This window comes from Pseudoalteromonas sp. 1_2015MBL_MicDiv, from assembly GCF_002407505.1.
Taxonomy (GTDB): domain Bacteria; phylum Pseudomonadota; class Gammaproteobacteria; order Enterobacterales; family Alteromonadaceae; genus Pseudoalteromonas; species Pseudoalteromonas fuliginea.
Genome location: NZ_CP012737.1, coordinates 3,690,976 through 3,806,318 on the forward strand (window position 1 = coordinate 3,690,976; position 115,343 = coordinate 3,806,318).

The window sequence follows — 115,343 nt, forward strand, 5'->3', positions numbered from 1 at the left end:
ACTACTTAGAAAAAGCAGGCTTGATGGGTGACCTAGAAAGTCTAGGCTTTAACTTAGTTGGCTATGGCTGTACGACGTGTATTGGTAATTCAGGGCCACTTGCAACTGAAATATCAGACGCGATTCAAAAACATAAATTGGTAGTGAGCTCTATTTTATCGGGTAACCGTAACTTTGAAGGGCGTATTCACCAAGATGTTAAGATGAACTTTTTAGCGTCTCCTCCGCTTGTTGTTGCATACGCTATTGCAGGTAGAACAGATATTGACGTATACAACGAACCTCTAGCTCAAGATCCTAACGGCAACGATATTTACCTTAAAAACATTTGGCCAAGCGTTAAAGAGGTTAGTGACTTAGTTAAAGAAACAGTGACTAAAGAAATGTTCGCAAGAAGCTACGCTAACGTTTATGAAGGTGACAGCCGCTGGCAGCAAATTCAAATACCTGATGGTAAACTTTATGATTGGGACGATGCATCAACCTACATTAAAAAAGCACCCTTTTTTGATGGCATGAAAGTAGAACCACCGGGCATTCCGACGATTGAAGGTGCGCGCTGTCTAGCTAAGCTTGGGGATTCAGTAACCACTGACCATATTTCCCCGGCGGGCGCTATTAAAGCAGATGCACCAGCAGGTTTATACCTGCAAAAAAACGGCGTAGATAAAGGCCAGTTTAACTCGTACGGTTCACGCCGTGGTAATCACGAAGTAATGATGCGCGGTACTTTCGCCAACGTTCGCCTTAAAAACTTATTAGCACCGGGAACTGAAGGCGGTGTAACACGTACCCAGCCAGAAAATGACTTAGCAAGTATTTATGATGCAGCTATGGAGTATCAAAAAAACGGAACTCCGTTAATTATCTTGGCCGGTAAAGAGTACGGTACGGGATCATCTCGCGACTGGGCAGCTAAAGGTTCTCTTTTATTAGGCGTTAAAGCGGTTGTAGCGCAAAGCTATGAGCGAATTCATCGCTCTAACTTAATTGGTATGGGTGTATTACCGCTGCAATTTAAAGAAGGTGAAAGCTACGAGTCACATGGGTTAACAGGGCAAGAGCAATTTGATATTGATGGCTTGTATGATAAAACCGATGAAGTCACCGTTATTGCAACCAATGCTGAAGGTAAAAAAGTTAGCTTAAGTGCCGATGTACGTATTGATACCCCTAAAGAGTGGGATTACTACAAACACGGCGGCATTTTACAATATGTACTGCGTAATATGCTCGATTAAGCAAAGTATGTTTTAAAAATAACAAAGGCCTCCCTTTTAATAAAGGGAGGCCTTTTTGTGACTGGCCATACATTAATTGTATCGAGCTACTTTACTGTTGAGCATGATATTAAGGGGATAATGGTCGCGGCTGCATATATTGCTATAGGGGTACTATTGCCACTTCGACAAAGATATATTTAACCATATTATTCATGGAAGCCGAGAAACGTTATCGCGACGTGCCTATAAAAACCTTAGCTTTATTATAGACCGCTTAAGCTATTAATTTCTTTGTTACGTTTTTCAAGTTTATCTTGTACGCTCCCTGCATCTTCAAATAACTTTTGAACAGAATCAGGATCTAAAATACTTATTGTTTCTGATGCTGCTGACATACTTGATACTTTTGGAGTGTTATTTAAAATAGACGTATCTTCTGCGGCAATAACTGTAATATCTTTTGGATTGAGTTTAACCTCAATGCTTTTTGCATGCGGATTTGGCGTGTCTGAAAAATGCCATTGACCTGTGTCATCTTGCCATTTAAAAATTTTACTATTTGAGGCTGTAGAGCTCACTATTTTTTCGCTTGCTTGCTTTACGTTATGTACAGCATTATCAAATGTATTACCGGTGAGCGTCGCTATTTTTTCTTTAATATGATGCGACTTGTCACTCATTGATGACACTGAAAGCCATGTTTTACCATCGGGCTTTTTTAAATAAAATAAAGATATGAGCGCAATAGTCATGATTGATATTGCTAAATAGGCAAAGTATTTCATAGCGTTCCTGCTTTAAATTAATCCTTTATCCTTTGAGTCTAATTAAAAATACTTAATCCGGCAATTTTTTCACAATAAAAAAGCAGCCGAAGCTGCATTTTTATTTTCGATTTAGCTATACGTGTGCCGCGTTAAATACCATCGCCATCAATGTGTAACCCACACTCACGATTTAAACCAAAGAAACGAGTTTCTTCTTCTGTCATACCCGGCTCTAATTTACGCGTAGTGTGTACATCTCCCATCGACACATAACCTTGCTCCCATAATGGATGATAAGGTAAGTCATGCTTAGTAAGATACTGATACACATCGCGATTCGACCATTCAATAATCGGGTACACTTTAACTGTGCCACGACTAATTTCTACAAACTGTTTATCTGCACGTGTAGATGATTGATCGCGTCTTAAGCCACTAAACCAAGTACCCGCTTCTATTTCTTTTAACGCACGGGTCATTGGCTCTACTTTATTAAGCTGATTATATTGCTTAATTCCACCTTCGCCTTGCTCCCATAATTTACCAAATTTAGCCTCCTGCCATGCAGGACTAAGCTGTGCTCTATACACCTTTAAATTAAGTGATAAGCGCTCGCTCATTTGCTCAATAAACTGATACGTTTCAGGAAACAAATAACCTGTATCGGTTAATACAACAGGAATATCAGGACGCTGTGAGGTCATTAGATGCAGCATTACCGCTGCTTGAATACCAAAGCTAGATGATAAAAAGGCCGTATCAGGTAAGTTATCAAGCGCCCACGCAACGCGCTGCTCTGCGCTCATATTTGCTAGTAAACCATTAGCATCAGCTAACATAGCCGCTTGGCTTTGTTTATCTAGCTGTAAAATGTTTTTAAATTCACTCATGGTAAATTCCAAACCTCACCAGCGCTTAGCGCTGGTATTTAATTAAGCGTGAAAATCGGTTACTGATACTTTTACTTCAGCAACAATGCCTTTGCGAATAACAAAGTCACCAAAACACTCACCGTCGTTGCGCTCTTTAGCCCACTGGCCAATTAGCTTATCGAATGCGTCTAGGTAAACATCTTCGCCTACGTTCTCAAGGTACAATTTAGGAATACGTGTGCCTTCTAAATTACCACCTAAGTAAACGTTGTACTTACCAGGACCTTTACCTACTAAACCAGCTTCAGCAAGCATTGCGCGGCCACAGCCGTTCGGGCAACCTACAACGCGCATAATAATGCTGTCATCTGGTATACCGTGCTTTGCAAGTAATGCTTCAGTTTTTTCTACTAGGCTTGGTAAGTAACGCTCTGCTTCGGCCATTGCAAGTGGGCACGTTGGCAGTGAAACACACGCCATTGAATTTTTACGCTGCTGCGAATCGGTGTCATCAATTAAGCCATGACTACGGGCGATTTCTTCAATTACCGCTTTTTGATCTGCAGGCACACCGGCAATAATTAAGTTTTGATTAGCCGTCATGCGCATATCACCTTGGTGAATTTCAGCGATTTTACGACAACCGGTTTTAAGCGGTTTGTCTGGGTAGTCTAAAATACGACCGCTTTGAATAAATAATGTTAAGTGGTGCTTACCATCAATGCCTTCAACCCAACCAATACGATCGCCACGATGAGTAAACTCAAACGGGCGACTTGGCGCAAACGTAACGCCTGAACGCGCTTCTACTTCAGCTTTAAACACATCAACGCCTACTCGGTCTAATGTGTATTTAGTTTTTGCATTTTTACGATTTGAACGATTACCCCAATCGCGCTGCACAGATACAACATGCTCTGCAATTTTTAAGGTATCTTCTAGCGGTATAAAACCAAAGTCATCGGCTTTACGCGGATAAGTTGCTGTATCGCCGTGCGTCATGGCAAGGCCACCGCCCACTAATACGTTAAAACCAACAAGCTTGCCGTTATCAGCAATAGCCACAAAGTTTAAATCGTTAGCGTGTATATCAACTTCGTTATTAGGCGGAATTGTTATCGTTGTTTTAAACTTACGCGGTAAATAGTTAGATCCTAAAATTGGCTCTTCTGTGGTTTGCGCTTTTTCTCCATTTAACCAAATTTCGGCATACGCTTTTGTTTTTGGTAATAAATGTTCAGAAATCTTTGTAGCCCAATCGTAAGCCTCTTGATGTAGCTCAGACTCAACTGGGTTAGTAGTACAAAGCACATTACGGTTAACATCACCTGCGGTAGCAATAGAGTCTATGCCCACGCTATCAAGCATTTGGTGCATGCCTTTGATGTTTGGCTTTAGCACACCATGAAACTGAAACGTTTGACGCGTTGTTAAACGGATGCTGCCGTAGCTTGTTTTTTCATCAGCAAACTTATCAATTGCTAACCACTGCTCTGGCTTGATAATACCGCCAGGCATACGTGCACGTAACATTACATTATGTAGGGGCTCTAGCTTTTGCTTAGCACGCTCACCACGTATATCACGGTCATCTTGTTGGTACATACCGTGAAAACGTATTAGCTGAAAGTTATCAGCGGTAAAGCCACCGGTAATTTCGTCTTTTAAATCTTGTTCTATGGTGCCACGTAAAAAGTTACTTTCTCTTTTCAAACGCTCGTTATCAGAAAGCTTTACGTTTTTATCTTGTTCGCTCATTTTAAATCCTAAATTTGTTACAGTGACGGCTGTTAGCTGTTAAATAAAATAAGAAACGTGATTAATACACGTCTTTCTGATAGCGGTTTGCGCTACGCAAATCTTTTAAGTATTGCTCTGCGTCTTCATCGCTCTTGCCTGTGTTTTCTTTGATGATATCGACCAAGGCGCTGTGTACATCTTTTGCCATGCGATTTGCATCACCACAAATGTAAAAATGAGCGCCAGCTTCTAACCATTCAAACACGTCTTTACTGTTACTGCGCAACTTGTCTTGCACGTATACTTTTTCGGCTTGGTCGCGGCTAAATGCAACATCTACTTTATTAAGTAGGCCCGATTTTAAATAACCCTGTATTTCTACTTGGTATAAAAAGTCTTGAGTGAAATGTGGGTTACCAAAAAACAACCAATTTTTACCTTGTGCTTCACGCGAATCACGCTCTTGTAAAAATGCACGGAACGGCGCAATGCCCGTACCTGGGCCAACCATGATCACCGGTGTATCATCGTTAATTGGTAGGCGGAAATTGTCGTTATGTTCGCTAAATACTTTAACTTTACAGCCTTCTTCAGCTCGGCGAGTTAAGTAACCCGAACAACCACCTAAGTGCTCACTATCAAACGCATCAAACTCAACTAAGCCTAGAGTTAAATGCACTTCGTCTTCAACCTCTGCTTGGCTAGATGCAATTGAGTACAAGCGAGCTTGCAGCTTACGTAGGCAACCGACTAATGTTTGCGCATCAATTTTTGCTGGATTTTGGCGAATTACATCAAATATCTGGCGAGGTTCAATATACGCACGCATTGCAGCTTTATCTTCCACAAGCTTTAATAATTCAGGCGTACCTGTTGCTGTTGCGTATTTTTCTACAAAACCTGGGTATGACTGAGTCAGCTCTAGTTTTTCAATAAGTGCGCCGCGTACGCTTAGCTCTTCATCACCTACTTTTACAATGCTTGCTGCATCTATTTGAGTGAGTGTAAGTACTTCATCAACTAATACATCGTCATTTAAAAAGTACACACCTAATGAATCACCTGGTGTATAAGTAATGTCTGAACCTTCAAGTGAAATTTCAACGTGGCGTACATCTTTGGTTGAGTCGCGACCGGTAATTTTTTGAACTGTTAAAAGCTCTGCTTCAAATGGGTTTTGCTTTGTGTATTGGCTTGCTGCAGACGTTGGTGCGCCAAATGGCATTGATCCTACTTGCCCCGAAGTGGCGCCTTGCTGCGCTTTTAAATCTGGCTCAAATGCATCAAGTGCACCGGCGATCCATGTTGCAGCTTCATCTTCGTAATCTACATCTAAATCAGCACGTTGATATATAGTTTGTGCACCAAGTTTATTTAAGCGCTCTTCAAAGTCTTTTGCTGTTTGACAGAAAAACTCATAGCTAGAATCACCCAAACCAATAACGGCTATTTTTACATCGTCTAGTTTTGGCGCTTTTTTAGTGGCTAAAAATTCATGTAGTGTTTCACCGTCTTCAGGAGGCTCACCCTCACCATAAGTAGACACAACGACAGTTAAAAACTTTTCTTTTTTCAGGGCTGTTGGTTTGTAATCAGACATGCTAACCAATTTAACTGCTAGGCCTCGTGATTCGGCCTGCTCTTTCATTTTGGTAGCGACACCTTTTGCATTACCCGTTTGCGAACCATATAAAATAGTTAGTGCTGCAGAATCGCCATTAGCCTGTGCGCCTGAAATAGGAGCTCCTAGCGCAGCTGAATTAGCATTAGCAGCTAAGTAACCACTTACCCACGCTTGTTGAATTGGATTAAGTTCAGCCACTAAACCTTGCAGCTTCTGTACTTGCTCTTGCGATAGCGGACTTGCCGCAGCATTTAGTTGACCTAACAACATGAATCGATTCCCCATAACCCTGAAAATTAAACACAATACACTTTATGTATTGTTAAAAAATGAGTTTTACCTCATCCAGAGTGTATCTGTTGAGGTTTTCTAAGTATGTAGGATAACGGGGTCTGCATAGATAAAAAAAGAATAGAATCTGCTTTGATATTCCATTTAGTTATTAATTTATAAAATTACCTTCAAAAACAGATTAAAGACTTATTATTGCTTTTTATCGAATTTTAAATTAACAATTTTGTAACTAAACTAATATAAGGTATATTCTTCATTCAAAATAAAAAATAGGAATACTCATGTCATACGGGACATATAAAAACAAACTACTTAGTACGGCTTTATTACTCGGCTCACTGCCAGTAATGGCCAATGTAGCTAATGGTAGCTTTGAACAGTGGTCAGGAAATACACCTGCATCATGGACTACTATAGATAGCGGTATTAACTTATCACGCTCAACTAGCACAGTGAAAAGCGGTAGTAGCTCTGCTGCTGTAAATGTAACAACTGGTTCGCAAAGTAACACGGATTTACTACAGCAAATTGCTGTTGAAGCAGGTCAAACTTACGATTTTTCTGCTGATATTTACCATACGGAAGGTAAAATTAAAGCCCGTTTGTATGTCGATGGTTACCAAGGCTATTCAAATGAGGCGCAAACGAATCAATGGCAAAAAATCAGCCATAGCTACACAGCAAGTAGCAGCAAAACAATTAACGTGGGTCTGCGTTTTTATGATGTTAGTGGATTTGACGGTAGCGAAATTGTCTACGTAGATAATTTTTTACCAAATAGCGATGGTGGCTCATCAACAAGCTGTTCTGACAATAGCCTTACCCTAACGCTTAATACCGATAATTATGGCAGCGAAACAAGTTGGTCTATTAATAATAGTCAAGGTAGTTCAATTGCTAACGGTGGTGGTTATGAGTCAAACACTCAGTATGATGAACAAATATGCTTAACTGATGGGGCATATACGCTTGTAATTAGTGATAGTTATGGTGATGGCATGTGTTGCTCTACTGGTAATGGTAGCTATACACTTAAGCAAGGCTCTATCACTCTTGCCAGCGGTGCGAGCTTTAGCAATACAGACAGCTCAGCTTTTGAGTTAGGAAATTCTGGCACAGAACCTGGTGATGGCTCTGGCGGAACTAATCCAACACCCACTGGTTATTATGTAACGACACAGGGCTTAACTGGCTATGCGCTGAAAACTGAGCTTTATAATATTACTAAAGATCATAATGCACAGGGTTATTCGGCGATTTGGAATTTTTATGATTCATCAGCACGTGATAAATACTTTGAAAACGATAATAGTATTTTAGATATGTATAGTGAAAAGCCAAACGGTTCAGACAGCTATAACTATACAGCCGTGAGCGATCAGTGCGGTAACTATAGTGGAGAAGGCGACTGTTACAACCGTGAGCATTCATTCCCGAAAAGTTGGTTTGGCGGCACTATTGAACCTATGAACTCAGATGTTCACCATATTTACGCAACCGATGGTTATGTAAACTCAAAGCGTAGTAACTATCCATTTGGTGAAGTATCAAGTGCTTCATTTACATCCACTAACGGCAGCAAATTAGGTTCAGCTAAAAGCTCATTAAACTACTCAGGCACTGTATTTGAGCCTATTGATGAATTTAAAGGTGACTTTGCACGTGCTTATTTTTATATGGCAACGCGCTACGAAAATATTATTGGCTCTTGGCAAACTAAAACAACTTCAAGCGATGCAGTACTTAACGGCTCAAACAATCAAGTATTTGAAAGCTGGGTTGTTGCTATGCTGCTAAAATGGCACAACAGTGACCCTGTGAGCCAAATGGAGTTAGATCGCAACCAAGCCGCTTATGAATTTCAAGGTAATCGTAATCCATATATCGACCATCCTGAATTTGTAGAGATGATTTGGTAATAGCGAATAAACAAAGTAAGAGCCTCAGCATTTTCTGAGGCTTTTTTATTACCCACTATTGAAAGACCACATTACTGCCATCCTTAGTACTAAAACCGCTTTCTCCAAAAGTAATAAGTAGACTTTGCCGATTATGCACTACAACAACTTGCTTAGCTGAATACATTGATAACTTATAACCAACGTTAACCAATAGTCCTGAAAGCAACGTAAGTTCAGCACTCGTAAATGGTTTTCGCTTATTGTTATTAGCCCAATCTAGAGCGTTTATCGTAAATATATTCGGTGATTTAAAAGAGTGCTGAACTAATTTCACAATATTTTGTATCTGCTCGATAGATGGCTGGTATTGAGTAATCCCTAAGCTTAATAAATAACTTTGAATGGTATACATATCACTTATTACTAAAATAAAAAACACATCATAAAAGCTCAAGTTAAGTTGAGGTAAAGCACTTTAAATAACTTAACCTGAACTCTGGTTAAGAGATTTACTAACGTATTAAATCATGGTGATATTTAAATTTATTTCTCTAGCTAGAGATTTTCAGTGAAAACAAGACGAATTTACGCGCCAATAGCTGCCTATTGTAGGTAAATTCAACGCAGTTAGCGCTGAAAGTAGCTGCTCGAGATAAATTTATTATCCAGAGTTTAGGTTAACTTATATAAAAACTAGAGCGTGTTTATCTTTCGAGGTTGAATTTTCAGCTTTAGGCAAGGCGAAAATATATAGAGAGCAACGAAATGCTGGCCGATTAGAAAATCGTATTTTATTGGTATTCCTCGTTATATGTTTTTGTCACACTATTAATAAGTCTGCTTCTATATAAGCTTTTTCTAAAAAAGAAAGTATAAAATCAATTACGAATATTTTAACTACATTTAATATCTATTCGTGACGTTCTTTATATGATGCGAACAACTCAATGCTTTACGATTCGCGACACTCTTTTAGTTTCAGATTTCGTAATTATTCGACCCAGATTATACCAATCTACTTATATATGGGGTCTATTTAACGTTAAGAAAATTAAGCAAGAACTAGGCAAAAATTTTATCTAGTTGTTCTAAATAAAAATTTTAACGACGTTATAGTCGTAATTTAACTCGTTAAATTGCTCAAAGATTTATGTCAGTTGGAATTATGACTTTTAAAATTGACAGTGCCTTAAACACAAAAAGCCCCAGCTAATGCCGGGGCTTTTTTACAAAACTAATTTAATTAAAAAATTAAGCTAGTTTTGGACTAGAAATAACGTCTACTAAAGTCCAAGATTTATTCTTAGAAATTGGTGCGCATTCACGGATAGTAACTACGTCACCCGCTTTTGCTGTGTTATTTTCGTCATGTACGTGTAACTTAGTCGTACGTTTAATGAATTTCCCATAGATTGGGTGCTTCACGTAACGTGCGATAGCGATAGTGAAAGATTTTTCCATCTTGTCGCTGATTACACGGCCTTGAAGAGTACGAATTTTATCGCTCATTATTGACCTGCCTTCTGGTTAATAACTGTTTTTACACGCGCGATATCGCGGCGTACTGTTCTTAGCGTGTGTGTCTGAGCCAACTGACCAGTACTAGCTTGCATGCGCATATTAAATTGCTCACGAAGTAGTCCTAGAAGTTCAGCATTAAGCTCTTCTACGCTTTTGTCTTTTAGTTCGCTAGCTTTCATCACATTACCGTCCGAGTTACGAAAGTTGTTTTGAATGGCAGTTTACGAGCAGCAAGGTCAAACGCTTCACGAGCAAGCTCTTCTGAAACACCTTCCATTTCGTAAAGTACTTTACCAGGCTGAATTTCAGCAACCCAATATTCAACAGAACCTTTACCTTTACCCATACGAACTTCAAGAGGTTTTTCTGTAATCGGTTTGTCAGGGAAGACACGAATCCAGATTTTACCTTGACGTTTCACGTGACGCGTCATAGCACGACGAGCTGCTTCGATTTGACGAGCAGTCATACGGCCACGGCCAGTTGCTTTCAATCCGAAAGTACCGAAGCTTACTTTGTTACCGTTTTGCGCTAAACCGCGGTTGCGGCCTTTGTGCATTTTACGGAATTTTGTACGTTTTGGCTGTAACATTACTCGCTACCTCTACTTAGCACTTTTCTTGGCTTTCTTTGGTGCGCGTTTAGCTGGCTTCTCTTGCTCTTGTACTAGTGGTAAACCACCAATAACTTCGCCTTTGAAGATCCAAACTTTAACACCAATGATACCATAAGTGGTTAAGGCTTCAGAAGTTGCGTAATCGATATCAGCACGAAGAGTATGTAGAGGTACACGACCTTCACGATACCATTCTGAACGTGCGATTTCAGCGCCGCCAAGACGACCGCTAACTTCAACTTTAATCCCTTTAGAACCGATGCGCATTGCATTTTGTACCGAACGCTTCATAGCGCGACGGAACATAACACGACGCTCTAGTTGAGAGGCAATGCCGTCTGCTACTAGTTGTGCATCTAGTTCTGGTTTACGTACTTCAGAGATATTAATCTGAGCAGGTACACCAGCGATTTTAGTTACCGCTTGACGTAATTTTTCTACGTCTTCGCCTTTTTTACCGATAACAACACCCGGACGAGCCGTATGGATTGTTACACGGATTGATTTTGCTGGACGCTCAATAACGATTTTAGACACAGAAGCCGTTTTCAATTCCTTAGTAAGGAATGTACGAACTTTGTGATCGCCAAAAAGCTGTGCAGAGAAATCTTTTGAACTCGCGTACCAGGTAGAAACCCAAGGTTTAGATATACCTAGGCGAATACCAGTAGGATGAACTTTTTGTCCCATTACTTATACTCCTAGCTATCTGAAACCATAACAGTGATATGGCTTGTACGCTTAAGGATGCGGTCTGCGCGTCCTTTAGCACGAGGCATAATACGCTTCATTGTAGGACCATCGTCCACAAAGATCGTTGTTATGCGAAGCTCATCAATGTCAGCACCTTCGTTATGCTCTGCGTTAGCAATAGCAGACTCAAGTACTTTCTTAACTAATACAGCGGCTTTCTTAGGGCTGTACGCCAGGATTTCTAGTGCGCGATCGACAGGTAACCCGCGGATCTGATCTGCAACTAGACGTGCTTTTTGCGCCGAACCAGAGGCGAATTTATGTTTAGCTAATGCTTGCATTTATCTTCCCCTCTTATCGTTTCTTCGCTTTCTTATCCGCAGCATGGCCACGGTAAGTGCGAGTTGGTGCAAATTCACCTAGTTTGTGACCGATCATTTCGTCAGAAACGAAAACTGGTACGTGCTGGCGACCATTATGGACAGCAATGGTCAATCCGATCATGTTAGGTATGATCATTGAACGACGGCTCCAAGTTTTAATTGGCTTTTTCTCACCGCTTTCCAAAGCTTTCTCTACCTTCTTCAGCAAGTGTAGGTCTATAAAAGGACCCTTCTTGAGAGAGCGTGGCATGGCTATTCCTCAATATTACTTAGTACGACGACGTACTATAAATTTATCCGTACGCTTGTTCTTACGCGTCTTCGCACCTTTAGTCGGCTTACCCCATGGAGACACAGGATGACGACCACCAGATGTACGACCTTCACCACCACCGTGTGGGTGATCTACCGGGTTCATGGCAACACCACGAACTGTCGGACGAATACCACGCCAGCGATTTGCACCTGCTTTACCAAGTGAACGAAGCATATGCTCAGCATTGCCTACTTCACCTAGAGTCGCACGACAATCAGATTCAACTTTACGAACTTCGCCTGAACGAAGACGTAATGTTACATACTGACCATCACGAGCAAGGATTTGAACGTATGCACCAGCAGAACGTGCGATTTGAGCACCTTTACCTGGTTTTAATTCTACGTTGTGAACAGTCGAACCTACAGGCATATTACGCATTGGTAATGCATTACCAGGTTTGATTGGTGCATCAACACCAGACTGGATTGCATCGCCAGCTTTTAAGCCTTTTGGTGCGATAATGTAACGACGCTCACCGTCTGCATATAATACAAGAGCGATGTTTGCGCTACGATTTGGATCGTATTCTAAACGTTCAACAGTGGCTGGAATGCCATCTTTAGTACGTTTAAAATCGATTAAACGGTAATGTTGTTTATGACCACCACCGATATGACGAACCGTAATACGACCATTGTTATTACGACCACCTGATTTAGAGTTTTTCTCTAAAAGTGGTGCGTATGGCTTACCCTTATGTAGATCTGGGTTAACCACTTTAACTAGGTGACGACGGCCCGCAGAAGTAGGCTTACACTTTTGAAGTGCCATAATTCTATCCCCTTATTACTCGGCGCCGCCGACAAAGTCTAGCTCGCTGCCTTCTTTAAGAGTAACGTAAGCTTTCTTCCAGTCGCTACGACGACCGAAACGTGCGCCAGTACGTTTTGTTTTACCCTTAACGTTAAGTGTGCGAACACCAGTTACTTCTACTTCAAAAAGCTTCTCAACTGCTACTTTAATTTCAGCTTTAGTTGCGTCATTTACTACTTTGAAAACAATAGTGTTGTTTTCTTCAGCAGCAATAGTGCTTTTTTCAGAGATATGTGGAGCAAGGATCACTTTTAAAAGACGTTCTTCGCGAATCATGCTAGCGCCTCCTCAAGTTGCTTAACAGCAGCGGCTGTAATAAGTACCTTATCGAAAGCAATTAAGCTTACAGGATCGATACCAGCTACATCACGCGTGTCAACCTTATAAAGGTTACGTGCCGATAAGAAAAGATTTTCATCTACTTCTTCAGTCACGATAAGAACATCTTTAAGCTCAAGTTCTTTAAGCTTAGCAACTAGTTCTTTAGTTTTTGGTGCTGCTAGAGCAAAACTTTCAACAACGATTAAACGCTCTTGACGAACTAATTCAGATAAGATGCTTTTAATCGCACCACGGTACATTTTACGGTTTACTTTTTGGCTGTGGTCTTGTGGTTTAGCTGCAAAGCTAACGCCACCTGAACGCCAAATTGGGCTACGGATTGTACCGGCACGTGCACGGCCAGTACCTTTTTGAGCCCATGGTTTTTTACCACCACCGCTTACTTCAGAACGTGTCTTCTGAGCACGAGTACCTTGACGAGCACCTGCTGCGTATGCAACAACTACTTGGTGTACTAATGCTTCGTTAAACTCACGTCCAAAAGTAGCTTCAGAAACTTCAAGACCGCCAGAAGCGTCTTTAATTGCTAATTCCATCACTAAATCTCCAGGACTTATGCTTTAACAGCTGGTTTAACGATAACGTCACCGCCAATAGCTCCAGGTACTGCACCCTTAACTAAAAGCAAATTACGCTCAGCGTCAACGCGAACTAGTTCTAAGTTTTGAGTCGTTACACGCTCAGCACCCATATGACCGGCCATTTTCTTACCTTTAAACACCTTACCAGGTGATTGGTTTTGACCGATTGAACCAGGAGCACGGTGAGATAGAGAGTTACCATGTGTAGCGTCTTGCATGCTGAAATTCCAGCGCTTAACACCACCTTGGAAACCTTTACCTTTAGAAGTACCGGTTACGTCAACCTTGTTGATTTCGTTGAATAATTCAACAGTAAGCTCTGCGCCTACTTCAAAATCGCCTTCACCACCGTTAAGGCGGAATTCCCACAGACCGCGACCCGCTTCAACACCAGCTTTAGCGAAATGACCCGCTTTAGCTTTGTTTACACGACTTGCTTTTTTAGTGCCTGCGGTTACTTGAAGCGCGTTATAACCGTCTGTTGCGTCAGATTTGATCTGAGCAATGCGGTTAGGTGTCGCTTCAATAACTGTCACAGGGATAGATACACCATCTTCAGTGAAGATTCGTGTCATACCCACTTTACGACCGACTAGACCTAATGCCATTTTCCTAAAACCTCTCTAATCTTTCGATTAACCCAGGCTGATTTGAACATCAACACCAGCAGCAAGATCTAAACGCATAAGCGCGTCTACAGTCTTGTCAGTTGGTTCTACGATGTCTATCAGACGTTTATGGGTGCGGATCTCGTACTGATCACGCGCATCTTTATTAACGTGCGGTGAAGTTAGTACAGTAAAACGTTCAAAGCGTGTAGGTAGTGGGATTGGACCACGTACTTGTGCGCCAGTGCGTTTCGCAGTTTCCACGATTTCTGCCGTTGATTGGTCAATCAAACGGTGGTCAAAAGCTTTTAGGCGAATACGAATGCGTTGATTTGACATTCTTAACCTCAATATAAAGAGCATTTAAAAGAGCATAAAAAAACGACCGAAACAATCTTAAAACTTAAGATGTCGGCTGTTTGATTATATCTACGTTGAGTTCCAAATCGGAACTCCTGTTTATTAGCTTGAAATCCAAGCTTAATTTATCCTTTCTAGTTCCCTAGGGAATTTTGAAAGCCTGCGTATTATAGAGGTATTGGTGATAAATGCAACAACTATTTAGAAACAATACAATGACCACTAATTTGATTAAATAAGCGCCCGTACATACTCACTGGCTATACTTGAACTAATACCTCTACTATTAGTCAATTAATAAGTTAACTACTCAATAGCGCAAACTAAAGGATTTTTAGATATTATGGTATCCTATTGCGCTAATTTTGCCTTTAATACTCTCAATATGGTGAGTCGATGCGTATTTTTAATTATTGTTTAAATGTTTTGTCTGCTGGATTTAGCCGCTTACTAGTACGAAGTAAAGTGCTGCCAGAGAACCCCATTGAGCAGTATGATCTAAACCCAGAATACCCTACATTTTATATAGTGCGTTTAAATTCACGATTTGATTTAGCGGCACTCACACATGTATGTAAAAAACATGGTTTGCCAAGCCCAATTGAAGAGCAAGTATTAGGCTCTCAGCATTTAGATCGTTTTATTGGAATCAAAAATCCACCACCATTATTTGGCGACAAAGCTAAACCAACAAATGCTTTAGCTCAAGGTAAGCAAATTATTGAACACTTAATTAATAGTGGTCAACAGAACGTACAAGTTGTACCTGTTACAATTTTATGGGGCCGCGATCCGGGTAAAGAAAAACCAGGTTTACGCACATTAATTACACACTCGGTAACACCTAGTTGGTTTAGAAAGTTTTTTGTCGTGTTGTTTTCAGGACGTGATAACTTTATTCGCTTTAGTCAACCTCTCGACTTATCGCTTTTGGTAAACGAGAAAGCCGATGTAAGTGAGTTACCACACAAATTACTGCGTGTCGCTCGCGTTCACTTTAAACGTCAAAAGCTCGCAGCTACTGGCCCCAAAATGCCATCTCGTGAACAATTATTTAATTCTTTATTAGCGTCCCCTACAATTAAAAAAGCAATCCTAGATGAAGCTAAAGCTAAAAATATTAGCCAAACTGAAGCTCGTCAAAATGCACTCAAGTTACTTGACGAAATAGCCGCTAATTATTCAGAAGCAATGATACGTGTAGCTGAGCGATTTTTAACGTGGTTGTGGAATAAGCTTTATAACGGTATTAATATTAAACACACAGAACAACTTCATGAATTGACTAATAAAGGCCATGAAATAATCTACATGCCTTGTCATCGCAGTCATATGGACTACTTGCTCCTTACTTACTCAATATATCATTTAGGTTTAGTACCGCCACATATAGCTGCAGGTATTAATCTTAACTTTTTCCCTGCCGGCGGGATATTTAGACGCTCGGGGGCATTTTTTATTCGTCGCTCATTTGCAGGTAATAAGCTTTATTCTGCCATCTTCAAAGAGTATTTAAGCCAACTGTTTATTAAAGGTTACTCTGTTAAGTTTTACACGGAGGGCGGTCGAAGCCGAACTGGGCGCTTACTTCCGCCTAAAACAGGTATGCTTTCAATGACCTTACAAGCGATGCTTCGCGGAATAGACAGACCAATATCTATTGTTCCTGTGTACATTGGCTACGAGCACGTAATGGAAATAAACACTTACCTTAAAGAGCTGGATGGTAAAGATAAAAAAGGCGAATCTATTTTCGGTATTTTTAAGGCGATTAAAAACCTTAAAAACTATGGTCGTGGTTATCTAAACTTTGGTGATCCAATTTCAATTAATCAATATTTAAACGACAACCAACCCGATTGGCGTGATTCAATACATCCTACCGATGTACAAAAGCCACAATGGTTAGGCACACAAGTAACTCAACTTGCTGATCAAGTAATGATTAAAATTAATAATGCAGCAGCACTTAATGCTGTTAACTTATTGGCGATGATTTTACTCGTTAACGATAAACAAGCATTGAGTAAGCCAAAACTTTTAGCACAACTTGATTTTTACCTGCGCTTACAACGCGATGCCAGTTATAGCGATAAAGTAACAGCGCCTGACGAAACACCAGAGCAATTACTAACACATGCATTAAAGCTTAATAAGTTTGAAGTTATTAGTGATGAATTTGGTGAAATAATCACAATTAGTGATAAAGAGAAAGTTTTATTTAATTACTATAGAAACAATATTTTGCACTTATTCGCAGTACCAAGTTTAATTGCACTGCACCTATTTAAACAACACAGCACTACGATTACTCAATGCCAGCAACTTGTAAAAACATTTTATCCGCTATTTGCTAAAGAATGGTACTTACAGCCTCTTGATGAAAACTATATAACACGAATTTTAGCTAACTTTGCTGATCAAAATTTAATTGAGTTTGATGGCGATAACATTCATATAACGAACAGTAATGACTGCCTAGCTAAGCTTGAAATGCTTGGACGAGCACTTAGCTTCACTCTGCAACGATACGCTATTGTAATTGGTTTTATTCAAACAAGTGATGGCATTGAAAAAGCAGAACTTGAAAGAGAAAGCCAAGTGCTTGCGCAACGTTTAGGCACACTGCATGGCATTAAAACACCTGAGTTTTTTGACAAAAAAGTACTTGTTAGCTTTATCGATAACTTACGTGGAGAGTCATTAATAACAGAAGGTGATGAGGGCTTAGTAGGTAGCACACAGCTATGTGAAACCTACGCACACCTTAAAACATTACTGCCAGCACGCGTCTGGCAGTCAATCAGCGATATAGTACAAGACCAGTGTAACTAGCAATGCATTTACAGAAGGGGTTAGCGCTGGCGCATAACCCCTTCTTGCATTGTTGAGGCAACCAAATTGCCTTGGCGATCAAAAAACTGCCCACGTACTAAACCACAACCATTGCTCGCACTTGGGCTATCAATTGAATACAAAATCCAATCATCCATTCTAAATGGGCGATGAAACCACATTGCATGATCAATAGTAGCTACTTGCATATTTGGCTGCATAAACGATACACCATGAGGTTGTAATGCAGTTGGTAAAAACTCAAAATCAGACGCATACGCTAATAAGTAATTATGGATACGCTGATCGTCCGGCATTTCACCATTGGCTTTAAACCAAATATGTTTTACTGGCTCCATAACTTCTGGCTTAAACGGGTTATGAAATGTCACAGGTCGCATTTCAATTGGCATTTCACGGGTAAACTTATTACGGATGACTTCAGGAATGTGTGAAGCGTTATCTTGGTAAAACTCAAGCGATGAACGTAGTTCTTCAGGTGCGGGAACATCAGGCATCGTCGCTTGATGCGACAAACCATTTTCTTCACCCTGAAACGACGCAGTCATATAAAAAATAGGCTTACCGTACTGAATCGCTTTTACTCGGCGTGTACTAAAACTCTTCCCATCTCGAATAGTTTCAACATCATAAACAATGGGTTTAGCCGGATCGCCTGGGCGTAAAAAGTAAGAATGTAATGAATGAACTATTCGCCCTTCAGGTAGAGTTTCTTTGGCAGCAGAAAGCGCCTGCCCCATAACTTGACCGCCAAACACAGCACCAAAGCCTAAATCTTGGCTTTGTCCTCGATATAAACCTTGCTCAATTTCTTCAAGTGTTAACAACGACAATAAATCATCTAATACTTGGCTCATCATTTCTTCCTCATTCCCCTGATATTCAAATGATACTATACAATAGTGGGAAGTAAATATATGTTAGGAATACTGTTATGGCTTACTGGCTTTTTAAAACTGAACCCGATGCGTTTTCATTAGATGATTTAAAAAACGCTCCAAAACAAACCACGCTTTGGGAAGGCGTACGTAATTACCAAGCGCGGAACTTTATGCGTGATGGCGTTAAAATTGGCGACTTGGTGATGATTTATCATTCAAGCTGTAAACAAGTGGGTGTAGCGGGTATTGCTATAGTTACAAAAGAAGCCTACCCAGATCCCACTCAATTTGATTTAAGTAGTGATTATTACGATGCTAAAGCCACCAGCGAAAATCCTCGTTGGGTTGTCGTTGAAGTAACCTATCAAAGCCATCTAAAAAAATTGGTGAGTCTTAAAGATATAAAAGCGAATGATTCAATTACTGAGTTAGCACTAAAAAAAGCAGGGCGATTATCTGTTATGCCAGTCACAGAACATGACTGGCTGCAAATAGTGAAGATGGTTAGCACTTAGCTTTATTCTTTCGGTCTTTAGGCGCAATCCAAAGCAAAGAAGTAACCTGTGTCACAAAAAGTCACGACACTGATAAAAGAGCCTTTTTCATCGCCTTGGGTAGACTAACTATCGTTCCAAACTTGTCCAATCAACTTCACTACTTAATACTCGCTCTACAGATATGTAGTGCAAAATATCACCTTCACTTACTTTGTAATCAAGCGGTGGGTTTAAATCCATATTTTGCGCACTCAAATTGTGTGCAACGCCTAATAATATTGCATCATGTTCAAGCTTAAAATGATGGAATAAAGTGCCAAATTCCATATCTTTACAGTCTTTAGGTATTGCCAAACTAAATTGCGTATCACCATGGAGTGTAGAAAGCAGCTCCTCTTGTACACGGCTAGAACCTGGATCTTGCATTGAACGTACAAGTATTTCTGCCGATTTAGCACTGCTACACTCTACATTTTGACAATGCTCTAACAGCATATCTATTTTTGTCTCATCTAAGAAATGAGCACTGATATGGCAATCATCCTTAACTAAACGGCTTATACGCAGTGCAGTAGTAAATGTTTGATCGTCATCTTGCCCATCAATAATGACTTTATCGGCACGACTTATTGCAACACGCTCAAGTTCGGATAAATTTGTAAAACTGGTTAGATGTGCAAAATCAACATGTTCGTTAGTTAAAAAAGGGTGATCCATTTGCTCTGTTACCGCGAGTAAAATACGGCGGTCAGTTCGCTTCCTGTCAGCCAAAATGTAATCAATCATCTTTTTTGTACGAGTGTCGTGCCAACCAAAAATAATAATATGGTTAATACTGTGTGCAAAACTTTTATCACCAGTCATAGCGCGCCTAATTAAATAAGTAACTGTTTGCCCTGTTTTTCCAAGCAGGACACCAAATAAAGCTAAACCAAATGGGATCTGTACTAATGCTACCACCCAACGGCCAAGTTCTGTCGTTGGGCTAAAATCACCATAACCTACCGTTGATGTTGTTATTACGTAATAGTAAAAAAAAGTACTTGGGGGTATCAAGGCTTTTTCATTTGCGATCACTAATAAGCACCACGTAATAATAATATGCATAAAGGTAACAATCGCAACAGATTGCCAACTCACTTGCTCTATATGACTGCGTAATAACACGATAAAACGTTTAAAAATATGATGCATAGTTATTGCTAATAGATTAGTAAAATTACTCTGTAGTACGGTACTGCAAATTATACCACCATAGCAACAACTAGCTGTAATCGAAAAATAATAACTGAGCTATGAAGTTAAAAAATAGTAGACTATAGTTATAAAATAATTAGATTAGATAAGTTCATTATGGTTGGTGTTTTAGCTTCGGTTGATCAACGTACTCAGTTGGTTGGTGAAAACCGCTTAGAGTTGTTACTGTTTTATTTACATAGTCGGCATTTATTTGCACTCAATGTGTTTAAAATAAAGGAAGTGGTAAAATTGCCACATTTAAGCAAAATTCCCCATTCTCATTCCAAAATAACCGGAGTTGCGAATATTAGAGGTGAATCTATACCTGTAATCGATTTACGGCAGGCTATTTCTATGTCCGCAGTAAAATACGCCGAAGACTGTAACTTAGTTATTACTGAATACAATAGAAGCGTACAAGGCTTTTTAATTGGCAAAGTTGATCAAATCGTCAATATGACATGGTCAGATATTATGCCTCCGCCTAGCTCTGTTGGTAAAAATCATTACTTAACAGCCCTTACTAAAATAAAGCGCGATGGCCAAGAACAGCTCGTTGAAATTATTGATGTAGAAAAAGTGCTTGCCGAAATAGTTGAATATGAAGTAGATATTTCAGAGGGAGTACTTGATCAAGGTATCGTCAATGAGTTTGCAGGACGTAAAATACTTCACGCCGATGACTCACCCACTGCACGTAAACAAGTAAGCGATACACTTTCGCAGCTAGGAATTGAAATCATCCCTGCCAGTAATGGTCTAGAAGCCCTGAACATGCTTAGAAGCTGGGCTGATGAGGGGCAAGATGTTGAAAAAGAGCTATTAATGGTAATTACAGATGCTGAAATGCCTTCAATGGATGGCTATCGCTTAACCCATGAAATACGTAATGATAGCAGGCTTAAAAATCTTTATGTTGTTCTTAACACATCTTTAAGCGGTAGTTTTAACGAAGCTATGGTAGAAAAAGTAGGGTGTAATGCATTCTTATCTAAGTTTCAGCCAGACTTACTCGTTGAAGAAGTACAAAGCCGTTTAAAGATAGTGCTTAATTATACGTAGACAATAGGTACCCTTTTGTATTGCCTACGTATACAGCTTACTGAGATATTTCTTTAATCGTAGATTATCAACTCGATAAAATAGTCATCGGTAGGCTTAATATTGGATTCTCCGAGTCGGCAAAATGCATCATTACAGCTACATGCCCAGCCACTACAACTGCATACATAACAGCTGAAAAGCCTTGGCCATATTTATCTAGCGGCATCAAATGTGAATAGTGACGGCCTCGCCATTCAAATACAATCTCCAGCGCACCGACAAACAAAAAGAATACCAGTAACATCAAACCAAATGTGTAACTCAGCCATAAGCCAAATAGTACCCCGAGTAAACATACGCTCAAACCAATCCATGAACGCATTGAAAAACTGATACTTTTTAATACATGCCCACCATCAAGCGGTAAAATAGGTAACAAGTTAAATAAATTTAATAACGCACTAAGCACCGCCACACCGGCAAATATTTCCATCTCTGTGGCATAATATAAAACCACGCCCAATACAGAAGTAATTAAACCAAATGCAGGCCCCATTAGTGATATAACTACATCTTGCCAACGCGTTGTTATTTTATCGTCACTAACAGCGAGCCCGCCCACAAATGGGATTAGGTAAATGCCCTTGGTTTTTATGCCAAAGTATTTCATTGCGCGCACATGTCCGTACTCATGTACGACTAAACAACCAATTAGCATTAGTGCAAATTCGATACTAAATAACCACGCATAGCCTGCAACAGAAGCCCCTGCAAGCACTACTTTAATTACCTTGGCACTTTTAAAAAGCTTAAAACCTAATGCTGCTAATCCTAAAAAGCCTTTTTTAGGTGCTGCATTTACCGGGGCAGGTAACGCAAGTTGTGTTGCAAATTGCTCATCTACAAATAGCGAAATGCTTTGCTCTTCCACTGCCTCTGTATCAATACCTATTACTTTGTTGTCGTAAGTAAATTGATAATAGTTTTCACGAGGATTATCAAAGGTAATGGCTTGTTGAACATGAAAAACTTGTATAATCTTTTGCCCTGAAACCATAAATGAAAAAGGCTGTTCAGCTAAAGTAAGATCTATTCTTATCATAATTAAAACCGTTTAAAACAATGGCGTTAGTATACCGAATCGGCTAAAAAACACGAGTAACGGTAGTTAGTAACTTTTTAAATAAAATTATTTAAAACTGACAAACGTAAAAAATACTACTACTTTTATAGTAATAATACGCCTTATATTGAAAGGGATAACAATGAAGAAAATGGTACCAAATATTTTAGTCGTTGATGATTCAAAGGCAATTTTGATAATTATGGAAGCCATACTCAGTGAATTAGATATGTCTGAAAAGGTTGTTACCTGCTTAAGTGCTGCCGAGGCACTCGAAAAAGTAGCCAATGACATAAACCGCTTTGACGCTGTTTTCACCGATCTCAATATGCCTGAAATGGATGGAATGGAATTAATACGACATCTTGGAGCATTAAATTATCAAGGCGGAATTATTATTGTGTCTGAAATGGACCATAAAGTAATTAGCCTAGCAGCTGATCTGGCAAAACAACACAACGCACACCTGATTGGTAATATACCAAAACCTGTTCAACTATCCCAAATGAGAAAATTACTTACCAAAGTAGCAAAATTAAATAGCCACACTTTATTAAGAGAGAGCCTGATCTCAAAAAGTGAACTTATTAAGGCATTAAAAAATGATGAGGTAACACCCTTTTATCAACCTAAAGTTAATGCGATTAATAATAAAATAGAGAGTGTTGAAATACTGGCGCGGATTGTATCAAGTAAGGATGGTAGCATTATTTTACCAAATCGCTTTATTAGCCTTGCTGAGCAGTACAATTTAATTAATCAAATTACATTCTCTCTTTTTGAAAAGGCCACCAGCGAATTTTCAAATATAAAAGCACAGCTCGGTCACGATTTTAAAATGGCATTTAACTTATCACCTATCCAACTTGATGATCTAAATTGTCCAAATAAATTACTGCTAATTTTAGAGCTTAATCAACTCACTCCTAGTAACATTATTATTGAAATAACAGAACAGCATGCACTCTCAAGCCTCGCACAGCTTGAAACATTAAACAGATTAAGAATGCATGGTTTTGGAGTGTCGCTTGACGACTTTGGTGTTGGTTTTACTAATATAAACCAACTCAGAAACCTACCCTTTACTGAAATTAAAATAGATCGCTCCCTCATTAGTAATATAGAAACTGACTTATTTTCTCAGGTTATTGTTAGTTCATTGGTTAATATCACGAACAAAGAGCATTTAGATTTAGTAGCCGAGGGTGTTGAACGACCAGAAGAGCTTGCCTATCTAAAACACTATAAAAAAGACTTAACCATACAAGGCTTTCTATATAGCTCTCCTAAACCCAAAAATGAATTTATAGATTGGGCTAAAAATTGGCTAAGAACTGATGGCAGCCCCGCTTAAAGCGGTACTAATATTTACTCGGGGCCTGTTAGCTAATTATCACCCTGAGTGTGCTTATCTTCTTCACTGACTATATGCGCACTACTTGCTAAGCGTTTGTGCCAACGTTGCTTAGCTACTGCTCGCATATTAGTTGATTGGTCACGCTCATCTACAATCTCTAGCCCCATTAAAGCTTCAATCATATCCTCTAGCGTTACAATTCCTTGTACGTCACCGTACTCATCAACAACTAAACATATATGTGTGCGCTTTGTTAAAAGAGTTTGCAGTAATGACGATACATTCTGAGAGGTTGGCACCGTATAAATGGGCTTAATCAATTTGCTAATTTTGTAATCAGTACCTAAACGGTGAAATGCCAGCATAATATCGTTTTTATGCACAAACCCTACAATATCGTCGCTGTCTTTATCAAATACCAATATACGAGAAAATGATGACGAGCCGTGATCGTTTAAATACTGATTAACCGTCAAATCTTTATGAACTTTAAAAATGACCGTACGAGGTGTCATTAAATCGCATAACTTTGCATGTCTAAAATGCAATAGGTTACGAATTATTTCAGACTCATCTTGATGAAGCGCCCCTGATTCAGTGCCTATATCAGCCATAGCCTCTATTTCTTGACGGATGTAATACGCTTCGTTGTGCTCTGGCCTCATCAGGTTAGTGAGCTTTTGTGCAAACCAAACAAAAGGCTTTAGCGATATAACTAAAAACCGCAAAGCGTAAGTAACACTTGGCGTTAGAGCTCGCCAGTAATTAGCCCCCAAGGTTTTAGGAATAATTTCAGAAAGGATTAATACGAGGAATGTCATAATAGCTGATGCAATACCTACAGCCGCATCGGAAAACACGACAGCCGCTTGTGCGCCAACCCCTGCAGCACCCGCAGTATGGGCAACCGTATTTAAAGTTAAAATAGCAGCTAAAGGCTGATCTATATTGTTTTTAAGCTTTTCGAGCTGTTTAGCCAGCTCAGGGTGCTCTTTCCTAAGTGATGCAACATAGCTGGGCGAAATACTTAATAACACAGCCTCCATCACAGAACATAAAAACGAAATAACAATCGCCACTACCATATAAACTATCAGTAAAGTCACTTTCTCTCCTCTATATTGGATATGTGAGCATGGTAACAATACATGCTATATTTGGCCAAACTTCCAATAATAATAGGCATAATAATGAAATTTAGCGCACCATGGTGTCATCAAAATAAGCTATTTAAGTACGCAGCTGCTCTTTTAACGCTTAGCAGCTTAAGCTTTGCTGCAATAGCTGCACCATTGGATAAATCAAAAATTCAGTTTATCGGCCCACTTGCCGAAGATATGCAGTTAAAGCCTTTTCAAACACCTCATGGCAGTGCGATTATTAACAACCTATTGCCGCAACTACAAGCAGACACAGATAGTTTTTCTGTATTTGGGAAAAAACAAAACTGGCAGCCGTTTAATAAAATCAATGCGCTCACTTTAGGTGGGTTACAGGCACTAAAATTTAATATTGAAACAACCCGCTTTACACAAGGTACGCTTACCTTAAAAGGGATTGAACAAGGTCAGTTATTTATTAATGGCGAACTACAAACAGGCGATAAAAACAGCTATAAGTTAGCTTTAAATAACAGTACTCACACTGTTTTAATAGTAGCTCAGCAAGTAGCTAATTGGCACGACGTAATGCTTGATTTTGCACCTAAAAGCGAGGTTGATAAAATTACGCTTAGCGCCTCACAAACAAAACGCTTATCTGCAAAACAATTGTTTGATGCCCCTACGATCAGCCAATTATCACTCGCACCTAATGCTAAGCAGTACGTTACTACTACTCGCACTTATAGCGATAAAACACAAAACCAAGCAAATACAGTTACTGTACTTAAAGATTCAGATAATCAAACGCTTTATCGCTTCGAAGCAGGCCAACCAAGTAACATTATTTGGAGTCCAGATAACCAATATTTAGTGTATTTGTTAAATGGTGAGCTTAAACAACTTAACCGTAAAAACTTCTCAATAAAAACATTAGCAAACGATTTAGAAGGAGCCAATGGCTTTACCTTTTATAACGACACCAGTCTTTTGTTTGGCTGGTCTAAATCACCTGAGAGCACTAACAGCTTAACCAAGCATTATAAAGGTCTGCAAGATCGCTGGTCGTATGCACGTTCCATCAGCCAAATTTATATGCTTGATACTAAAAGTGGTTTAACAAAAGCACTTAGCCAAGGTCCTCTTTCTTACAGCCTTGAAGATTCAAATAGTAACCGTGGCAAAATATTAATGAGCCGCCCAGTAATGGCAATGCAGGCATCAACCCACCCAGAAACAGAGTTAGTTGAACTCGATTTAAAATCGAGCAAGCTTTCATCGCTTGGTAAATTCAAAACGTTTAATTTAGCCAAATACACAAATAAAGATATTTATGTAGTTGCAGGCCCCGACTTTAAAAATGGCGCAGGCAGAGCATTACCAAAAGCTATGCTCGCTAATAACTACGACGGGCAACTTTACCTACTTACTGAAGGCGGTAAAAACGTAAAAGCACTCAGTAAACAGTTCGACCCCGCGATTGGCCAACTGCACGTTTTAGAAAATGGCGACGCACTTATTAAAGTAACAGAGCAAGACACTCAACCACTTTATCTATTTGATTTAAGTAAACAGCGCTTTAAAAAATTAAATACGGGATTGGATATTGTTGAAAAATTTAGTTACTCGCACGACCGTAATACCGAAATTTTACTAAGTGGCACTAACGCTTTAGCGCCACAACAACTAAAGCGCCTGAACGTAAGTAAAAATAAAACAGATTTAATATGGGATTCAAAACCAAGTAGCTATGCAAATACACGACTCCCTACATTAGAAGAGTTTAATTTTAAAAATAAACATGGTGTTGAAATAACTGGCCGTGTTTACATTCCGAGCAATTTAGATAAAACCAAAAAGCACCCGGCGCTCGTGTATTATTACGGCGGTACTTCACCAGTTACGCGTGGTTTTACAGGTCGTTACCCGTTTAACTTATGGGCAGAAAATGGCTACGTTGTTTATGTTGTGCAACCTACTGGCGCAACAGGGTTTGGACAAAAGTTTTCAGCGCAGCATGTTAATGCCTGGGGCGACTACACCGCAGACGATATTATCGAAGGCACACAAGCCTTTTTAAATAAATACAACTATGTTGATAGTAAAAAAGTAGGTAACTTAGGGGCATCGTACGGTGGCTTCATGACCATGTTATTAGCAACTAAAACCGATATATTTAGTGCTTCAATAGCTCATGCGGGTATTTCTAATATTACCTCGTATTGGGGTGAAGGTTGGTGGGGTTACTTATATTCTGGCGAAGCATCAAAAAATAGCTTCCCGTGGAATAACTCTGAGCTGTACAGCCAACATAGTCCTGTATTTCATGCCGACAAAGTAACAACACCTATGCTACTTCTTCATGGTGATAGCGATACCAATGTACCTGTTGGCGAGAGCTTAACAATGTACACTGCGCTTAAACTGCTTAATAAAGATGTAGAGTTAATAGAATACAAAGGCGCCGACCACCAAATTTTTGCACGCGATAAACGATTTAATTGGTGGAACACCATGCTCGCATATTTTGATAAAAAACTAAAAGACGAGCCTCAATGGTGGGACTCCATGTATAAAAATGACTGAGCCTGGACCTTAAAAATAACGACTTAATACAGATTTATTAATAGCAGTATTAATTATTTAGCACCTTTGAATTAGTTTAAAGGTGCTAATCTCATCCTCTCATAACGCCTTTCTCTCTTTTGAAATATTAAGTTACCTAAAACGACTAAACACCCTTCTCAGCATTTACCTAATGGTGCTACCATATAAGGCTATAAGCATTCAAAATAAAGTACTATGGCTATTAATGTTTTATTGGTTGAAGACGATGAACTACTCGTTAAACGCATCCAAAATCACTTTGCAGATACCGAATTTACAATAGAGGTAGACCCCACTGGCGCTGATGCACTTAGCATTGTAAAGCAGCGAGTAAACCTGCGCGGTGCTATATCATTAGCCATAATTGACATTGTTTTACCTAAGCGCGATGGTCTTCAGCTCGCAAAAGAATTAAACACACTGACCGATATTGGCGTTATTGTATTATCGAGTCGTGACTCCCAAGCCGATCGCATTGCTGGTCTTGCTCAAGGTGCTGACGACTATATTTGTAAGCCCGTCGATTTACTTGAGTTGGAGCTACGCATGCGCGCACTCTATAAGCGTGTTGCCGTTAACCTAGAAGACGACGAAAGCGAAGAGTTTATAGAGTATGCTGACTTTAAGCTTCATCCCGATAACCGCACATTAATTACTGCTGCGGGCCTTGAATCACGCTTAACGGAAGCCGAGCATAAAGTGCTGATTTGTTTAATTAGTAATGCAGGTAAAGCAACTTCCCGCGAAAAAATATCAGAAGAAATAGGCCAGCCAGATTGGAGCCCAAATGATCGCACTGTTGATGTACTTATTGGTCGTTTACGTAAAAAGTTAAATGACGAAAAAGATCAGAAACGCATTGTTACCGTACGCGGTAAAGGTTATATGCTTTCTATTTAATACTTAGTCAATTGCGCAATAAGGCGCTCAAAAGCACGGTAATTAAGTGCCTCTTTAAGCTCATTTAAACTAATATTTTCAGCGCCTTTTAAATCACTAATAGTACGCGCCACTTTTATCACTCGATGATAAGAACGTGGCGATAAAGACAGCTTCTCGCTTGCTCTGGCTAAGAACTGCAACTCTGCAGGCGCTAATACGCAGTGCACACTCATTTCTTTATTATTAAGCCTAGCATTAACCTTACCTTGGCGTTTTAACTGTAGGTAATAAGCCGCTTCAACTCTTACTCTAACCTCAGCGCTACTTTCCTCCGGCTGAGTGCTTTGTAATTCAACACTCGTTAACCGAGGAAGCTCTATTTGTAAATCAATACGGTCAATAAAAGGCCCCGACACGCGCGATAAATAACGCATAACTTGATCGGGAGTTGCTCGCTTATCAGTATGGCTCCCTGTTGGACTTGGGTTTAATGCGGTTATAAGCTGAAACTGCGCCGGAAACTCCATTTGCCTAGCTGCACGTGAAATAGTAACCGTACCAGTCTCCATCGGCTCACGCAGTGAATCAAGCACCTTACGCTCAAACTCTGGTAATTCGTCTAAGAAAAGCACTCCATTATGTGCCAATGAAATTTCACCCGGTTTAGGGTTTGATGAGCCACCAACCAAAGCAACCGCTGAGCACGTATGATGCGGGTTACGAAATGGCCGCTGTCGCCAATTAGTTAAATCTATAGATTGCCCAATAATAGAGTAAAGCGCAGCAGTCGAAATAGCTTCATCGTCCGACATAGTAGGCATTATAGTTGCCATTCGCTGGGCCAACATTGATTTACCAGTGCCTGGGGGGCCTAAAAAAAGTAAATTATGCCCGCCAGCTGCGGCGATTTCTAATACTCGCTTTGCGCCAGGCTGACCTTTCACATCGCTTAAATCGAGCAAAAAGTCAGGGGCTTGCGTGCAGTCGGGGTACTCTATATTCAATGGCAAAGGTTGTTGATTAAGTAAGTCCCCCCACACTTCTTGAATAGAACTGACGGCTTTGCGTTTAACGCCATTAACTAGGCTTGCTAGACTGTCATTTGCAAAGGGTAAAAAGCAGCAGCGATCTTGCTCTTTTGCAGCAAGTACCGAAGGTAAAATAGCATTCACACCACGTATCTCGCCATTAAGAGCAAGCTCACCATAAAACTCGTACTTATGAATATCAGGACACACTATTTGCCCAGAGGCGACTAAAATACCCACAGCAATTGCAAGATCAAACCGCCCGCCATCTTTTGGCAAATCAGCAGGGGCTAAATTTACGGTTATTCGTTGATCGGGGAAGCCAAATTGAGAGTTTTCGAGCGCACTACGCACTCTATCTTTCGACTCTTTAACTGACGCTTCGGGCAGGCCTACAATATGAAAAGCGGGTAAACCATTTCCTAGGTGAACTTCTACAATAACTTCAGGGGCGCTTATACCCACTTGGGCACGAGAAAATATACGAGCTAAAGACATTCCTTATCCTAGTAAATGGTGTGATTACACCAGTTTAGTCAGGATATTTAAAAACGTGTAATGTGATTTGCCACTTTATTGCAGCTAAACGAAGTAATAAGGTCATTAACATACCTAATATCATTGCCACTTCGGTTGCTAACGAAATACCAATACTAAGTGTATAAACAGTGCCTCCCGCTATGCAGGTAATAGCGTAAAGCTCACCTTTTAATAACATAGGGATTTCACGGGCAAGTACATCTCGAATTAATCCACCAAAGCAGCCTGTAATTACACCCATTATTACCGCTGTCATATCAGGCATACCAGCAAGTTGCGCTTTTTGCGCCCCCATTACGGCAAAAAAAGCTAAGCCAAACGCATCCGCTGTTTGTAAAATATAATGAGGTATCGGCTTTTGCTTATTTATAAGGCGTGTTGTAACAAATACTGAAGCGAGTATGGCAAAAAAGTAACTTTGATCGTGTAACCAAAACACAGGAGCGTCTAAAATTAGGTCTCGTACTGTACCACCACCAATTGCGGTTACCGTAGCTAAAACTACGACTCCAAAGCCATCCATTTTTTTCTCGTACGCTAATAAAGTGCCCGATACAGCAAACACCGCAATGCCAATTAAATCAAACCAGTGATAAAGTTCTGTCATGTGTATTGTTACTTAAAATATTTTAACCGTTTTAACATAAAATTCTCTTTTAAAAAATTTATTTGTTAAAGGCTACAGGTATTAGAGGAAAGTCATTAAATAAAGCAGAATATAAAGAATTTTACCAAACTGCAGACGCAAAAAATCACTCAATAAAGAGTGCGATTTTGTTTTAACTTTTTAGATATTTAATTTCAGTGGTTGCGGGAGCTTGAGTTTGTAAAAAGCGAACCGACGACCTTCGCTTACTTGTGCAAAGTGTTTTACGCAGTAACAGTGGATTTAAATTTATAATAATTTATTAAACTCCAAACGCAAAAAATCACTCAATAAAGAGTGCGATTTTGTTTTAATTTTTTAGATATTTAATTTCAGTGGTTGCGGGAGCCGGATTTGAACCGACGACCTTCGGGTTATGAGCCCGACGAGCTACCAGACTGCTCCATCCCGCGCCTGAAATTTGTAGACTTGTTTTAAGTTGCTTACATTACAACTTGGCTTCCAATTAAAAATTTATTGCGAGAGCTGTGAAGGTGGAAAGTGAACCGACGACCTTTTTAAGCTACCTACTGCACTAAATCTTTATAAAAAATTGGTTGCGGGAGCCGGATTTGAACCGACGACCTTCGGGTTATGAGCCCGACGAGCTACCAGACTGCTCCATCCCGCGCCTGTATATTTTAAGTCTATCGACTACTTTATTTAACCTCTTAAGTTAGAGTTTACAGTAACCTCAATCCCTAAGGAAATTGGTTGCGGGAGTTGTGAAGGTGAAGAGTGAACCGACGACCTTTTAAAACTACCTATTGCACCAAATTTCAATAAAAATATTGGTTGCGGGAGCCGGATTTGAACCGACGACCTTCGGGTTATGAGCCCGACGAGCTACCAGACTGCTCCATCCCGCGCCTGTAATTTCTTTAAAACATTTTCGTAATATTTACGAGCCTGCCTTGAAGAGAGCGCTACTATATAGGAATAAACATATAATGCAAGGCTTAAACTACTTAATGTTGTTCAAGTGAACAAAAAGCAACCAAAGCGCTATTCTGCGCTCAATCTTTGGTGTGGATTTATCATTTTTTGCCATTCCCAATCAGGATGGCCCATAACAATAAAGTCAGGGTTTTCAGTACTCTCGCGTTGATTGTACGTTAACGGGTTAAATTCTGCATCGGTAATACAGCCACCGGCTTCCTCAATAATAACTTGCGAAGCACCTGTATCCCACTCACCCGTTGGGCCAATTCTTAAAAAGCAATCTGCTTTGCCTTCTGCAACGATACAAGCTTTTAAAGAACAGGAGCCAACAGCAATCGTTGTAAACTGACTATTTAAATACTGGCTCACCGCTTCTATTTTTTGGCGGCGGCTCACTGCAAGCGTTAAGTTCTCTGGTGGCGCTACAGATATTTGCTTATCAATTGAGTTTTCACGTTTAAAAGCACCATTTTTAGCTGTAGCAAAATAAGTCACACTTTTGGCAGGCCAATGAATAACCCCTAGCACTGGGTGGTTATTTTCAATCAATGCAATGTTTACTGCAAAGTCGCCACTTTCTAAAATAAATTCGCCTGTACCATCCATCGGATCGAGCAACCAATAACGCTGCCAGTTTTGTCTGTCAGCGAGTGCTGGTATAGGTGTTTCTTCCGACATAATAGGAATATCGGGCGCTAAGACTTTTAATCCAGCAACCAGTACGTCATTTGCTGCTAAATCAGCTTTGGTAACAGGCGTGTTATCTGATTTCTCTTGTTGGCCAATATCGCCTTTTTTATAAATGGCCATAATTGCATCGCCAGCGCGCTCAGCTAATTCAATGCACGGTTCGATTAATTTATTCATCGGCAGCTCCAGACGCTAAATACTTATCTAATAATAGCAAAGCTGCAACACTGCGTGCTTCGGTAAAATCTTCTTGCTCTAATAATGACTGCCACTGAGTTAATGGCCACTTAACAACAACAAGCGGCTCAGGTTCGTCACCAATAAGGGTTTGAGGGTATAATTGCTTAGCAAATAAAATATGCATTGTGGCATTAAAGTAACTCGGCGCCATTGTTACTGTTCTTAATGGTTTAAAATACTCAGCACCAAAGCCAATTTCTTCTTTAAGCTCTCTGTTAGCAGCTTGCTCTGGGGTTTCGCCCGGATCGATTAAGCCTTTAGGAAAACCTAACTGGTAATTGTTTGTGCCCGCACAGTATTCACGTACAAGTAGTAACTCATTATCTGCACTTAACGGAACAATCATCACTGCTCCCCGGCCACCGCCGCGAATTCGCTCATACTGGCGCTTTTCGTTATTAGAAAACTTTAACTCTAAAGACTCCACAGTAAACAGGCGACTTTTAGCAACAACATTGTTACTGAGGATTTGTGGTGGTGTTGGGTGCTTTTTCTGTGTCATTGGCGTTAATTTGCTATCATGGCAGTTAGTTCAATAATAAACCTTATAAGTTGAAATTCCTATGTTAAATTGGTCAAAAATCGATACCGTTTTGCTCGACATGGATGGAACATTACTCGATTTACATTACGACAGTCATTTTTGGCTTAACGTTATCCCTGCGCAACACGCATTAGCTAGAGGCATTAGCCTAGATGCAGCTAAAGCAGATATTTTAAAACGCTATCAAGCTGTGAGCGGTCAAATACAGTGGTATTGTTTAGATTATTGGGAGCAGCAATTAAGCTTGCCTATAATGGAGCTTAAACGAGAGTCTCAGCATTTAATTAAAATGCGCGAAGACGCACCTCATTTTTTAACCGAGCTTAAAAAAGCAGGCAAAGAGTTAATTTTACTTACCAACGCCCACCCTGAGAGTGTCATGCTTAAATTTGAGCATACAGCGATTGATAACTACCTAGATGGCGTAGTGTCGACTCATGAATATGGAGTAAGTAAAGAGCAACAAAGTTTGTGGCACCAAGTACAAAAAGACTTAGGGTTTAATAAGCAGCGCACTTTGTTTGTAGATGACAGTGTGCCGGTATTAAATGCCGCACGAGAATACGGCATCGAGCACTTACTTGCAGTTGCTAACCCTGATAGCCAGCAACCACATAACGAAATAGCCGATTACCTGAGTGTTACCGACTATCGTAAGATTATTTAACCTTTCGCTGGCTTTGTACTAAAGTCAGCTGCCTTTGCCTCTTTATGCCCACTGTATATTCCATTGTATGAACTTGTAACATCCAAGTCAGTTTGCATAAAGCGTATATGGCAAAAATTCACTCTAGAATATATACGGATATCATTACAAGATTCGTTTTTTATCTCAAAGGTTATAGATGATGGGTTATTGTGACCAAATGTTGGTGCAACATAATTAGCGCTAAAGTTAATGCTCAAACCCACTCTAGCGTAACAGGATAGTTGACTTAGCTCCCCGCACAAAGAATTTGGTAAACTCAAAGACTCAACAGAAGCTCCCAATATAAAATCTCCTGGTTTTAATACATACCCTTCAATTGGAATTTGTATAGCTTTAAAAAAAGATTTCGTATCTGTAGATTTAGTATCTATTTCTCTATCGTGCTTTTCCATTAAAAGTATGTGGTCACTTAGCCTCAGTAAATAGCTCGCAGGTCTGAATGAGCTTTCTTTAAAATCCTCAATAACAAGTTTACCTTCAATTAGGTGTCTTTTTATGCTTTCGGAACTTAATACCATTTAATACACCCTTGTTACTAATTCTGAGTTACTGCCAGGAAAAGAGCTCGTATTGATTTCTTTAATAATTTCGGGGGGATAATATAAATTTCGTTAATATTAGATTTGAGTATTGAACATGCCTGATAATCAAGCACATAATGCTTAGCTTGCTCTTCATACAAAGTAAGAGATTTAAGCTCTATATCATCTAATGACCAGCGGTTAATGATCGTTGGCTTATCGAAACCAACATGATATTGAGGAACACCTTTTTTTACATATAACAAAAGGTCTGCTTTAGCCAAAAAAGCTGCTTCTGCAGCTAGTGAATCACTACTAATACAACCTGAATCAGGCTTAATTAAAAAGCAACTAGCATCAGTTGTAGATAAGTATTTTTCTACTTCATTGACAGGTACTTCATTTGGATAGACATTTAAAGAAAATGAGTTTAAATATGATATTGCGATACCATTTAATATCGAAATTATGCCTTTCCCAACTTCATCTGCATAACTATTCATAGCTAGGTTTTTAACTAAATCAGTAAAAAGAAAAGCCCCTATGCCACCGCAAACGAATATGAACTTTGTTGATGGGTTGTTTGCAATAATCACTGGTAAATCTTTGAATACATCAGGAGTGATATGCATATTTCTATACCCCCACCATGGCACATCAATTTCGGTGCTGATCTCAGAAATAGCACCGCCACCAATTAACCTTATAACAACGGTCTTCATTTCAACCAACCCATGGCATTAAAAATCTTGCAAGCACCATCAGTTAATTTATCTTTAATGTCTTGAAGTTCGTCTAAAGGAACCCATTTTATATTTTTAACTTCAGCTCCAAGTTTTAAACTCTTTTCTTCAATAATTTCATAGGAATTAAACACATGCCAATCATGGAGTTCACCACCATGACCACATCTATCTGTTAAATCTCCAATATGAAAAATATACTTTAAGTTACTTGTATTCAAACCTATCTCTTCTTTAACTTCCCTTGTCACAGCTTCGGCTAGTGTATTATCTTGATGCTCTACATGCCCTGCAACAAGGCTGTATTTTCCCTGGTAAAATTCTTTAGCTTTTTCAATTAAAAGGATCTTATTATCGTTTGTAAAAATTGCAGCAACTGTTGTATGTTTAATTTTATTGTTTATTTCTACTTCCCTGATGCCGCTACCTGTTGATTGTTTAAAGTTTTCTTCCGCACAAAGCTCTTCATTTGTAAAATTACTCAAATTAGTTATAGCTTTATAAGCAGTTCCTATTCTATTTTGTAAAAATTTTAGTCTAGCACGTGTTTCTTGATCGCCACTAAATGCATGAATATCTGTTGCATATTTAGATAAATCATCTGTTTTTATGCCCCTTGATATTAGCCATTCGGCTAACTCTAGTAATGCCTGCTTTTCTGCCTGCTCTATTGGTTGGTTTAATAATTCAATACATTGAACTTCATTACTATCTTTAAAGTTTTTAACAGCATCACTAAGTATATTTATTAGTTCTGAATCGGTGCTCGCGATACGAAATCGATACAAATTATTAGCAAACTTTAATGGACCAGGTTGTAATTCAACAAACTTGTTTTCTATTAGACGAATTTTACAACCGGGATAGCTTTTTTTATATAAATAAACCGACGTTTTACAATAGCTTTCTTGATTATCTTTAATGTCTTTAAAAGAACGCAATACTCTAAATACGCGGCGGATAATATCCATCTCTACATGTGCTTTTTTATTACTAGCTTTTACAAACTGATCTGGCAACGCACCAACGGGGACTTCGTACTCTTTCGTTAATTCCAAAATTGCAGAGTCTGCTTTAACGTTTGGACTACAAATATAGAAATCTATATCAACTTTAGTGGTACTTGTTTGATAAGCTTTTAAATCTTTTAATATATCGTGTGATAATTGCGAAGTGGTTGAGAAAATTGATATTTTCATTTCTCCCCCCTCGCCACATAGCTCTCTAACCTTATCAGTGAAGAAGTTATTACCAGTATTTTCATTACTTAAATCGCTATCTACAGTTAATTGTTCTTCAAACTTGGTAAGTAATTTATCTAAATCAACTGGCTTAATAATTTGCGACAGAGACTCTTTGAGCATTAGCCTCTTATAAAACGACTCTTTTAAAGCTTTAGTAAAAATTTCTTTAAAATCTTCTGATGAAAGCTGGCTGCAATTTATGCACTCATAGTCATTATTAACAAGTAAAATAAAGATAGCAGCTTCAAAATTGGTAAAACGAGTAAAGTGTGTTTTTTCTATTGGTTTGTTAGCTAATAGGCTTTCTAAGGGGTGATTTTTAGCTAACCATTTTGAAAAGTCGCTGAGGGAACGACTATTTTTTGCCTCCTGTCGAATAACTTTACTTTTGAGAGCTTTATAAAATCTTAATTTAAATTCGAACCGCGTGCTTGGGAGACCATTTTTGTAAATATACCCGCATACCCCTACTACAATAGCCAAGTATATAAGGCTAGCGATTAAACTATCTTTTACTGAATCACCAACAGAGTATAAAACGGGAATAAACAGTATCCCGCCAGCAATCACAGCTTGAAAAAAATTATTCAATTCCTTTTCCTTCAATTTTAAGCGTGCAAGACTTGCACGCTTTTCTACTCTATTTCACACCAGTGTGACCAAAACCACCTGCTCCACGCTCTGTTGCTTCAAACTCATCTACAAGTACGAAATCAGCTTTAAGTACTGGAATAAACATTAATTGAGCAATTCTATCACCAGAGTTTATTGCGAATTCATCACTCCCCCTATTCCATACTGAGATGAATAACTCACCTTGGTAATCTGAGTCAATTAATCCTACTAAATTACCCAATACAATCCCATGCTTATGACCTAAACCTGAGCGAGGTAAAATAGTAGCAGCCATTCCTGTATCCTGCATATTTAAAGCAATACCAGTAGGTATTAATTTTGTCTCACCCGGTAAAACTTGTAAAATACCATCAATACAAGCTCTAAGATCTATAGCAGCCGAGCCATCTGTAGCATACTCTGGCATAGGAATTTCAGTACCGACTTTACGATTTACAATTTTTAATTCAACTTTTTTCATTTTAAATTTTCTACTCTAAATAAATTTATAAAAATAATATAGATAATATAACTTAACGACCAGTCGTAAACTCATGCCATGAATCAATTAAATCAATGAAATCTTCAAAGCCACAACCACTACTTAAACCATTTTCTTCAAGCGCTAAATCGTCATCTTGATACGCTATTAGGTCTTCACTGTCTTGATGAAGCGCATGGGCTTCAAACAGTGCTTCGTCTTTGGTTAATATTAAATCTATTTCTTGGCCTTTTAGCGTTAGCGGCTCATAGCTTGAACTCACCGATGCAATAAGCGCTTGCACCATAGCTACTTTGTCTTTGCCTATTTCTTCGTTTAGCCAGCGACCAATAATAGCGTGTTCACTGCTTATTTTAATACGTAGCCCACTAATAGGGTCGCGAATAAATTGATATTCCATAGGGTTTGCCTGTAAATCTTTAATTGCGTAATTATATACGTAAACGCCCGTAAACCACAGGACATATAAAGTAAAATAGCGCCACATGGGCGCTATTTTACTCAACTTTAAAACCGTTAACTTCGCGATCTATAACGCGCTGCGTCAATAATCGACCATAAGTAAATAATAGGCACAAGTACAAAACCTACAAGCACATAAATTAGTGCGTAACTTATTATAATAGCGAGTGCAAAAAATATAGCCGCTAAAATACGCCCTTGCACTAACTGACCTAAACCAGGAAAAAATATATTACATAATGCTGCGATTACGTTACCGCCGGAACCTTGATCTGCCATACTAACCTCTGTATTTATTTGATTTTATAATTATTTACTTACACACTCTATGCCAATTTATTAAAGCTTACAAATCAAATAGTTAAATTACCCTGAATTTAGAGAGTTAGTAAATTTTGCTAACTTTAGGTCAAATTAGCAATTTTTATTGTGCGTTTACGCTTTTTGTTTGTTCAAAAAATTAGCAAGTTACTCGTTTTTAAGGCTATTTTATAAATAGCTGTTTATAAAAACAGTATTTTATTTAGCCTAACAAAAACACCTGTTATACTGCCCACAATATTGATTAAAAAGGCGTAACGATGGACGTTTCACAATTACTCGATGGCTTAAATGACAAACAACGCGATGCCGTTGCAGCCCCACTACAAAACATGCTGGTGTTAGCAGGTGCTGGGTCTGGTAAAACACGAGTGTTAGTTCATCGTATTGCGTGGCTTATGCAAGTTGAGCAAGCATCTGCTTACAGTATTTTTGCCGTAACCTTTACTAATAAAGCGGCTAAAGAAATGCGCAGCCGCGTTGAAGAAACACTAAAAGCCCCTGTAGGTGGTATGTGGATTGGTACGTTCCATGGTTTGTCGCATCGTATTTTACGTGCTCATCACCGTGAAGCTAACTTACCAGAAGCCTTTCAAATTTTAGACTCTGACGATCAACTTCGGATGATCAAGCGCTTATTAAAATCGATGAATATCGATGATAAAAAATGGCCCGCCAAACAATTTGGCTGGTACATCAGCGCTAAAAAAGATGAAGCACTTCGCCCTAAAGATATTCAAGCATACGATATTAACGAGCAAATGATGCTGCGTGTTTACGCCGCCTATCAAGAAGCCTGTGATAGAGCTGGTTTAGTTGATTTTGCCGAAATATTACTACGCAGCTACGAAGTGTTAAAAAATAACCCTACGTTACTACGTCATTACCAGCAACGCTTTGCACATATGCTCGTAGACGAGTTCCAAGATACAAATACCATTCAATATGCTTGGTTAAAGTTACTTGCAGGCGATACAAGCAGTATCATGATTGTAGGCGACGATGACCAAAGTATTTACGGTTGGCGCGGTGCTAAAATCGAAAATATTAAACGATTTTTAACTGACTTTAGCGCAGAAACCATTCGTCTTGAACAAAACTACCGTTCAACAGCAACTATTTTGAAAGCGTCTAATGCATTAATTCAAAATAACTCAGAGCGTATGGGTAAAAGCTTATGGACCGACGGTAACGATGGCGAGCCAATCTCTATTTATGCGGCATTTAATGAGTTAGACGAAGCACGCTTTGTAAGTAGCAAACTACGAAGCTGGTTAAATGCAGGTAATGCACTACAAGATGCCGCAATTTTATACCGTAGTAACGCGCAATCTCGTGTACTCGAGGAGGCCATGCTGCAAGAAGGCTTAAAATACCGTATTTATGGTGGTATGCGATTCTTCGAACGACAAGAAATTAAAGATGCGTTGTCGTACTTACGCCTAGTAGGTAATCGTCAAGACGATGCCGCATTTGAGCGCGTAATTAATACGCCAGCACGCGGTATTGGCGATAAAACATTGAGCCATATACGCGACTGCGCTCGAGCAGAATCGTTACCGCTTTGGTATGCCGCAAAAGCAATTGTAGAACAACAGCATTTATCTGGTCGTGCTTCTGGCGCAGTAAGTAAGTTTGTAGAACTCGTTGAACAAATAGAAGATAAAATTAGCGATTTAACTTTGCATGAGCAAGCTAAGTACACAATTCAAACCTCAGGCTTGATGGCAATGTACCAAGCCGAAAAAGGTGAAAAAGGCCGTGCTCGCGTAGAAAACTTAGAAGAGCTAATTAGCGCGTGTGATCAGTATGAGCTACCTGAAGACGAAGAGTACAGCTCACCACTACAAGGCTTTTTAGCGCATACATCACTTGAGTCAGGTGAAGGACAAGCAGAAGAACACGAAGACGCCGTACAAATGATGACGCTTCACTCAGCTAAAGGCTTAGAGTTTCCGCTAGTGTTTATGGTAGGCGTAGAAGAAGGCATGTTCCCTTCTCAGCAAAGCAACGAAGAGTCGGGTCGCTTAGAAGAAGAGCGCCGCCTTTGTTATGTAGGCATGACACGAGCAATGGATAAGTTATATATTAGCCATGCTGAGAGTCGCCGTTTATACGGGCAAGAAAAATACCATAGCCCATCTCGCTTTTTACGCGAAATCCCTGAGGACTGCGTAGAAGAAATCCGTATTAAAACACAGGTTTCTCGCCCGCCTGCCGCTGGGCGTTTTAGCGCATCAGTTAGCCATGCCGCATTTGAAGACAGTGGCTTTAACTTAGGACAACGCGTACTGCATGCTAAGTTTGGTATTGGTACCGTACTTAATTACGAAGGCAGTGGCGCACAATCTCGCGTACAAGTTAACTTTGACGACCTTGGTAGTAAATGGTTAGTAACGGCTTATGCACGATTACAAGCGGTATAAAGCACACCTAAATGAGTTAGAGCAACAATTAGCTGGCGCGTATCATCGTCAGCTAGTGTTAATAACTGGCAGCCCAGCTTGGTGTTATGAAATACTTAACTCATTAATAGATGAAAATAATACACTTGTTGTATCAAAGCAGTGCGCGATTAAAAATTCGTACTGGCCTACTCGCACTCACCAAATTTTAGGGCGAGAATTTGCTCATGCTGTTTACAATGGTTTTAGTGGTTTGCACCCTGATAAACTTGCAGCACTTGCCGGCACCGTTAAAGCAGGCGGTATACTGTTTTTATTACTGCCTGAACTAGATGATTTAACTTCTTGGCAAGACCCCTCATTAAGTACGGTGCAATCACACGGTCAGAGCATTAACTACAGCATATTTAATCAGCGTTTCGCGACTATTATTAAACCGTTGCCCGCTTTTCACTTGAGTGAAAAAAATGGCTGTATTAGTAATAACGCTAGCTATGTAATGCATAATAAAATTGATTATGAGCCACAGCAAAACTGCGTTGAAAAAATAGTAAAAGTAGCTAATGGCCGTGCCAATAGGCCTTTACTCATTAATGCTGATAGAGGCAGAGGTAAGTCGGCAGCACTTGGCTTAGCTGCCGCAAAATTGACTGATAAAAAAGTAATTATTTGCAGCACTCAGTTTAAAGCGACCCATAGTAGCTTTAAACATTTAGCCAACGAGCTGAGCCTTCAATACAACGCTGAACATAAACAGCTCGCCAACTTGCACTACGTTGCACCTGATGCGTTATTAAATGCATTACCTGAATGCGATTTACTACTCGTTGATGAAGCTGCAGCAATCCCTGTTCCGTTATTACTACAAATGCTAGCTCATTACCCTCGTATAGTATTTGCAAGCACTCTGGTTGGGTATGAAGGCAATGGTAGGGGTTATACCATTCGCTTCAGTAACTATATTAAAGCACACTATAAAGCCTCTAAAGTTGTAACGCTTGATGAGCCCCTGCGCTTTGCTAAACACGATCCTCTTGAGCAACACATTCGCACACTACTAGCACTCGATGCACAATATATAGAGTTAAGTAGTGATGAATTAGAGCAGCCAGTTCATAGTGAAATAACACAGCAGTCCCTTGGTAATAATGAGCCGTTACTGCAGCAAGTTATTGCCCTGCTTGCATTAGCTCACTATCAAAGTAGTGTCAACGACTTACGCCAGCTACTAGACGCACCATCGCAACGGCTATTTATTAGCAAAATTAATAATCAATTAGTTGGCGTATGCTTAATCGCCATAGAAGGTGGTTTGAGTGAAGAACTTGCCCTACAAGTTATAAGTGGAGAGCGTCGCCCACAGGGGCATTTAATGGCGCAAGCACTCTCACAACTTAGCTTTAATAATGACTGTTTAACACAACTGAGCGCTCGCGTTGTACGAATAGCGATTGATCCAAGCTCTCACAATATAGGACTTGGTAAAAAGCTACTTAGTTATTGCGAGTCGCAGGTAAAAAGCCAATGTAGTTGGCTTGGTGCAAGCTTTGGCGCAACAGAGCAGTTACTTAATTTTTGGCAAAACCTAGGATTTGATACTGTAAAACTGGGATATCAACGCGATAAAAGCACCGCTGAACATTCGGCGCTTGTAGTTAAATGCTTAAGTGACAAAAGTACAATTATTCAACCTTTGAAAAAGCAGTTTAAAAGCGATTTTTTTTATGCTCTTTTAACACACTTTAAAACACTAGATTCGCAACTCGTGAATATTCTAATTGAAGGATTTAGCGACGAGTTAATAAGCCTAGAGACTCACGAGCGACTAGCGCTGCTCACTAAAAGTAACTTCACTCAATTTAGTATCTCTGCAACTCTTTGGCAGTTACTGAGCCAGTCACCTTCTTGTATATCTCAATTAACAGAGTCTGATAAACAACTGTTAATAAAGTTAGTACTTCAAAATGAAAGTAATGAAAAAGTGATTCAACACTTAGGATTATTAGGAAAAAAACAGCTTGAGAATCAATTTAAACGTGCCATAAAAAACCTCACTAGTACCATCTAATAACCTTTAGTTGCCCTATCTCTGTTAAATTTTATCCATCTTTAAGCTATTTATTTAATTTGTTCTATCCTTAAAGCATTAATAGGTAAATTAAGATAAAGGCATGGAATTAATAAACTTTAAAGTGGGCTGCAAAACAATTTCACTAAAGATACTCGACATTTTATTAACTGAGCGCTTTGACAATAATCTAACAACTTTACCAAACAATAATAAAAGCTTTATTGGTGTTAAAGATTATATGGATATACCAACACCTGTTTTTGATTTAGGTATTATTTTAAATAATATCTCAACTGAACAAAGTAATACGCATGTACTAAAGCAACTAAGAATATGGCAAGACAAACTATTAAACTGGTTTAATACCCTTCAAAGTAACGTATTAAATAGCTCGGCTTCTATTTCAAATAATGACGCAGAACTACAAGATTTTGTTTTGTTTTACAAAGAATTCAACACCGACAATGAAGATTTAAAATTAACAATCTCTCGGCTTGACGAGCCTTTCCAATTATTACTAGAGACAGCAAAAGCAGCCATAGCAGCCCATAATCAAAGTGATCATAAACACACATCAGCTCTGCTCGACAAAATTAAACGTAATAGTCTAATTCAGCTTGAGCGTTTATTTGAATCAGCTAAAGAGCAAATAACCTTAGACTATAAACCTATTATTGTTTTCACCACCAAAGACGGATTAAATCCACATGTTGGTTTATTAGTAGATAAAGTCGAAGACAATATCGACTATAAAAAAGAGGACATAAGGCCACTGGATAAGCTCACTGAGGTTGGTTTTGATCTAGACCCACAAACTAAAAATATGATGCGAGGATTAATCAAGCTTTCACAAAAGCACAGTGTGTTAATTGATCCAAGCGTGATATTTAAACCAACCCAAATAGAAGAATCCGAAAGTGAAGAAACCCAAGCTTACGGACTATTTTAAATAGCCTTTAAATTTGGTTATTAACTTTAGTACTGGAATAATGAGCTATTCCGCTCAACTTGTACATTTAGATGAATTGGAGAAGAATCGAGTATGTAATGTTAGTTACTCATATTTCACTTTTCTGCAAACGTAAAAAGCCCGAATCGTTAGATCCGGGCTCGCTACAATGTGAAGTCGGTGCGCTACGCAGTAGAATGCCGTAGTGCCCATAGCGGTGGAGAGCCACGTAGCAAATGCTACACTATCTTTGTGTCGGGGCAGCATTCCGCAGGGATCGCCTTCGAGCTGTTTTGTTTCACTACTGAGTTCGGTATGGGCTCTGGCTACCGCTTTTATTTTCACTTTTCTGCAGACGTAAAAAAGCCCGACTATTTCTAGTCGGGCTCTCTACAATTTGAAGCCTGGTAATGTCCTACTTTCACATAGCAAATGCTACACTATCATCGGCGCTGTTTCGTTTCACTACTGAGTTCGGCATGGAGTCAGGTGGGTCCAAAACGCTATTGTCACCAAGCAAATATGGTGCAAAGAATTAATGACAAGCACGTAGTGCTACCATTTTCTTTGCGCAAGGTGCCTAAACTTTAACGCTACGCGCTAAGAGTCACCTCTTGAATTTGGAAAATATCTGATAATATTTTTTAAGTCTTTCTAAGTAATATCTACTTTAGTTATATTAACTTCTTCGCTTGCTTCACTATCACATAAAACGCGTTTGGCGTTGTATGGTTAAGCCTCACGGGTAATTAGTACAAGTTAGCTTAATGGCTCACACCACTTCCACATCTTGCCTATCAACGTTGTAGTCTTCAACGGCCCTTCAGAGACTTTAAAAGTCTAGTGAGAACTCATCTCGAGGCCTGCTTCGCGCTTAGATGCTTTCAGCGCTTATCAGTTCCGAACGTAGCTACCGGGCAATGCCATTGGCATGACAACCCGAACACCAGCGGTTCGTTCACTCCGGTCCTCTCGTACTAGGAGCAACCCCTCTCAATTCTCAAACGCCCACGGCAGATAGGGACCGAACTGTCTCACGACGTTCTAAACCCAGCTCGCGTACCACTTTAAATGGCGAACAGCCATACCCTTGGGACCGACTTCAGCCCCAGGATGTGATGAGCCGACATCGAGGTGCCAAACACCGCCGTCGATATGAACTCTTGGGCGGTATCAGCCTGTTATCCCCGGAGTACCTTTTATCCGTTGAGCGATGGCCCTCCCATTCAGAACCACCGGATCACTATGACCTACTTTCGTACCTGCTCGACGTGTCTGTCTCGCAGTTAAGCTGGCTTCTACCATTACACTAACCGTACGATGTCCGACCGTACTTAGCCAACCTTCGTGCTCCTCCGTTACTCTTTAGGAGGAGACCGCCCCAGTCAAACTACCCACCAGGCACTGTCCGTAACCCCGATTCAGGGGCCAACGTTAGAACATCAAAACTACAAGGGTGGTATTTCAAGGTTGACTCCACAACAACTAGCGTCGCTGCTTCAAAGTCTCCCACCTATCCTACACATGTAGGTTCAATGTTCAGTGCCAAGCTGTAGTAAAGGTTCACGGGGTCTTTCCGTCTAGCCGCGGGTACACAGCATCTTCACTGCGATTTCAATTTCACTGAGTCTCGGGTGGAGACAGCGTGGCCATGGTTACACCATTCGTGCAGGTCGGAACTTACCCGACAAGGAATTTCGCTACCTTAGGACCGTTATAGTTACGGCCGCCGTTTACCGGGGCTTCGATCAAGAGCTTCTCCCTAAGGATAACCCCATCAATTAACCTTCCGGCACCGGGCAGGTGTCACACCGTATACGTCATCTTGCGATTTTGCACAGTGCTGTGTTTTTAATAAACAGTCCCAGCCACCTGGTCACTGCGGCTCCCGTCCGCTTAGAGAGCAAGTCTCATCACAGATAGGAGCGTACCTTCTCCCGAAGTTACGGTACGATTTTGCCTAGTTCCTTCACCCGAGTTCTCTCAAGCGCCTTAGTATTCTCTACCTGACCACCTGTGTCGGTTTGGGGTACGATTCCATATAATCTGAAGCTTAGAGGCTTTTCCTGGAAGTATGGCATCAGCAACTTCATCACCGTAGTGACTCGTCTCGTGTCTCAGGTTTAGTGTTCGTCCGGATTTACCTAAACAAACGCCCTACTCACTTTCACATAGACTACCAACGCTATGCTTGCTTAGCCTGCTCCGTCCCCCCATCGCAATTATATCGAGTACAGAAATATTAATCTGTTTCCCATCGACTACGCCTTTCGGCCTCGCCTTAGGGGTCGACTTACCCTACCCTGATTAACATGGGATAGGAACCCTTGGTCTTCCGGCGTGGGAGTTTTTCACTCCCATTATCGTTACTCATGTCAGCATTCGCACTTCTGATACGTCCAGCATACCTCCCGGTACACCTTCAACCGCTTACAGAACGCTCCCCTACCACTCAGAATAAATTCTGAATCCGCAGCTTCGGTGCATAGTTTAGCCCCGTTACATCTTCCGCGCAGACCGACTCGACCAGTGAGCTATTACGCTTTCTTTAAAGGATGGCTGCTTCTAAGCCAACCTCCTGGCTGTCTGGGCCTTTCCACATCGTTTCCCACTTAACTATGACTTTGGGACCTTAGCTGGCGGTCTGGGTTGTTTCCCTCTTCACGACGGACGTTAGCACCCGCCGTGTGTCTCCCGGATATTACTTTACGGTATTCGGAGTTTGCAAAGGGTTGGTAAGTCGGGATGACCCCCTAGCCTTAACAGTGCTCTACCCCCGTAAGTATTCGTCCGAGGCTCTACCTAAATAGATTTCGGGGAGAACCAGCTATCTCCCGGTTTGATTAGCCTTTCACTCCTAGCCACAGGTCATCCCCTAACTTTTCAACGTTAGTGGGTTCGGTCCTCCAGTTGATGTTACTCAACCTTCAACCTGCCCATGGCTAGATCACCGGGTTTCGGGTCTATACCTTGCAACTATTCGCCCAGTTAAGACTCGGTTTCCCTACGGCTACCCTATTCGGTTAACCTCGCTACAAAATATAAGTCGCTGACCCATTATACAAAAGGTACGCAGTCACCCAACAAGTGGGCTCCTACTGCTTGTACGTACACGGTTTCAGGTTCTATTTCACTCCCCTCACAGGGGTTCTTTTCGCCTTTCCCTCACGGTACTGGTTCACTATCGGTCAGTTGGGAGTATTTAGCCTTAGATGATGGTCCACCTATATTCAGTCAAAGTTTCACGTGCTCCGACCTACTCGATTTCACTTAAAATGTCTTTTCATGTACGGGACTATCACCCTGTATCGTGGCGCTTTCCAGCAGCCTTCCATTAACACATAATAAGCTTAAGGGCTGTTCCGATTTCGCTCGCCGCTACTTTCGGAATCTCGGTTGATTTCTTTTCCTACGGGTACTTAGATGTTTCAGTTCTCCGCGTTCGCCTCGTTAACCTATGTATTCAGTTAACGATACCTGCAAGCAGGTGGGTTTCCCCATTCGGAAATCCTAGTCTCAAGCGCTTTTTACTAGCTTGACTAGGCTTATCGCAAGTTAATACGTCCTTCATCGCCTCCAACTGCCAAGGCATCCACCGTGTACGCTTAGTCACTTAACCATACAACCCAAACGGGTCTTTGTTTTGTGACAGTTTAACTTCGCCAGAAGTCAATATTGAATACTAAAGTAGATACCAATCAATCAACTCATAAGAGTTAACTAAATGGCACTCAATGGTACTGCTACCATTGTTTTTTTACTTTTGAAAACTCTTGATAAATACAATGTATCTATCAGAATTTTATTATCAGCTTTTCCAAATTTTTAAAGAGCATATTAATTAGTTATCCCAAAGGGACAAGCACTAATTAACAATCATCTGTGTGGACACTACGAACAAATAAGTTCTAAATCGTATAAGGAGGTGATCCAGCCCCAGGTTCCCCTAGGGCTACCTTGTTACGACTTCACCCCAGTCATGAATCACTCCGTGGTAAACGTCCTCCCGAGGGTTAGACTATCTACTTCTGGAGCAACCCACTCCCATGGTGTGACGGGCGGTGTGTACAAGGCCCGGGAACGTATTCACCGCGTCATTCTGATACGCGATTACTAGCGATTCCGACTTCATGGAGTCGAGTTGCAGACTCCAATCCGGACTACGACGCACTTTAAGTGATTCGCTTACCTTCGCAGGTTCGCAGCACTCTGTATGCGCCATTGTAGCACGTGTGTAGCCCTACACGTAAGGGCCATGATGACTTGACGTCGTCCCCACCTTCCTCCGGTTTATCACCGGCAGTCTCCTTAGAGTTCTCAGCATTACCTGCTAGCAACTAAGGATAGGGGTTGCGCTCGTTGCGGGACTTAACCCAACATCTCACAACACGAGCTGACGACAGCCATGCAGCACCTGTATCAGAGTTCCCGAAGGCACCAAACCATCTCTGGTAAGTTCTCTGTATGTCAAGTGTAGGTAAGGTTCTTCGCGTTGCATCGAATTAAACCACATGCTCCACCGCTTGTGCGGGCCCCCGTCAATTCATTTGAGTTTTAACCTTGCGGCCGTACTCCCCAGGCGGTCTACTTAATGCGTTAGCTTTGAAAAACAGAACCGAGGCTCCGAGCTTCTAGTAGACATCGTTTACGGCGTGGACTACCGGGGTATCTAATCCCGTTTGCTCCCCACGCTTTCGTACATGAGCGTCAGTGTTGACCCAGGTGGCTGCCTTCGCCATCGGTATTCCTTCAGATCTCTACGCATTTCACCGCTACACCTGAAATTCTACCACCCTCTATCACACTCTAGTTTGCCAGTTCGAAATGCAGTTCCCAGGTTGAGCCCGGGGCTTTCACATCTCGCTTAACAAACCGCCTGCGTACGCTTTACGCCCAGTAATTCCGATTAACGCTCGCACCCTCCGTATTACCGCGGCTGCTGGCACGGAGTTAGCCGGTGCTTCTTCTGTCAGTAACGTCACAGCTAACGGGTATTAACCGTTAACCTTTCCTCCTGACTGAAAGTGCTTTACAACCCGAAGGCCTTCTTCACACACGCGGCATGGCTGCATCAGGCTTGCGCCCATTGTGCAATATTCCCCACTGCTGCCTCCCGTAGGAGTCTGGGCCGTGTCTCAGTCCCAGTGTGGCTGATCATCCTCTCAAACCAGCTAGGGATCGTCGCCTTGGTGAGCCATTACCTCACCAACTAGCTAATCCCACTTGGGCCAATCTAAAGGCGAGAGCCGAAGCCCCCTTTGGTCCGTAGACATTATGCGGTATTAGCAGTCGTTTCCAACTGTTGTCCCCCACCTCAAGGCATGTTCCCAAGCATTACTCACCCGTCCGCCGCTCGTCAGCAAAGTAGCAAGCTACTCTCTGTTACCGCTCGACTTGCATGTGTTAGGCCTGCCGCCAGCGTTCAATCTGAGCCATGATCAAACTCTTCAATTAAAAAGTTTTATGTCTTTCGACAGCTCAATGAATTCTGAATTTATTTTAATATCTTTCGATATTGAATTGACTGTGCCGAATAATTACCGAAATAACTATTCTGTTGGTCACTCAGCTTTCAATTGAGACTCTAATTTTTTTGCCTCGTTACTTGCTCAATAAAGAACGAAGTAGCTTGGCTGTTAGAACTCAATCTGTACGAGTGCCCACACAGATGATTGCTTTATATTGTTAAAGAACGTTTTGAGTCGCTTTAGCGTCTCAAGGGATGCGAATAATACACCCTTTATTTTTCGAGTCAACACTTAGTTTTAAACTTTCTTTTTAGAAGATTCAAAACCGAAGTTTTATTTAACTCTCTGAGCAGTTCGTGCTTTGCTATGCTTCAGCGTTTCCCGTCTCAGTGGGGTCGCATTATAGGGAGATCCGAAAACAGATCAACCCTTTTTTGAAGAAAACTTGAAATAATATGCTGTTCGCACATATTTGCATCGAAATGGTTACTTTAAACACTAAAAAGGCCCTGATGGGCCTTTTTAATTAGTTTACTATGAACTTCCACCCAAGTTTACCTTGTTGTTTAGACTCTTGTTGTAGCTCGCTGGCCATTAATGGATGATCCTTTAACCAGTTTCTTTCGAACTTAAGGTCTAACACTTCATTTTTAGCAGTTAACTCAAAATGAGGCACTACATCATCTTGTCTACGCATTGATAAAATAACCGCAATACGTAATAGCCTAACAATGTATTGTGCCAATAAACTATTTATACCGAGAGAGTTAAAGCAGTCTTTTGGAAAGTCAGAACGATGTGCATCTGCTACCGCTACTATTAATTTATGCTCAGACTGTGAAAAACCTGGCATATCGGTATTTTCCAAAATATAAGCAGTGTGTTTATGGTACTGCTTATACTCAATTAGCAATCCAACCTCATGAAGCTGTGCTACTGCTTTTAATAATGGTAGCCCATTTAAACTTTCAATTGGCCAATCTTTATTAATATTTGCAGCTAACTGCACAGCTAAACCTGAAACTCGACACGCTTGTTTTTGATCAACATGATAACGACTCATAAACCCATCAACTGTGCGTTTACGAATATTGTTATTATGAAGCTCTGGCACCATACTATATAAAACACCTTCACGCAGAGCTCCACCCGCTAATCCCATGCTCTCTATTTCAAGAGATTCAAATAACGCAATTAAGATAGCGAGTCCGGATACAAATACCAAGCGGCGGTCTTCACTTAGCCCTGGAAGGTCTAATGCGGCTATAGTGCTAAATGCAATGGCTTGATTTTTTATCGTGTTAAGCTTTTCAAGCGTAAGTAAGTCGTCAAGATTTTGCGCGACCATTATTTCTTGAATTGCTTGGACTGTACCAGAAGCACCTGAAGCAACTTTCCAACTAGCGGCTTTATATTCGGGAGATATTTCGTCAATGACAGTGCGAGCTGCTTTTATTGCCGTATTAAAGTTACTATCACTTAATTGGCAATCTTTAAAGTAGCGTTCAAGATAGGTTACACACCCCATATTGAGGCTTTTATAGTGCAGGGCTTCAAAACCTTTGCCGATAACAACCTCGGTACTAGCACCACCGATATCAATAACAAGCTGTTTGCCCGTGCATGATGAAGTATGAGCAACACCTTTATAAATTGTGCGCGCTTCTACTTCTCCGCTAATTACATTGATATTATGACCAAGAATTTTTTCGGCTTTAATTTTGAAAACATCAGCATTCGTTGCTAAACGCAGTGTTGCAGTTGCAACTATGGTGATATTTTTTTTGGGGATATCCTGTAAGCGCTCAGCAAAAAGAGCAAGGCATTCCCAGCCTCGCTGCATTGCTTCAGAACTCAATACATTTTTTGTATCAAGTCCTGCGGCTAATCTAACTTTTCGTTTAACGCGGCCTATTGTTTGTAGGCCACCAGCGATTGATTTAACAATAAGCATATGAAAGCTATTTGAGCCTAAATCAATAACTGCATAAACATTTTTTTGCGGTTTAAGTTGCCCCACCGTTCAAAAACCTCTAGTTACTACTGCTTATACAAACGATCGCTTACGACCGTCCTTTTTGGTAACTATTATTTGGGCGACGTCCGCTGTTATTACTACGGCTACGTGGACCTGTTGAATAGTTGCGCTTTCTTTGAATAATAGGCTGAGTTAAATCATCTAGCAATGCAGTTTTATCGTAATGCGATAAAGGAATGCTGTGCTCTATATATTCTTCAATTTCATGCAGGTTATATGCATATTGCTCACACGCAAAGCTAATTGCATGGCCTGATGCACCAGCGCGGCCAGTACGACCAATACGATGAACATAATCTTCACAATCGTCCGGTAAATCAAAGTTAAATACATGACTTACTTCTGGAATATGAAGACCGCGTGCTGCAACATCAGTTGCTACTAAAAAGTCCAATTCACCTTTACTAAATTGCGCTAATATAGTTTGGCGTTTTTTCTGATTAACATCACCAGTAAGCATGCCCACACGATGACCGTCTGACTTAAGCCAAGCATAAACGGTTTCACAACTGTGTTTTGTATTTGCAAATACAATTGCCTTTTCCGGCCATTCTTCTTCAATTAAGGTTAATAACAGCTTAATTTTATCTTCTTGCGAAGGATGAAATAGCTCTTCTTGGATGCGTTTACCCGTTTTAACATCAGGTTCAATTTGAACATGTTCTGGGTTTGTCATGTGCTCAAACGCTAATTCTTGTACGCGATACGATAGTGTGGCAGAGAATAATAAGTTTAAACGCTTTGATGTATCCGGCATACGATGAAACATATAACGAATATCTTTTATGAAACCTAAATCGAACATACGATCAGCTTCGTCAAGCACGACAACCTCAATTTCATTAAGGGTGTAACAGCCTTGCTTATACAGATCAATTAGGCGACCTGTAGTACCAATTAAAATATCAACGCCTTTTTCTAGTTGTGCACGTTGTTTTTCGTAATCTTCGCCACCATATACTAAACCTAAGTTAAGATTACAGTGCGGCGCTAAAATTTTAGCATCTTTGTGTATCTGAATCGCAAGCTCCCGAGTAGGGGCCATGATCAGGGCTCTTGGATGTTTACTAGGTGCTTTGCTAGATTGTAATAACCGATGGCACGTGGCAGTTAAAAATGCCAACGTTTTGCCTGTACCAGTTTGAGCTTGGCCCGCGATATCGCGTCCATCACAAATAAAAGGTAGGCATTTTGCTTGAATAGGTGTGCAATATTCAAACCCATTCTCGGTTAAACCGGCAACCACTTCCGGTGCGATAGCAAAGTCTGAAAACTTTTTATCGGTTAAATGTGTCTTAGTCATAGCGTTTAAGCATAACGTTTAAACTTGCAATAAGAAACAAGAGTGTTTAAATACGCACTAAATATTTCGCCTAACTAAATCGGAGAGCGCAATGAGCGAGAAAATAATCCAAATTACTGACGATAGCTTTGAAGCTGACGTATTACAATCTGACAAACCAGTACTAGTAGATTTCTGGGCTGAATGGTGTGGACCTTGTAAGATGATCGCCCCTATTCTTCACGAAGTTGCTGATGAATACGACAGCCGTGTAACTGTTGCTAAATTAAATATCGACCAAAATGCGGGCACACCGCCAAAATTTGGTATTCGTGGTATCCCTACTTTGCTTCTTTTTAAAGACGGCCAAGTTGCAGCAACGAAAGTAGGTGCCCTTTCAAAAACTCAGCTTATCGAGTTTTTAGAAAACAACATCTAACTGTAAGCTAGAACTATAAAAAAGGGCTTTTTGCCCTTTTTTGAATTTATTTTGTATAAAGACTGGACGCTTCGCCAGTGAACTGCTAGTTTATAAAGCCAACTAATCCTTAGTTATATTCAACAAACCTCACTCAACGATCAAAGCGATTTTGAGTATGACAACTGTAATAAAGAACCCACCAATATGCATTTACGCGAATTAAAAGACAAGTCTATAAAAGAACTTGTAAACCAAGCTGAGTCCATGGGGCTCGAAAACGTAGCCCGTTTAAGAAAGCAGGACATTATTTTTGCTATTCTTAAATCACATGCCAAAGGCGGAGAAAACATCTTCGGCGGCGGTGTATTAGAGATTTTACAAGATGGTTTCGGCTTTTTAAGATCATCAGAAGCCTCTTACTTAGCTGGGCCAGATGACATTTATGTTTCACCTAGCCAAATTCGCCGCTTCAGCATGCGTACTGGCGATTCAATCTCAGGTCTTATCCGTCCACCGAAAGACGGTGAACGCTACTTTGCTTTACTTAAAGTAAATGAAGTTAACTTTGATAAACCTGAAAACTCTCGTACTAAAATTCTTTTCGAAAATCTGACTCCGTTACATGCTAACGAACGTTTTCGTATGGAACGCGGTAACGGCAGTAAAGAAGATATTACAGCCCGTGTACTTGATTTAGCATCGCCAATTGGCCGCGGTCAACGTGGTTTGTTAGTGGCTCCGCCAAAAGCGGGTAAAACAATGCTACTACAAAATATCGCGCAATCGATTACACACAATCATCCAGATGCAACGCTTATGGTATTGTTAATTGATGAGCGTCCGGAAGAAGTAACAGAAATGCAGCGCTTAGTTAAAGGCGAAGTTATTGCCTCTACATTCGATGAACCCGCTTCTCGTCACGTACAAGTTGCCGAAATGGTTATCGAAAAAGCAAAACGTTTAGTTGAGCATAAAAAAGATGTTGTTATCTTATTAGATTCAATCACTCGTTTAGCACGTGCTTATAACACCGTTATTCCTTCATCAGGAAAAGTACTTACTGGTGGTGTTGATGCTAACGCACTTCATAAACCTAAGCGTTTCTTTGGTGCTGCACGTAACGTTGAGGAAGGCGGTAGCTTAACAATCATAGCTACAGCGCTTATCGACACTGGCTCTAAAATGGATGAAGTTATCTACGAAGAGTTTAAAGGTACTGGTAACATGGAACTGCACCTTAACCGTAAAATTGCGGAAAGACGTGTATTCCCTGCTATCGACTTTAACCGCTCAGGTACTCGTCGCGAAGAATTACTAACTAAGCCAGATGAGCTACAGAAGCTTTGGATTTTACGTAAAATTGTTCATGACATGTCAGAAATTGATGCGATGGAATTTTTAATCGATAAACTGTCAATGAGCAAAACCAACGATGAGTTCTTTGATTCGATGAGACGTCAATAAGAAGCGTCCAAACTCAAAATAAAAAGCGCCTTTTGGCGCTTTTTTAATACCATAAATAACAATTTGACTTATGTGTTAACCTTCATGTATTTTCGAAGAATAGCTTGCAGGTTAAACACTAACTCTTTGATATGTTGCTTATTCCTATTATCTTTTTTTTGTAATAAAGCTCTGTCTAGATCTTTAGCTGCTTGCGCTATTTCATCCAGCCCAAACATTTGCGCTGCACCTAAAATACGATGACTATCTTTTTGTAATGCTTCAAAATCTTCACATATAAAGTGCTGTGTTATAGTCTCATTTTCTAAAGTAAAACTCTGCTTAAAACTAATAACCAAGTCACTCATATCAATATCACTTTGTTCAACTTGTTGTGGCGTTTTAGTGTAACCAAGATACTGAGTTAACGTTTTATAAAATAATTCTTTATCGATAGGTTTGGCTAGATATCCGCTGAACCCTAGTGTTAAATAATCATCCACCTCATGGCTCATTGCATTCGCAGTTAAAGCAAAAATAGGACGTTGAAAACCGCATTGTTGTAATAATTGAAAGGCAGCTCGTCCATCCATCACTGGCATTTGTATATCGAGTAAGACTATATCTGGATCTTCTTGCAAGCATTGTTCAACGGCTTGCTCACCATTTTCAACTGCAATAACTTCGAGTCCTATTGAGCGTAAATAACGACTTATTAGCCTTCGATTATCAGGGTGATCTTCAGCAAGTAAAACCCTCCCACTTAACTGCTTGTCTTTTAAAACTGGAGCTTGTAATTCGGCAAGACCCTGCTCTTTCGAAACTTTTACACACGGTAAAAAGAATGAAAACTGACTGCCTTTCTTATATTCGCTTTGCACACTAATATAACCTCCCATCATAGAGGCTAATTGCTGCGACAAACTCAAACCTAAACCCGTACCACCAAATCGGCGACTAATACTGTTATCAGCTTGGCTAAAGCACTCGAAAATCAGTTTTAATTGTGTTGAGTTCATACCGATTCCGGTGTCTTTAATGACCAATACGACTCCTTGTTCTGTCTTATTTAGAACAATCACTACTTGGCCTGAATGGGTAAACTTGATCGCATTAGCACATAAATTAATGAGTATTTGTTTAACACGAATTAAATCTAATTTTGTGTAAAACTCATCACCAATTTGATTATCTAACACTAAACGTAGGTTTTTTGCTGTCGCTTGAGTGATAAACATAGCGTGTACATCATTTATTAATTGCACAATATCAAAACAAGAAATACTGAGCTCTAATCTGTTTGCTTCTATTTTACTTAAATCGAGCACATCATTAATTAAACTCTTTAAATGATCACTATGGCGTTGAATTATCTCTAATTCATCTTGAAGTTGCTCAGGTTCATACAGTCCGTTAATTAAATCATCAGTTTGGCCTAAAATTGCGGTCAGAGGAGTGCGAATTTCATGACTAATATTTGCTAAAAACTGACTTTTTACATCATTAGCTTCTCTTAATTCTTGCGCCACTGCTTGCAATTCAGCTGTACGCTGCTCAACCTGCTCAGCTAGGTGATGTTTCGCCCGCTTTTCTGCACCACGCCGATACAGTGCCACACCAGTCACAACAACCAAGAATAACAATACAAAAACAAACAAAGTGAGCTGAGAGCGCTGAGCCATTTTTAATTCTTGTACTTTGCGATCTTGCTTAAGTTGCTTTATTTCTTGGTTTAATTGAGTTGCTTTGAATTGATCCTGCAATGCAGCCAATGCATTAATAATACTATCGCTTCTCAATAGTCTTAGTTCACCTATAAACTTTTCGTGAAGGATCATTGCACTAGAGTAATTACCTTGGCTTGCTTCAAGTAATGACTTGGTGCCTAAACCATTTCGGATCATCCGCTCACTTTTATACTCGTGGGCAAGCGCTGTTGAACGCTCCAAGCTCACTTTAGCTTTATCGAGTTCCCCTTTTACAAATTGCACCTTTCCCAAAGCATATAGCGCATTAAGCTCCAAACTTTGATTTGAAATTTTAAGTGCAAATTTCTCACCTAATCTTGCTTGTTCATAGGCAACATCCACTTTATTTAAAATTAAGTTAATATTTGCTAAATTGGTGTACTGAGTTGATAAGTGGTTATAGTCATTAACAGATAAATAATAATGCAGTGCTAACTCGTAGTAATGTAGTGCTAAGTCGAATTGATTACTTTCAAAAGAAGCCACACCCATATTGTTATATACTTGGGCAATACCACTTTGATCTCCTAGCTTTTGGTAAACTTGAAGAACATCTTTATAGATAGCGAATGCACTGTCATATCGCGATAACCGCACATAAACTCCAGCGATATTAAGCAAAATATCAGCCTTATCCTGATCGCTACCTTCAGTTTCATAGAGGCTTTGTACTTTTAAATAATAATCAAGAGTGAGCTTTAAATTATGCATATCAAAATAGGCTAAACCTATATTATTTAATATATTAGCTTGTTCAAGCTTTTCATTGTTATTTTCAGCAATAACCAATGCACGACTATATTCAACAATAGCCTGCTGAAATAAGCCTTGATAAAACAGTATCACCCCTTGCATTTTTATTGCGCGAAAATTTTCTGTAGGTAAAAATGAGAGGGATGTTTCTTTTTCGAGTAGTTTAAAATAGTGTAATGCATCAGGATATTGGCCGTTAGAAAATGCTAAGTTACCCAACTCTGAATACACTAAAGCACGATCTTTAGCGGTGGTTGCCTGCATTTCCAGCAATGTATTACCAGATTGAAGCTTTGCACTCCATTGCTGTTGTTGTTTAAACTCATCAAGTAACAAAGTAGCATTTTGTGCACAGCTCGGTGGAGCTAGCGCACTACATACAATGAATAAAAGGCACTTAAACTTGCCTCGCATAATTTTAATCCTTCAGATTGTTACTTATAACAATGTAATCTTTATCGAAGATACACCAATTACTAGGGCGTAAACAATGCTTAACCCACTGATTGACCAGATATTTGATTTAATATTAACAAAGCAAGTTTGGCAAGTTCATATTCTAGCATCAGAACTTATAAATAGTGGTGCAATTAAATCACTTGATAAAAATCCTGATCGTGATTTATTTAAGCGCAACTTTCTCATCATGAATGCACTGTATCAACTTCAAACTCAGCTTCATCCACAAACATTGTTAGTTTCAGCTTTGCATATAGAACTTTTAGAAAAAGAGTGTGAGTACCCACTAACAATTAAAACAAATTTGAAGGACTATTATCTAAACTGGGAAAATTACGACGCCTCAGCACAAGAAGTAGATGCACTCTTGACTAGTTTTTGGGAGAGGGTAAAACATGCAGATACAACAGTAACGTTAACAAAAGAAAATTATGATGAGCTCACTGCTAAATGGGAACTGCCAACTAACTTTACCCTTAAAGAGCTACAAAAACGCTGGCGGCAACAAGCTCTCAAAAATCATCCCGACAAGCCTAGCGGCTGCGAAATAAAATTTAAAAAAGTAAAAGGAGAATACGAGCAACTAAAAGCAGCTGCTCGTTAGTACATTCATTCAAATATAAATTAACGAGTAAGGCGACGAGCGCGTATTTTACGCCCCTTAATGTTGCCTTCAGTTAATTTACGAAGTGCTGGTTTTGATGAATTACGTTCAACTGCAACAAATGCTACGTTATCAAGTACGTTAATTTTACCTACTTGACGACCTGCAACCCCATCCTTACCTGTTAGAGCACCAAGAATATCGCCTGCACGTACTTTTTGCTTTTTACCTGAATCAATCATCAAAGTAACCATTTCAGGGCGGTACGGCGGTTTATCTAATAAATTAAACGGCGGCATTTGCTCTGGAGTAATATCACGCTCGTAATGATCGCCAATTTGTGCAATTTTAAACGCTTCTGCTTCACCGTAAATAGAACAAGCAATGCCCTTTTTACCAGCACGCCCAGTTCGGCCAACACGGTGAACATGTGTTTGCGTGTCGTGTGCTAAATGGTAGTTAATAACCATGTCCATATCATCAATATCTAAACCACGCGCTGCAACATCGGTGGCAACAAGTATTGAAGCACTTTTATTTGCAAAGTGAATGAGCGTACGTTCACGATCGCGTTGTTCTAAATCACCGTGCAATGCAACAGCGCTGAAGCCTTCGTCAGCTAAATCATCACACACTTGTTGTGTTTCTACTTTAGTATTACAAAATACAACACAGCTTTGTGGCGTAAATTTAAGTAGCAATAATTTAAGCGTTGGGTAGCGCTGCTTGTTATTATCCATTTTGTAGAAGTACTGCTTAATTGTACTTTTGGCCTGCTCTTCTTCTACTTTAACCATTTCTGGATTTTTAAGTACACGCTTAGCAATTGCTTCAATAGCTCTTGGGAATGTTGCACTAAATAACAATGTTTGACGATTTTGTGGAATACGTTCAATAATTGCATCAAGTGTATCTTGAAAACCCATATCAAGCATTTGATCGGCTTCATCAAGTACCAATGTTTCAACATCATCTAAACGTAGAGTACCTTTACGGATATGATCATCAACACGCCCAGGTGTGCCAACAATAATATGCGCGCCATGTTCAAGTGAACCTATTTGCGGGCCAATTGAAACACCACCACATAACGTCAATATTTTAATGTTATGAATGCCGCGCGCTAATTTACGCATTTCAACTGCAACTTGCTCAGCAAGCTCACGAGTAGGACACAACACTAAAGATTGAATACGAAAACGTTTTACGTTTAGTTTAGCTAACACACCCAAGCTAAACGCAGCAGTTTTACCTGAACCGGTTTTTGCCTGAGCAATGATGTCTTTACCAGCAAGTACAGGCGGCAAACTTTGCGCTTGCACAGGTGTCATGTGGGCATAGCCAAGTGTTGATAAATTATCAACGAGTCCAGCCGGTAAAGCCAAAGATGAAAAAGCAGTTGAAGTCACAGTAAGTTCCATAGCAATAAAATAACATGGGAGAAAGTCCCACTAAATATGCTGCTAATAATAGCAGAATTCGTAATTGGCAACCATTAGCAAACACATTATAAACAGGTTAATGAAAGGTGTTGAAAATGATAGTAATTTGTATTAAGATCTCGATTGTTTTTTACATATCTGCCCTGGAAGCAATTAATGAAACTGAACTCTCTTTACATAGCACTATTAGCAAGTATTACCGCAAACGCACATGCAAACTCTACCGACCTTGAACGCATAGAAGTAAAAGGTAGCTACTTTAACGATTACAAAGTAGATAACGCCAATGGCGCAATGAGAACATCAGCTTCATTACTTGAAACTGCACAATCTGTCACTGTAATAACCGACACTATTATTAGCGAACAACTTGCCACTACCCTTGGCGAAGTACTCACAAATGACGCAAGCCTAACAGCTGGCTCACAACAACGAAACCGTGAAGTATTTAACTTACGCGGCTTTGAGCTGAGCTCATCGACAGGTTATTTACGCGACGGTCATCAGCATTGGTCGCACTATCAGCAACCAATCGAAATCTTGCAACAAGTTGAAGTAATTAAAGGCCCATCAAGTATTTTATATGGTCAGTCAGGCCCGGGTGGCTTGGTTAACATGGTAACTAAAAAGCCTACCGCACAAACATTATTTAATGCCAGTGCTGATGTAGATCAGCATGGTTCAACTCGCTTTATGGTAGATGCTGCAGGCGCATTAACTGAATCTGAAGATTTACGTGCTCGCGGGATTTTAGTAAAGCAAGACGTTGACTACTGGCGTGAATACCAAAATGGTGAAAACCGTGAACGCGACCGCTTTTTAGGTGCTTTAGTTGTAGATTACGATATTAGCGATAACGCATTAGTCCGTGTGCATTACGACCGCACAGATGACGAAGCCGGTTTAGATACTGGCGCATGGATAGATGATAACGCCAATGTAATTGGTAGCGATAAAACAATCCGTGATATGTCTTGGGCATTTACCGATATTACCGTAGAAAACCTAGGTGTAGACCTAGAAGTATTTTTAACCGATAACTGGCAAGTAAAACTTGGCTATAACGAACAAACGTTTGAGCGCCAACGCTTTGAGTCAGCACCTCGCATGCCTAGTAGCTTTGCTGAAGGTGACAGCTATGAATCTCGTCCTTACGACCGTTTTGACGATTGGCAATTTAAAACTGCATTTATTGATTTTATTGGTGAATTTAAAACAGGTAGCTTACAGCATCAGTTTTTAATTGGCGCAAACTCGCTAGATTACTACTACGGACAACGCCGTACTTCTGCTGACTACTTTGATTTTTCTGTAGGACAAGCAGAACCATCACGCCCATCTGTAAGTTATAAAACAGATGATACAGTAAGCGAAACTGAATACGACTATTACGGTATTTACGTTCAGGACTTAATTTCGTTCTCACCACAATGGCAATTATCGCTAGGTGGCCGTTACGACAAACAAACACGAGAAGGTGCAGATAACGAGTCATTTGTACCAAAGGTAGGTGTGCTTTATCATCCAAATACTTCGGCAACTATATATGCTAGTTACTCAGAAGGTTTTGAGCCTCAAGGTAGTGAAACTCTGATTGATGAAACCGATGTAAATAATGGCATGAAGCTAGATGCCATTACCTCAGAGCAAAGAGAGATTGGTATTAAATGGCAATTATTTGATGACCGTTTACTGCTTACAGGTGCAATTTTTGATATTAGTAAAGAAGGCACACTTGTTAGCGAACAGCTTGAGACGCCTATTGGCTCATTCACAAGTGAAACAAACCAAGTGGGTGAACAACGCCATAAAGGTGTTGAAGTAAGCGCACAAGGTGCAGCTACTGACCGCTTATTTGTTATGGCATCAACTATGTATCTAGATGCTAACTTTGAACGCGATGAAGTATTGGAAGGTAAGCGCCCTACCGATGCTCCAAAATGGTCAGCATCACTTTGGACTCGTTATGAATTAAACGACGCCATTGCCATTAACGCTGGCGCTTTTTACGAAGGCGAGCGCTTTGCAGATAGCGATAATACAATTACTAAAGATGCATATACACGTGTTGATGTTGGCGCCACTTATAAGTTTAACTTAAGCAATACCGATATTAACTTACGCCTTAACATCGAAAACTTATTTGATAAAAGCTATTTAGGTGGTGGCGGCACGAGTAATGTAACTGTTGGCGAGGGTACAAATCTTCGTTTAGCAGCGCAATTTAGCTTTTAATTAAATGCCTTAAATAACAGTGTGAAAAGATAGCCCGCGTACATTTATGCGGGTTTTTTTTATATCTAAACGTTTATACCTAACAGCATTAAACCTATTACAAAGCCTATTCATCTCATCTATTTTTTATCATGTTTGTTACATGTTCTAATAGCGCTAATTATTAAAAAGGCTTACCCAAATGAAAAAATTAATTACCGCACTGCTGCTTACTAGCAGTATGGCTGCAAACGCTAACAACGCCGAATTTACCCAAAAGCAATTACAACAAGTCAATGAAGTGCGCACCTCTGCACTAAATAGTGATCTAAGCTATAAATTACTAGAGTCATTAACAACTGAGGTTGGCCCTCGCTTACCTGGTACTGAAAATGATAAAAAAGCAGTGGCATGGGCTAAAGCTAAATTTAATGAGCTTGGTTTTGATAAAGTATGGCTTGAAGAAGCGACTTTTCCTGAATGGCGCCGTTATAGCGAAAGCGGAAAAATACTAACACCAAGCGAGCAACCTCTACATTTAACTGCATTAGGTAACAGTATAAGCACGCCTAAAGATGGGATCACAGCGCCAGTAGTCTTATTCGAAACACTTGATGAGTTAATTGCAGCACCTGCAAACAGCCTAAAAGGTAAAATTGCGTATATTAATTACCGCATGAACCGCTATATAGACGGGAATGGTTACGGACCTGCTGTAAAAGCACGTGGCACAGGCGCTATAGAGGCGTCTAAAAAAGGCGCTGTTGCCTACATGATGCGCTCGGTAAGTACTGGTCATCATCGTTTTGCACACACTGGTGGTAGTTACTACAAAGAAGGTGTTACAAAAATACCTAATGTAACCATTGCTAACCCAGATGCAGATCAGATTGCACGACTCATTGCTTTGGATAAAGACGTTTCTGTAAATATTAATGTGCAAACCGAAAGCCTTGGTGAAGGCACTGGTTATAACGTTATTGGCCAATTTAATGGTACCGAAAACCCTGAGCAATATGTATTAATTGGCGGGCATTTAGATTCTTGGGACTTAGGAACTGGCGCATTAGATGACGGCGCAGGCGTTGCACTAACAATGGCAGCCGCTAAACATATTAGCGATGTAAAACGTCCTAAGCGAAGTATTCGTGTGGTACTTTTTGCAGCTGAAGAGCTAGGTCTTTGGGGTGCAAAAGCTTATTTTGCAGAGCATAAAAACGAGCTAAGCAATATTGTTGCAGCAGCTGAGTCTGATTTTGGCGCCGATGTTGTATATGCTTTTGAATCGAACGTAAGCGCAGAGTCACTTCCTGTAGTGCGTGCTATTGCAAAAGAACTTTCGCCGTTAAATATTGAGCATATTGGTAAAAACCAAGCGAATGGTGGCCCTGATTTAATTCCACTTAAAGCAGCAACCTCAGCACCTATTTTTGAACTTGCTCAAGATGGAACAGATTACTTTGATTACCACCATACAGCTGACGATACGCTTGATAAAGTAACACCTGCTAAGCTGCGTCAAAATACCGCTGCATACGCTGTATTTGCTCTAATGGCTGCTGATGCAAAAACAACAATTAAGCCTAAAGCTCAAAATAAGTAATAACAGACATACTTACTTACAGTTTGTGGCTTTAACTAACACGCTTCTTGTTTTACCTTTAGGTAATTAAAAAAGGAGCGTGCTTTATGTTACTTTTCAACACGAGTGAATCATTTCCACATTTTGCACAAACAACACGCTGCCCTCATTGTCAAAGCGACGCCTACCATTTAGTAAATAAAAGCCGCTATTTACGGTTTAGTATTTTACCTATGCTTGCCTTAAAATTAAGCTATAAACGCGAGTGCTATCAATGCGGAAAAAGCGAACAGGTTAAAATATCGCAACTACCGTTAATAGAAAAACTAAGCCTACCTAAATACTTTATTGGTGTATTTTTATTGCTTTGGATTGTTTCGTTTTTTTATCAACAGCATCTTGATACCGAGACTAAAAAGCAAAGCTATTTGAATACACCTAAAATATATGACACCTATTTAGTACACGCCGACAAATTTACACACGAACCCTGGACCCTAACCAATTTAAGAATTGCTCAAGTTTTAAGTTTTGATAAACAGTTTATTACCTTTCAGATAAGCAACTACAGCTATAAACGTAATAATAGTATTACTTTGGCAATGCGTACTAGCCAGCTAATTCAAGACAATTACTTTTCCACTAAAACAATCACCCTCCCTCGTGATGAAGTAGCACGCCTTTACAACGACGAAGCTATTTACGACGTGCTGCGACCTTATGCCAACAGCCTTTATGGCGGGTTTGTGATGTTTCCTCCCAAACCTAAGCCACTATATAAAGGTTTAAAACTCGATAAAAACAATCAACAAGGCATTATTTATTTTAAAGATAAGTTGTTTTTTGAAGCATTTAATAGCTTTAAGCTAGCTGCTGAAGCGGGTTCTCAATGGGGGCAATTAAATTTAGCGCAAATGTATCGTGATGGTCAGGGAATAGCTCAAAATTATCAACAGGCTATTTATTGGTATAAAAAGGCCATTGAGCAAAAAAATACTAAAGCACAATTTGAATTAGAATCGCTTTGTAAAATAACTATCTGTAAATGAGTGAATTTCAATATAGCTGGCGCAACAAGTACGCCAGCTATAAATTATTTTTTAAATAACTTTGTATAACCTACATGTATAAGCACAACAACTAAGCCGGCAATAACGCCTAGCAAACCATCAAACAAGAGAGGTGCTAATACTTCTCCTGTACCGCCAGCAACCGATTGAGCATAGCTTGTTACATCCAACTGTATATGATGCAGCAACGCAACACCATGGACCAAAATACCGCCACCCACCAAAAACATCGCAATAGTGCCCGCAAATGCTAAAAACTGCATCAACCTAGGCGCTGCTGCGAGTAAGCCTTTACCAAGTAATTCTTTAAATTTATTAGCTGACACTTTAGATTGGTTGAGTAAATAAAGCCCGGCATCATCCAGCTTTACAATACCGGCAACCAAACCATAAACGCCAATAGTCATTATAATTGCGATAACACAGAGCACTAACGCTTGGTTAAATAATGTAGCACCAGCAACAGTACCTAGCGTAATAACAATGATTTCAGCAGAAAGAATAAAGTCGGTTCTTATTGCCCCTTTTACTTTTTGTTTTTCGTACTCAACTAAATCTAATTTTTCATCTTCGTCTATCGCTTCATTCTGGTGGGGTAAAAACTTAGCAAATACTTTTTCAGCCCCCTCAAAACATAAGAATAAACCACCCATCATTAAAAGCGGTGTTATTAACCAAGGCAGCCATACGCTTATTAATAAAGCGGCGGGTACGAGTATCGCTTTATTTAAAAATGAGCCCTTTGCCACAGCCCAAACAACCGGTAATTCACGCTCTGCTGCTACACCTGTAACCTGCTGCGCATTGAGTGCTAAGTCATCGCCTAATACACCCGCTGTTTTTTTTGTTGCTACTTTACTCATTGTCGCAATGTCATCGAGCAAAGTGGTTATATCGTCTAATAATGTTAAAAGGTTAGTACCAGCCATAAAGCTTCCGAGCTCAAAAAATATTGCTATAAACATAACGTAAAGCACTACTTTCACCAACGGTTAATTTAGCTTTGTTAATCTCTAATTAGAATTAAGGGTAGGGCTTCCCAAAGATGATCATTTTGAACGTAGATGGAGGTAAGAGTGAAAATAAATATAGCAATCATAGTCAGCTTACTTAGCTTAATCGCATGTAGCGAACAGCAAGTAAATACTACCTATCTATGTGGTAAAAACAAACTAACACTAAGTATTATCAACGATAAATATGCTGAGCTTACTTTTAACAACGAAACGCATTTAATTAATCATGAAAAAAGTGCATCAGGGAATAAGTACATAAGCGAAAATGTACTGTTTTGGGGTAAAGATAATCACGCCATGCTTATAATTTCAGGGAAAAAGCAGCAATGCATTATTAATTAGCCACCAATTAACAACATCTAAAAAACACTGCTACACTAAATAAAGTGTTAATTTTGTTGATGAAGTTATGCGCTCTATTGCTATAAAACATAAAATAATCTTAGCTTTTTCTGCCATAGGGCTGTTAATGCTGACTAGCTGTGTGTTTTTTTATTGGTCGTTAAACCAAATTAGTATTACTACTTCACGTATAGAAACCTTAGCCGTTCCAGTACAACAAGTTAGTAAAAATTTAAGGCTTTCACTTCTTTCCATAACTAAATTTAATGCTGTTGCTTACAGCCAGACCAAACCAGATTCACTATTGCGAAATAAAGACCAAGCATACGCAGAGCAAGAGCAATTTCTAACAATGCTTAATGCGCTTGAATCCCAACTGTTTCAGCAGCAAAATATGCAAGCTTTACTTGCAGCAACAACTGATAACTTTAATCAACTAAGCAAAATAAGTGCTGCAATGTTTAGTGCAAAGGAACAACGATTTAAAGCACAAAACTCGGCCCTATCACTTATTAAAGAATTCATTGAGCAATTGAGTGGCTTGAGTAATCGTTTGCTTGACATAGAGCTATTAGAAGTACCTTCAACACAACAGCCTCTACTCGATTCTATGTTTGGTACGGCAACACGTATTGATGATCTACTATTTAATTTAAGTAACAATGTTAAAAGCATCACTCAAACTACAAGTACTAGCGACTTAAGTAATCACCAACAAGATACTTTGTTTTTACTCGATAATATTCAGCCTAACTTTACTTACCTAGAGCAGCAGGCGGCACCTTTCAGTAATGATCTAAACATCGGCCAACTTACTATTGAGTTCAACGATTTAAGGGATCTCTTAAATGCGCCAAATGGTATTTACGTAAAACAAAAGAAAACGATTGAAAACAAAACAACGGCGCAACAAAAATTTGAACGCTTTCAACAAGAATTTATAAACACAGAAAACCAATTACTTAAACTTAATAAACTTGCTGATGAACGATTTAACACCCTTCAAAATAATGCCAAATCAGCCATTAATATGGGCTCAAGCTCGGTAATTATAATCGCCCTTGTACTGATTATACTGGTGATCATAATTTCAATTTTTACCACCAATGCAATGCTAAAGCCCCTTAATAAAGTAAATCGTGATTTAGCTTGCATAGCCTCAGGTGACTTTTCTAAGCGCAGCCATCCACGCAGTAAAGATGAGTTTGGCACTTTACTTAACAATATTAATAAACTTAGTGACGACTTAAGCCATTTAATAAAAGCAATTAGTAACGATGCACATGAACTGGACAAATCAGCGATTCAAACCAGTGAAAAAGGTCAGCAAATGACCATTGTTGCCCAACTACAGCTAGAGCGGAGCGCACAAGCAACTGCGCTTGCACAAAGTATGCTAGATAATTCACAAGTCGTGTACGAACAAGCTGATAGCACATCAAATGAAATAACTAACGCCTCACAGTTTGCTAATGACGTTAACCAAATAGCCAATCAAAATAGCCAAAGTATTGAGGCACTATTAAGCCGTTTAGATAAGGCAGTTAGTAGCACAAAAGAGCTTGCTGAATTTACCGAACTCATTGGTGCCATTGTAGAGACTATTAGCAGTATTGCTGAGCAAACAAACTTGCTTGCGCTCAATGCTGCAATAGAAGCGGCAAGAGCTGGTGAAAATGGACGAGGATTTGCAGTTGTCGCTGATGAAGTTCGCTCACTAGCTGCGCGTACACAAAGCTCAACAAGCGAAATAAATACCATGATCCAAACATTACAACAGCATACTAAAACAACACAAAGTGAAATTAACGATGGCCAACAACAAGCCAAAAAATGTGTTGAAAATAGTGCTGAACTAAATAAAGCTGTAGAGCGTATAAAAAGCACATTACTATCGGTTAATCAAATGAGCGAACAAATAGCAAAGGCCTCTCATGAACAGTTAACTAATAGTAACGACATCCAAAAAATAATGGCAAAGGTAACAGAGCAAGCCACCTTAAATGCCAAAAACGCGACAACCCTAGCAAGCGAAAGTGAAGACGTAAATCAACTTGCACACTCTCTAACGAGTGCCGTAGAGCGCTTTAAGTTTTAAGCACAAGTAATGACTTGCCTTGCATGAAATGGGTATAATACTTCAACTCTTTTGCTTAATAGCGGCCCACAATGAAATATAAAGATCTACGTGATTTTATCGATTTACTTGAGAAAAAAGGCGAACTTAAACGTATCACCCAAGAAATCGACCCGTATCTTGAAATGACCGAAATATCTGATCGCACATTGCGTGCAAAAGGTCCTGCGTTATTATTCGAAAATCCAAAAGGCTACGATATGCCGGTGCTTACCAACTTATTTGGTACACCAAAGCGCGTTGCTATGGGAATGGGCCAAACAGAAGTTAGCGAGCTACGTGAAGTCGGTAAACTGCTCGCTTTTTTAAAAGAGCCTGAGCCACCAAAAGGCATTAAAGAAGCTCTAGGCGCTATACCTATTTTTAAGCAAGTGCTTAATATGCCAGCAAAAGAAGTTAAAAAAGCGCCTTGCCAACAAATAGTTTTAGAAGGTGATGATGTCGATTTAACTAAGTTGCCCATTCAGCATTGCTGGCCAGGTGATGCAGCGCCATTAATTACTTGGGGCCTTACGGTCACTAAAGGCCCATATAAAAAACGCCAAAATCTGGGTATTTATCGCCAGCAATTATTAGGAAAAAATAAAATAATTATGCGTTGGTTGTCACATCGTGGTGGCGCGCTTGATTTTCAAGAATGGTGTAAAGAAAACCCAGGGCAACCTTACCCTGTATCGGTAGCACTAGGTGCCGATCCTGCCACTATATTAGGTGCCGTAACGCCTGTACCTGACACTCTAAGCGAATATGCATTCGCTGGCTTATTACGTGGTAGCAGAACCGAAGTTGTAAAATCTATTTCAAATGACCTACAAGTCCCTGCCAGTGCAGAAATAGTACTTGAAGGTTACATAATGCCTGGTGAAATGGCGCCAGAAGGTCCTTATGGTGACCATACCGGTTACTATAATGAAGTAGATGACTTTCCAGTAATGACGGTCACTCACTTAACGCATCGTAAAGACCCTATTTATCACAGCACATTTACTGGCCGACCGCCTGATGAGCCTGCGATTTTAGGTGTAGCACTTAATGAAGTGTTTGTGCCGATATTACAAAAGCAATTTCCTGAAATTGTCGACTTTTACCTTCCGCCAGAAGGATGCTCGTACCGTATGGCGATTGTAACAATGAAAAAACAATATCCTGGCCATGCCAAGCGCGTGATGATGGGGGTTTGGTCGTTCTTACGTCAGTTTATGTATACCAAGTTTGTAATTGTGTGCGATGACGATATTAATGCCCGTGATTGGGAAGATGTTATTTGGGCTATAACAACCCGAATGGATCCAGCGCGTGATACAACATTAATAGAGAACACACCTATTGATTATCTCGATTTTGCATCGCCAGTCTCTGGCCTTGGTTCAAAAATGGGAATGGATGCTACCAATAAATGGCCTGGCGAAACCACCCGCGAATGGGGCGAGCCTATTGTTATGGATAAAGACACCAAAGACCGCGTAGATGATATTTGGGAAAGCCTTAATATTGTTTAAGTGTTTATATGTAAGTACATAACAGGCTATAAAATAACCCTGCAGATATGTTAGAATCGAGTCATTCGATTGCGTATCTGCTGTTAAAAGCGCTGCTAAAAGGTAAAAAATGCAAACATTAAAAGCTGAAGTTGTAGCTATCAGCCCACTTACAGAATTTGTTCATAAAGTAATTTTAAAGCCACAACAACCTGTGACCTTTGAAGCTGGCCAATACATGCAACTCGTATTAGGCGAAAAAGACAAACGTGCTTTTTCTATTGCTAGCCGCCCTTCACAGTGCGATGCAATAGAACTGCATATTGGCGCATCTGGTGCCGATTCTTATGCAATGCAATCGTTAGAACATTTACGAAACGCCCATACCACAGGGCAGTTAGTAGACATTGAAGCTGGCCTAGGTATTTCACAGTTGCGCCTGCAATGTGAGCGTCCTATTATTTTACTCGCCGGCGGTACTGGTTTTTCATACGCAAAATCAATGGCTGATCACTTAGCTGAAATTAAGTGCGACCGTCCTGTATTATTTTACTGGGGTGTAAAAGAAGAGTCAGCTTTATACGCGCACACAGAAATGCAAACATGGGCCGATAGCCATAAAAACTTTGAGTTTATCCCTGTGGTAGAAAATCCATCAGCGAATTGGCAAGGTCATACTGGCTATGTACACAAAGCCGTAATGCAAGATATCGTATCACTTGCCCCATATGATATTTATATGGCGGGTCGTTTTGACATGATAGGTATAGTCCGTGATGACTTTATTACTCATGGTGCAATTCGTGAAAACATGTACGCCGACGCATTCGCATTTATAAAGTAATTAAAATTAACTTTTACTTATAAATAAAGGCACCTAGTGCCTTTATTTTTATAATAACAAAAATTCAATAGTTAAAATCTATCAATCTCATCAGTATAAACAATTTCCTAAATCCCTATCTATAAACCATACTTTGTATAGAACATCAGCGGGAGAGACCCAAATGCTAAATACAAAAGTAAAAGATTTTATGCAACGCAAGTTACCAAACATAACACCAGATACAGAAATGACCACCGCTATAGCAGAACTACAAAAATTTAAACTGCTTGGTGCACCAGTATTCGATAAAGATAAATGCCTAGTCGGATTTATTTCCGAACAAGAGCTTTTAAAGCCACTTATGCAAAGCAGTTATTTTTGTGATGGCATAGTAAAAGTATCGCAGCTTATGCAAACAGGAGTCGTTACTATAGATGGTGATACAAATATTATTGAGCTTGCTGAAAAAATGCAGCCTGGTAAACCAAAAAACTACCCAGTTGTAGATGGCATTAAAGTAATCGGTATGATCAGCCGGGCAGATGTACTTAAAGCACTTTACGATAATTACATAAGCTGCCAAACACACTAAATTGCAGATAACAAAATGCCGCTTATATAAAGCGGCATTTTTAATACTCTTAAATTAACGTGCGCTAACGATTGCCGAAAGTTCTTTTTTATCGCCATCGCTTAAAAATGCTATTTCTAATGCATTTGCTTGGGCTTTTTCCATATCAGCTTGAGATAAACCAGCTTGAGGTGCTGCAACTGCATATTCATACTCAATTTCAATCCCTTCCACAGCAGGATCATCAGTATTAATACACGCTAAAATACCGTGATCTAAAAACTGCTTAAGTGGATGCTTAGCTAGGTCGCTCACTGTACTGGTTTGAATATTACTTGTTAAGCATGACTCAATACCAATGCGATTATCGCGTAAGTAATCCATGAGCTTTGGATCTTCAATGGCTTTAACGCCATGCCCTATTCGGCTCGCCCCTAATTCATTAATTGCTTGCCAAATACTCGGAGCACCAAGAGCTTCTCCAGCATGAATAGTCGATGCTAAATAGGCATTTCGTACCTGTTTAAAGTGCGCTACAAACAACTCACCCGGGAAGCCAATTTCGTCACCGGCTAAATCAACCGCTACTAAATCATTTTTAAATGCGAGTAATGCATCAAGCTCTTTCTGGCATGTTTTTACGCCATAAGTACGCGATAAAATACCAATTAAATTTGCTTTTATGTTTGCGCCTTTTGTTGCTGATTTAATACCATCAACAACCGCTTCTACAACCCCTTCTGGGTGTAAACCTTGGCTTTGTGCCATATAGTAAGGGCTAAAACGAAGCTCTACGTAATCAAGGCCTTGGGCTTGAGCATCTTCAATGTTTTCAATCGCTATGCGCCTACACGCATCGTAGTCGCCAAGTACTGCAACACCCCAATCTAACTTTTGTAAAAAAGCCATAAGATTTGGCTCAGGATCAATAACTTGAACATGAGGAATGAGTGCCTCAACATTATCTGCAGGTAACTCTATATTAAACTGACGACCAAGTTCTAATATGGTTTGCGCACGTACATTACCGTCTAAATGGCGGTGAATATCTAGCAAAGGTAATTTTCTATTGATCATAATAGCAACCCAGTTTAGTTAAATTTGCGCGCATGATACGCAGATATAGTTATTTTTCAAGTCTATATGGTTTGCGGTAAGTTTAAGCGGTCATATGTCTGCTTTTTGTGCAAAAATAACGTAACTTATTTATGTGATAAATGATGCCACAGTGTTTTAAATAGCGTATTAGCATCAATTGGCTTGGTTATATAGTTATCCATTCCACAAGCAACTGCTTTTTTAACATCATCATCATGCGCGTTGGCAGACAAACCAATAATAGGTAAATCAATCAGCCCTAAATCATTACGGATAACTTTGGTTGCCTGTAAACCATCCATATTTGGCATTTGAATATCCATCAGCACAATGTCATAACTATTGGTAGTCAACATTTTTATTGCTTCAAACCCATCACTCGCAATATCAGCTACACACCCCTTGGTCTTTAATATTGCACTAGCAACATGTTGATTTAAAGAATTGTCCTCAACTAAAAGCAGCTTATAATCAGTAAACGATAAGCTCTCAACATCTATCTCATTATATTGTTGCTGTACCTGCTCTGCTTTTGGTAGGGGGGAATTCAACGGCACACTAAATGTAAAAGTAGAGCCTTTACCCTCGTGGCTAGCTAAATCAATAGCCCCTCCCATCAACTCAACCAGTTTTTTGCAAATACTCAAACCTAGTCCTGTGCCACCATATTGTCGAGAAGTAGAACTATCGGCTTGAGAAAAAGGTTTAAACAACTGTTTTTGAGCTGCTTCACTAATACCAATACCCGTATCGTTAACACTAAAATAAGTCATCTTTTTTGATTGCCATACTTTAAGTGTTATGCAGCCTTGCGCTGTAAATTTAACTGCATTATTAAGTAAATTTAAAAGTATTTGTTTTAAACGAATAGGATCGGTATGAATAGTTAAGTTTGTTGTTTTATCGTAATCGAGATGCAATTCCAGTGACTTAACATCTACTTCAAATTGCATTAAATTCGTCACTTCATCCACTAAGCGACCCACATTAATTGGCTCTTGTACTAAATCAAGTTTGCCAGCTTCCATCTTAGAGAAATCGAGTACATCGTTTAATACCCTCAGTAACACACCAAGCGCACCATCCGCTTGCTCTATATAAGTTCGAGCCTGTGGCCAATCATTTTGCTGCAGCGCTAAATAGTGCAGTCCTTTTATACCATTAATAGGTGTGCGCACCTCATGACTCATATTAGCTAAAAACTGGCTTTTAATATGGCTTGCTTCATCAGCTTTTTGCTTTTCTTGACGTAAAACACGAGTTTGTTTTGCCACTTGCTCACGAATTTGTATATTTGTACCAGTAACCGAAATCAAAAAAGTTATTAATAACCACACAAATAGCATACCTACTATTTGTGCAAGCCAATACATTAACCATGATGTTCTAACTACAGGCTCATGTAATTGCACTTGCCAGATCCGCTTGCCAATAAGTAATTGGTATTCTTTTAATAGTTCAAAAGAATGAGTATCGGCTGTGTAAATACTCTGTTTTTGATTGGGTAAAGTCACATCTAAAAAGCTAGCTGCAACGAGGTTATTTTGATCAAATAATAACGATTGCGATAATTTTTTAAGGCTTACTACTGCAACAACAAACCCTTTAAAGTCATCTTCAGTAGTGGAGTTTCCAAAAACAGGGTGCAAAAATAACACACCTTTTTCTTGCGTATTTTGTACTAAATCGATTGGCTCACTCAGCACTAGCTCATTTAAAATTTTTGCTTTGTGTAATGCTGCCGCCCTCCCTTTATTTGAGGCTAAGTCAAAACCAATAACACTTACATTACCAATCAATGGGTATGCATAAAGTACAGGGTAATAAAAGTCACGTGAACTTACTGGCTCCCATACCCCTTCTGACCATCTTTCTTTTACATAGTAATCATCAATGTATTGAGCATTTTCTGAGCGTTCAAAATCGGCTAATTGCTCTGCTGAAATGTAAGGTACCCATTCAAATGCAACAATTTCTTGACTATAACTAAGCTGTTTAGAAGTGAATAGCTTAAATTCATCAAAAGTCACCTCATCACTACTTGCAAAAAATGTTGCTAGCAAGCTTAGATGGGCTGACACTTCATCAATTCGTTGGCTTATAGCATCTTGAACAGACAATATTTTAAGCTCTTGTTTTTGTATTTCTTTTTCTTTTTTAAAATTAGACGCAGTATAAAATCCTGCACTAATAATGATATATATCATTAGAGAAGGAATAATAACCTGCAGCCTATTTTGAACTTGTTGATAGTTAAACCCCGCAAGCACCAGCGGAGTAAAAATTAATACTCCAACGCTATCACCTATCCACCATGCGATAAAATTATCAATAGCGCCATGTGCTGGTATTACGTGATTACTAACTAATAAAAACGTACCGACTCCTGCAGCCAGAACACAACACACTGGACCAGCTATAAATAAGCTTTGTATACAATGCTTTAAAGAAGAGAGATCAAGGGGGGCTTTTATAACTTTTGTAATAAATTGAGCGCCTATCCATGCTTGCAACACAGACGCTATAGTAACTAACAAGGCTTGAATGGCAATTTGCCAATTGAAGATATCAGATGCGCTATCGAGGTTAACTATATTTGTTAATAACGCACCAATAATGATGCCAGGTAAAGCTCTACGATTCCACAGTAAAAGTCCAGCCAGTGCAATGCCCGAAGGAGGCCATGAAGCAACGGCATAACCATCAATAGAAAGAAGAAGATTACTAGCAAATCCAGTTAAAAAGTAAGCACTGGCTAGGCTGAAAGTTAATACGAATAAATTTTTCAATACTCAGCTCCTATACCTGTACTTACATTTAGTTTAGTTTAGTTTAGTTTAGTTTAGTTTAGTTTTTCATATTTAAGCTCATTGATACAAAACCAGTGCTTTCTCAGTTTGTGCACTTTTACTATAGCTTAGCGCAGCTTGTTCCGCGTACTGTTTTTTATTTTCAGAGTTCAACGCTTTATCAAATACCCTTGCGGCTAAATCATAGTCACCTTGTGCATTGGCAAGGCAAGCAAGTGCTAGTAATAAGGCATTATTACTTTCATCTTTTTTAAGGCGCTCTTGAATGCAGGTCTGCAACTTGATTGCATCAGCATTGGCTGCGCCATTTAAGATATAGGCAAGTTGATTGTGCTGTTCGTTGTGTTTAACCATTTTTATCAAGTCGCCCTCAATTACAGCTAGCTGACCTAACGCTGCCATTTTCGCTAAATAAGCAGTATGCGCATAAGCTTGTAGCTTTTTAGGAAGCTGTTTATATTTATGTGTAATTTTTTCAATTGGCAGAGCTGAAAAGTAAGCATTAAAAACACGTGTCCACTGCTCGCTTGAAAACACCTTTTTGCGTAACAATCTTGGTAAAACGTCTTCTAAAGCATTAAAGTGCTGCTGTTGCACCAACACTTCGGTATACAGCTTTAACTCAAGCGCAGTAGCTTTTTTAGATTCGGCGCTTACACGCATCTGCGATTCAATTGCGCTACTATCGCCACTTGCTAGCCAAAGTTTCGCCACTTTTAGTTGATGCTCAGGGCTTATTTCAAATAAACGCTCAAGTGCTTTATCTGTTTGATTATTAGCAAGCGCTGCTTTTGCAAGTAATGCTAAGCGAATATCTTCAAACTTATCTGGTACGCTATTACCCGATAAAGCCTGCTCTACATGCTCATAATCATCATTAATAGCACTCCACAGAGCCTGCTCAATAGCTGCTTGTTTGCGCTCTTGGCTACGTGCAAAAAAGCCATGTTTAGTATTATGATAAATCGATAATAAGTAGCGGATTAGCTTATATGTAATAAATACGATCGCAGTAATAACTATCACTGTACCGCAAAAAGCAATCATAGTGCCCTCAACTGTATAGTTATTAAATGAGAAAAGGACATAACCTTTCTCATTTATAACGTAAGGAGCTACACCAATAACAAGTACTAACGCAATAACCAGTATTATTAGCCCTATCATTGCACCCACTCCTTAACCTGCTGTGTACTTTGAAGTGTTACTTTAGGGTTAAAGTTAAGTGATTCTTTTTCAAGACTAGCTATTGATTTTAAAACCCTTTGTGTAGCGTTATCGTCTTTCTTAAAATACTCATCAACTAAGCGTTTTGCTTCACTTAAAGTACTAAAGTAAATGCTAGCTTGTTTACTAAGTAACGCATCTTGTGCCTGAGTAATATAAAGCTTAATACGTTGATTAACGAGGTGACGCTCTTGCTCATCAAGAAATGGAGCAACTACTCCTCCTTCTCGATGGTGAAGTGTTAAAAAGCTGTCTAAGAAGCGACCCCAGCTGTTATTTAAATTCTGCTGCCAATCATTTATGTCTTCACTTAATACATTTTCATCTACTTCGGTAACTTCTTCTGGCAAATTAACTGCATTAAAAACTAAGTCGTCAATACTGCTTAGTACACTGTTTAGCTGTAAATAAATAGCCTCTGTTGCAACAGGTTTAAGGCTATCAAGTGTTTGTATGTCTTGCATAATAGCTTGGCGAACTTCAACTGTTCCTGGATGCTCACTAAGTAATCCATCTAAGCGTTTTAAAACAGCACTAGTGCCTTGGTAATCTTTTTCAGCCCATAGTTTAAACTCAGCCATACGTTGTAAACTGGTTACTTCTTGTGGGTTTAGAGACGAGCCTTGTTGCTGCGCCTTTTGCAAAGCTGCTTTCAATTCTTGCTGATTTTGAGCTGCACTTTCACTGAGGGCTGTGGCAATTTTTTTCTCACTATTAAACAGCGCTTGCTGTAAATTAGATTGCGCCGATTTAAGTGCTTGCAGCTCTTGAACGAGTAACTTATTTTGCTCGCTTAACTCATTAACGGCTAGGTTTTGCGCCTTACCAGCATTTAATTTTTGATAAAACTCGTATCCAACACCAGAGGCCACAATTAACGAAATCAAAAGCGCAAGTGCTGCAACCTTACTTACCTTTTGTTTATTTTTGTCTGCCGTATTTTTTGTAGCTACAGGCTCTTGCTTTGTTGATTTAGCTGAGGCTGTGTTAGCTGTTGTTGGTGTGGCTTTTTCTGCCGTAACTGGCTTTGACTGTTCGCTCATGTTGCTACCTTGCTGATTTATGCAGGTAAACATAGCATCATCGCTAGCCCCTGCTGCAATATGTATATTAGCCAAGCTTACTTGTTGCAGCTTTAAATAAGCGGCTATCCGCTCGCTGGCAACATAAAATTGGCACTGTTGTAACCATAGTAGTTGTTGTGCAGCAAGGCTTTTAAATATAGCATCAACTGCTGCATTACTTGTTATGACTATACCGTGTACATTCTGGCTTTTCCAGTGGTCTGTCCAGTCAGAGGTGATACTCTCTGTGGGTTCACGTTTGTACACAACACAATTATTTAAAAAAGCACCGCGCTCTTTGAGCGTTTTAGCTAACTCAGGGCGGCCACCTTGGCCCTTAACTAATACTATATTACAGCCATCCACCTCGGCGAGTGATTTAAGCGCAAGTAACCCTTCTGAATCATACTGCTTTGGTACTGCTGCGCGCACACCAAATTGCTCATATATAACATCGGCTGTTTGTTGTCCAACCGCATAAAACTGCGCTTTGGTATTTATATCTGGTTTTAATTGCGAAAGTGCACTGACTGCATCTTGCGATATAAATATTATTTTATCCGCATTTAACAGCGGACTAAGTTCAGTGCTAGAGGGTGTTAAATGCGTTATTTTTAATACCGGAAACAAAGACGCCTGATAACCCGCTTGCTCAAGTTGCTGAGCAAGGGCTGCGCCTTTTCCTTCGGGCCGAGTTATCAGAATATGTGTCATTTATGCGTCTCTATAAACTTCAGCTAATATTTTATCTGCACCTTGAGCTAGTAATTTTTTAGCAAGCTCAATACCTAATTTTTCTGCGTCATTTACATGGCCTGTTACTTCGTCACGTAAAATTTCGCTGCCATCAACAGCACCAACTAAACCACGTAAATGTACTTGCTCGCCATCAACTAATGCATAAGCACCAATAGGAACTTGGCAACCACCTTCTAAATAGCGATTCATCGAACGCTCTGCGTTTACGCGAATACGTGTTTGTGTATGCTCAAGTGGTGCAAGTAATGCTTTGGTTACTTCATCATCAATACGACATTCAATACCTACAGCGCCTTGACCATTTGCTGGTAATGACACTTCTGGCTCAATGTAGTCAGCAATACGCGACTTCATTTTTAAACGAATAAGCCCCGCTGCCGCTAAAATAATAGCATCGTATTGGCCGTCATCTAATTTACCTAAACGCGTATTTACATTACCGCGTAAATCACGAATATCTAAATCAGGGCGAAGCGCCTTAATTTGGCACTGGCGGCGTAGGCTCGAAGTACCAACAATAGCGCCTTGTGGTAGCTCACTTAAATTAGCAAAATTGTTTGATACAAAAGCATCGCGTGGATCCTCACGCTCACAAATAGTATGTAGTTCCAATCCTTCTGGGAACTCTACTGGCACGTCTTTCATAGAATGCACGGCAATATCAGCGCGACCATCTAACATAGCTTGCTCTAGCTCTTTAACAAATAAGCCTTTACCGCCAATTTTAGCCAATGGCGTATCTAAAATTATATCCCCCTGCGTCGACATAGGGACTAATTCTACGCACACATCTGCATGAAAACGCTCAAGCTCTGCTTTCACAAATTCGGCCTGCCAAAGTGCTAGGGCGCTTTTACGCGTTGCGATACGTACTAATTTTGTTTTTTCTGTCATAAGGGTATCCAATTAATTACTGCGTTTAGCTAGTTTTAGTCTGCTAAAATTCTAAATTCTTTTTGAGCTATCAAGTTACCTTGCCCATCAACGACATCTACACGCCAGTGACCTGTTTGCGTGGCCATAATATTTTTCGTTGAGTATGTTCTGTAGCGAGTAGAGGTTACATTGAGCGAAATTTCAGCCATCGTAGTGCCCTCAAAAGACCACACATGCTTTACCTGCTGACCTTGTAAGCCTTTAAGTTCACTAAAAAATGATAATGACTCCTCAAACTGACTTAAACGAATGTCAGCAGCAAACACATTTGTAGGCTCACGTCGGCTTACTTTTCGAGTAAGTACTGCACGGCTAATTTTACCCGTGTCTATTTGCGCGCCCAATGCCACACTTGCAACTTGCGCGGTAGGCGAAAAGCCTTCAGTGCCACTCAATGCGCCATCATCGTTTTCTAGCTCTAAGAGTAAGTCGCTCTGATTGGCTAGCTCAGCTTCATTTTGAGCTTCTGCGATTTTTTCTTGTACTTCATTATCAATATTTGAGTTTAACTCTATATTAATGCTTTCGCTTTGATCAGTAACAATATCGTTGTTAGCTAATAAAACCGTATTATTATTTACAAGTTCGACTTCGCCTAGTGTTTTACTTGAGATGTTTTTTTGATTTTCGTTTTGCGCAGCTGACAACGGTTCGATACTCGTCTGCGTTATCTCCACAGACTCATCTGGGATATTGTTTACCGATAAGTCTGGCTCAACATCCGTTACTTCATCGCTTGTCTGGTTCTCTGCGTTATTACTAAAACTTAAAAAGTGCTCTTGCTCATTTGGATGCTCGCCTTGTTCTGCACTGACTGACGTTGTTAAACCATACACAACAGCTGCAGAGGTCATTAATACCAACATAGCAATACTCACAATACGACGCCAATTCCACTCGTAACTTACCGTTGGTAAGCTCTCTTGTAGTTCGCGTTTAACATTTGCTTTAATAACTATTTTTTGACTCATATTGACCTCAGCGATTCCAAAATTAACTTAAACGAGCAACCAACCATTGGCGAATAGCTTGCAGTTCTTCTGCGCAAACTTGATGAGCCATTGGATATTCTTGCCAGCTTACATCCATGTTATGTGCTGTTAATACTTCAAACGCACTTTTACCTGCGCTATAAGGTACAACATTATCTTGACTACCATGCGCCATAAATACATTTAAATCGGTATGTTTTGCTTCATCAGCAAATTTTTGTGGCACACACATATAAGTAGAAAGCGCCATAACACCGCCAAGCTTTTGCTCAAAGCGCGGCGCTAAATGCAGCGACACAACACCACCTTGAGAAAAACCAGCTAAAATAATTTTATTAGCAGGAATGCCATTTGCTATTTCTGTGTTGATTAATTCTTCTACTTTAGCAGCCGAATCTCTCACACCTTGCTCATCAGCGCGTTTATCTAACTCTATAGATTTAATATCGTACCAAGAGCGCATTTCCATACCACCATTTATGGTGACCGGTTGCACTGGCGCATGCGGAAAAATAAACCGTATACCAAGCTCGCTTGGTAGGTTTAATTGCGGTGCTACTGGTGCAAAACCATCACCAGAGTCGCCTAAGCCATGTAACCAAATAACGGTCGCTTTGTGCTCACCTTGGGCTGGGTATTCTACAAATTCTAAACTCATAGTGTTGATTGCCATTTAACTTCTTGGCCAGCTTGGCGCGTTGACGCTTCATTAATAAATGCCCAAAATTCAGCGCCAGAGCGGTTATCAATCCATAACCCATCACGCATTTCAAAATGATGTCCGTTAAACTTAGTTGCAACCCACACTTGATGAAGAGGTGCTTGCTTGTTGATCACTATTTTACTTTTATCAGGAAAAATAATTTCTAAAATACCTTGTGCCGATTCGTAGTCTAAATCAGCTTCGCAATCATCAACCTGCTCTTCAATAGTGAACATAAGGGCTTCGGCTAATTGGTGATATTCGTGTTCAGTCATTGTTATTTCCTTTGCAGGCGAGCCGCCTAATATTGGGTACGTTTTAGCTTTAAAAATGTGCAGCTAGTGTAACAGGAATAAAATCATCCGCGAATAGCTGCATTTTTTAGATATTCTGTTACTCTGCGATTATAAAGCCAGCAACCGTATTAATCTAATGAAAGCGACACATACCTTACAATTAAAAAAACTATTAATAAGCACTGTACTGTTAAGCGCCTTAGCTGGCTGCGGACAAAGCGGTCCGTTATATTTACCAGAGCCACAAACAGAGCAAAACCAACCTCAAAATACAGCTCAGCCAGCCACTACCGCTGAGCAAGCCAAAGCACAGCAAAGTCAGGAGCAATAAATGGATTATTTTAATTACAAAAACAACCAATTATTTGCCGAAGACGTCAATGTGGCAAGCATAGCGCAGCAATACGGTACGCCATGTTATGTTTACTCGCGTGCTACATTTGAGCGCCATTACTTAGCGTTTGCTAACGCCACTAAAAATCACAAAAGCCTGGTATGTTACGCTGTAAAAGCAAACTCAAATATTGCCGTACTTAATATATTAGCGCGCTTAGGTTCGGGTTTCGATATTGTATCCAAAGGCGAACTTGCGCGTGTAATTAAAGCAGGTGGCGACGCCTCTAAAGTGGTTTTTTCAGGCGTGGCTAAAACGTCTGACGAAATAGCGTACGCATTAAAGCTGAGTATTAAATGTTTTAACGTTGAATCAGCCTCTGAGCTTGAACGTATTTCTGAAGTGGCTTGCGAGCTTAACCTAGAAGCGCCTATTTCTATTCGCGTAAACCCCGATATAGATGCAAAAACACATCCGTATATTTCTACCGGTTTAAAAGAGAATAAATTTGGTATTGATATTCAAACAGCAGTGAGTGTTTATCAACAAGCAGCGGCTTTACCTGGTTTAAAAGTAATTGGTGTCGATTGCCATATTGGCTCTCAATTAACGCAAGTCAGACCTTTTTTAGAAGCCCTTGATAAACTAATGGCGCTTATTGATGAGCTAAAAACTAACGGTATTGAGCTAACTCATTTAGATATTGGTGGCGGTTTAGGCGTACCGTACAACAACGAGCAACCACCGCACCCAAGTGAATATGCAGCGCAAGTTACCGAGCGCTTAGCTAACTATAAACACCTTGAACTAATTTTTGAACCAGGGCGCGCTATTGCAGCTAACGCAGGTATTTTAGTTACTCAAGTTGAATTTATTAAACAAAACCAAGACAAATTTTTTGCCATTGTCGATGCTGGTATGAACGATATGCTTCGCCCTGCGCTTTATCAAGCGTGGCAAAAAATTATTCCGGTATCCGTGCGCGATGACGAAACACCTACTCACAACTTTGATATTGTGGGGCCGGTGTGCGAAACCGGCGACTTTTTAGGAAAAGACCGCGAACTTGCCCTAAAACAAGGCGATTTACTCGCACAAAGAAGTGCGGGGGCATATGGCTTTACCATGAGCTCAAACTACAACTCGCGCCCGCGTGTTGCAGAAATAATGGTAGATGGTCAGCAGCATCATCTTATTCGCGAACGCGAAACTATTGAAAGCCTTTATCAAGGTGAGAAAGTTTTACCATAAACGTTTTTGTCTACTAGCTGCTCTGTGGCATGATTAGCACAGAGCAAAACCGAATTAGAGCGCTATGTTAGTTAATTTTTCCAAAATGCACGGCTTAGGCAACGACTTTGTTGTGATTGATAACATTACACAAAATGTTTTTTTGTCGCGAGATCAAATCAAAAAACTGGCAGATCGCCATTTTGGCATTGGCTTTGACCAATTACTGATGGTTGAAGCGCCGTACTCTCCCGATCTCGACTTTCATTATCGAATTTTTAATGCCGACGGTACCGAAGTAGAGCAATGCGGCAACGGCGCACGCTGTTTTGCCCGTTTTGTACGTATGAAAGGCCTTACTAACAAGCACAAAATTAGTGTATCGACCAAGTCGGGCAACTTAACGCTCTACATAGAAAAAGACGGTCAAGTAACGGTTAACATGGGTCACCCTAACTTTGAGCCAAGTAAAATCCCTTTAAAAGCCAGCAAGCGTGAGCTTACTTATATTATTAGAACGCAAGAGCACACGGTATTTAGTGGCGCGGTATCTATGGGTAATCCGCATTGTGTGCTGGAAGTTGACGATATCACTACCGCCCAAGTTGATATATTGGGTCCATTGCTTGAAAACCATGAACGCTTTCCGCAAAAAGCGAACATTGGCTTTATGCAGGTTGTATCGCAAGAGCACATTAAATTAAGAGTTTGGGAGCGCGGCGTTAACGAAACCCTAGCGTGTGGAACTGGCGCGTGTGCAGCAATGGTTATTGGTCATATTCAAAATAAATTATCAACAACCGTTCAAGTCGATTTGCCAGGTGGAAGTTTGCAAGTGCGCTGGAGTGGCGAAGGTCACCCAGTACGTATGACAGGCCCAGCAGAGCATGTATTCGATGGACAAGTCGCGCTATGACCGAGCTAAATAAAGAGCAAGTTATTGATTACTTGCAGCAACACCCTGATTTTTTAATTCAGCATCCAGAACTACTAGTCCAACTTGAACTGCAGCAGCAAACTCAAGGTGCAACATCGCTGGTACATATTCAACAACGCCAGCTACGCGAGCATAATACGCTTTTAAAAAACCAAATAGAGACCATGAGCCAACACGCTACTCAAAACGAGTTTGTTTATCGCTTATTTAGTCAATGTCATCGCCAGCTTTGGAGTAACTACGACTTCAATACATTAGCAAGTAACTTACAAAATATTATTTGCACAAACCCAACAATAAGCAATTGTAAATTATTAAAGTACAACAAAAATTATGATGAACTGATTGCTCACCGCCTAACTAATTCAAGCCATTATTTAGGCCGCATAGATCAACAAGAAAGCCTGTTGTTATTTAATGAAACAACACAATCAACGGCTATTTACTTAATTGGAGAGGCTGTAAACCCAATTGCCATATTGGCTTTTGGTAGCAATAATGCTAACCATTTTGAGCCCACACAAGATAATTTATTTGCTCTCGATTTTGTACGTTCATTACAACTACGTTTACTTGAACTAGCATGAGTGAAGACGCGCCTAACATTACCCAATTAAGCGACAATTGGCGCACACCCATAATGCTATTTAGCGACTATTTAAAGTTTGAAAAACAATATTCAGCGCACACAGTTAATCAATACGTAAGCCAGCTTAGCTTTGCAGCTCTTTATTTTAACAAATTATGTGATGACTGGTTTGGCGTGCAAGGCGAGCATATTCGCCGCTACAGCATGGCACTGCGTTCAAAACAATTAAGTGGCCGTACTATTAGCTTAAAGCTCAGCTGCATTCGCAGTTTGTATAAGTTTTTAAAAGCAAAAAACATTGCCGAGCAATCGCATTACCATAATCCGGCAGTGGGTATAAAAGGCCCTAAGTTTGCAAAGCCTTTACCTAAAAACCTCGATGTAGATCAAATGGCACGCTTGCTCGAAATACCCGACGACGAACCTCTCGCTATTAGAGATAAAGCAATGATGGAGTTGATGTATTCATCAGGGCTGCGTATAAGCGAGTTAGTTGGCGCTAACATGCAAGACATTAGCGCTGCCAATGGCGAAATTTTAGTGCGTGGTAAAGGCAATAAAGAGCGGTTAATTCCGGTGGGTAAAAAAGCGTTAGACGCATTAAAAAAATGGCTCACAATACGCCCTCAGTTTACAAAGCCCGATGAAATAGCCGTTTTTTTAAGTAGCCAAAAAAATCGTATTTCGATTCGCCAAGTACGCCTGCGTATGCAAGAGTGGGGAATAAAACAAGGTATTAGCTCGCAGGTTCACCCGCATAAGCTGCGCCACTCGTTCGCGTCACATATTTTAGAATCATCTGGTGATTTACGCGCCGTGCAAGAATTACTAGGGCACAGCAGTTTGTCGGCTACACAAGTGTATACGCATTTAGATTTTCAACATTTAGCCAAGGTGTACGACAACACTCACCCTCGTGCAAAAAAACGAACTGATTAGGTAAATAAAAATGATCCGATTTAATCGTGCTATTAAGCCATTTTCTGTCATGAGCTTTGATTTAGACGACACTCTTTACAACAATCACCCCATTATAAAAGCAGCGGTTAAAGCGCAGCAAGATTATTTAAATGCGCTCCCTAGCTACTTAGCCCAAGGCCCAAAATACTGGCAACAATGCCGCAATGAGGCCGTATTACAGTTACCTGAACTTGCTGATAACGTCACTAAATGGCGCCAACATACATTGCGCTTAGCCCTTTCTAAACTAGATTTGAACGAGCAAGAGGTAGAGCATCATGCCGATGCTGCCTACAACGCCTTTGCCGATGCGCGCAGTAAAATAGTAGTAACCGATGACGTACTAAAGCTGCTAGATAACTTAGCCCAGCACTTTACGCTGGTTGCTATAACTAATGGTAATGTTGAAATTGAACGCTTTAACTTACACGATAAATTTGAGCTAGTATTACAAGCAGGTATGCACGGTAAAGCAAAACCTCACAGCACCTTATTTGATAAAGCCGCCGAGCACTTAAACGTTGCTAAAAGTGAAATTTTACACATTGGCGATAGCCTAGATACCGACGTACAAGGCGCAAATAATGCCGGTTGCCAATCGGTATGGTTAAACGATCAAGACGCCAATTATGCTTATAAAGGGCTAGCTGATATTGAAATAGCCAATATTCATGCCCTAACGCGCTTTATTAAATAATACCAATTGCATTAAATAAGAGGTCACAATGAGCCACTATACCAAGCCAATTACCTTGTTATTAATTGGCTCACTTAGCCTTAACGCTTATTTATTGTGGCCGCAGCCCGCGCCAACCAAAGTACAAAAAACGCAAGGTACTGAAAAAAGCATATCGCCTAAACAGCAAAATACGCTATTAAATACGGCAAAGCAGCAGTTTAAAAAACACCAATTTGAAGCCGCACTTAGTAGCTATCAACAACTCAAAAGCAGCAATCCAGAAATCGCAATAAACCTTTATTCATCATGGCTGATACAGCTTAAAATATGGCTAAATAGCAATTTATTACTTAGCGAATCATTTCTCAATGCGCTATTAAATAATAACCCTTATAACGTAGAGTTACTTAATTTACAGGTTGAGTATTTAATAAATAGCGAGCAAACACAAAATGCCATTATTGCTTTATTTGAGCTTAATTCATTACTGCCGGCTGATCAGCAAAGTAACGTAAATACACGTTTAAATACGCTCACTCAAAACGAATTACACACATTAACTGAGCAACAAAATTGGCAAGCTATTATTGAGCAAACACAAATTTGGCTCGACTATAAAAGCGATAACGCACAGTTTTTATATCCGCTTGCGTATGCCTACTATCAGCAAGGCGATTTAATTAGCGCACAAGCAACCCTCGATCGAATGCCAAACCAGCACAATCTGAAAAGCCAAGTGCAAACACTGCAAGCTATGATCAATAAAGTACAATCGCAAGACGACTTCGTTGCTTTAACGCCTTACGGCGCGCACTACTTAATAAACACCGAAATAAATAATAATCTATCAACCGAACTAATGATTGATACAGGCGCAAGCGTAACCTCACTACCTACAAGTATAATTGAGCAAATTTCGCCACAACCTTTATATTTAGGCGATGTAACGGTAAACACAGCTAACGGTCAAATTGTTGTAAAACGTTATCAAATTGAATCGTTTAAAGTGGGCTCGCAAATTATTTATGGTTTTGAAGTGTTGAGCATTGAAAACACACGCGGACAAGGTTTGCTAGGGATGAACTTTTTATCGCGATTTAAATTCAATATAAATCAGCAAACAGATGAGCTAGAGTTGAGCGCTAAATAATTAAAAATCCAAAGGTAACACATGACACTAAATAACTATTTAAAAGCACTTGCTGAAAACCCAAAAAGCATTCAATTTACCGATACAATGGCGGTGATTGAAGCAAATTACGACTTTACTGCATGTGGCTTTAATAACCATGGATTACTTAGCGCTGCGAGTGAGAACAACGGCTCATGTAAAATTTTTGCGTTTGCTAAATTAAACGATTTAAGTAAACAAAATACGTTAGATTGCTTTGGTAAGTTTTACCTAGAAGACGTGCTGCAAAACCCAAAAGGCGATGATCACCTAAATATTCGCACTTTCATGTTAGCACCAGAGGCAACACCTTTTTTAGGTATTACCTTTGAAGGCGAGCCACTAAAAGAAAAATAGCCCGCAAAAATTAAAGTGGCTTTTCCATAAAGTAACGCGTACCTGAGCGTGGGTAATTATTAAGTTGATACTTAACACTATAACCGCGCTTTTCGTAAAAAGGTTTTGCTTGAAAATCAAGTGTATCAAGCTGAGCAGTTGTAGCACCTAGCTCAATAGCAGCTTGTTCAAGTGCCGTTAGCAGTTTATCTGCAAGCCCTTTACCTCGCGCAATATCGCTACACCAAAGCCAGTTAATCATTAGCCAATTACCAAACACACACCCACTAATACCGGCAACAAGCTCGCCTTGCTCATCAGTAAATTTATAGCCTAGTGGCAGCCTTTGCGCATCAAAATGCTGGGCGTTAAATTCAACCATTTGCGCGCGAAGCGCTACGTTTAACGCATCAGTATTATCTGCTGTTAATTGATACATTTATCGCCCTTAAAAAGCGGATACTAGGACCTGTTTATCTTTCGAGGTTAAATTTGCAGCAGTATGTTTGGTATTTAGGCAAGGCAGAGCCTATGTAGTGTGGTTATTTCCCATAAATAGGCGATAACGTAGCAAAAATGCCAAACATACGCTGCCCGAAGGGTTCTGCCTAGGGGCAATTTACTCTTTGTTGCTCGGTTTTTACTTAGCCCACTAGGTCACAAACCTCGCGCCGCGATTAAATAGCCCCTAGATTGAACAAATTTTAATCCTGAAAGGTCAACAGGCCCTAGCAAACTAGCTCAATCAAAACAGATTATTTTTTCCAAATGGGACTTCAAGCATATTACTGGCTGTTTTTTCGGGTTGACCGCACATTTCATCGTAAGCACTTGTATGGCGTAGCATCATTTGTGCATAGGCTATTTTTTCAAAACGCTTTTGAATATGCAGTGGACTTAGTGCTTTTATAAACTCACCATTTTCCTCTGTCACATAGTATTCGACATTATTTATAATTACAGAGACTTGGTATAATGCCATTTCAAGAGAATGCGCAACCACCTTTTGTAATGGCTCATGTTTTTTTAATTCTGAGAATTTCATACCCATAACAACCACCTTTTTTAAAAGTAACCTTATAGATACGCAGCTTTGCTATAATCGCGATCAAATTTTTATTAGCCGCTGGCGTCACACGTTATGATCACAAAAATCCGACTCGCTAAATATATTGCCCATGCAGGTATTTGCTCTCGTAAACAAGCATCGCGTTTAATTGATGAAGGTGTTGTGACTGTAAATAATCGCCCAGCGAATCATATAGATCACGTTGACGAGCAAGACACGATAATAGTGAACGAAAAAGAAATTAAAGGCGCGGCCGATTTAGTTTATTTTGCGTATCACAAGCCGGTAGGCATTGACTGCAAATTAAATATTGATGACCCTGCCAGCCTTATTCACCACTTGCCTACACTTACCCGTGTTTACCCTATTGGTCGATTAGATAAAGACTCTCGTGGTTTGCTTATTTTGACCAACGATGGGGATTTTTGTAACCAACTAATACATCCTGATTTCCACCAGCCTAAACATTATTTAGTCACCGTAAATAAGCCTTTAGACGATGCTTTTTGTAGCAAAATGGCAGCAGGCGTACCCGTTGATAAACACATATCCCTGCCTTGTGAAGTAAATAAAATAGCCAGTAATCAGTTTAGTATTGTTTTAAAACAAGGGCTAAACAGGCAAATACGTAAAATGGCGCATTACTGCGGATACAAAGTTATTGATTTATATAGATCGCAATTTAGTGACCTCACCCTTTCAAAACTAAACCTACCTGAAAACCAATATATACAAATTAATAAAACCGACATTTCAAAAATCTAATACCAAGTCACTTAACTACATCTCAAAAAGTTAAAAATAAACTTGCAATTATAGATTACAGGTGTAGTCTTTAATTAAAGATTACATTTGTAGGTAATAGCATGATTGAGTTATCAAAAGCAGAGTTTGACGTGCTCGACGCACTTTGGATTAACTACCCCGCCACCGCGAGCCAAATAATTGAGCGCTTAAGCGACGATAAGCAATGGCACGAAAAAACCATTAAAACCCTGCTAGGTCGACTAGTAAAAAAAGGCGCACTTACATTTGAAAAAGAAGGTCGCCAATATATTTATACTCCCTGTATGGAGCGCGCCGACTACACCCTAAAAGAAAGCCAAAACTTTATTGAGCGATTTTTTAGTGGGCGTATTGCGCCACTTGTAAGTGGCTTTGCTAAATCGGAGCAGCTTTCTCAGCAAGATATAAACGAGCTTAAAAAAGTTATAGATGACTGGGAAAAAAACCAAAAGTAAGGGATTAACATGGTTATTCAAACTGGTTTTAATTGGTTGATTGAGCAGCAACTACTATTAAGTATTTTGTTTTGTGGATTTATTTTACTCGAGCGATTTGGTTTAAAAGCCCTTGGCTCGCGATTTGTATATAAATTAGCATGGCTATTACCTGCAGCATTGGTTATTGCTAATTTACCAAATGCGATTAAACCACTGCAAAACAGTAATATTAGTCACTACTTAATCACCCCCAACCAACCTTTTACAAACGAGGTAGGTATTAGCTGGGCGCTCATGTATGCACTTATTACCGCAGGGTTATTAATAGCTAGTTTTATTACACATACCCGTTTTGTTAAAAGCCTGCAGTTAACTGAGTTAACCCAATTTGAAGGCACTCTTACCGCTGATGTTAAAACTTACATCAGTCAACATGTAGCCACGCCAATGGTGATCGGGATTTTAAACAGTAAACTGGTGTTACCTAGTAACTATAATGCGCAATTCGATAAAGCCACATTAGCCCTTATTTTAGAGCACGAAAACGTACACATTAAACGCAAAGACAACCTAACAAACGCACTTATATTACTGCCTACTATTTTACTTTGGTTTAACCCACTAGCTTGGGCTTGTTACGCAAGCATGCGCCGACTACAAGAGCTGACTTGTGATGAACGGGTACTTGCCAATAAAACCACACAACAACACATTTTATACAGCAAAGCCTTAATAAGCTGTGCGGAAAATGCGCCCACAGGACTTATGGCTTATTCACACTACGGAGATAAAAAAACGATGTTACAACGACTTACTAATATAAAACACAGCACAGAACATTCAAAGTTTGCTAAAGGTGGCTTATTACTTGTAGCAGCAAGTATGCTAAGTGGATTGGCGATTGCAAAGCAACCAGAGGCAATGACTAAAGAGGATCACATTTCACCGACAATGCGTATTGAACCCCTTTATCCGAAACAAGCAGCTCAACAAGGCATCAGTGGCTCAGTGGTATTAAAGTACGATATAACTCCCAATGGTGAAACCGCTAATGTTTCTGTTGTTAGTGCAAAGCCTGAAGCCATATTTGACCGTGAAGCTAAAAAGGCGCTAAGACAGTGGCAATATAAACCCTCATCAATGGGTTATCAAAACGTACTTGTACAGCTCGATTTTGCAATAAACAATGAAGTTGCTAATACCGATTTAATAGAGCGAATTAAAGTATCGCACTAACTTTATTAGATTTTTCAAGACTACAAAGCAAGCGCCCTTTTAGGCTGCTTGCTTTGTGGTTTTACGCTATAAAGTTATAAGCTCACCACAATCATGGCAATGGCTGACCCCAAACCAATAAACCACATAATTGAGCGAATAATATCAAGATTTAAGTAATAAAAAACACAAAATAAAACACGTGCAATAATATGTGTCATGGCAAGGGTTTCAGTCACTGCATTTGCATTGTTAGTACCTAAAACTACCGCAAGCGCGACCGCAAAAACAGCTAGCGACTCAAAGCAATTTTGATGAGCTGCCAAAGCACGTGCTCCCAAACCGGTTAATTGAGTTTGTTGTTGTCGAGGATGTTTATTATCGTATCCGCCGAGTTTATTTAACTCAATTACGGCAGGGATTCTAGCAATGTATGGCATTAATACAGCCAATAAAGCACAAACAATTAAAATAGTCATAGTGGTATTCTGAGTTATTGTTAATTAGATAAAATAACACAACCAATGTAAAAAAGCCGCCAGATGCGTTTTATGGCAAACTCTAGCGGCTAGCAATAACATCAGGCTTACTATAACTAAATTTATCTTCAATCTTGTGCGACATAATGTCGCAGATGATGAATATTCAACATCACGGTTAATGCATCGCTTTACTTCTAAAAGCTTGTTAACTTTACTGCCTTACATTTTAACGATGACGACCATGACCTGGATATTTTTCACTTTTTTAGCCGCCTTTATGCAAGCATGGCGTAATGCCCTGCAAAGTAAATTAAGTAACGATGTGAGTGTTGCTGGCGTAACCCTCTCCCGCTTTATTATCGCAGGCCCTATTGCTGGCGTGTATTTATATGGTTTGTATCAATATCAAGATACCGCCATGCCTACGTTTAATAATGCCTTTTGGGCATTTATTGTAGGCGCAAGTGTGATGCAAATACTTGCCACTGGTTTAATGGTTAAGCTATTTAAAATGAATAATTACGCCGTAGGTGCTGGGCTTGCCAAAAGCGAGGCGTTAGTAGCTGCCATTTTAGGCGTATTATTTTTTGGCTCGGCACTTTCTTTACTCGGTTGGCTTGGTGTGTTTTTTGGCGCTATTGCCGTATTGCTACTCAGCGGCATAACAAGCGTTAAACACTTTAATGCTAAAACAGCATTACTAGGACTGGCTTGTGGTACTTGCTTTGCACTTACCTCGCTGTGGGTACGTGAAGCGAGCTTAAACTCAGGATTACTATTTCCTCACTCAGCTGCTTGGGTTTTGCTGTTTGTAATTAGCCTACAAACACTAATACTACTGGGCTATTTATTATTAAAAGAGCCGCAAACACTTAGTAAACTGTGGCAATACAAAGGCACTACAGCCGCAATTAGTGTTTTTAGTTGTGTCGGTTCTATTGGCTGGTTTAGTGCAATGAGCTTACAGCACGTTGCTTACGTTAAAACACTTGGACAGGTTGAAGTGTTTTTTACCATGCTAATTGCTGTGCTTTGGCTAAAACAACCGCTTAAAAAGCAAGACACCGCAGGCTTAATCCTCATAGCCATTGCCGCTGTTTTGGTTATGTTGCCGAATTAAGGGCATAAAAAAGCGCAGGCTTTTATACCTGCGCTGTTATAATTTTTTATAGCTTTAAGAACTGATTCTAAGAGCTGATTTTTAGGGTTATCACACCACTAATAATCATTAATACTCCCGCAATACGACCAAATGTAGCGGCATCGTTATAAAACAATATCCCCACCAAAAACGTACCTGCAGCGCCAATACCTGTCCATACGGCGTATGATGTGCCCATTGATATTTGCTTTTGCGCAAGCCACAACATAAAGCCACTAGCGACCATAAATGCCACAGCTATTGCTATACCTTGCCAGCGAGTATCATCGTTTTGCGAAATTTTTAAACCTATCGGCCAGCCAATTTCAAGTAACCCAGCAATAATTAAGTACACCCACGCCATTAAACGTCTCTCTTTTTCAAAATAACTTCGTATAAATCTTCGCGGCGATCTTTTAAGTTACGCACCGTGCCTTCGCTGTGAAGAATTTTAAGTTTATCCATATCAAGATCGCTAAATAATAGCATTTCGGTGTTTGGCGTGGCTTCGTTAAGTGTTGCATCGTGCGGGAACGAAAAGTCCGATGGCGTTAATACCGCCGATTGTGAGTACTGCACATCAAGACTTTCTACCTCTGGTAAATTACCCACCGAACCTGCAATAACCACATAACATTCGTTTTCTATTGCACGCGCTTGTGCACAGTGGCGCACACGTAAATAACTGTTTTTAGTATCAGTCCAAAATGGCACAAACAGAATATCTAACCCTTGTTTGGCCAATATGCGTGAAAGCTCAGGAAACTCTACATCGTAACAAATTTGAATACCTACACGACCGGCATCGGTATCAAACACGGCAATTTTATCGCCGCCTTGAATAACCCAATCGTTTTGCTCATGCGGGGTTATGTGTATTTTACGTTGCTCGTCTATTTTACCGCTACGATGGCATAGGTAACTTACGTTATAAATTTTATCATCTTCGGCAAGTGGCATAGAGCCGGTAATAATATTGGCGTTGTATTCTATTGCCATACGCGACATCGCGTTTTTAAACGTTTCGGTGTATTCCGCTAAATAGCGAATCGCTTCTGTTTGATTACTTTGATTTCCTAGCCCCATTAGTGGCGCATTAAAAAACTCAGGGAATAGTATAAAGTCACTTTTGTAGTCAGATACGGTATCTACAAAGTATTCAACCTGCTTTAGCATTTCTTCAACCGATTCAACACAACGCATTTGCCATTGCACAGCACCTACTCGCACGATTGATTTAGTTGACTCAAGTACCGTGTCGGTTGGCTCATACATGATGTTATTCCACTCAAGTAAAGTGGCGTAACCAACTGATTCTTGATCCTCCGGTAAATACTTTTTAAGTAAGCGTTTTACCTGAAAATCGTTAGATAACTGAAAGCTCAAAATAGGATCGTATAATTCTTTTTGATCTACTTTTGCAATGTATTCCATTGGCGTCATTTCACTGCTGTGATTGTAATAACGCGGAATGCGCCCACCGGCTAAAATAGCGCGTAAGTTATATTGGCGGCACAATTCTTTACGGGCATCATAAAGGCGACGACCTAAACGCATGCCTCTGTGACTTTCGCTAATAGCAACATCTAAGCCGTATAGCGCATCGCCGTCGGTATCGCTAAATACACGGTCGTGACCGTCTGCAATGTCTTCGTATGTATGCGGGTTTGAAAAACGCGTGTAATCAACCTGCACGCTTAATGCTAAGCCCACCAGCACGCCGTCATCCACAATACCTATTTGCCCTTCAGGAAATTGGTCTATTAATCTAAAAATGGTATGACTTGGCCACGCACCGCCTAAGTCGGGATACGCTTGATCCATCAAGGTTTTAATTTGCGGATATTGCTCTCTGGTTAAGTTACAAATTTCAAGATGGGTTTTTTCTGCCGACATACACAACTCCTTTGGGCATAAGAAAATAAAAGCCGAATGTACGTTAAAGTACACTCAGCTTTGTATCATGTTTTTTACGTTACGCGTACTACTTTAAGCTACGATAAAAAAGTGTGGTTACTTTCTCTTTTGGTAACCAGCCTGCGTATTCAAGATTCAGCTCAGCCAATGGATCGGCTTTAAGTACTTGCTCTAAGCTTGCATTATTTTGCATTGCTTTTAGCATTACGTCTTTCGCGTTTTGAACTAGCTTACCATACGCTATGAGTCCTGAACGGTCACTTACCTTGCCGTGTCCTGGTATTACTTTAGTGTTGTCGTCAATTTGATTAACTACATCGTTTACTGCCGCTAAAATACCATCAACGCTGCCGCCGCTATCTACATCAACAAACGGTAAGCTGCCAAAATTAAAGTAAATGTCGCCCATGTGCACTATGTTGTCGTTACTAAAAAAGATAACCGAATCGCCATCGGTGTGTGCATGTTCGTAATGCACTACATGGGCGTGTTCGTTATTAAAATGTAGTTTTAAATCGTGACCAAAGCTAATGCGGGGTAAAAAATCGGACCCTTCTCCATGCTTTTCTTTTAAGCGTTTATGTACGTTGTCGTGCGCTATAACGTGCGCGCCCGCTTTAGCAAAGTTCTCGTTGCCACCGGTATGATCGCCATGATGGTGCGTATTAATAACAAACTCTGCGCTACCTGGTTTTAAATCGCTAATGGTTCTTTTGATGTCGTCTGATAACTTGGCAAACTGATCATCAATAATATATATGCCATCATCGCCTACACTTGCTGCAATATTACCGCCTTGCCCAAATAGTACGTATACATGGTCACTTAATTTTTGTGCTGTTACTGGACCTTCATCTGCTTGCACTGCTGTACTTAGTAATAAACCTGTTATTAATGCGGGTAATATTTTTTTCATTTTAGTTCTCTGTTGTTTTATTAGTAATTATATAGAACGTGTTTAGCTATACTTTAGTTCATTGCGCAGGCTCTATTACTATTTGATGTATTAATTCTTGCGGCAATAAAGGTGTATGTTTGCCCTCAACGTAATCACTAAAACCCGCTCTATAAAATTCAGATAATGGATGCCCCGATTGCCCACCAGGAATAGCCATAATTGCATGCTCTAAATGCCCAGGTTGAGCAATAAAGCGTTGCGATGCGCCAAAACTACGCCCTTGTACAGCAGGCATGTAACTATCACCAAAACCCGTAGCTGTGGGCATATTTAATAACTTAGCAAGTAACGGCATTTGCTTTGCAAACGGATGCTCTATCACTAACTCATTGACCTTGCCCCACTGCCAGCTTTGTACATTATTACCAAATTGCTCAGTAAGCTTAGTGATAGTTTGGTTAAATGCACCGTGTAATTGTGCATCCCAGCTTTTAAATTGCGGGTTTATCCACGTATCGGGTTTGTTATTAATAAGCTGCCAAACTGCGGGCTCTAAATCTCGTTTTAAGTATTTAAGTGTGCCTTGTTGTTTATTTAATTGGCTTTCAATATTACTAAATAAAATATTAATCACTTCATCGCGGTAGCGCTTAACTAAGGTATACCCTATGGAGGTTGAACACGCACATTGCTGCCAATTTTCGAGCGCTGTTATATATTGCTGATTTTTGGTTTGATCTGTTTTTAATTGCTTTAATAGCAAAGCATGCCACGGCATTAAAAAGCGAGCTTGATTATCGAGCTGTAGTGCGTAAAAGTCGTTCTCTGCAAATGTTTGTTTTTCAAATAATCTATCGCGAATTTGACTCGAACGTGCACCGAGTGCATAGCCACCATTGCCAAAGCGGGCGTTATCTTCAGCCGATACCACGCGAGAGTTACCAGTCCATAATCTGCCGCTTTGTGGGTTTTTAATAAAGGGACGTTCTAATTCGATTTGCTGCCAAAGCACTGAATAGTCATCGGCATTTACGCCAAGCTCACTTGGCGTTTTACGCGCCGGTATACCGCCCATGTTTTTCCACGCTGCGTTACCTTGACTATCTACCACCATTAGATTTTGCACAGGTATTCCCACATCGCTTGCTACGCCAAGTGCATCATCTACTGTTTTGGCTTGCTCTAACTTTAAGAGTTGCATATTAACGGCGTAAGGCTGATGTGCAGCCCAGCTCAATGCATAAGGTTTTTCGTTAATGTATTTTACAGGGCCATATTCGCTGAGTATTAATGGGTAGTTTTCAACCTCCCCATCGGGTAATACAATAGGTTCATCTACTTGCCATGTTTTACTGTCATCGTTTAATGCAATCCAATCGGCTGTATCTAAATAACCGTTAGTAAACCCCCATGCAATATTATTGTTAGTGCCCACTACAATAGCAGGCGCTCCGGGCAGCGATACACCGGTTACCTGAGTTTGCTCACCATTTTGTATATAATTTAATTGCGCTCTGTACCAAATTACAGGCACTGCCATCGATAAATGCATATCATCCGACACCATACCAGCACCTGTTTTAGTCAGCGTTCCCGTAACTGCCCAGTTATTACTGCCGCGCTCTTGGTTGGCTTCAATACTTTTAACTGTATGTTGTGTTTGAGTGGGCAAAGTAGGTATGCCGGCGTTATAAGGCGCTAATTTACTGCCATCAAGTGCGGCTTGGTACTTACTCGGTTGCGTTAAAAAATCAACCATTTGCTTTGTGTACGCTTGCTCAATTTGAATAAGTGCTTGGTCGCGTTCAAATGTGGCGCTTTGTAAATCAAGGTACATGCTAAATATCACAAGTAGGCTGTCTTCACTTTGCCATGGCTTTTGTGCTGCACCTGTTAGTAAATATTCAAAGCTTGAATACCCTACTTGCGCTAAACCTTCGTTTACACCTTGAGCGTAACTTTTAAGTAATTGCTTATCGGTCTCAGGCAGCGTTTGTAAAATAATTTGGCTGCGTTTGCGTAATTGATGAAAACGCATTTTTTTGTCGAGCCCCAGCGCCGCTTCACCAAATAATTCACTTAGCTCGCCTGCGGCATTACGCCTTAATAAATCCATTTGAAAAAAGCGGTCTTGCCCATGCGCATAACCTAAACCATAGGCGGCGTCGTTTCGGCTATTGGCGTTTATTACTGCTTGCCCTAATACATCGCGCGAAATTTTTACAGGCTCTACTACCGCGTTACTACGCCCGCTTCCGTCAAGAGCCGGTAAACTTAAACTAAGTACGCCATAAACAACGGCGGTACTCGCCAACCCTAAAATAACAGTCAATAACAGTAACCATTTGATTAATTTAAACATCGGCCTTTCCTTTGATAATTTTCACCAAGCGTTGAGAGCATATAATAACCACAGTTTTATTAAATAATAATGTTCTTGCTCGCAAAGGGTGAAATAAACATCAAAATCCACGATAATGTCAGCTCCACACATCGTGCAGAACTAGTTGAGATCAATATGACTGAAAAAACATTTATCAAAGGTAAAGACCGCGACCTAGAATCGTCAATCTCTACCATGCAAAACAAGCTTAAAGCCCTAAACATTAATGTTGAAGAAGCGCTTTGGCTTAACCCTGTAGCTAACTGTTATTCGGTTCATATAAAAGACAGTGACTGCGGTGTTATGTTTACCAATGGTAAAGGCGCAACCGACAAAGCCTCTATTGCCTCAGCACTTGGTGAATACTTTGAGCGTTTAAGCTGTAACTACTTTTTTGCAGACTTTTACCTAGGTGAAGAATTTGCTAATGGCGAATTTACTCATTACCCAAGTGAAAAATGGTTTAAAGTTGAAGGCGATGAAGTACCACAAGGTATTATGGATGAAAGCTTATGGGATTACTTTGACCCAGAGCGCGAACTTAACGCATCACACCTTTTTGATTTTAACTCAGGCAATATCGATCGTGGCATTTGTACCCTGCCCTACACTCGCCAACGCGATAACCAAGACGTATACATACCGGTAAACGTTATTGGTAATATTTTTGTATCTAACGGTATGAGCGCTGGTAACACGAAATTTGAAGCGCGCGTACAAGGTTTATCAGAAGTATTTGAACGCGCGATTAAAAACCGCATCATCGCCGAAGGTATTTGTTTACCAATCGTGCCTGAAGACGTTGTTAAGCAATACCCTAAAATTCACGAAGCGTGTGAAGAGCTTCGCAGCCATGGCTTTCATTTACGCATTGCCGATGCATCGCTTGGGGGTAAATACCCTGTAATGAGCGTAACGCTTATTAACCCAACAGATGGCTCTGTATTTGCTTCGTTTGGTGCTCACCCATCATTTGAAGTTGCGCTTGAGCGTACCGTTACCGAGTTACTACAAGGTCGTCGTCTTGATCAGCTAGATGTATTCCAACCTGCAACATTTGATAACGATGAAGTAGCAACACCAGAGAACATTGAACTGCACTTTATTGATTCAAGCGGTTTGATTTCGCATGATTTCTTCCGTGCAAAACCTGACTTTGAATTTGTCCATTGGGACTTTAGCGGCACAACAGAGCAAGAATATAACTTCTGTACTGACCTAATTCACAGCATGGATCATGATATCTACATCATGGATTACACGCATCTAAACGTATACGCATGTCGTATTTTAGTACCGGGCATGTCAGACATTTACCCTGTTGATGAGCTTATTTGGCGCAACAACAACGAAGGCGCGAAATTCCGCGAAACATTCCTATCGCTTGATCAGTACGATGCAGAGCAATGGATGGACATTTACGACAGCCTTGAAGAAGCAGGCCACAGCGATATTATCCGCGCCGCAGAATTTATTGGCCTTGCAACCGATGCCAACACACCATGGCACACGCTGCGCATTGGTGAGCTTAAAGCACACCTATGTTTAGCTGCAGGCAGCGAAGAAGCCATTGATTGGGTTGACTGGATACTTCATACAGGCCAAGTAAACGAAGAGGCAATGCGCCACTTCCGCTGTTTAAAAGCGATTCTTGAAATTAAATACGATGACGAGCGCGAATACGCAGATTACCAAGATGCACTAGGCTTAATGTTTGGTGCTAATAATGTAGCCCTGGCTATAGAAATTGCCGAAGGTGAAAAGCAGTTTAACGGTTTAACTTTTCCTGGTTTATCGCTTGAAGGCTTTAAAAAGCATGCGGCGCTACTTGATGGTTACCGCAAGCTACATGTAGCAAAGCAAAATCATTGGGCACGTGAAGTTAGCGATTCGTAACTCGCTAAACTACTAATTATAAAAAATAAACGGCGTATTTAAGGGCATGTTGACCTTTCAGGATTAATTTTTTAACCTCGAAAGACCAACAGGCTCTAGCGCTGTTTTCATTTTCGTAATAAATTAGCTATAGTTAATTTGCCTTAATTAACGCCAACATGCAGCTAATGCCACCATCGATTAATAATAAAAAAACGAATGTTCATAACTTTAAGCTGACCTTTTGGCTATCGCTTACATTAACTGTATTGGTTTGTGTGGTACTTGAGCGTATTAACTATAATCGAGCAAAAGACGCCCATCGATTGCAAATCCTCTCCGAAGTAAGCACCTATCGCGCCCAGCTTGAATCGACTTTAGTTTCTAATATCCAACTAGTGCGTGGCTTAGGTGTTGCTGTAGCCGTAGAGCCAAACTTAGAGCAAGAACGCTTTGCACAGATTGCCGCCCCTCTTTTCAATACCTCAAAAGAACTGCGTAATATTGGCGGCGCCCCAAATATGGTTATTCAAATGACTTATCCTTTAAAAGGAAATGAAAAAGCGATAGGTCTTAATTTTTTAAATAACAAAAATCAACGTGCAGATGCAATTAGAGCCCGCGACACAAACACGATCATCATGGCTGGGCCACTCACTTTAGTGCAAGGAGGTGAGGCATTAATAGCCAGAGTCCCTGTATACACCCCTCCTAAAAATGAATTTTGGGGTTTGTTATCAGTTGTGCTCGATATTCAAAAAATTTATACCAACTCTGGAATCTATGAACTTGAAAAGGAGTATCTCGTTGCCATACAAGGTCGCAATGGTTTAGGTAAAAAGGGGGAGTTTTTTTATGGGAACTCAAATATTATTGAACAAAACCCTCTTGAATTCACTTTGAACTTCCAAGGTGGAAGTTGGCAACTATACGTTACCCCAAAGCTCGGTTGGAATCCGCCTCATTCAGCTATTTGGCCATTGCGTTTCGCTATTATTATTATTTGTGGATTACTGACTTGGGCGTTTTTATTCTTTTTAAAAATGCTTAATCGCCAACAACAAAACGAGAAAATGCTCGAAACAATGAGTGATTTAGCACAAATCGGCGCATGGTCATTTAATTTAGAAACTCAGCAAGTGTATTGGTCAGATATGACCAAAAAAATATTCAAATACCCATTAAATACCCAACCTAAGTGGCCAATAGATTTGAGCTACTTTAAAAAAGGCACGAGCAGAGAAACCATTAAACCTTTGATTGAACGTGCTATAAAACACGGCGAAAAATACGAAGTTGAGCTGGAGGTAATGAATGCAGAAGGAGAGTCAATTTGGGTGCTTGTGCATGGTGAGGCAGAGCAAAAAAAAGGACGATGTGTAAGAATTTTTGGATCATTGCAGAATATAGATACCCGAAAAAAAGTTGAATTAGAAAGTAGCTCTATAGCGTTGCATAACGAAATTTTAGCCTCGCTTACTATAAATAAATTAATTTTAAACGGCCAGCTAAGCCAATCCAAGGACATAATTACACAATCTATTTGCCAAGCATTTCAAATTGAGCGCGCCAGCATACGGTTTTTTGATAAAGGCAAAAGCCAACTAATTCCATTTGCCGTGCACAGTGAATTGAACTCAGCAGATAAAATAGAGTTACTTTGGCTTAGGAAAAACCTCCCGGACTTTTTTAATACTATTGACCATCAAGCTGTATTTAATGCTTCTGATGTTTTACAAAATTCAACCTTGGCGCCCCTCTCCACACATTATTCATTGCCGTTAGAGATCAAATCTATGCTGTGTGTAATTATACCTGCAGGCAGTGGTGTATTGGGTATTATTTGTGCTGAGCAATGTAGAATTAAACGTAATTGGACTAAAAATGAGGAAAGTTTTTTAATCGCTGTCGCCGCATTGATAGGTAGCCTACATTCTAGCCAGCAACGTATTGAAACTGAACAAGAGCTAGTAACGGCTAAAGAAACAGCAGAACAAGCAGTTGCCGCAAAAAGTGAGTTTTTAGCGAGTATGAGTCACGAAATTCGCACCCCAATGAACGGCGTGCTCGGAATGTTAAATATAATAAAGCAAACAAAATTAGATCAACAACAAGAACACCATATAGAGTTAGCCCAATCTTCTGCTCAATCATTACTTAATATAATTAATGACATTTTAGACTTTTCAAAAATAGAAGCCGGTAAACTCGATATCGACAATGTACAATTTAACTTACCTAAATTATTAGGTGAGGTGGTTGAATCGTTCGCCTTAAAAGTAGAGCAAAACAATACCAAGCTTATTTTAGATGCCACTCAAATTACAGTCAGCGAAATAATTAGCGACCCAAACAGGCTACGTCAAATTTTAAATAACTTGATCGGTAACGCTGTTAAATTCACCTTAAATGGTGAAGTAATAATTGTGGCAAAAATAAATGACACAACCAACGGTTCATTTTTACAATGCTCTATTATTGATACTGGTATTGGTATCGACTTTAAAAAACAAGCGACATTGTTTAACTCCTTTACACAGGCAGATGCCTCAACAACGCGTCAGTTTGGTGGTACAGGATTAGGCCTTGCAATAGTAAAACAGCTTTGTGAACTCATGAACGGAGAGGTTAGTGTAACCAGCGTGAAAGGCCAAGGCAGCACTTTTTCTTTCACAATAAAGATACAACCTCGACTCAGTAAAGAGCAAGATCTACCGAGTCATTTAATTAAAGATAAGCATATTTTAATAATTGATGAATGCAGCTTAAATGCTAATACAGCAAGTAAGCAGCTCTCTGTTTGGGGCGCTAGTGTAGATTGCATCAATGACTATCAACAAATATTGAATTACTCACATAATGAGGTTCAAAATACTGATGCCATTTTAATTGATTACTACTTTTTTGAAAAAGCGTCGCCAGAATGCATTACTGCTCTAAAAAGATTTATAAATATACAAGGCTGTAAATTAGTAATAATGGCACCTATGAGCTACTCAAAAGAGGAATCAAAGCTAGCGATAAAGATTGATTGTATGATTTTCAAACCGCTAACGCCTTCTGATTTATTTGATTCACTCACTAATGATCAGTTTATAGAACTACAACAAAAGCAAGCTCAGTTGCAAAACAAACTCACAAAAATGGTCGCCACTAACTTTTCTCAACCACAAATTTTATTAGTGGAAGATAATAAAGTAAACCAAGTAGTCGCCTCAGCGTTATTAAAACAGGCTGGAGTGAGCTTTGATATTGCACAAAATGGGTTTGAGGCAATTGTTAAGCTCAATACAAAGCAAGGCGAGCCTTATGAGCTTATTTTAATGGACTGCCAGATGCCAGAAATGGACGGTTATCAGGCAACACAAGCGATAAGAAAAGGCGATGCAGGTAAGTATAATAAAAATATTACTATAATAGCCTTAACCGCAAATGCTATGCAGGGCGATAAAGATAAATGCCTTGCCGCTGGAATGGACGACTATTTGAGTAAACCTCTCGATCTAGCCGCTTTACAACCTAAACTTAGCCAATGGCTTGATACCCAATAAAAGTGTAAGCTAATAAAATACGCTTACTAATTTGAGATTATTTATGCAGTTATCAGCAAATCAACAACGTGTTATTGGTTGCTTACTAGAAAAGCAAAGTACGACGCCAGAGCATTATCCGCTATCGTTAAATGGCCTTACAAATGCATGTAATCAAAAGTCTAATCGCGATCCTGTTGTAAATTTCACTGAAAACGACGTACAAAATATACTTGATGAACTAATCGAACTGCGTTTGGTTACAATAGACGAAGGCCTTTCTGGTCGCGTAAATAAATACGACCATCGTTTTTGTAATACTGAATTTAGTAATTTACAATTTTCACAGCAACAGCGCGCTATTGTTTGTTTACTGCTATTACGCGGCGCACAGACACCAGGAGAGCTGAGAACTCGAAGTACTCGACTTGCTGAGTTTAATAATGTAAACGAAGTAGAGAGTGCACTAAATGAGCTTATTGAAAATGATTACGTAATAAAGTTAGAACGAGAACCTGGTAAGCGAGAAAGTCGCTATATACATCAGCTCGCAGACCAGCAAACTAACTTAACAAATAATACTCATGAGCCAAAAGTTAATGCACTTAAAAATAGTGAGTTAGACGAACTACTCGCAGAAGTTGAGCAACTAAAAACAGAACTACGTCAGATTAAAGCCCATTTAGGGCTTTAATTATTAAACGCTTAATCACATAATAAGTTTATATAAGACTATAGGAGCTGGCCATGCGCGCCGAAATTATGGCTGAAATGAAAGTTCAGCCAACAATTGATATAAACGCAGAAATAATCCGTCGAGTTAATTTTATAAAAGCACGCTTAGTGGCAGCTTACTCAAGGTCGTTAGTGCTCGGTATAAGTGGTGGCGTTGACTCATCAACTTGTGGACGTTTGTGCCAATTAGCAGTCAACCAGCTAAATGAAGAGCTAGACACTGATAAGTATCAATTTATTGCTGTTCGCTTGCCTTATGGCGTACAAGCCGATGAAGACGAAGCCCAAATGGCGGTTGATTTTATTCAGCCAAGTAAACGTATGACCGTTAACGTACAACCGGCAGCCGATGCACTGCATGAGCAAGCGCTTGCAGCTATAGTTGGTAGCGGCGAAGCCCTTCCTGAGCAAGCTCAGATAGATTTTATTAAAGGCAACGTTAAAGCACGCCAACGTATGGTTGCTCAGTATGAAATTGCAGGTTTTTGCCAAGGTTTAGTCGTAGGTACTGACCATAGTGCTGAAAACATTACTGGTTTTTATACCAAATTTGGTGATGGTGCATGCGATTTAGCGCCGCTTTTTGGTTTATCAAAACGCCAAGTTCGTGCGCTTGCAACTGCACTAGGTGCGCCAGCTTTATTAGTAGATAAAGCACCTACAGCTGATTTAGAAAGTGACCGCCCAGGCTTAACAGATGAAGAAGCACTTGGTTTAAGCTATGAGCAAATTGATGACTTTTTAGAAGGTAAACCTGTGTCTAATGATGTTGAACAAAAGCTTGTGAGTATTTACACGCGTACACAACATAAGCGCCAACCAATTCCGACAATTTACGATTAATGTTTTAGTAAATAAAATAAAGCAATTAATACCATTAATGATTAATTGCTTTTTTGATCGACAGATCAAGAGACTGCGTATATTTTACTAAATTAACACGCTAATATTTATTAATTACCCGCCAAAGAGAACACTGCATTATATGACATCGCCCATTTTAATTACCGGCGCAGGCCAACGTATTGGTTTAGCGCTAGCTCAGCATTATATAGCCCAAGGGCAGGCTGTTATTATTACGTATCGTACTCGTCACGGCGCTGTTGATAAATTAGAGCAACAAGGCGCTGTATGTATTTATGCTGACTTTAGTACCGATGACGGTATTAGTGCATTTATAAATACGCTTAATATGCATACAACATCGCTGCGCGCTATTGTACATAACGCATCAAGCTGGGACTGCGAAGCTAACAACCCTGACTTCGCAGCACTGTTTGATAATATGATGCGTATACATGCCAAAACACCGTATTTAATTAATTTAATGTGCGCAGAGCTGCTTTTAAAACATCAGCAAAATGAAAAAGTACCTGCCGATATAATTCACCTCACTGATTATGTAGTTGAAACAGGCAGCCCTAAACATTTAGCTTACGCAGCAAGTAAAGCAGCACTCGACAACCTAACTAAATCGTTTAGCGCTAAATATGCGCCAAACATAAAAGTGAACTCGGTTGCTCCATCGCTCATTATTTTTAATGAACATGACGATGAACAATATCGAGCTAAGACCCTTAAAAAATCATTAATGGGCATTGAACCCGGATGCCAAGAAATTATCAATAGCATTGATTTACTATTACAAAGCCAATACATCACAGGGCGCTCTTTGCCTGTAGATGGCGGTCGTCATTTAAAGTAAATAAGCTAAATAAACTGAGATATTTATGCATAATGAATTAAAAGAAAGTTACCAAAAAATCATCACCGCAGTAGGCGAAGATGCTAACCGCGAAGGCTTACTTGATACGCCAAAACGTGCTGCAAAAGCAATGGAATATTTAACGCAGGGGTATCGTCAAACACTTGATGAAATAACTAATAAAGCGGTATTTACGTCTGATGCTGACGACATGGTGTTAGTGCAAGACATAGAGCTTTACTCTATGTGTGAACATCATTTACTGCCTTTTATTGGCCGCTGCCATATTGCTTATATACCAAACGGTAAAGTATTAGGCTTGTCTAAATTTGCCCGTATTGTTGATATGTTTTCACGCCGTTTTCAAATTCAAGAACAGCTAACGCATCAAATCGCTAAAGCAGTTGAAGAAGTGACAGGCGCTAAGGGCGTAGGCGTTATTGTTGAGGCAAAACACATGTGTATGATGATGCGTGGTGTAGAAAAGCAAAATTCAAGCATGCGTACATCAGTAATGTTAGGTAACTTTAGAAGCGATCCTAAAACGCGTAACGAATTTTTGCAGCTTATAAAAGGTTAACCTATGGCTAATGCAATTATTAACGTTACTAATTTGCGACTGCGTACATTTATTGGCTTTAACCCCGATGAGCGTGAAAAAAAGCAAGACGTAGTGATCAATCTGGAGATTCACTACCCTGCTGATGATGCCTGTAAAACGGATGAAGTAGACCAAGCACTAAATTATAAAGTGATCACCAAAGAAGTGATTAGTTTAGTAGAACAAGGGCACTTTTTACTGCTCGAAAAATTAGTTGCTGAAATTCTTGCGGTTTGTCACTCGCACCCAAGTGTTCATTACGCTAAAGCACGTGTTGATAAACCGCATGCACTGCGTTTTGCCGACTCAGTGTCGTTAACACTTGATTGGGCGAAATAACTTTTGTATCTAAATGAGTTTTTCGAATCCAACGGCAAGGGCGATAACCGCTAAATAGCGCGCGCCTTTGCCTAGCATTACTAGCAACAAAAAAGTACTAAACCGTACTTTAAATATGCCTCCAATTACTGTTAATGGATCTCCCACAACCGGTAACCAAGCAAATAACAAACTATATACACCATATTTATTAAATTGTTTTTGTGCGCTATCAAGCCCTTTTTGCGATACAGGAAACCACTTTTTATCTTTAAAACGCAGTACCTGCGTGCCTAACCAGTAATTAACGCAGCTTCCCAGTACATTTCCAAGCGTTGCTACGCACCACATAAGCCATAAATTAACTTTACCTTGGGCAATCATTCCCACCATGATTACCTCAGAAGAGCTGGGCAATAATGTGGCAGATATAAATGCGCTAATAAATAACGTGAGATAAAGCATAATGCCCTTATAACTAAACGTAAAAACCCAGCCTATAGCTGGGTTTATAATACCAATTTTATTAAAAACATGATCATTCTAGCGTATTAAATAACTCACTAACTACGTTAAAATTATTTATATAGAACAACTATGTATCATAATTTTAGCCTTGTTATTGAGCTATTTTCTCATCGCTATAATAGATCACTAATTTAATGCAATGGGTATAAAAATAAACTGTGTGTTTATTTTATCAAATTTAAACTAAACGGATAATTAAACTCTTTTCCTTCGTTAGCTTTAATACTCGCCAGTACAACCATTACAAACCCAAAAATTGCCACTAAAGGCAGTAATATTAAACCTATCACTGCAAATATTAGTACAAAACAAACGAGGTAGGCAATTGCCATAGTTATCTGAAAGTTAAGTGCTTTTTTGCCATGTACGTCAACAATAGGCATTTCATCTTTTTTAATTAACCACACAATTAATGGCCCAATTATTGAGCCAAACGGCACAATAAATCCAGCTAATGCACTTAAATGACATAGCATAGCCCACGTACGGTCATCTTTATTAACTGGTTCAACCTGTTGATTTTCTTCCATAACACTCTCCTTTTTGTTTCATGTATGTTGCCTTTTAATTAAACAAATGTCCATAAATCAACTGCTGTATTAGCAAAAAATCACAGCGTAAAATCTTGTGATAAAAAAGTGATAAGTTTGTGAGAGTTTCTGGAGACGATTATTCAATACTTAACTCGAATCATCACTTACAGGAAATAATAATGAAAGCTTCTACATTAACAATTGCAACTCTTTTAGCGGCAGCTAGCCAATCAACTATGGCCGCAGAGTTAGATTTAAAAATAACCAACTTAACTCAAGGCATCCATTTTACACCCGTATTAATAACTGCTCACGACAGTGAAGATAAACTGTTCGAAGTAGCAACGGAAGCCTCTACCGCATTACAAACAATGGCTGAGGGCGGAAATATTGCAGAACTAGTTGCGCAAGCAACTGCCGCAGGTAGTGATATGGCTGCAAACCCGGCTGAAGGTCTACTTGCGCCAACAGTATCTGCAATGGCAACCCTAACGACATCTGATGGTAACGAATACCTTTCTGTTGCCGCAATGCTACTTCCTACAAATGACGGTTTTGTCGGTCTTGATAGCTGGAAAATTCCAACTGAAGCTGGAACGTATACTGTGTTTTTAAATGCTTACGATGCAGGTACTGAACAAAATAATGAACTTGTAGTAGAAGGTTCAGGTGCACCAGGTACGCCTGGTATTCCAGCTGCTCCTGGTGGTAATGCTGGTACCGGTGGTGCTGGTTTAACAAGCACCGATAGCAATATTAATATTCATATTCATCCTGGTAACTTAGGTGATGACGATCTAACCGCTGGTAATAGTGACTTAAGCAATACAGTGCACAGATGGTTAAACCCAGTAGCAAAACTAACCGTTACGGTTAAGTAGGAGCGCTATAATGTCATCTTTTAAAAACTTTAAAAAAAGCGCTTTAATACTAGCGCTTGCAACTACTCTTGCAGCATGTGGCGACAATGATAGCAACGAGCCTGATCAAGTAGTTGCACCAACACCAGCACCGACAGCTACCAGCTATGAATTTAACGTTACTGTAAGTAATTTAACTGCTGGTCAACCATTTTCACCAGTTGCCGTTATTGCACACCATGAAGGTACGCTATGGCAAATAGGCAGTCCTTCATCAGTGGCATTAGAAACAATGGCTGAAGGCGGGGATAACAGCCAACTCCTTACATTTGAAAATGGTATTGCTAATGCATCGAGTGAAGGCCCAGTTGGACCTGGTGCAAATACCACAATCACGATTACTACCGACACGCTTGAAGTACTAAAACTATCGCTTGCCACTATGATGGTGAATACAAATGATGGGTTTACCGGTCTTAGTGCTGTAGATGTATCTACATTAGCCGTTGGTGAGTCTATTATGCGCACCACCGTTGCTTATGATGCAGGTACGGAAGCAAATACAGAAGCAGCTGGTACATTACCGGGTCCTGTGGATGGCGGCGAAGGCTTTAATGAAGCCCGCGATGATGTTGATTTTGTAGCAAGACACCCTGGTGTAGTTACTAATGAAGACGGGCTATCAAGTTCAGTGCTAAGCCCTGAACATAAATTTGATAATCCATTGGCGAAAGTTGTCATTACTCGAACTCAGTAATTAATATTAACGATATTTACGCGTTGACATACCAGCTTGTAATGGGGAAGTAAGGGAGCACGGATGCCCCCCTTTTTACGAGGTTATACATGCGTCACGAAAAATTATTAGTAGTAGAAGACGACAGAGAAATAGGTAAATTAATTACCACGCAGCTTACTTCACTTAACTTACATGTTGATCATGTTGTGAGTGCCGAGCTTGCTTTAAAAAAAATAGCTAAGCACCCCTACGGACTCATTTTACTCGATATAAACTTACCGCAAATGGATGGTTTGAGTTTATGCCGAAAAATAAAAGAACATTATCCTACTACCTCTGTGATTTTACTGACCGCGCTCAGTAGCGATATGGACAGAGTGATTGGTCTTGAAATGGGCGCAGATGATTATATTTGTAAACCATTTTTTGCGCGTGAGTTACAAGCCAGAGTAAAGACCCAACTGCGCCACAGAGCACAATTACTTGCCAGTCAGAATAACGATAACTCACCCGTTGATAGCGAACAAACGCTAAACGTAGGCTCACTCCACATTGAGTTCAGTTCGCACCAAGTTTATTTAGGCAAGCAAGCACTCAACCTTACCGCCACCGAATTTGATTTACTTGTTTATTTTGCACGCCACCCTAGTCATGTTTTTAGTCGCCAACAATTACTCGATAAAGTATGGGGATATCAACATAGTGGTTACGAGCACACAGTTAATTCGCACATAAACCGCTTACGCGCCAAGCTAGAAGAGCACCAGAAAATGCCCATTATAGAAACAGTTTGGGGTGTGGGTTATAAACTAAACCCTAGCCAACTAAATTAAGACTCCTATTATGAAATTATCTTTGTACCAAAAATTAGCCATATCGTTAGTTGTTATATTTTGTTTTATTTGTGCACTTGTTTATGGCTGGAGCAAACAATTAGAACTTACTTCAAAACACCATGGTGAGCAAAATCTGCATTTAGCGTTAGCTGAGCATTTAGTACAAGATAACCCATTGATAAAAGAAGGTGTTTACGACTATAAAGCGCTCGAAAACCTTTTTCATACTTTAATGCTATTAGGCCCTGCGTTTGAATTTTATTTTGTAGACGAAACCGGAAAAATTCTTACTTACTCAGCAAAACCAGGAAAAGTTAAGCGTAACTATATCGATTTAGCGCCTTTAAAAAAGCTCATTAATGACCCTAAAGCAGCACCTATCTATGGTGATAATCCGCGCAATAAAGACCAAAAAAAAATATTTTCGGTTGCGCCTGTATTTAATCACGACAAGTTACAAGGTTACCTATATGTAATTATTGGCGGTGAAGCCTACGATACCTCCCTCAATACTATAAAAAATAATGACAGGCTATGGCTAGCCGCTTTATGGCTTGGCTCCGCTTTAGCCTTTTTACTCATTGCAATGCTAATTTTACTGCGTTTTTTCACCAATCCAATACAGCGTTTAGCCCGTGATGTAAGCAATATTGAAGCGGCCAATTACAGCCTTACAGATACAAAATTAAGTAACTATTCAACACAAAAAAGCAATGAAGTACATAGTTTGGGTCGCAGCATTCAAGCAATGCTTACCCGTATTAATGAGCAATTTAAAGCACTTGAAGAGGGCGATAAACAACGCAAAGAGTTACTCACTCACTTATCGCACGACCTACGTACACCACTTGCATCACTGCAAGGATTTTTAGAGGTTTTAAATCAATCTGGTGAGCAATTAAGTCAAAAAGAACAACAAGAATACTTACAAGTGTCGCTTAATAATTGCGGACAATTAAAATTACTCATAGAGCAAATATTTGAACTTGCCCATTTAGAAAATGGCGAAATAAACATAAATAAAGAAACCTTTAATTTAGGCGAGTTAATTTATGACTGCATTGCTAAATTTAGCTTAGCTGTAAATAAAAAGGGTATTCATTTATCGGTAGAACCTGCAATTTGTGATTTCCCTGTTGTAGCCGATATCGCAAAATTAGAACGCGTATTAAGTAACTTAATTGACAACGCTATTAGGCATACCCCTAGCGGTGGTAGCATTGCAGTACATGTAAAGCGCAGTGGCGACAATCAGCTATTCGTGCATGTTTCAGATACTGGCGTTGGAATAAAACAAGATGAACTGAGTGCTATTTTTAATCCTCACTATCAAGCAAGTAATTCTAATAAAGAGGGGCGTCAGCAAGGTGGTTTAGGGCTAGCTATATGTCGGGGGTTATTGAAACTGATGGATAGCGAAATATACGTGCAAAGTGAAATTGGCAAAGGCACTATGTTTAGCTTTAATTTGCCACAAAAAAAGGTGCTTTCTTAAAAAGCACCTTACATTTTTATTTATTTTAAATATATAAATTAACTACTTTTTAATACCCGCTAAATCAAGCATAAATGCATAGTTTAGCGCGGTATCTTCTAAGCGCTTAAAGCGACCCGATGCACCACCGTGCCCTGCTTCCATATCTATTTTAAACAATAATTTATTGTCATCAGTTTTATAGTCACGCAGCTTAGCAACCCATTTAGCTGGCTCAAAGTATTGAACTTGTGAATCGTGCAAGCCAGTCGTTACTAGCATATTAGGATATGCTTGCTTAGATACTTGGTCGTATGGCGAGTAAGATAGCATGTAATCGTAATACGCTTTTTCGTTCGGATTACCCCATTCGCCATATTCATTTGTTGTAAGCGGAATACTCGCATCAAGCATCGTGGTTACTACATCAACAAACGGTACCGCAGCAACCATGCCTTTATAAAGCTCAGGCGCTTGGTTTGCTACTGCGCCCATTAATAAGCCACCAGCACTGCCACCTAACGCAAATATTTCATCTTTTGCGCCATACTTTTGAGAAACCAATGCTTTGGTTACATCAACAAAGTCATTAAACGTATTCTTTTTAGTAAGTAGCTTGCCGTCTTCGTACCAAGGACGACCTAGCATTTGCGAGCCACGTACATGGGCAATTGCAAATACAAAGCCACGGTCTAACAAGCTCAAGCGTGAGCTGGAGAACGTTGGATCCATCGTTGCCCCGTACGAACCATAACCGTACTGCAGCAATGGATTTGTACCGTCTTTTTTAAACGCATCTTTACGATAAACCAAACTTACCGGTACTTTTATACCGTCACGCGCAGTTACAAAAATGCGCTCTGAGGCATAGTTGTCAGCACTAAAGTCGCCCAATACAGTTTGTTGTTTAAGTAATGTTTTGTTGCCTGTTGCTAAATTTACATCGTATGATGAATCAGGCGTTGTCATGCTTGTGTAGTAAACACGTAACGTATCGCTATCAATCTCATTATTGCCATAAGTGCTAATTGTATAAGCGCTATCGTTAAAGCTCAGTGGTAACTCTTTACCTGTTTTTAAATTGCGAGCAATAAGTTTTGACTGACCCTTTTCACGTTCTTGATATACTAAGTAGTTACCAAATAAATCAATGCCCTCTAGTTTGACATTATCACGCGCTGGGATCACACTTTGCCAATTAGCTTTGTTACCTGCTTTATCAATATCCACTTTCATTAGCTGAAAATTTACTGCGTTTAAATTAGTTACAATGTAGTAAGTATTTCCTAGTTTAGATATTTCATATTCCAGCCCAGCTTCACGCTCAATTAAACGCTTAGGCATTGCCTTAGCATCATCAGCGCTCAATACCGACACACCTGATGCAGCCGTGCTGCTGTGCCAAATATAAATCTCTGACTTATCTTTGCTTTTACTCATCCCCATGTAATAACTGGTATCAGTTTCTTCGTAAATTAGCTCATCATCAGCTTGTGATGTACCTAATGTATGACGATAAACTTGATAACCTAGTAGAGTTTGTAAATCTTTTTTAATGTAGTAAACCGTTTTATTATCGTTTGCCCACACAATGCCACCGTTAGTGCCTTCAAGTGTGTCTTCGAGTAATTTACCGGTTGTTAAATCTTTTATTTTTATACTATAAATACGACGGCTAACAGTATCTTCGCCATAAGCCATTAAATTGCCATTCGGGCTTACATCTAAGCCACTTACCGCATAATAATCATGGCCTTTAGCAAGCTCATTTACATCTAAAATAACTTGCTGATCAGTGCCTGAAAAATCACTACTGCGTAGGTAAGTCGTGTATTCATTGTCGCCACGATTTTGCGTTGAGTAAAAATAATCACCGTTTTTAACTGGGACTGAATCATCGTCTTTTTTAATACGCCCTTTTAGCTCCTCAAACAATTTACTTTGCAACGTTTTAGTATGTGCAAGCATTGCATCTGTATATGTATTTTCGGCTTCTAAATAGTTAATAACCTCTGACGCTTTACGTTCGTCATCACGTAACCAATAGTAATTATCTACACGTGTGTCACCATGAATAGTCATCTCATATGGCACTTTTTTAGCAATAGGTGCAATAGCTTGGGCTACTTGAACAGTTTTAATTTGTGTATTATTTTTTTGAGTCTCTTCTGGGGCTTGATTACAACCACTTAAGATAGCTATCGACAGTGCAGCAAATGCAAAGGGGGTACGTTTCATCAGTCAAAGTCCTTGTTGTATTTAATTTTTATTAAGTAATACCAACTTAATCAATTTGAGAGATTAAACCTGACGCTAACGGTGTTAGAAATTTCTGATATAGAACGACTAAATAACGAAATTTTTGCCTTGTTATCGACAGGATTTTCTTAACTCAAAGTAGCTCATTTAATTAAGCAGATTGGTATAAATATATCTAAAATTAGAATTTGTCGTTATTTAATTTGAGAAGCCATGTAAAAAGGGAGCCGAAGCTCCCTTTATATAACAGTTAAGTTATAAAATTACTTTTGTTTACGACGACGCATAAATGCAAACGGCGCTACTAGTAATGTTAACCATGCAAGAGAACCAGAAGAGCTTTTCTTCTTAGTCTCAACAACTGGAGGTACTACCACTTCAGCAACGCTAACGTTAACCATTACAGGTTCAGAAACATTACCGCGTACATCAATTGCCACAACTTGAATTTCAGCTGATGAATTTCCAACTAACAACTCTGTATTTACAACAACTACTTGACCTTGCTCATCAACACCTAGACCAATATTGGTATTAGACTGAACGAAGTACTCCGAAACGTCTAAGTCAAAATCAGACTCCGTAATTGTTAATTTACCAACAACTGTGCCATTTTCTGCATCTTCAGAAACTGTAAATTCACCACCAACTAACATTGGAGCTTCAATTGCAGGAAGCTCTAAATCAGCACTTGCCATTGCTTTAACAACACCCAGGCCAGATGTTTGCGATAATGCAAATGGACCGCTGGCTTCAACAATCGCTTTTTCACCAGGTTTAAGTGATGAAACCACTTCGCCTGTCTCTAATGACGTTAATGCTACAGTAGGAGAAGTACCAAATAACGTTGAACCTTCAACGCTGTCTGTTTCAGAAAACACACCCGTTTGATAAGCAGGGCTACCTACTGAAGCTTTAAAGTTCATTTGCTCGCCAATTAGCGAAGCATCTACGTTAAATAAGTTTGTACACGCAGAGAATGTAACCGTGTTCTCACCCGCTGAATGAAACATCGGAGTAACCCATGCTAAAGAGTCGTTACCCGCACCATCTGTTGTTCCAATTACTGTACGGCTACGACCTGGGAATGCAGTTTGGCGACCACGGTCGTTATAGTTTTGCATAATTTGATCAAATACGCCGTCATTATCTGTATCTATTTCAAGTCTAAAGCCAGCTTGGAATACATGAGTTAATGGGTCACGTAATTGGATAGAAGATGTTACAAAGATACCCGAATCACAAGAGTCATCAGCAAAAGCAGAGAAAGTAGTCGAAATAATATTAAATTCAGCTTCTTCTCGTGTTTTTTCAGTACCCATTGCAATAATGGTTTCTGCGAACGGCGTAATTTCTGTTTGACCACTATTTTCAACGATAAGTGCCATCTCGTTGTCTATAATTTGAGATGAAACACTTAGCGCTGTCGCTGCTTTTGGCATTACGTGATACACAACGTGTAAATCATGATCTGTATCTGTACTTGCATCATCAAATACTAATGCACCATCAAACTCTACTGAAGTAAGTGCTGCGCTTCTTGCTGCAATATCGTCAGCACTAAACGGGTTTTCTAATTCCCATACTGGCAGTTTTGTAGGATCAACAGTTAGTACCACGTCAAAATTCATTGACTGACCTGCAGGAATTGTTACTGATGCAGGGAAATCCCAACTAATTGCAGCTGTATCTTCATCATTCTGGTAACGCGCTTCAGTGCGTAGTGCATACGTTTTAGCGTCTGATGAAAAGTTTTTAACCGTTACAGTCTGCGTTAACGACTCTGTTTCAGTCATAGACACCAGACCAAAAGAAAGCGCAGCTTGCTTAGTATTAAATTGTGTATTATTAACCCATGCAGCTACTGGTAAATTAACTGCTTTAGTTACGTCAACTAAGCCTGAACCAATCATACTAATTGGAGCAAGCTTTGAGTCAGGGTTAGTTGCTAGCGGCTCGTTGGTTACATTTAGGTCAGCTGCATTCATGATCGTAGCTTTAATTTCAAATGCATTACGCTCAGGGTGAGCTTCGCGAATCATCGCAACGGCACCGGCAGTTATAGGGCCAGAGAAAGACGTACCATCTACTGGTGATAGTCCATCTTGTGTGCCTGCGGCGGCGACTAATATAGCCGTTCCTGGTGCAGTAATTTCAGGCTTTAATAAACCATCCATAGAAGGACCACGAGAAGAGAAAGTTGCTACGGCTCCCGATGTTGTTTTAACTTTAACATCAATATCAAATGTTGCCGTATCACCTGCCGCTAATTGCGCTTTTAAAGCAACACCTGCGGCAAAATTAATACCTACATTTTTAATCGTAACAGCAGCGTTACTGCCACCCATAGGTGCAGGGGTACCATCATCTGTATTATTAGCAATCAGTACAAATTCAGCACCTTTTTTCTGTGCATTAAGTACTTTAACTGTAAATGCACACGTGCCACGGTCAATTAATACTGCTTTACCTGTAAAATCAACATCAGCGGCAAACTCATCACAACCATTTTGGTTAGCATCAGGGTAAACTAATTCAATATCAGCGCCTGAAATAGCATAGTCAGCCTGCAAACCAAACCCTGAACCTTGG

100 protein-coding genes, 3 tRNA genes and 3 rRNA genes (2 of these 106 only partly in view) are annotated in these 115,343 nt (G+C 39.9%); 46 read left to right on the top strand and 60 right to left on the bottom strand.

What is annotated here, in order from left to right:
• On the top strand, positions 1-1,241 hold the end of the coding sequence (acnA, locus tag AOR04_RS16520; RefSeq protein WP_096793936.1) for an aconitate hydratase AcnA. It extends 1,504 nt beyond the left edge of the window; only the last 1,241 of its 2,745 coding nucleotides appear in the window; the start codon falls outside the window, past its left edge; it ends in the stop codon at positions 1,239-1,241.
• Positions 1,242-1,486: 245 nt separating this feature from the next.
• On the opposite strand, the gene AOR04_RS16530 is transcribed toward acnA, so the two are convergent.
• The 4 genes from AOR04_RS16530 to AOR04_RS16545 form a co-directional block, all read right to left on the bottom strand.
• Positions 1,487-2,008 (bottom strand): DUF4124 domain-containing protein, encoded by a 522-nt coding sequence (locus tag AOR04_RS16530; RefSeq protein WP_007376199.1) that lies wholly within the window; start codon positions 2,006-2,008, stop codon positions 1,487-1,489.
• A gap of 131 nt (positions 2,009-2,139) precedes the next feature.
• On the bottom strand, positions 2,140-2,880 hold the full coding sequence (locus AOR04_RS16535) for a phosphoadenylyl-sulfate reductase (protein ID WP_033029261.1): 741 nt from the start codon (positions 2,878-2,880) through the stop codon (positions 2,140-2,142).
• A gap of 42 nt (positions 2,881-2,922) precedes the next feature.
• Positions 2,923-4,620 (bottom strand): assimilatory sulfite reductase (NADPH) hemoprotein subunit, encoded by a 1,698-nt coding sequence (gene cysI / locus AOR04_RS16540; protein ID WP_096793937.1) that lies wholly within the window; start codon positions 4,618-4,620, stop codon positions 2,923-2,925.
• A gap of 61 nt (positions 4,621-4,681) precedes the next feature.
• A complete protein-coding gene (locus tag AOR04_RS16545; protein WP_096793938.1) occupies positions 4,682-6,496 on the bottom strand; it encodes an assimilatory sulfite reductase (NADPH) flavoprotein subunit in 1,815 nt (604 codons plus the stop codon).
• Positions 6,497-6,801: 305 nt separating this feature from the next.
• Here AOR04_RS16545 and AOR04_RS16550 point away from each other — a divergent pair, with 305 nt between their 5' ends.
• The gene (locus tag AOR04_RS16550) at positions 6,802-8,439 is read left to right on the top strand and encodes an endonuclease (RefSeq protein WP_096793939.1); all 1,638 of its coding nucleotides are present in this window, start codon (positions 6,802-6,804) and stop codon (positions 8,437-8,439) included.
• A gap of 55 nt (positions 8,440-8,494) precedes the next feature.
• On the opposite strand, the gene AOR04_RS16555 is transcribed toward AOR04_RS16550, so the two are convergent.
• The 12 genes from AOR04_RS16555 to rpsJ form a co-directional block, all read right to left on the bottom strand.
• A complete protein-coding gene (locus AOR04_RS16555; RefSeq protein ID WP_150115546.1) occupies positions 8,495-8,833 on the bottom strand; it encodes a hypothetical protein in 339 nt (112 codons plus the stop codon).
• Positions 8,834-9,672: 839 nt separating this feature from the next.
• On the bottom strand, positions 9,673-9,930 hold the full coding sequence (gene rpsQ, locus AOR04_RS16560; RefSeq protein WP_007376193.1) for a 30S ribosomal protein S17: 258 nt from the start codon (positions 9,928-9,930) through the stop codon (positions 9,673-9,675).
• Positions 9,930-10,121 carry a 50S ribosomal protein L29 gene (gene rpmC / locus AOR04_RS16565; RefSeq protein ID WP_002957889.1) on the bottom strand — a complete coding sequence of 64 codons (192 nt, stop codon included), beginning with the start codon at positions 10,119-10,121 and terminating at the stop codon, positions 9,930-9,932. The genes rpsQ and rpmC overlap by 1 nt, the downstream gene beginning before the upstream one ends.
• Positions 10,121-10,534 (bottom strand): 50S ribosomal protein L16, encoded by a 414-nt coding sequence (gene rplP, locus AOR04_RS16570; protein WP_002957890.1) that lies wholly within the window; start codon positions 10,532-10,534, stop codon positions 10,121-10,123. Before rplP ends, rpmC begins: the two co-directional genes overlap by 1 nt.
• 12 nt (positions 10,535-10,546) lie before the next feature.
• Complete coding sequence (gene rpsC / locus AOR04_RS16575; protein ID WP_002957891.1) at positions 10,547-11,248, bottom strand: 30S ribosomal protein S3; 702 nt, start codon at positions 11,246-11,248, stop codon at positions 10,547-10,549.
• A gap of 11 nt (positions 11,249-11,259) precedes the next feature.
• Complete coding sequence (gene rplV, locus AOR04_RS16580; RefSeq protein WP_002957892.1) at positions 11,260-11,592, bottom strand: 50S ribosomal protein L22; 333 nt, start codon at positions 11,590-11,592, stop codon at positions 11,260-11,262.
• A gap of 13 nt (positions 11,593-11,605) precedes the next feature.
• Complete coding sequence (rpsS, locus tag AOR04_RS16585) at positions 11,606-11,884, bottom strand: 30S ribosomal protein S19 (protein WP_004588689.1); 279 nt, start codon at positions 11,882-11,884, stop codon at positions 11,606-11,608.
• Positions 11,885-11,899: 15 nt separating this feature from the next.
• Positions 11,900-12,724 (bottom strand): 50S ribosomal protein L2, encoded by an 825-nt coding sequence (rplB, locus tag AOR04_RS16590; protein WP_007376192.1) that lies wholly within the window; start codon positions 12,722-12,724, stop codon positions 11,900-11,902.
• Between the two features lie 15 nt (positions 12,725-12,739).
• Entirely contained in the window at positions 12,740-13,042 is a 303-nt protein-coding gene (rplW, locus tag AOR04_RS16595) for a 50S ribosomal protein L23 (protein WP_002957896.1), read from the bottom strand.
• On the bottom strand, positions 13,039-13,644 hold the full coding sequence (gene rplD / locus AOR04_RS16600) for a 50S ribosomal protein L4 (RefSeq protein WP_002957897.1): 606 nt from the start codon (positions 13,642-13,644) through the stop codon (positions 13,039-13,041). The genes rplW and rplD overlap by 4 nt, the downstream gene beginning before the upstream one ends.
• A 17-nt stretch (positions 13,645-13,661) precedes the next feature.
• Positions 13,662-14,297: a 50S ribosomal protein L3 gene (gene rplC / locus AOR04_RS16605; protein ID WP_002957898.1), complete on the bottom strand. Its 636-nt coding sequence runs from the start codon at positions 14,295-14,297 to the stop codon at positions 13,662-13,664.
• Positions 14,298-14,324: 27 nt separating this feature from the next.
• Entirely contained in the window at positions 14,325-14,636 is a 312-nt protein-coding gene (gene rpsJ, locus AOR04_RS16610) for a 30S ribosomal protein S10 (RefSeq protein WP_002957900.1), read from the bottom strand.
• A gap of 417 nt (positions 14,637-15,053) precedes the next feature.
• Here rpsJ and plsB point away from each other — a divergent pair, with 417 nt between their 5' ends.
• On the top strand, positions 15,054-17,492 hold the full coding sequence (gene plsB, locus AOR04_RS16615) for a glycerol-3-phosphate 1-O-acyltransferase PlsB (protein WP_033029271.1): 2,439 nt from the start codon (positions 15,054-15,056) through the stop codon (positions 17,490-17,492).
• Between the two features lie 20 nt (positions 17,493-17,512).
• On the opposite strand, the gene tesB is transcribed toward plsB, so the two are convergent.
• A complete protein-coding gene (gene tesB, locus AOR04_RS16620) occupies positions 17,513-18,370 on the bottom strand; it encodes an acyl-CoA thioesterase II (protein WP_002957902.1) in 858 nt (285 codons plus the stop codon).
• Between the two features lie 77 nt (positions 18,371-18,447).
• On the opposite strand from tesB, the gene AOR04_RS16625 reads away from it, so the two are divergent.
• Complete coding sequence (locus AOR04_RS16625; RefSeq protein ID WP_007376189.1) at positions 18,448-18,909, top strand: EVE domain-containing protein; 462 nt, start codon at positions 18,448-18,450, stop codon at positions 18,907-18,909.
• A gap of 108 nt (positions 18,910-19,017) precedes the next feature.
• Here AOR04_RS16625 and AOR04_RS16630 read toward each other — a convergent pair whose 3' ends face one another.
• Complete coding sequence (locus tag AOR04_RS16630) at positions 19,018-20,085, bottom strand: potassium channel family protein (protein ID WP_033029275.1); 1,068 nt, start codon at positions 20,083-20,085, stop codon at positions 19,018-19,020.
• A 159-nt stretch (positions 20,086-20,244) separates the two neighbouring features.
• Between AOR04_RS16630 and AOR04_RS16635 the strand changes: the two genes are divergently transcribed.
• Positions 20,245-21,192: a chemotaxis protein CheV gene (locus AOR04_RS16635; RefSeq protein ID WP_096793940.1), complete on the top strand. Its 948-nt coding sequence runs from the start codon at positions 20,245-20,247 to the stop codon at positions 21,190-21,192.
• A 67-nt stretch (positions 21,193-21,259) separates the two neighbouring features.
• Here the strand turns inward: AOR04_RS16635 and AOR04_RS16640 are convergent, their stop codons facing one another.
• Positions 21,260-22,276: a metalloprotease gene (locus AOR04_RS16640; RefSeq protein WP_096793941.1), complete on the bottom strand. Its 1,017-nt coding sequence runs from the start codon at positions 22,274-22,276 to the stop codon at positions 21,260-21,262.
• 163 nt (positions 22,277-22,439) lie between these two features.
• Between AOR04_RS16640 and AOR04_RS16645 the strand changes: the two genes are divergently transcribed.
• Positions 22,440-23,651 carry an EAL domain-containing protein gene (locus tag AOR04_RS16645; protein ID WP_096793942.1) on the top strand — a complete coding sequence of 404 codons (1,212 nt, stop codon included), beginning with the start codon at positions 22,440-22,442 and terminating at the stop codon, positions 23,649-23,651.
• A gap of 32 nt (positions 23,652-23,683) precedes the next feature.
• On the opposite strand, the gene AOR04_RS16650 is transcribed toward AOR04_RS16645, so the two are convergent.
• Positions 23,684-24,760, bottom strand: coding sequence for a hemolysin family protein (locus tag AOR04_RS16650; RefSeq protein WP_008134969.1), 1,077 nt, complete (start codon positions 24,758-24,760; stop codon positions 23,684-23,686).
• An 84-nt stretch (positions 24,761-24,844) separates the two neighbouring features.
• Here AOR04_RS16650 and AOR04_RS16655 point away from each other — a divergent pair, with 84 nt between their 5' ends.
• Positions 24,845-27,340 (top strand): alpha/beta hydrolase family protein, encoded by a 2,496-nt coding sequence (locus AOR04_RS16655; protein ID WP_096793943.1) that lies wholly within the window; start codon positions 24,845-24,847, stop codon positions 27,338-27,340.
• 216 nt (positions 27,341-27,556) lie between these two features.
• Positions 27,557-28,261 (top strand): response regulator transcription factor, encoded by a 705-nt coding sequence (locus tag AOR04_RS16660; RefSeq protein WP_096793944.1) that lies wholly within the window; start codon positions 27,557-27,559, stop codon positions 28,259-28,261.
• On the opposite strand, the gene AOR04_RS16665 is transcribed toward AOR04_RS16660, so the two are convergent.
• The 7 genes from AOR04_RS16665 to nudE all read right to left on the bottom strand — a co-directional run bounded on the left by AOR04_RS16665 (position 28,258) and on the right by nudE (position 32,831).
• Positions 28,258-29,769 (bottom strand): YifB family Mg chelatase-like AAA ATPase, encoded by a 1,512-nt coding sequence (locus AOR04_RS16665; RefSeq protein WP_007376181.1) that lies wholly within the window; start codon positions 29,767-29,769, stop codon positions 28,258-28,260. The two genes, AOR04_RS16660 and AOR04_RS16665, sit on opposite strands and share 4 nt — an antisense overlap.
• 34 nt (positions 29,770-29,803) lie before the next feature.
• Positions 29,804-30,418, bottom strand: a complete 615-nt coding sequence (locus AOR04_RS16670; protein ID WP_096793945.1) for a trimeric intracellular cation channel family protein — start codon at positions 30,416-30,418, stop codon at positions 29,804-29,806.
• Positions 30,419-30,793: 375 nt separating this feature from the next.
• Positions 30,794-30,870 (bottom strand) — tRNA-Met (locus tag AOR04_RS16675).
• 141 nt (positions 30,871-31,011) lie between these two features.
• Positions 31,012-31,088: transfer RNA gene (locus AOR04_RS16680), tRNA-Met, on the bottom strand.
• Positions 31,089-31,249: 161 nt separating this feature from the next.
• Positions 31,250-31,326, bottom strand: a tRNA-Met gene (locus tag AOR04_RS16685).
• Positions 31,327-31,462: 136 nt separating this feature from the next.
• Positions 31,463-32,266: a 3'(2'),5'-bisphosphate nucleotidase CysQ gene (cysQ, locus tag AOR04_RS16690; protein WP_033029289.1), complete on the bottom strand. Its 804-nt coding sequence runs from the start codon at positions 32,264-32,266 to the stop codon at positions 31,463-31,465.
• Complete coding sequence (gene nudE / locus AOR04_RS16695; RefSeq protein WP_033029292.1) at positions 32,259-32,831, bottom strand: ADP compounds hydrolase NudE; 573 nt, start codon at positions 32,829-32,831, stop codon at positions 32,259-32,261. Before nudE ends, cysQ begins: the two co-directional genes overlap by 8 nt.
• 61 nt (positions 32,832-32,892) lie before the next feature.
• Between nudE and yrfG the strand changes: the two genes are divergently transcribed.
• The gene (gene yrfG / locus AOR04_RS16700; RefSeq protein ID WP_096793946.1) at positions 32,893-33,540 is read left to right on the top strand and encodes a GMP/IMP nucleotidase; all 648 of its coding nucleotides are present in this window, start codon (positions 32,893-32,895) and stop codon (positions 33,538-33,540) included.
• Here yrfG and AOR04_RS16705 read toward each other — a convergent pair.
• From AOR04_RS16705 to AOR04_RS16730, 6 genes are all read right to left on the bottom strand, one after another.
• Entirely contained in the window at positions 33,537-34,100 is a 564-nt protein-coding gene (locus AOR04_RS16705) for a dCTP deaminase (protein WP_096793947.1), read from the bottom strand. The two genes, yrfG and AOR04_RS16705, sit on opposite strands and share 4 nt — an antisense overlap.
• A gap of 17 nt (positions 34,101-34,117) precedes the next feature.
• Positions 34,118-34,825 carry a hypothetical protein gene (locus AOR04_RS16710; protein ID WP_232525487.1) on the bottom strand — a complete coding sequence of 236 codons (708 nt, stop codon included), beginning with the start codon at positions 34,823-34,825 and terminating at the stop codon, positions 34,118-34,120.
• On the bottom strand, positions 34,822-36,681 hold the full coding sequence (locus tag AOR04_RS16715; RefSeq protein ID WP_232525488.1) for an NUDIX hydrolase: 1,860 nt from the start codon (positions 36,679-36,681) through the stop codon (positions 34,822-34,824). The genes AOR04_RS16710 and AOR04_RS16715 overlap by 4 nt, the downstream gene beginning before the upstream one ends.
• A 49-nt stretch (positions 36,682-36,730) precedes the next feature.
• Positions 36,731-37,186 carry a dUTP diphosphatase gene (gene dut / locus AOR04_RS16720; protein ID WP_096793948.1) on the bottom strand — a complete coding sequence of 152 codons (456 nt, stop codon included), beginning with the start codon at positions 37,184-37,186 and terminating at the stop codon, positions 36,731-36,733.
• A gap of 52 nt (positions 37,187-37,238) precedes the next feature.
• Positions 37,239-37,607 (bottom strand): YacL family protein, encoded by a 369-nt coding sequence (locus AOR04_RS16725; protein ID WP_096794153.1) that lies wholly within the window; start codon positions 37,605-37,607, stop codon positions 37,239-37,241.
• A 116-nt stretch (positions 37,608-37,723) separates the two neighbouring features.
• A complete protein-coding gene (locus tag AOR04_RS16730; protein ID WP_002963009.1) occupies positions 37,724-37,948 on the bottom strand; it encodes a hypothetical protein in 225 nt (74 codons plus the stop codon).
• A gap of 302 nt (positions 37,949-38,250) precedes the next feature.
• Here AOR04_RS16730 and uvrD point away from each other — a divergent pair, with 302 nt between their 5' ends.
• The 3 genes from uvrD to AOR04_RS16745 all read left to right on the top strand — a co-directional run bounded on the left by uvrD (position 38,251) and on the right by AOR04_RS16745 (position 43,415).
• Positions 38,251-40,416 (top strand): DNA helicase II, encoded by a 2,166-nt coding sequence (uvrD, locus tag AOR04_RS16735; protein ID WP_002963007.1) that lies wholly within the window; start codon positions 38,251-38,253, stop codon positions 40,414-40,416.
• Positions 40,394-42,463: a GNAT family N-acetyltransferase gene (locus AOR04_RS16740; RefSeq protein ID WP_096793949.1), complete on the top strand. Its 2,070-nt coding sequence runs from the start codon at positions 40,394-40,396 to the stop codon at positions 42,461-42,463. Before uvrD ends, AOR04_RS16740 begins: the two co-directional genes overlap by 23 nt.
• Before the next feature lie 103 nt (positions 42,464-42,566).
• The gene (locus AOR04_RS16745; protein WP_096793950.1) at positions 42,567-43,415 is read left to right on the top strand and encodes a chemotaxis protein; all 849 of its coding nucleotides are present in this window, start codon (positions 42,567-42,569) and stop codon (positions 43,413-43,415) included.
• 402 nt (positions 43,416-43,817) lie between these two features.
• Here AOR04_RS16745 and rrf read toward each other — a convergent pair.
• The 5 genes from rrf to rhlB form a co-directional block, all read right to left on the bottom strand.
• Positions 43,818-43,932 (bottom strand): 5S ribosomal RNA (gene rrf, locus AOR04_RS16750).
• 211 nt (positions 43,933-44,143) lie between these two features.
• Positions 44,144-47,034, bottom strand: a 23S ribosomal RNA gene (locus AOR04_RS16755).
• Positions 47,035-47,333: 299 nt separating this feature from the next.
• Positions 47,334-48,869 (bottom strand): 16S ribosomal RNA (locus AOR04_RS16760).
• Together the 16S, 23S and 5S rRNA genes form the textbook arrangement of a ribosomal RNA operon.
• Positions 48,870-49,409: 540 nt before the next feature.
• Positions 49,410-50,903 (bottom strand): guanosine-5'-triphosphate,3'-diphosphate diphosphatase, encoded by a 1,494-nt coding sequence (gene gppA / locus AOR04_RS16765; RefSeq protein ID WP_007377357.1) that lies wholly within the window; start codon positions 50,901-50,903, stop codon positions 49,410-49,412.
• Positions 50,904-50,946: 43 nt separating this feature from the next.
• Positions 50,947-52,224, bottom strand: coding sequence for an ATP-dependent RNA helicase RhlB (gene rhlB / locus AOR04_RS16770; RefSeq protein ID WP_007377356.1), 1,278 nt, complete (start codon positions 52,222-52,224; stop codon positions 50,947-50,949).
• 91 nt (positions 52,225-52,315) lie between these two features.
• Between rhlB and trxA the strand changes: the two genes are divergently transcribed.
• Complete coding sequence (gene trxA / locus AOR04_RS16775) at positions 52,316-52,642, top strand: thioredoxin TrxA (protein WP_002960942.1); 327 nt, start codon at positions 52,316-52,318, stop codon at positions 52,640-52,642.
• Positions 52,643-52,828: 186 nt separating this feature from the next.
• Entirely contained in the window at positions 52,829-54,088 is a 1,260-nt protein-coding gene (gene rho / locus AOR04_RS16780) for a transcription termination factor Rho (protein ID WP_007377355.1), read from the top strand.
• A 68-nt stretch (positions 54,089-54,156) separates the two neighbouring features.
• Here rho and AOR04_RS16785 read toward each other — a convergent pair whose 3' ends face one another.
• Positions 54,157-56,982, bottom strand: a complete 2,826-nt coding sequence (locus AOR04_RS16785) for a tetratricopeptide repeat-containing hybrid sensor histidine kinase/response regulator (RefSeq protein ID WP_096793951.1) — start codon at positions 56,980-56,982, stop codon at positions 54,157-54,159.
• 76 nt (positions 56,983-57,058) lie between these two features.
• On the opposite strand from AOR04_RS16785, the gene AOR04_RS16790 reads away from it, so the two are divergent.
• The gene (locus AOR04_RS16790) at positions 57,059-57,631 is read left to right on the top strand and encodes a DNA-J related domain-containing protein (protein WP_033028913.1); all 573 of its coding nucleotides are present in this window, start codon (positions 57,059-57,061) and stop codon (positions 57,629-57,631) included.
• Between the two features lie 20 nt (positions 57,632-57,651).
• On the opposite strand, the gene dbpA is transcribed toward AOR04_RS16790, so the two are convergent.
• Positions 57,652-59,040, bottom strand: a complete 1,389-nt coding sequence (gene dbpA, locus AOR04_RS16795; RefSeq protein WP_007377352.1) for an ATP-dependent RNA helicase DbpA — start codon at positions 59,038-59,040, stop codon at positions 57,652-57,654.
• Between the two features lie 189 nt (positions 59,041-59,229).
• Here dbpA and AOR04_RS16800 point away from each other — a divergent pair, with 189 nt between their 5' ends.
• From AOR04_RS16800 to AOR04_RS16810, 3 genes are all read left to right on the top strand, one after another.
• Complete coding sequence (locus tag AOR04_RS16800) at positions 59,230-61,308, top strand: TonB-dependent siderophore receptor (protein WP_096793952.1); 2,079 nt, start codon at positions 59,230-59,232, stop codon at positions 61,306-61,308.
• A 181-nt stretch (positions 61,309-61,489) separates the two neighbouring features.
• A complete protein-coding gene (locus AOR04_RS16805) occupies positions 61,490-62,890 on the top strand; it encodes a M20/M25/M40 family metallo-hydrolase (protein WP_096793953.1) in 1,401 nt (466 codons plus the stop codon).
• Between the two features lie 86 nt (positions 62,891-62,976).
• Positions 62,977-63,918: a tetratricopeptide repeat protein gene (locus tag AOR04_RS16810; RefSeq protein WP_096793954.1), complete on the top strand. Its 942-nt coding sequence runs from the start codon at positions 62,977-62,979 to the stop codon at positions 63,916-63,918.
• Between the two features lie 44 nt (positions 63,919-63,962).
• Here AOR04_RS16810 and AOR04_RS16815 read toward each other — a convergent pair whose 3' ends face one another.
• A complete protein-coding gene (locus AOR04_RS16815) occupies positions 63,963-64,868 on the bottom strand; it encodes a DUF808 domain-containing protein (RefSeq protein ID WP_096794154.1) in 906 nt (301 codons plus the stop codon).
• Between the two features lie 147 nt (positions 64,869-65,015).
• Here AOR04_RS16815 and AOR04_RS16820 point away from each other — a divergent pair, with 147 nt between their 5' ends.
• The 5 genes from AOR04_RS16820 to AOR04_RS16840 all read left to right on the top strand — a co-directional run bounded on the left by AOR04_RS16820 (position 65,016) and on the right by AOR04_RS16840 (position 70,330).
• Entirely contained in the window at positions 65,016-65,297 is a 282-nt protein-coding gene (locus tag AOR04_RS16820) for an MliC family protein (RefSeq protein WP_007377347.1), read from the top strand.
• A 67-nt stretch (positions 65,298-65,364) separates the two neighbouring features.
• On the top strand, positions 65,365-67,395 hold the full coding sequence (locus AOR04_RS16825; RefSeq protein ID WP_096793955.1) for a methyl-accepting chemotaxis protein: 2,031 nt from the start codon (positions 65,365-65,367) through the stop codon (positions 67,393-67,395).
• Between the two features lie 71 nt (positions 67,396-67,466).
• Positions 67,467-68,933 (top strand): 4-hydroxy-3-polyprenylbenzoate decarboxylase, encoded by a 1,467-nt coding sequence (ubiD, locus tag AOR04_RS16830; protein WP_096793956.1) that lies wholly within the window; start codon positions 67,467-67,469, stop codon positions 68,931-68,933.
• Between the two features lie 109 nt (positions 68,934-69,042).
• Complete coding sequence (gene fre / locus AOR04_RS16835; RefSeq protein ID WP_008136172.1) at positions 69,043-69,756, top strand: NAD(P)H-flavin reductase; 714 nt, start codon at positions 69,043-69,045, stop codon at positions 69,754-69,756.
• Positions 69,757-69,919: 163 nt separating this feature from the next.
• On the top strand, positions 69,920-70,330 hold the full coding sequence (locus tag AOR04_RS16840) for a CBS domain-containing protein (protein ID WP_007377343.1): 411 nt from the start codon (positions 69,920-69,922) through the stop codon (positions 70,328-70,330).
• Between the two features lie 54 nt (positions 70,331-70,384).
• On the opposite strand, the gene add is transcribed toward AOR04_RS16840, so the two are convergent.
• From add to cyaY, 8 genes are all read right to left on the bottom strand, one after another.
• Positions 70,385-71,386: an adenosine deaminase gene (gene add / locus AOR04_RS16845; RefSeq protein WP_096793957.1), complete on the bottom strand. Its 1,002-nt coding sequence runs from the start codon at positions 71,384-71,386 to the stop codon at positions 70,385-70,387.
• 125 nt (positions 71,387-71,511) lie between these two features.
• Positions 71,512-74,196 carry a CHASE domain-containing protein gene (locus AOR04_RS16850; RefSeq protein WP_096793958.1) on the bottom strand — a complete coding sequence of 895 codons (2,685 nt, stop codon included), beginning with the start codon at positions 74,194-74,196 and terminating at the stop codon, positions 71,512-71,514.
• A gap of 78 nt (positions 74,197-74,274) precedes the next feature.
• A complete protein-coding gene (locus AOR04_RS16855; RefSeq protein WP_096793959.1) occupies positions 74,275-75,384 on the bottom strand; it encodes a heme biosynthesis HemY N-terminal domain-containing protein in 1,110 nt (369 codons plus the stop codon).
• Positions 75,381-77,222 carry a uroporphyrinogen-III synthase gene (locus AOR04_RS16860; protein ID WP_096793960.1) on the bottom strand — a complete coding sequence of 614 codons (1,842 nt, stop codon included), beginning with the start codon at positions 77,220-77,222 and terminating at the stop codon, positions 75,381-75,383. Before AOR04_RS16860 ends, AOR04_RS16855 begins: the two co-directional genes overlap by 4 nt.
• The gene (hemC, locus tag AOR04_RS16865) at positions 77,223-78,161 is read right to left on the bottom strand and encodes a hydroxymethylbilane synthase (protein ID WP_096793961.1); all 939 of its coding nucleotides are present in this window, start codon (positions 78,159-78,161) and stop codon (positions 77,223-77,225) included.
• 35 nt (positions 78,162-78,196) lie between these two features.
• The gene (locus AOR04_RS16870; protein WP_096793962.1) at positions 78,197-79,174 is read right to left on the bottom strand and encodes a DUF2914 domain-containing protein; all 978 of its coding nucleotides are present in this window, start codon (positions 79,172-79,174) and stop codon (positions 78,197-78,199) included.
• A gap of 22 nt (positions 79,175-79,196) precedes the next feature.
• Positions 79,197-79,853 (bottom strand): alpha/beta hydrolase, encoded by a 657-nt coding sequence (locus AOR04_RS16875; protein WP_007377336.1) that lies wholly within the window; start codon positions 79,851-79,853, stop codon positions 79,197-79,199.
• Positions 79,850-80,173: an iron donor protein CyaY gene (gene cyaY, locus AOR04_RS16880; protein ID WP_007377335.1), complete on the bottom strand. Its 324-nt coding sequence runs from the start codon at positions 80,171-80,173 to the stop codon at positions 79,850-79,852. The genes AOR04_RS16875 and cyaY overlap by 4 nt, the downstream gene beginning before the upstream one ends.
• A gap of 157 nt (positions 80,174-80,330) precedes the next feature.
• Between cyaY and lptM the strand changes: the two genes are divergently transcribed.
• The 8 genes from lptM (at position 80,331) to AOR04_RS16920 (ending at position 86,451) form a co-directional block, all read left to right on the top strand.
• Positions 80,331-80,525 carry an LPS translocon maturation chaperone LptM gene (lptM, locus tag AOR04_RS16885; protein ID WP_008136157.1) on the top strand — a complete coding sequence of 65 codons (195 nt, stop codon included), beginning with the start codon at positions 80,331-80,333 and terminating at the stop codon, positions 80,523-80,525.
• Positions 80,526-81,779, top strand: a complete 1,254-nt coding sequence (gene lysA, locus AOR04_RS16890) for a diaminopimelate decarboxylase (protein WP_096793963.1) — start codon at positions 80,526-80,528, stop codon at positions 81,777-81,779. It begins immediately after the preceding gene.
• 64 nt (positions 81,780-81,843) lie between these two features.
• Positions 81,844-82,674 (top strand): diaminopimelate epimerase, encoded by an 831-nt coding sequence (dapF, locus tag AOR04_RS16895; protein WP_007377332.1) that lies wholly within the window; start codon positions 81,844-81,846, stop codon positions 82,672-82,674.
• Positions 82,671-83,282 carry a DUF484 family protein gene (locus AOR04_RS16900; RefSeq protein ID WP_096793964.1) on the top strand — a complete coding sequence of 204 codons (612 nt, stop codon included), beginning with the start codon at positions 82,671-82,673 and terminating at the stop codon, positions 83,280-83,282. Before dapF ends, AOR04_RS16900 begins: the two co-directional genes overlap by 4 nt.
• The gene (locus AOR04_RS16905; protein ID WP_096793965.1) at positions 83,279-84,223 is read left to right on the top strand and encodes a tyrosine recombinase XerC; all 945 of its coding nucleotides are present in this window, start codon (positions 83,279-83,281) and stop codon (positions 84,221-84,223) included. Before AOR04_RS16900 ends, AOR04_RS16905 begins: the two co-directional genes overlap by 4 nt.
• 10 nt (positions 84,224-84,233) lie before the next feature.
• A complete protein-coding gene (locus AOR04_RS16910) occupies positions 84,234-84,941 on the top strand; it encodes an HAD-IA family hydrolase (protein WP_096793966.1) in 708 nt (235 codons plus the stop codon).
• Positions 84,942-84,969: 28 nt separating this feature from the next.
• Positions 84,970-86,073 carry a retroviral-like aspartic protease family protein gene (locus AOR04_RS16915; protein ID WP_096793967.1) on the top strand — a complete coding sequence of 368 codons (1,104 nt, stop codon included), beginning with the start codon at positions 84,970-84,972 and terminating at the stop codon, positions 86,071-86,073.
• Positions 86,074-86,094: 21 nt separating this feature from the next.
• Positions 86,095-86,451, top strand: coding sequence for a HopJ type III effector protein (locus AOR04_RS16920; protein WP_096793968.1), 357 nt, complete (start codon positions 86,095-86,097; stop codon positions 86,449-86,451).
• Positions 86,452-86,461: 10 nt separating this feature from the next.
• Here AOR04_RS16920 and AOR04_RS16925 read toward each other — a convergent pair whose 3' ends face one another.
• Complete coding sequence (locus tag AOR04_RS16925) at positions 86,462-86,869, bottom strand: GNAT family N-acetyltransferase (RefSeq protein ID WP_008136147.1); 408 nt, start codon at positions 86,867-86,869, stop codon at positions 86,462-86,464.
• 306 nt (positions 86,870-87,175) lie between these two features.
• Complete coding sequence (locus tag AOR04_RS16930) at positions 87,176-87,481, bottom strand: DUF6482 family protein (RefSeq protein ID WP_007377325.1); 306 nt, start codon at positions 87,479-87,481, stop codon at positions 87,176-87,178.
• Between the two features lie 90 nt (positions 87,482-87,571).
• Between AOR04_RS16930 and AOR04_RS16935 the strand changes: the two genes are divergently transcribed.
• From AOR04_RS16935 to AOR04_RS16945, 3 genes are all read left to right on the top strand, one after another.
• Complete coding sequence (locus AOR04_RS16935) at positions 87,572-88,264, top strand: pseudouridine synthase (RefSeq protein WP_096793969.1); 693 nt, start codon at positions 87,572-87,574, stop codon at positions 88,262-88,264.
• Positions 88,265-88,365: 101 nt separating this feature from the next.
• A complete protein-coding gene (locus tag AOR04_RS16940; protein WP_007377323.1) occupies positions 88,366-88,740 on the top strand; it encodes a BlaI/MecI/CopY family transcriptional regulator in 375 nt (124 codons plus the stop codon).
• 9 nt (positions 88,741-88,749) lie between these two features.
• Positions 88,750-89,958, top strand: a complete 1,209-nt coding sequence (locus tag AOR04_RS16945) for a M56 family metallopeptidase (RefSeq protein WP_096793970.1) — start codon at positions 88,750-88,752, stop codon at positions 89,956-89,958.
• A gap of 74 nt (positions 89,959-90,032) precedes the next feature.
• On the opposite strand, the gene AOR04_RS16950 is transcribed toward AOR04_RS16945, so the two are convergent.
• Positions 90,033-90,416: an MAPEG family protein gene (locus AOR04_RS16950; RefSeq protein ID WP_007377321.1), complete on the bottom strand. Its 384-nt coding sequence runs from the start codon at positions 90,414-90,416 to the stop codon at positions 90,033-90,035.
• Between the two features lie 244 nt (positions 90,417-90,660).
• Between AOR04_RS16950 and AOR04_RS16955 the strand changes: the two genes are divergently transcribed.
• Positions 90,661-91,539, top strand: a complete 879-nt coding sequence (locus AOR04_RS16955) for an EamA family transporter (protein ID WP_373462530.1) — start codon at positions 90,661-90,663, stop codon at positions 91,537-91,539.
• A gap of 67 nt (positions 91,540-91,606) precedes the next feature.
• Here the strand turns inward: AOR04_RS16955 and AOR04_RS16960 are convergent, their stop codons facing one another.
• The 4 genes from AOR04_RS16960 to AOR04_RS16975 all read right to left on the bottom strand — a co-directional run bounded on the left by AOR04_RS16960 (position 91,607) and on the right by AOR04_RS16975 (position 96,737).
• The gene (locus AOR04_RS16960; RefSeq protein WP_007377319.1) at positions 91,607-91,924 is read right to left on the bottom strand and encodes a DMT family transporter; all 318 of its coding nucleotides are present in this window, start codon (positions 91,922-91,924) and stop codon (positions 91,607-91,609) included.
• Positions 91,924-93,456 carry a bifunctional GNAT family N-acetyltransferase/carbon-nitrogen hydrolase family protein gene (locus AOR04_RS16965; RefSeq protein ID WP_096793972.1) on the bottom strand — a complete coding sequence of 511 codons (1,533 nt, stop codon included), beginning with the start codon at positions 93,454-93,456 and terminating at the stop codon, positions 91,924-91,926. The genes AOR04_RS16960 and AOR04_RS16965 overlap by 1 nt, the downstream gene beginning before the upstream one ends.
• An 88-nt stretch (positions 93,457-93,544) precedes the next feature.
• Complete coding sequence (locus tag AOR04_RS16970) at positions 93,545-94,393, bottom strand: MBL fold metallo-hydrolase (protein ID WP_096793973.1); 849 nt, start codon at positions 94,391-94,393, stop codon at positions 93,545-93,547.
• A 58-nt stretch (positions 94,394-94,451) separates the two neighbouring features.
• Positions 94,452-96,737: a penicillin acylase family protein gene (locus tag AOR04_RS16975; RefSeq protein ID WP_096793974.1), complete on the bottom strand. Its 2,286-nt coding sequence runs from the start codon at positions 96,735-96,737 to the stop codon at positions 94,452-94,454.
• Between the two features lie 156 nt (positions 96,738-96,893).
• Here AOR04_RS16975 and ycaO point away from each other — a divergent pair, with 156 nt between their 5' ends.
• From ycaO to folX, 7 genes are all read left to right on the top strand, one after another.
• Positions 96,894-98,654 carry a 30S ribosomal protein S12 methylthiotransferase accessory factor YcaO gene (gene ycaO / locus AOR04_RS16980; RefSeq protein WP_096793975.1) on the top strand — a complete coding sequence of 587 codons (1,761 nt, stop codon included), beginning with the start codon at positions 96,894-96,896 and terminating at the stop codon, positions 98,652-98,654.
• A 167-nt stretch (positions 98,655-98,821) separates the two neighbouring features.
• A complete protein-coding gene (locus AOR04_RS16985; protein WP_096794155.1) occupies positions 98,822-102,184 on the top strand; it encodes an ATP-binding protein in 3,363 nt (1,120 codons plus the stop codon).
• 43 nt (positions 102,185-102,227) lie between these two features.
• The gene (locus AOR04_RS16990; RefSeq protein WP_007377313.1) at positions 102,228-102,857 is read left to right on the top strand and encodes a YceH family protein; all 630 of its coding nucleotides are present in this window, start codon (positions 102,228-102,230) and stop codon (positions 102,855-102,857) included.
• A gap of 53 nt (positions 102,858-102,910) precedes the next feature.
• Positions 102,911-103,741 carry an ammonia-dependent NAD(+) synthetase gene (gene nadE, locus AOR04_RS16995; RefSeq protein WP_096793976.1) on the top strand — a complete coding sequence of 277 codons (831 nt, stop codon included), beginning with the start codon at positions 102,911-102,913 and terminating at the stop codon, positions 103,739-103,741.
• Positions 103,742-103,883: 142 nt separating this feature from the next.
• Positions 103,884-104,603, top strand: coding sequence for a dihydromonapterin reductase (gene folM / locus AOR04_RS17000; protein ID WP_007377311.1), 720 nt, complete (start codon positions 103,884-103,886; stop codon positions 104,601-104,603).
• Between the two features lie 25 nt (positions 104,604-104,628).
• On the top strand, positions 104,629-105,183 hold the full coding sequence (gene folE, locus AOR04_RS17005) for a GTP cyclohydrolase I FolE (RefSeq protein WP_007377310.1): 555 nt from the start codon (positions 104,629-104,631) through the stop codon (positions 105,181-105,183).
• A gap of 3 nt (positions 105,184-105,186) precedes the next feature.
• A complete protein-coding gene (gene folX / locus AOR04_RS17010; protein ID WP_007377309.1) occupies positions 105,187-105,543 on the top strand; it encodes a dihydroneopterin triphosphate 2'-epimerase in 357 nt (118 codons plus the stop codon).
• Positions 105,544-105,552: 9 nt separating this feature from the next.
• Here the strand turns inward: folX and AOR04_RS17015 are convergent, their stop codons facing one another.
• Both AOR04_RS17015 and AOR04_RS17020 read right to left on the bottom strand, forming a co-directional pair.
• Positions 105,553-105,987, bottom strand: coding sequence for a YqaA family protein (locus AOR04_RS17015; protein WP_033015687.1), 435 nt, complete (start codon positions 105,985-105,987; stop codon positions 105,553-105,555).
• A 227-nt stretch (positions 105,988-106,214) separates the two neighbouring features.
• Entirely contained in the window at positions 106,215-106,580 is a 366-nt protein-coding gene (locus AOR04_RS17020) for a DUF4870 domain-containing protein (RefSeq protein ID WP_008136117.1), read from the bottom strand.
• Positions 106,581-106,762: 182 nt separating this feature from the next.
• On the opposite strand from AOR04_RS17020, the gene AOR04_RS17025 reads away from it, so the two are divergent.
• The 4 genes from AOR04_RS17025 (at position 106,763) to AOR04_RS17040 (ending at position 110,513) form a co-directional block, all read left to right on the top strand.
• The gene (locus AOR04_RS17025; RefSeq protein WP_007377306.1) at positions 106,763-107,464 is read left to right on the top strand and encodes a spondin domain-containing protein; all 702 of its coding nucleotides are present in this window, start codon (positions 106,763-106,765) and stop codon (positions 107,462-107,464) included.
• Between the two features lie 10 nt (positions 107,465-107,474).
• Positions 107,475-108,200 carry a spondin domain-containing protein gene (locus AOR04_RS17030; protein ID WP_007377305.1) on the top strand — a complete coding sequence of 242 codons (726 nt, stop codon included), beginning with the start codon at positions 107,475-107,477 and terminating at the stop codon, positions 108,198-108,200.
• 89 nt (positions 108,201-108,289) lie between these two features.
• Complete coding sequence (locus tag AOR04_RS17035; protein ID WP_007377304.1) at positions 108,290-109,015, top strand: response regulator transcription factor; 726 nt, start codon at positions 108,290-108,292, stop codon at positions 109,013-109,015.
• A gap of 10 nt (positions 109,016-109,025) precedes the next feature.
• Positions 109,026-110,513, top strand: a complete 1,488-nt coding sequence (locus AOR04_RS17040; protein ID WP_096793977.1) for a sensor histidine kinase — start codon at positions 109,026-109,028, stop codon at positions 110,511-110,513.
• Positions 110,514-110,555: 42 nt separating this feature from the next.
• Here the strand turns inward: AOR04_RS17040 and AOR04_RS17045 are convergent, their stop codons facing one another.
• Together AOR04_RS17045 and AOR04_RS17050 are read right to left on the bottom strand one after the other, a co-directional pair.
• A complete protein-coding gene (locus AOR04_RS17045) occupies positions 110,556-112,730 on the bottom strand; it encodes a S9 family peptidase (RefSeq protein ID WP_096793978.1) in 2,175 nt (724 codons plus the stop codon).
• 284 nt (positions 112,731-113,014) lie between these two features.
• On the bottom strand, positions 113,015-115,343 hold the 3' portion of the coding sequence (locus AOR04_RS17050) for a S8 family serine peptidase (protein WP_096793979.1). It continues 1,136 nt past the right edge of the window; 2,329 of the gene's 3,465 nt are visible here — the last part of the coding sequence; its start codon lies beyond the right edge, outside the window; the stop codon is at positions 113,015-113,017.

What these genes read in the sequence shown, in the direction of transcription:
- AOR04_RS16530 (WP_007376199.1), bottom strand. Translation starts at nt 2,008, where the DNA reads ATGAAATACTTTGCCTATTTAGCAATATCAATCATGACTATTGCGCTC.
- AOR04_RS16535 (WP_033029261.1), bottom strand. Translation starts at nt 2,880, where the DNA reads ATGAGTGAATTTAAAAACATTTTACAGCTAGATAAACAAAGCCAAGCG.
- cysI (WP_096793937.1), bottom strand. Translation starts at nt 4,620, where the DNA reads ATGAGCGAACAAGATAAAAACGTAAAGCTTTCTGATAACGAGCGTTTG.
- AOR04_RS16545 (WP_096793938.1), bottom strand. Translation starts at nt 6,496, where the DNA reads ATGTTGTTAGGTCAACTAAATGCTGCGGCAAGTCCGCTATCGCAAGAG.
- AOR04_RS16550 (WP_096793939.1), top strand. Translation starts at nt 6,802, where the DNA reads ATGTCATACGGGACATATAAAAACAAACTACTTAGTACGGCTTTATTA.
- AOR04_RS16555 (WP_150115546.1), bottom strand. Translation starts at nt 8,833, where the DNA reads ATGTATACCATTCAAAGTTATTTATTAAGCTTAGGGATTACTCAATAC.
- rpsQ (WP_007376193.1), bottom strand. Translation starts at nt 9,930, where the DNA reads ATGAGCGATAAAATTCGTACTCTTCAAGGCCGTGTAATCAGCGACAAG.
- rpmC (WP_002957889.1), bottom strand. Translation starts at nt 10,121, where the DNA reads ATGAAAGCTAGCGAACTAAAAGACAAAAGCGTAGAAGAGCTTAATGCT.
- rplP (WP_002957890.1), bottom strand. Translation starts at nt 10,534, where the DNA reads ATGTTACAGCCAAAACGTACAAAATTCCGTAAAATGCACAAAGGCCGC.
- rpsC (WP_002957891.1), bottom strand. Translation starts at nt 11,248, where the DNA reads ATGGGACAAAAAGTTCATCCTACTGGTATTCGCCTAGGTATATCTAAA.
- rplV (WP_002957892.1), bottom strand. Translation starts at nt 11,592, where the DNA reads ATGCAAGCATTAGCTAAACATAAATTCGCCTCTGGTTCGGCGCAAAAA.
- rpsS (WP_004588689.1), bottom strand. Translation starts at nt 11,884, where the DNA reads ATGCCACGCTCTCTCAAGAAGGGTCCTTTTATAGACCTACACTTGCTG.
- rplB (WP_007376192.1), bottom strand. Translation starts at nt 12,724, where the DNA reads ATGGCACTTCAAAAGTGTAAGCCTACTTCTGCGGGCCGTCGTCACCTA.
- rplW (WP_002957896.1), bottom strand. Translation starts at nt 13,042, where the DNA reads ATGATTCGCGAAGAACGTCTTTTAAAAGTGATCCTTGCTCCACATATC.
- rplD (WP_002957897.1), bottom strand. Translation starts at nt 13,644, where the DNA reads ATGGAATTAGCAATTAAAGACGCTTCTGGCGGTCTTGAAGTTTCTGAA.
- rplC (WP_002957898.1), bottom strand. Translation starts at nt 14,297, where the DNA reads ATGGCATTAGGTCTAGTCGGTCGTAAAGTGGGTATGACACGAATCTTC.
- rpsJ (WP_002957900.1), bottom strand. Translation starts at nt 14,636, where the DNA reads ATGTCAAATCAACGCATTCGTATTCGCCTAAAAGCTTTTGACCACCGT.
- plsB (WP_033029271.1), top strand. Translation starts at nt 15,054, where the DNA reads ATGCGTATTTTTAATTATTGTTTAAATGTTTTGTCTGCTGGATTTAGC.
- tesB (WP_002957902.1), bottom strand. Translation starts at nt 18,370, where the DNA reads ATGAGCCAAGTATTAGATGATTTATTGTCGTTGTTAACACTTGAAGAA.
- AOR04_RS16625 (WP_007376189.1), top strand. Translation starts at nt 18,448, where the DNA reads ATGGCTTACTGGCTTTTTAAAACTGAACCCGATGCGTTTTCATTAGAT.
- AOR04_RS16630 (WP_033029275.1), bottom strand. Translation starts at nt 20,085, where the DNA reads ATGCATCATATTTTTAAACGTTTTATCGTGTTATTACGCAGTCATATA.
- AOR04_RS16635 (WP_096793940.1), top strand. Translation starts at nt 20,245, where the DNA reads ATGGTTGGTGTTTTAGCTTCGGTTGATCAACGTACTCAGTTGGTTGGT.
- AOR04_RS16640 (WP_096793941.1), bottom strand. Translation starts at nt 22,276, where the DNA reads ATGATAAGAATAGATCTTACTTTAGCTGAACAGCCTTTTTCATTTATG.
- AOR04_RS16645 (WP_096793942.1), top strand. Translation starts at nt 22,440, where the DNA reads ATGAAGAAAATGGTACCAAATATTTTAGTCGTTGATGATTCAAAGGCA.
- AOR04_RS16655 (WP_096793943.1), top strand. Translation starts at nt 24,845, where the DNA reads ATGAAATTTAGCGCACCATGGTGTCATCAAAATAAGCTATTTAAGTAC.
- AOR04_RS16660 (WP_096793944.1), top strand. Translation starts at nt 27,557, where the DNA reads ATGGCTATTAATGTTTTATTGGTTGAAGACGATGAACTACTCGTTAAA.
- AOR04_RS16665 (WP_007376181.1), bottom strand. Translation starts at nt 29,769, where the DNA reads ATGTCTTTAGCTCGTATATTTTCTCGTGCCCAAGTGGGTATAAGCGCC.
- AOR04_RS16670 (WP_096793945.1), bottom strand. Translation starts at nt 30,418, where the DNA reads ATGACAGAACTTTATCACTGGTTTGATTTAATTGGCATTGCGGTGTTT.
- cysQ (WP_033029289.1), bottom strand. Translation starts at nt 32,266, where the DNA reads ATGAATAAATTAATCGAACCGTGCATTGAATTAGCTGAGCGCGCTGGC.
- nudE (WP_033029292.1), bottom strand. Translation starts at nt 32,831, where the DNA reads ATGACACAGAAAAAGCACCCAACACCACCACAAATCCTCAGTAACAAT.
- yrfG (WP_096793946.1), top strand. Translation starts at nt 32,893, where the DNA reads ATGTTAAATTGGTCAAAAATCGATACCGTTTTGCTCGACATGGATGGA.
- AOR04_RS16705 (WP_096793947.1), bottom strand. Translation starts at nt 34,100, where the DNA reads ATGGTATTAAGTTCCGAAAGCATAAAAAGACACCTAATTGAAGGTAAA.
- AOR04_RS16710 (WP_232525487.1), bottom strand. Translation starts at nt 34,825, where the DNA reads ATGAAGACCGTTGTTATAAGGTTAATTGGTGGCGGTGCTATTTCTGAG.
- dut (WP_096793948.1), bottom strand. Translation starts at nt 37,186, where the DNA reads ATGAAAAAAGTTGAATTAAAAATTGTAAATCGTAAAGTCGGTACTGAA.
- AOR04_RS16725 (WP_096794153.1), bottom strand. Translation starts at nt 37,607, where the DNA reads ATGGAATATCAATTTATTCGCGACCCTATTAGTGGGCTACGTATTAAA.
- AOR04_RS16730 (WP_002963009.1), bottom strand. Translation starts at nt 37,948, where the DNA reads ATGGCAGATCAAGGTTCCGGCGGTAACGTAATCGCAGCATTATGTAAT.
- uvrD (WP_002963007.1), top strand. Translation starts at nt 38,251, where the DNA reads ATGGACGTTTCACAATTACTCGATGGCTTAAATGACAAACAACGCGAT.
- AOR04_RS16740 (WP_096793949.1), top strand. Translation starts at nt 40,394, where the DNA reads ATGCACGATTACAAGCGGTATAAAGCACACCTAAATGAGTTAGAGCAA.
- AOR04_RS16745 (WP_096793950.1), top strand. Translation starts at nt 42,567, where the DNA reads ATGGAATTAATAAACTTTAAAGTGGGCTGCAAAACAATTTCACTAAAG.
- rhlB (WP_007377356.1), bottom strand. Translation starts at nt 52,224, where the DNA reads ATGACTAAGACACATTTAACCGATAAAAAGTTTTCAGACTTTGCTATC.
- trxA (WP_002960942.1), top strand. Translation starts at nt 52,316, where the DNA reads ATGAGCGAGAAAATAATCCAAATTACTGACGATAGCTTTGAAGCTGAC.
- rho (WP_007377355.1), top strand. Translation starts at nt 52,829, where the DNA reads ATGCATTTACGCGAATTAAAAGACAAGTCTATAAAAGAACTTGTAAAC.
- AOR04_RS16785 (WP_096793951.1), bottom strand. Translation starts at nt 56,982, where the DNA reads ATGCGAGGCAAGTTTAAGTGCCTTTTATTCATTGTATGTAGTGCGCTA.
- AOR04_RS16790 (WP_033028913.1), top strand. Translation starts at nt 57,059, where the DNA reads ATGCTTAACCCACTGATTGACCAGATATTTGATTTAATATTAACAAAG.
- AOR04_RS16800 (WP_096793952.1), top strand. Translation starts at nt 59,230, where the DNA reads ATGAAACTGAACTCTCTTTACATAGCACTATTAGCAAGTATTACCGCA.
- AOR04_RS16805 (WP_096793953.1), top strand. Translation starts at nt 61,490, where the DNA reads ATGAAAAAATTAATTACCGCACTGCTGCTTACTAGCAGTATGGCTGCA.
- AOR04_RS16810 (WP_096793954.1), top strand. Translation starts at nt 62,977, where the DNA reads ATGTTACTTTTCAACACGAGTGAATCATTTCCACATTTTGCACAAACA.
- AOR04_RS16815 (WP_096794154.1), bottom strand. Translation starts at nt 64,868, where the DNA reads ATGGCTGGTACTAACCTTTTAACATTATTAGACGATATAACCACTTTG.
- AOR04_RS16825 (WP_096793955.1), top strand. Translation starts at nt 65,365, where the DNA reads ATGCGCTCTATTGCTATAAAACATAAAATAATCTTAGCTTTTTCTGCC.
- ubiD (WP_096793956.1), top strand. Translation starts at nt 67,467, where the DNA reads ATGAAATATAAAGATCTACGTGATTTTATCGATTTACTTGAGAAAAAA.
- fre (WP_008136172.1), top strand. Translation starts at nt 69,043, where the DNA reads ATGCAAACATTAAAAGCTGAAGTTGTAGCTATCAGCCCACTTACAGAA.
- AOR04_RS16840 (WP_007377343.1), top strand. Translation starts at nt 69,920, where the DNA reads ATGCTAAATACAAAAGTAAAAGATTTTATGCAACGCAAGTTACCAAAC.
- add (WP_096793957.1), bottom strand. Translation starts at nt 71,386, where the DNA reads ATGATCAATAGAAAATTACCTTTGCTAGATATTCACCGCCATTTAGAC.
- AOR04_RS16855 (WP_096793959.1), bottom strand. Translation starts at nt 75,384, where the DNA reads ATGATAGGGCTAATAATACTGGTTATTGCGTTAGTACTTGTTATTGGT.
- AOR04_RS16860 (WP_096793960.1), bottom strand. Translation starts at nt 77,222, where the DNA reads ATGACACATATTCTGATAACTCGGCCCGAAGGAAAAGGCGCAGCCCTT.
- hemC (WP_096793961.1), bottom strand. Translation starts at nt 78,161, where the DNA reads ATGACAGAAAAAACAAAATTAGTACGTATCGCAACGCGTAAAAGCGCC.
- AOR04_RS16870 (WP_096793962.1), bottom strand. Translation starts at nt 79,174, where the DNA reads ATGAGTCAAAAAATAGTTATTAAAGCAAATGTTAAACGCGAACTACAA.
- AOR04_RS16875 (WP_007377336.1), bottom strand. Translation starts at nt 79,853, where the DNA reads ATGAGTTTAGAATTTGTAGAATACCCAGCCCAAGGTGAGCACAAAGCG.
- cyaY (WP_007377335.1), bottom strand. Translation starts at nt 80,173, where the DNA reads ATGACTGAACACGAATATCACCAATTAGCCGAAGCCCTTATGTTCACT.
- lptM (WP_008136157.1), top strand. Translation starts at nt 80,331, where the DNA reads ATGAAAGCGACACATACCTTACAATTAAAAAAACTATTAATAAGCACT.
- lysA (WP_096793963.1), top strand. Translation starts at nt 80,526, where the DNA reads ATGGATTATTTTAATTACAAAAACAACCAATTATTTGCCGAAGACGTC.
- dapF (WP_007377332.1), top strand. Translation starts at nt 81,844, where the DNA reads ATGTTAGTTAATTTTTCCAAAATGCACGGCTTAGGCAACGACTTTGTT.
- AOR04_RS16900 (WP_096793964.1), top strand. Translation starts at nt 82,671, where the DNA reads ATGACCGAGCTAAATAAAGAGCAAGTTATTGATTACTTGCAGCAACAC.
- AOR04_RS16905 (WP_096793965.1), top strand. Translation starts at nt 83,279, where the DNA reads ATGAGTGAAGACGCGCCTAACATTACCCAATTAAGCGACAATTGGCGC.
- AOR04_RS16910 (WP_096793966.1), top strand. Translation starts at nt 84,234, where the DNA reads ATGATCCGATTTAATCGTGCTATTAAGCCATTTTCTGTCATGAGCTTT.
- AOR04_RS16915 (WP_096793967.1), top strand. Translation starts at nt 84,970, where the DNA reads ATGAGCCACTATACCAAGCCAATTACCTTGTTATTAATTGGCTCACTT.
- AOR04_RS16920 (WP_096793968.1), top strand. Translation starts at nt 86,095, where the DNA reads ATGACACTAAATAACTATTTAAAAGCACTTGCTGAAAACCCAAAAAGC.
- AOR04_RS16925 (WP_008136147.1), bottom strand. Translation starts at nt 86,869, where the DNA reads ATGTATCAATTAACAGCAGATAATACTGATGCGTTAAACGTAGCGCTT.
- AOR04_RS16930 (WP_007377325.1), bottom strand. Translation starts at nt 87,481, where the DNA reads ATGGGTATGAAATTCTCAGAATTAAAAAAACATGAGCCATTACAAAAG.
- AOR04_RS16935 (WP_096793969.1), top strand. Translation starts at nt 87,572, where the DNA reads ATGATCACAAAAATCCGACTCGCTAAATATATTGCCCATGCAGGTATT.
- AOR04_RS16940 (WP_007377323.1), top strand. Translation starts at nt 88,366, where the DNA reads ATGATTGAGTTATCAAAAGCAGAGTTTGACGTGCTCGACGCACTTTGG.
- AOR04_RS16945 (WP_096793970.1), top strand. Translation starts at nt 88,750, where the DNA reads ATGGTTATTCAAACTGGTTTTAATTGGTTGATTGAGCAGCAACTACTA.
- AOR04_RS16950 (WP_007377321.1), bottom strand. Translation starts at nt 90,416, where the DNA reads ATGACTATTTTAATTGTTTGTGCTTTATTGGCTGTATTAATGCCATAC.
- AOR04_RS16955 (WP_373462530.1), top strand. Translation starts at nt 90,661, where the DNA reads ATGACCTGGATATTTTTCACTTTTTTAGCCGCCTTTATGCAAGCATGG.
- AOR04_RS16960 (WP_007377319.1), bottom strand. Translation starts at nt 91,924, where the DNA reads ATGGCGTGGGTGTACTTAATTATTGCTGGGTTACTTGAAATTGGCTGG.
- AOR04_RS16965 (WP_096793972.1), bottom strand. Translation starts at nt 93,456, where the DNA reads ATGTCGGCAGAAAAAACCCATCTTGAAATTTGTAACTTAACCAGAGAG.
- AOR04_RS16970 (WP_096793973.1), bottom strand. Translation starts at nt 94,393, where the DNA reads ATGAAAAAAATATTACCCGCATTAATAACAGGTTTATTACTAAGTACA.
- AOR04_RS16975 (WP_096793974.1), bottom strand. Translation starts at nt 96,737, where the DNA reads ATGTTTAAATTAATCAAATGGTTACTGTTATTGACTGTTATTTTAGGG.
- ycaO (WP_096793975.1), top strand. Translation starts at nt 96,894, where the DNA reads ATGACTGAAAAAACATTTATCAAAGGTAAAGACCGCGACCTAGAATCG.
- AOR04_RS16985 (WP_096794155.1), top strand. Translation starts at nt 98,822, where the DNA reads ATGCCACCATCGATTAATAATAAAAAAACGAATGTTCATAACTTTAAG.
- AOR04_RS16990 (WP_007377313.1), top strand. Translation starts at nt 102,228, where the DNA reads ATGCAGTTATCAGCAAATCAACAACGTGTTATTGGTTGCTTACTAGAA.
- nadE (WP_096793976.1), top strand. Translation starts at nt 102,911, where the DNA reads ATGCGCGCCGAAATTATGGCTGAAATGAAAGTTCAGCCAACAATTGAT.
- folM (WP_007377311.1), top strand. Translation starts at nt 103,884, where the DNA reads ATGACATCGCCCATTTTAATTACCGGCGCAGGCCAACGTATTGGTTTA.
- folE (WP_007377310.1), top strand. Translation starts at nt 104,629, where the DNA reads ATGCATAATGAATTAAAAGAAAGTTACCAAAAAATCATCACCGCAGTA.
- folX (WP_007377309.1), top strand. Translation starts at nt 105,187, where the DNA reads ATGGCTAATGCAATTATTAACGTTACTAATTTGCGACTGCGTACATTT.
- AOR04_RS17015 (WP_033015687.1), bottom strand. Translation starts at nt 105,987, where the DNA reads ATGCTTTATCTCACGTTATTTATTAGCGCATTTATATCTGCCACATTA.
- AOR04_RS17020 (WP_008136117.1), bottom strand. Translation starts at nt 106,580, where the DNA reads ATGGAAGAAAATCAACAGGTTGAACCAGTTAATAAAGATGACCGTACG.
- AOR04_RS17025 (WP_007377306.1), top strand. Translation starts at nt 106,763, where the DNA reads ATGAAAGCTTCTACATTAACAATTGCAACTCTTTTAGCGGCAGCTAGC.
- AOR04_RS17030 (WP_007377305.1), top strand. Translation starts at nt 107,475, where the DNA reads ATGTCATCTTTTAAAAACTTTAAAAAAAGCGCTTTAATACTAGCGCTT.
- AOR04_RS17035 (WP_007377304.1), top strand. Translation starts at nt 108,290, where the DNA reads ATGCGTCACGAAAAATTATTAGTAGTAGAAGACGACAGAGAAATAGGT.
- AOR04_RS17040 (WP_096793977.1), top strand. Translation starts at nt 109,026, where the DNA reads ATGAAATTATCTTTGTACCAAAAATTAGCCATATCGTTAGTTGTTATA.
- AOR04_RS17045 (WP_096793978.1), bottom strand. Translation starts at nt 112,730, where the DNA reads ATGAAACGTACCCCCTTTGCATTTGCTGCACTGTCGATAGCTATCTTA.